Raw genomic sequence first — 115,343 nt, 5'->3', positions numbered from 1 at the left:
GGCGGTGTTCGCGATCGTGTTCGGCGTGCTGGCCCAGCGGCTCCTGGCTCCGCGTACGGCCGAAGCCGATGCTGCGGTGGCGCAACCGGCCCCTGTCCTGGGCTGATCGGCCTGCGGCGCAGCGGCGCAACCGCGCAACTGCGCAACGGCACTGCCCCGCCGCCCCCTTGGGGGACGGCGGGGCAGTGCCATGTCGCCCCTGCGTCGCGAGCGGCCCGGCCTACGGCAGCGGCGGCAGCGCCGGCTCGTGCAGCCAGGCCGCCAGCAGGCCGTCCGGCGGCTCGGTGGCGTAGCGGGCCACGTGAGCGGTGAACGCGTCGGTGGTCACCACGCCGTGGCGGTGCACCCCGGCCCAGTCGCGCAGCATGCGGAAGAACGCGGAGTCGCCCAGGGCGCGGCGGACCGCGTGCACGGCGAGGCCGCCGCGCTGGTACAGCCGGTCGTCGAACATCAGCTTGCGGCCCGGGTCGGCCAGCCGCAGGTCCTGCGGCTGCGAGGCCAGCAGCCGGTGCGCCGCCGTCGCCAGCTCGTGCGCGGTGCGGCCGCCGGAGCGCTCCGACCAGAGCCACTCGGCGTACTTCGCGAAGCCCTCGTTCAGCCAGATGTGCCGCCAGTCGGCGACGGTCACGCTGTTGCCGAACCACTGGTGCGCCAGTTCGTGGGCGATGAGGCGCTCCGAACCGCGGACCCCGTCCACGTGGTTGGCGCCGAACAGGGACAGGCCCTGGGCTTCCACCGGGACGTCCAGTTCCTCGTCGGCGACGACCACCGCGTACTCGCCGAACGGGTAGGGCCCGAACAGTTCCTCGAACAGCTGCATCATGGCCGGCTGCCGCGCGAAGTCGCGGGAGAACCGCGGCAGCAGGTGCGCCGGTACGTGGGCGCTCTGCGGGACGCCGCCGAGTCCGGGGTCGCCGAGCAGCACGGTCTGGTACATGCCGATGGACAGGCCGACCAGGTAGCTGGAGGTCGGCGCGGACTGCTCGTACACCCAGGTGGTCGTGCTGGCCTTGGTGGTCCGGGTGAGGAGGCGGCCGCCGGCGACCACCGTGTAGGCGGAGGGGGTGTTGACCGAGATCTGGTACGAGGCCTTGTCGGCGGGCCGGTCGTTGCACGGGTACCAGGAAGGGGCGCCGACCGGCTGGCTGGCCACCAGCGCGCCGTCGGTCAGTTCCTCCCAGCCCAGTCCGCCCCAGGGGCTGCGCACCGGCTTGGGGTTGCCCGCCCAGTGGACTTCCACGGTGAACGCGGCACCGGCCGGCAGCGGCTTGGCGGGCCGGACGCGGAGCTTGCCGCCGCGGTGCGTGTAGTGCGGGGCCCGGCCGTTGAGCAGGACCCGGCCTATTTTGAACTCGGCCAGGTTCAGGTGGAACTCCGCGAGCGGCGCCCGTCCGGCGATGGCGCTGAGCCGGGCCGTCCCGGTCAGCCGGTTGGGGCCGGGACGGTATTCCAGAGCGAGTTCGTACCGGTGCACGCGGTAACGGGAGTCGCCGTTGGCCGGGAAGTACGGGTCCGCTGCCGCTGTGTGCTGGCCGTTCACTGCCGCTTCCGTTCTGGCCCCGTCAGGACCGCCACGCCTCGATCGGATTGCCCAGCCAGCGGGAGTCGGCGGGCACGGATTCCCCGGCCATCACGAGGGAGGCGGGACCCAGGGTGCTGCGGGCCCCGACCGTGCTCCCGGGCAGGACGATTCCGCCCGGGCCCAGGGTGGCGCCCTCGCGGAGGACCACAGTATCCGTCCTCAAGATCCGGTCGTGGAAGAGGTGTGTCTGCACCACGCATCCGCGGTTCACGCTGACCGCGTCACCCAGTTCCACCAGGTCCGTTTCGGGCAGCCAGTAGCTCTCGCACCACACGCCGCGGCCGATCCGGGCCCCCAGCCCGCGCAGCCACAGGGCCATCAGCGGCGTGCCGGGCACCGATCCGGCCAGCCACGGCACGGCCAGTACCTCGACGAAGGTGTCGGCCAGCTCGTTGCGCCACACGAAGCCGCTCCACAGCGGGTGCTCACCCGCCCGGTGGCGGCCCACCAGCAGCCACTTCGCGGCCACCGAGACCGCGCACGCGGCGAAGCCGGCGGCGAGCAGCACCGCTCCGGACAGCAGCGCGGTCCCCCCGATCCCCAGACCGCCGCTGCCGCTGAGCGCGCAGAGCGCCGCCACGGTCAGTACGGCCAGGGCGGACGAGCAGAAGACCGGCACGAGCCGGCACAGCTCCACCAGCCCCCGCGCCCACAGCAAGTGCAGGGGCGGATCGTACGTGCGGCTCTGGTCGGCGTCGGCGGTGGACCGCGGCAGCCGGACGGGCGGCAGGCCCAGGTACGAGCTGCCCTTCTTCGCTTTCTTCGGGGTGGCGGACAGCACGCCGACGAGACCGTCGTCCGGGACGGTACGGCCGGGCGCGGTCATTCCGGAGTTGCCGAGGAAGGCCCGGCGGCCGATCTCGGAGTGTCCGATCCGCATCCAGCCGCCGCCCAGTTCGTAGGGCGCGGTAAGGGTGTCGTCGGCGAGGAACGCGCCCTCGCCCACGGTGGTGAGGCTGGGCAGCGCGAGCACCGTGGAGACCTCCGCTCCCCGGCCGATCTTCATGCCGAGCAGGCGCAGCCACACCGGTGTGATCAGCCCCGCGTACAGCGGGAAGAGGGTGTCCCGGGACAGGTCCATCAGCTGGGTGACCGTCCAGGCCTGCCAGCCGATCCGGCTGTGGGTCGGGTGGGTTCCCGTCCGCAGCCCGAGGCTGAGCAGGCGTACACAGCCCAGCAGGAGCAGGGCGTAGGCGCAGCCGAAGGCGAGCGCCCCGGGCACCACGGCGAACAGCGCTCCGCGCAGGGCCGCACCGAGCCCGGCGCCGGCGGGCACGAAACGGCTCATCACGAGCAGGGCGGGGAGGATGGCGAGCGCGGGCAGGGCCGTGAGGCACAGGCCGGTCGCCCCGTACACGGCCCGCCAGTGGGCCGCGCGCGGCGGGCGTTCCTTGGGCCAGTTGTGCTTGGCCCTGCCGAGCTTGCCGGCGGGCGCTCCGGCCCAGCGCTGGCCGGTCGGGATCTGTCCGGCCACGGCGGAGCCGGGGGCCACCTCGGCCCGCTTGCCGACGCGTGCGCCGGGGAAGAGCATGCTGCGGGTGCCGACGACCGCGCCCGCTCCGACCTTGACCGCGCCGATCTCGAGGCGGTCCCCGTCCAGCCAGTGCCCGGAGAGGTCCACCTCGGATTCCACGGCGCAGCCGCGGCCGAGCTTGAGCAGGCCGGTGACCGGCGGCAAGGAGTGCAGGTCCACCTCGGGGCCGATCCTGGCGCCGAGGGCGCGGCCGTAGCGCTGCAACCAGGAGCCGGTCAGGGAGGTGGCGCCGGTGTACTCGGCCAGCCGCTCGGCCGTCCACAGCCGCAGGTGGACGCTCCCGCCGCGCGGGTAGCGGCCCGGCTTGACCCCGCGCAGCAGCAAGCGTGCGCCGCCCGCGGCGAGCACGAGGCGGCCGGGCGGGCTGAAGAGCAGCGCCGCGCCCGCGGCGACGAGCCACCAGGGGGCGGTCGGTGCCCACGGGCAGGGCCCCAGCCGGTGCAGGACGTTGCCGAGGGCCAGCAGCGCCACCGTCCAGCGCAGGCCGACCAGGGTGAACAGCGGGAGCAGCAAGGCCGTCTGGATCACCTGGGCGCGCAGCGGGACCGGCGCGACGGTCCGGGCCCTGCCGTCGTCCTGTGCGGACTTCTCCAGCCGCCGGGCCAGCTTGCGCAGGGTGGGCTGCTGGTAGATGTCGAGTACGGCCGCGCTCGGGTAGCGGGCGCGCAGCCGGGTGGTGAGCCGGGCCGCGGCGAGGCTGTTGCCGCCGATGGCGAAGAAGTCGTCGGCGGCGCCGGTGACGGCGACTCCGAGGGTCTCGGTCCACTGCTCGGCGAGCCAGGCCTCGGTGCCGTACAGCTGCTCGGCGGGGCCGCCGGCCTCGGCTTCCGGCAGCGGCCAGGGCAGCGCGTCGCGGTCGACCTTGCCGGAGGTGCGGGTCGGCAGCTCCTCGACGGGTGCGAGCAGGGGTACGAGGGCCGCGGGCAGTTCGGCGCGCAGCCGCTCCACGGCCGCCGCGTGGTCCCAGCCCTCCTGGGTGACGAGGTATCCGACGAGCAGCTGGTTGCCGCTGCGTGCGGTGCGTACGGCGGCGGCTGCGCCGGCCACGCAGGGCAGGGCCTGGAGCGCGGCGTCGACCTCGCCCAGCTCGATGCGGCGGCCGCCGAGCTTGATCTGCTCGTCGCCGCGGCCGAGGAAGACCAGCCCTTCGGGCTCCGCGCGGACGAGGTCGCCGCTGCGGTAGGCGCGCTGCCAGCCGAGGGATTCCAGCGGGGCGTACTTCTCGGCGTCCTTCTCGGGGTCGAGGTAGCGGGCGAGGCCGACGCCGCCGATGACGAGCTGGCCGCTGCCGCCCATGGGCACGGGCTCGCCGGACTCGTCGACCACGGCCAGTTCCCAGCCGTTCAGCGGCAGGCCGATCCGGATCGGGTCCTCGCCGGTCAGGAGCGCGGCGCAGGCGACGACGGTGGCCTCGGTGGGGCCGTAGGTGTTCCACACCTCGCGGCCCTCGGTGACCAGGCGCTGGGTCAGCTCGGGCGGGCAGGCCTCGCCTCCGAAGACGAGCAGCCGGACCTCGCCCAGGTCTTCGGGTTCCCAGAGCGCGGCCAGGGTCGGCACCGTGGAGACCACGGTGATCTCCTGTTCCACCAGCCAGGGGCCGAGGTCGGCGCCGCTGCGCACCTGGGAGCGGGGTACGGGGACCAGGCAGGCGCCGTAGCGCCAGGCCAGCCACATCTCCTCGCAGGAGGCGTCGAAGGCGACGGACAGGCCGGCCATGACCCGGTCGCCGGGTCCGATCGGCTCGTCGGCGAGGAACAGCGCGGCCTCGGCGTCGACGAAGGCGGCGGCGCTGCGGTGGCTGACGGCGACGCCCTTGGGCTTGCCGGTGGAGCCGGAGGTGAAGATGATCCACGCGTCGTGCTCGGGGCCGGGCCGGGCGGCGGGGCCGGCGTGTGCGGCTCCCGTGGTGTCGATGCGCCGGCCGGTGCCCAGTACGGCCCGTACGCCGGCCTCGGCGAAGACCAGCTCGGCCCGCTCGTCCGGGTCTTCGGCGTCGACGGGCACGTAGGCGGCGCCCGCGGCGAGTACGGCCAGGATGGACACGTACAGCTCGTTGGTCCCGGAGGGCACGCGTACGCCGACCCGGTCACCGAGGCCCACTCCGGCGGCGGCGAGTGCGCGCCGCCCGCGCTCGACCTCGGCGGCCAGGGCGCGGTAGGTCACCTGCGCGGAGCCGTCGTCCAGCGCGGGCTCGTCGGGGTACGCCCGTACGGAGGCGTCGAGGATGTCGACGAGGGTGCGCGGCGGGGCGGTCGGCCCGGCGGTGAACAGGGCGGATTTCCCGGGCTCTTCGAGCGTTGCTCCACCGGGCGCTGCCCCGTGGTCGAGCAGAGTGGGTTCGCCGCGCTCCGGTGTGGCTGCCATCTGCCCTCGCGTCTCGTTCCCGGAAACGTCCGGGTCGCCGAGGGAGTCCGGGTTTGCCCGGGTTGTTCCGGTTCGGCGGCAAACAACCCGCCATTCTAGTGCGCCGTCGTGGTGAACCCCTGAACGAACGCGCGGACGTGGCCGGGACACCGCGGCTCCCGCCAGGGGCTCCGCGGCTCCCGCCAGGGGCTCCGCGGCCCGGGATGCCCGGAATGCGTCCGCCGGGTCAGCTCAGCTGACGGCGGACCAGTTCGTGGAAAAGGCCCGCCGGGTCGGCGAGCAGCTGCGCGGGCGGGCCCTGCTGGACGATGCGGCCGTCCTCCATGGCGATCACCCGGTCGGCGTCCATGACCGTGGACAGCCGGTGGGCGATCACGATGCGGGTGGCGCGCAGGGTGCGGGTGGATTCGATGACGACCCGCTGGGCCTCGTTGTCCAGCGCGCTCGTGGCCTCGTCGAAGAACAGGACGCGCGGCTTGCGGATGAGGGCCTGGGCGATCATCAGCCGCTGGCGCTGGCCGCCCGAGACGGTGGCGCCGCCGTCGGAGAGCATGGTGTGCATGCCCATCGGCATCGCCTTGATGTCCTCGGCCAGCCCTGCCATGGCGGCGGCCTCCCACGCCTCCTCGAGCGAGAACGCCTCGGAGCCGCAGATGCAGTCGAGGATCGAGCCGGTGAACGGCTGGGCGTTTTGCAGGACGACGCCGCACTGGCGGCGCACGGCCGCCTGGTCGAGCGCCGCCAGGTCCTGGCCGTCGTACAGGACGCTGCCGGAGAGCGGCTTGTCGAAACCGATGAGCAGCCGCAGCAGGGTCGACTTGCCGCAGCCGCTGGCCCCGACGATCGCCACGAACTCCCCCGCCCGCACCCGGAAGTCGACTCCGTCCAGGACCGGCGGGCCGTCGTCCGAGTAGCGGAAGGACAGGTTCTTGGCTTCGAGGGCGCCGGTCAGCTCGCCCGGCGCGATGCCCCCGCGGTCCGCCTCGAGCGGCTCCCGCAGGATCGGCTTGACCTGTTCGAACATCGGCAGCACGGCGGCGACCGACAGGAGCGCGCCGGTCAGCTGCGTGACCGAGGACATCAGCATGGTCAGGGCGGTGCTGAACGTGAGGAACTCGGCGGCGGACATGGCCCCGCGGGCCGGTCCGGCCAGCAGGACGAACATCACCAGCGTGCACAGCGGCAGGTACACCGCGCCCAGCACGGTGCTCACGTTCTGCACCCGGCCGACGCGCTGGTGCAGCTCGCGGGTACGGGCGAACTCCCGGGCCCAGGCGGCGTAGGCGAAGCTCTCGGCCGCGGCGACGCGCAGCTTGGGCAGCCCGCGCAGGGTCTGGAAGGCCCGGTTGTTGAGCTGGTTGCCGAGCGTGATCAGCCGGCGCTGGTAGCGCAGCTGCCACAGCCCCAAGCCCAGGAAGACGGCCGCGACGACGACGAGCATGGCGAGCGCCGCGAGCGCGAGCGGCACGCTGTAGACGAGCAGCAGCACGAGGTTCATCGCGGCGACGGCGCCCGCCTGGACGCAGACCGAGCCGGTCCCGGCCAGCATGCCGCGGATGGCGCTGATGCCCATGGCCGCTCCGGCCAGTTCGCCGGTGGAGCGGCCGGCGAAGAACGCCGTCGGCAGCCTCAGCAGCCGGTCCCACACCGCAGGCTGCACAGTGGCCTCGATGCGGCCCTCGAGGCGCAGGACCGACAGGTTCTGCAGCAGCATGAAGGCCGCCGCGACCACGCCGGTCGCGACCAGCGCCAGCGCGGTCTGCACGATGAGGTCGTTCTCGCCCTGGGGGACGTACCGGCCGAGCACCCGGCCGGTGGCGATGGGCACCAGTGCGCCCAGCAGCACGGCGACCAGCCCGCCCAGGGCGAGGCCGCGCAGCTCCGGCAGGGTGCCGCGCAGGCTGAAGCGGAGCAGGGCGAGCAGGCTCGGCGGACCGTCGGGCAGCGGGCGGTAGAACATGACGGCGCGCGGTTCGAGGGCGGCCGCGGCGCGTGCGTCGATGCGCTCGCGCGTGCCGGCGGCGGGGTCGACCGCCTCGTAGCGGCCGCGCCGCCACAGCAGGGCGACCGGGGCGCCGTCCTGCTCCCGACGGCCCACCAGGGGGCCGCTGTTCTCCCGCCACCAGCGCCCGGCGAGGCGGACCGTGCGGGTGCGCACCCGGGAGGCGAGCGCGACGCGTTCGACGGGGTCGGTCCGCCCGGGCGCCGCGCCCCCCGGTTCGGACAGGGTGATGCGGGCCTCGCCGGCCACGAGGCGGCACACGGCGAGGGTCGCGTCCACGCTCGCCCCGCGGTGGACGCGGCGGCCGCCGGAGCGGCCGATGGAGGCCAGCAGTGTCCGGTCCGCCTGGCTGCGGGCTGCCTGGCCCGCCTCGATGCCGGCCGCCATCCGGTCCTCGTGGACGCGCTCGAGCTCCTCGATGGAGCGGTCCAGGGCGTACAGCAGCCGGTACTGCTGGTCGACCATGCCCTGCCACATGGCCGGGTCGAGCAGGAGGGTGCCGGCCGCGCCCTGCTCGTACACGGCCCCGTACTGCACGCTGCCCGGGGTGACCTGCATCCACAGGATGTCCTCGTCGGCCGCGCCGTGGCCGGAGCCGGCCCGGCCGTCGAGCGGTGCCTGGTAGAGCACGCGCAGGCCGCGGCCGATGCCGCGTGCGAAGGCGTCCTCGAGGGGGCTGGGGTGGTGTGCCGCCGGGGCGCCGTACTCCGCCTGGTCGGCCCACCCGTGCGGGTAGGGCGCGCCGTGGTCGGGGGCGGGCAGCTCGCGCAGTTCGATGCGGCGCAGCAGACAGCCCTGCAGGGGCCGGGCGACCAGGGTGTGTTCGGGGCCGTCGACCGGGCCCAGCAGCAGCGTGCCCGCGTCCAGCCGGCCCAGGAAGTGCCAGTGCCCGGCCTGCGCGGCATCGACGGCGAACAGGTCCAGTTCGCCGTGCACGACGAGCCAGAGCACGAGCGGGCCCTCCAGCGCCAGGCTGCGCAGACCGGTGCAGTCGACCGGGGAGCCCAACTGGCCCAGGGCCGCGACCACCGGGTCGTAGGGCCCGCCGGGGGCGCCCGGGGCGCTGTCCGGCGGCACGGCGGTGGGGGCCGTCGCCTGGTACGCGTACGTCACTTCAGTGCTCCTTGACCAGGGCGGCGTACGGGCCCCCCGCGGCGACCAGGTACTCGTGGCGGCCGCGTTCCACGACGGTGCCCCGGTCCAGGACGACGATCTCGTCGCTGTCGCGCACGGTGCTCAGCCGGTGGGCGATGACCACGCAGGCGCAGCCGCGGCGCCGCAGGTTGTCGATGACGGCCTGCTCGGTCACCGCGTCCAGGGCGCTGGTGACTTCGTCGAGGACCATGACGCTGGGGCGGCGCACCAGGGCCCGGGCGATCTCGAGCCGCTGGCGCTGCCCGCCGGAGAAGTTGCGGCCGTCCTGCTCGACGCGGCTGTGGATGCCGCCCGGGCGGCGGGCGACCACGTCGTGGACGGCCGCGTCCTCGAGGGCGGCGATGACGGCCTCGTCGGGGATGGAGGGGTCCCACAGCGTGACGTTGTCGCGGACGGTGCCCTCGAAGAGGAACACGTCCTGGTCGACGAAGGACACGGAGGCCGCCAGCGCGCTGCGCGGGATGTCCTCCAGGCGCATCCCGTCGATGCGGATGGCACCCTGCCAGGGGGTGTGGAGGCCGGACATCAGCCGTGACACGGTGGACTTGCCGCTTCCGGAGCCGCCGACGAGGGCGACCTGCTGCCCGGGGCCGACCGACAGGGAGAAGTCCTTGAGCAGGGGCGCGTCCAGCGGGCTGTAGCCGAAGGTGACGTGGTCCAGCTCCACGTGGCCCTTGAGGCGGCGGGTCCCCGAGGCGGGCTCGCGCCGGGAGAAGACCGGGTCGACGGGGAAGTTCTCGACGTCCTTGAGGCGGGCGACGTCGGCCGCGAAGTCCTGGATCCGCCCGGCGACGCCGCCCAGCCGGGAGATCGGCGCGGTGAAGCTGGTCACCAGGGCCTGGAAGGCGACGAGCAGGCCGACGGACAGGTGCCCCTCGACCGCGCGCAGGCCGCCGATCATCAGGATCAGCGCACTGTTGAGGGCCGCCAACGTGGGCGCGACGATCGCCAGCCACGCGCCGGGTACCCCGAGCCGCTGCTGTACGTCGAGGGTGACGGCGTGCTGTCCGGCCCAGCGGCGGAAGAAGCCGTCCTCGCCGCCGGTGGCCTTCATCGTCTCGATGAGCTGGAGGCCGCTGTAGGAGGTGTTCGTCAGCCGGGCGCTCTCCGCGCGCAGCTTCTGGGTGCCGGTCGCCCTGAGGCGGATCACGACGCGCATGGCCACCACGTTGAGCAGCGCGATCAGCACGCCGACGACGGTGAGCTGCGGATCGTAGGTCCACAGCAGCACGGCGTACAGCACGACCACGACGGCGTCCACGCCCGCGGCGGCCAGGTCGCGGGCGAGGGTTTCGGCGACCGCGTCGTTGGACTGCAGGCGCTGGACCAGGTCGGCCGGGTTGCGCTGGGAGTAGAAGGTGACGGGGAGCCGCAGCAGGTGCCGCAGGAACCGGGCGCTGCCGAGGGTGGAGGAGATGATGCGCCCGCGCAGCAGATTGGCCTGTTGCAGCGCGGTGAGCACGGCGGTGAGGACGAGGGTGACGGCCATGGCCGCGAACAGCACGCCCAGCAGGGACGTCTGCCGGCCGATGAGGAACATGTCGATGTACGTGCGGCTGAGGGCGGGCACCGACGCGCCGACGGCCACCAGCAGGAGGCTGGAGAGGACGGCGGCGGCCAGGGTGCCCGACGTGCCGCGCAGGTGGGCCGGTATGGCGCCCAGGACGCCGGGCTTGCGGCCGCCGCGGCGGAAGCCGTCGCCGGGCTCGAAGGTGAGCACGACCCCGGTGAAGCTGGTGTCGAACTCGTCCATGGGTACGAAACGGCGGCCCTTGGCGGGGTCGTTGACGTAGACGCCCCGGCGGCCGAAGCGGCGGCCCGTGCCGTCGTAGACGACGTAGTGGTTGAACTCCCAGAAGAGCACGGCCGGGGCTCTCACCTCGGCGAGTGCGGCCAGGTCCATCTGCATGCCCTTGGCCTTCAGCCCGTAACCGCGGGCGGCCTTGAGGAGGTTGCTGGCGCGGGAGCCGTCGCGGGAGACGCCGCAGCCGATGCGCAGCTCCTCCAGCGGGACGTGGCGGCCGTAGTGGCCGAGCACCATGGCCAGGGCGGCGGCTCCGCACTCCACCGCCTCCATCTGGAGCACGGTGGGGGTGCGTACGGTCCGGGGCGTGGCGGCCCGCGCGGCGGCCCGGGGCGCCTTGCGGGACGTGGGGGCGTGCGCGGACCTGCGGCGGGGGCGGCTGTGGGGGGCGGCCCTGCGGGGGGCGCTCACGGCAGCAGCCAGTCGACGGGGCGCTGCGCGGCGAGGTGGACGGCGCCGGTGACCGGGGTGGCGGACTCGACGGCGTAGGGGGGCCCGTCCGTGGAGGACCACGCGTAGCCGGACTTCGTGGTGGAGGAGCGCTCCAGCTTCACGAGGACCGCGACCGGGTTGCCCTGCCGGGAGAACTGGTCGGCGAGGCCCTTGTCGCCGAGGAAGCCGCTGATCTGCGCGGGTGTCTGGGGGGCGCGGCCGACCGCGGTGACGCGGCCGCGCAGTACGCCGAACTGCCGCTGGGGGACGGACTGGACGGTGAGGTCGACGGGTGCTCCCACCGTGATCGCCGCGCCGCCGGCGCCCGGCACGTACAGCACGGCCACCAGGGGGTCGTCCGGGTTCTTCACGTGTTCCAGGGTGGCCACGTCCGCGCCGGTCGTGACGACCGAGCCCACCCGGGCGACGAGCGTCGTCAGCCGGCCGCCGGTCACCGCGCGCACGGGCTTGTCGCCCTGCTCCGTACGGATGGTGAGCAGGGGCGTGCCGGGGGCCAGCAGCCGGCCCTCCTCGGCGAGGACCTCGGTCACCTGTCCCGCGACGGGGCTCTGGAGCACGTAACTGCCCTCGGCGCGCGTGAGGATGCCGGGTGCGCTCATCTTGGAGGAGACGGTGCCGGTGAGGGCCCAGAAGGCCGCGGCGGCCATGACGAGGACCGTGACGGCCAGGACGAGGCGTCCTTGCGGGCGCGCGAAGCGTACGGGCAGGTCGAGTTCTTCGGGTGATTGCAGCTTGGAAAGAGCCTTTTGGCGAAACTGCACGGACTATTCCTTCAACTGCATTCGTTCAACTGCATGCGCGCAGCTGCATTCGCTCGACTGGATTCGTTCGACCGGATTCGTCGACGCCTGGACCCCATTGCACGAACCCCGGAGCCGTGGGGGGCACTCCGGGGTTCGTGCGCACTATCGGCTCAGAGGCCGGCGCGGCCGAGGTTCACGGAAACGCCGGTGACGCCCGAGACCAGGCCCGGGACGCCCGCGACGAGACCCTGCGCCGCCTGGACGGTGTCGAGGGAGCCCACGACGCCCACCACGGTGCGGACGTCGCCGGACACGGCGCCGGCGAGGCCGCCGGAGACGCTGATGACACCGCCGGAGACGGCGTCCAGCTCGGTGTCGTCGATCTCACGGGTCTCGATGTTGTCACGCATGATTGCGCACCTTTCCTGTGCAGGGGGAACTCGGCCGCATTCTTCCGACGGCCGCAGCGGCATGATGAAAGCACGCGAACGGGCCACCCGGCCAATCCCGTTGACGCCCTTTCACGGGCGGATGAGTTGCTCGAAGTGCGGGTGTGGCGCTTCGTTCACCGAATGGTCACAGCTTCTCTGCGAGATCGAGTAACGGAAATGCGGGGTCCGGTGTCCGCGGGGAAGATAAGGGACAGACCATCAGCAACCGCATGGGGCATGTCCGACATCTCGCGCAACGGTGAACGCGGGCGGGCCCGTTCGCGCACACGGTGTGCAGATTTCCGTCAGGCGGAGCCGGGCAGCGCCTGCTCCGCCCAGATGACCTTGCCGTCGGGCGTGTACCGGGTGCCCCAGTGGTCGCTGAGCTGCGCCACGAGGAACAGCCCGCGCCCGCCCTCGTCCGTGGTCGCGGCGTACCGCAGGTGCGGGGCGGTGCTGCTGGCGTCCCACACCTCGCAGGTGAGCGTGTGGTCGTGCAGCAGCCTCACCCGCACCGGCGCGCGCCCGTGGCGCAGGGCGTTGGTGACGAGCTCGCTGAGGATGAGTTCCGTGGCGAAGCCCAGCTCCCCCAGGCCCCACTCGTCGAGCTTGCCCGAGGCGGCGTTGCGCACGGCGCCCACCGCGCTCGGGTCGGAGGGCACGTCCCACTGGGCGACCCGGTCCGGGCCGAGGATCCGCGTCCGGGCGATGAGCAGCGCCACGTCATCGCTCGGCCGCGCGGGCAGCAGGGCGTCGAGCACGGCCCGGCAGCTCTCGTACGGGTCCCGGCCGGGGCGGCTCAGCGCGGTGCGCAGCAGCTCCAGGCCCTCGGCGATGTCCCGGGTGCGTTCCTCCACCAGCCCGTCCGTGTACAGCACGAGCTGGCTGCCCTCCGGCAGGTGCACCTCCGCCGTCTCGAAGGGCATGCCGCCCAGGCCGAGCGGGGGGCCGGTCGGCAGTTCGACGATCTGTGCCGTGCCGTCGGGGGTGACCATCAGGGGTGGCAGGTGCCCCGCCCGCGCCATGGTGCAGGTCTGGGTCACCGGGTCGTACACGGCGTACAGGCAGGTCGCGCCCAGGACGCCGGTGTGCGTGCCCTCGCCGTCCCCGTCGTCGTCGTGGTCGATGCGCTGGACGAGGTCGTCGAGCCGGGCCAGCAGGTCGTCGGGGGGCAGGTCGAGGGAGGAGAAGTTGTGCACCGCCGTGCGCAGCCGCCCCATGGTGGCCGCGGCGTGCAGGCCGTGCCCGACGACGTCTCCCACGACCAGGGCCACCCGGCTGCCCGGCAGCGGGATGACGTCGAACCAGTCCCCGCCGACCCCGGACTGCGCGGGCAGGTAGAAGTGCGCCACGTCCATGGCGCTCTGCTCGGGCAGGGCGCGCGGCAGCAGGCTGCGCTGGAGCGTTTCGGCGAGGGCGTGCTCGCGGGTGTAGCGGCGGGCGTTGTCCATGCTGATCGCGGCGCGGGCGACGAGTTCCTCGGCCAGGGACAGGTCGTCCTCGTCGAAGGGCTCGGGTTTCTGCGACCGCCAGAAGTTGACCACGCCGAGCACGACGCCCCTGGCCGTCAGCGGGGCCGCGATGAGGGAGTGGATCCCGTAGTCGACGATGGCCCGGGCGCGCGGCGGGTCCTGGGCCTGCCAGCCCGGCGCGTCGGCCAGGTCGGGCACCAGCTCGGCCTGGCCGGTGCCGTAGCCCCGGGCCTGCGGGGTGGAGGGGAGGAAGTCGATCAGCCGGCCGAGGGGGTAGAGGGGGTGGTCGGAGCGGATGCCGCCGACGGCCGTGCGCCGCATGTCGGCCCCCGGGCCGGGCTCGTCGCCGTCGAGCACCGGATCGGCCAGGTCGACGGTGACGAAGTCCGCGAACCGGGGGACGGTGACGGCGGCGAGCTCCTCCGCCGTCCGGACCACGTCGAGGGTGGTGCCGATGTCCACGCCGGCGTCGTAGAGCAGCTTGAGCCGTCGGCGGGCCGTATCGGCGCGGCTGGTCAGCAGCCGCATCTCGGTGGAGTCGCGGATGGTGACCGCGAGGCCCTCCGCCCGGCCCCGGGTGTGGGTGGGCCGCTGGTTGACCACGAGCAGCCGGTCCCCGGTCTCGAGCACCTCGTCGGTGGCCACCCGGGCGGACAGCAGCAGGTCCGCCATCCGGCGGTCCAGGCCCGGTACGTCCCCGATGTGGCGGCCCTCGGCGTCGTCCGGCAGGCCCAGCAGCCGTTTGGCCTCGTCGTTCGCCAGGAGCAGCCGCCCGTCACCGTCGGTGATCAGCACGCCTTCGCGGACGGAGTGGAGCACCGCGTCGTGGTGCTCGTACATGCGGGTCATCTCCTGCGTGCCGAGCCCGTGGGTCTGCCGGCGCAGCCGTCGGCTGATGAGGGCCGTGCCGCCGGTGGCCAGGGCCAGGCCCGTGGCGATGGCCAGGAGGATGACGGGGAGCTGGCGGTCGAGGACCCCGGTCACGTTCTCCACGGTCAGGCCCGCCGAGACCAGGGCGACGACCTTGCCGTCCGGCGCGGTGACCGGCACGACCGCCTGGATCTCCTTGCCCAGCGGACCCTGCACGCTCTCGGTATGGACCCGTCCGGCGAGCGAGGGCTCGATCGTGCCGACGAAGCGCTGTCCGATGCGCTCCGGCTGGGGGTGGCTGTAACGGATGCCGTGGGTGTCCATCACCACGATGAAGTCCACCCCCGCGTCCTTGCGCGTGGCCTCCGCGAGGGGTTGCAGGACGGCGGCCGGATCGGGCGCCTTCAGCGCCTCCTGCAGCCCCAAGGAGTGCGCGAAGGTCTGGGCGACGGCCACCGACCGGCTGCGCGCTTCCCGGTCGATGTCGTGTCGCGACTGGAGCACCAGGGCCAGGAGTGCGCCGGCGGCGAGCAACACCACGATCGCCACCTGGAGGACGAACACCTGGCCGGCGACGCTTCTGGTTCTGTTGCCTAGGGGTGACCGCACCGACGTGCCCGGCACGGGTGGCGAGGAAGGGTCACGATCCCAGTTGTAGCACTTCGCGGCGTCCGGGACCCGCGAAGCGCACACAGCGCGCCGGGACGGTCACCTGACGGGTGCCGCCGTCGGGCCGTCCGTGGGCGTCGCGGAGGGGGTCGGCGACCCGGTCGGCTCGGGCTGCGGGGTGCAGGTGACCTCGTCGCGCGGCGTGTAGTGGGTCGCGAACTCCTCGCGCTTGACTTCCCGGCCGCCCTGCACGAAGACGCGGCCCACGGTGACGTCGAAGCCCTCCAGCGGGGTCTGCACCTCGCAGGTGGGTCCGCTGCCCGTCCGCTTGCCGGGTTCGGTGACGCGGGTGCGCGGCCCCTTGGTCGCCCGTACCTCCTCGTACCTCTTCGTGCCCAGGAGGGTGATGGTCAGCGAGGTGTCGTTGGATTCGGCCTGGATGTAGAGGGGGTGGCCGGAGTCGTTGATCCAGCGCAGGTCGAGGGTGCCCCACGCGACGGTGGCCTCGCGGCCCTCGGGGTAGCGCTCGATGTAGAAGGAGTGGGCGCCGTGCTCGACGAGCTGCAGGCCCGCGAAGAACGCGGCGTTGTACATGGTGGTGGCGACCGCCGACACGCCGCCGCCGGGGGATTTCACGTACTGGCCGTCGTTGATCATGATTCCGTCGACGAAGCCGTTCTCCGGGGTGCGCTCGCCGACGGTGCGGTTGAAGCTCCACTCCTCGCCCGGAAGGACCACCGAGCCGTTGATGAGCTCCACGGCCCGGCCGATGTTCGTGGTGCGGTACGGGGCGGCCGGGAAGGCCACGGTGAAGGAGGAGACCTTCTCCTTGATGCCGAGCCGCCGCGCCTCGGCGCTCGTGAGGTCCGGCTGGACCGCGACGGTGGGGACCTCGGCGCTGCGGTCCGCGCCCGAACGGGTCAGCAGGGGCAGCACCGCCTTGCCGAGCGCCGCCTGGGTGACCTGCCGGCCCGCGCTGCCGGGGTCTCCCAGGACCACGCGGCCGTCCGCGCCGACGCCGAGCTCGGCGTCGCGGGGGATCCGGGTGGCCTCCTCGAGCGGGCGGGCCAGGGCCGGGTCGGCGAGCAGGCCCTTGGAGTCGAGGGACGGCACGAGACGGCTCTGGCCGTCGGGGGTCATCTTCAGGTGCTCGCCGAGCACGGCGGGGCTGATGGGTATGCGCTTCCCGGCGACGGTGAGCGTCACGGGTCCCGACATCGCGGGCCGTGCGAACTGCCGCATGGCCCGTCCGGTCTCCTCGGCCCCGACGCGCGGCTGGGTGCGCTCGACGGGCAGCGTGACGGGGGCGGCCTGCGGCCGCAGGTAGGCGGCGCGGAGGGTGTCGAGGGCCCGGTCCTCGACCAGGGTGACGCCGGGCCGGGGGGCGACGGCCTTCGCCGTGCCCTCCTCGAAGGCGATCGCTCCCTCGCGGACGGGCTGCGCGGTGGTGGCGCCGATGCGGTCGAGCGCGGCGCGGCCGGTCCGCTCGTCCACGCGGACCACGGGCTCGACGTCCCGGTCGCCGGAGCCGAAGAACCTGCCGAAGACGGTGGCCGGCCCGTAGCCGGTGCGGACGGCGCTGTCGACGGTCGCGCCGGTGTCGAGGGACAGGCCGAGCGCGGCGGGGGCGACCCGCTCGACGCGGTCGCCGATCGTCATCACGAGGGGCGCCGCGGCGCCGGGGCCGAGCACCCTGGTCAGCGTCCGCCGGGCTTCGGCCCGGCTCATGCCGCCGATGTCCACTCCGCGCACGCTCGTGCCCTGGGGGATGTCGCCGCCCGCCACGAGGGCGGTGACGTAGAGGCCGCCCAGGCCGAGTACGACCGCTCCACCCGCCACGGGCAGGGCCATGCGCCAGTTGCCCGTCCAGCTGCCTGCGCGTCCCATGTCTCTCCCGGCCGGTATACGACGATTCCGGAAAATAATGATTCACGGGAAACCCGCGATTGTGGGGCGGATGTAACTCTTGTCACGAAGCGGACATGCTCAGCCCAGGCGGGTCGGGGAGGAGGCCGCGGGGGTCAGCAGGCGGGGGGCGCCGGAGCCGTCGGCCGGGACGGTCCACAGGTCCGTGGTGTCGGGGGCGCCCTCGGCGGGCAGCGCGTAGGCGAGGGTCCCGTCGTCGAGCCAGGCGGCCTGGTCGTCCACGCTGCGCTTCTCCGCGAGGGGGTGCTCACGCAGGGTTCCCAGGTCCATGACGTGCTCGCGCCACAGCGCGGCACCGGCCCGCACGCGCTTCTTGTACGCGATGCGGGTCTCGTCCGGGGACAGGGACGGGCACTCGACGTTCTGCGCGAGGGTGGTGACCGTACGCCGCGCGATCGACCCCCTGACCAGGTGGGTCCGGCCGGCGGTGGCGAGGGTGGCGTAGAAGGTGTCGTCGTCCTTGGCGAAGGTCACGCCCCAGAAGTTCACGTCGGCGGCGCGGTACTCGCGGCCGTCCATGAGCACGGTGAACTCCTCCAGACTGGCCTCCAGCCGCCCGTCACGGGTGTCCAGGACCGAGGTGCGGGTGGAGAAGAACGCGGAGCCGTAGGACTCGCCGGAGACGAAGACCGTCCAGGCGGCGAACCGGCCGCTCGGCGATACCCGCGCCCTGCTGGGCGTGCCCGCCAGGGGGAAGCTGCGCAGCGTGCGCAGCTCGGCGTCGACGATCACCGCCTGGTTGTCCTGGGCCAGGGCCCCGGGCGTGGAGCGCAGGCAGACGCCGGTGCCCGCGGCGGCGTGGAAGCGCCGGCAGGTGAGGTCGGAGGCCGTGCGCGCGGCCTGCGGGGAGCCGGCCGGGACCGAGGCGAGGGCCCCGCGGTGCGGACCCTGGGCGCCGCTCAGGAAGGTCAGCCGGTCCCGCTGGGTGAGGGTGACGCCGCCCGCGGCGACGGCGGGGCCGTCCTGCTGCGGCCGGTCGGCGCGGGAGGCGGCCCGCACGACGAACCCGGCGGCGAGGACGCCGAGGAGCAGCACGGCCGCGGTGAGGACGAGCAGGCGGCGCGACGGCTGCATTGGCTTCATCGGGTTCCTCGGGTGGCTCGGATGGCTCGGGTGGCCGGGTTCGCCCGGGGGCGCCGGGGCGGTCCGGCGGGCGGGCGCAGGACGAAGGCGGCGACGGCCGCGCTGCACAGCAGGCCGGCCGCGGCGGCGCAGAGGGCGGGGCCGGCGCCCCAGACCGTCCAGGCCGCGCCGAAGGCCAGGGAGCAGCCGAAGCGGGCCAGGGCCTGGCCGGTGCCGACCAGGGCCAGGCCGGTGGCCCGCAGCTCCCGGGGCACGGTGGCTCCGACGGCGGCGGGCAGCACGCCGTCGGTGGCGGCGTAGAACGCGCCGTGCAGGGCGAGCACCAGGAAGGACAGCGCGGGCCAGCCGGGCGCCCACAGCAGCAGTCCGTACCCGGTCAGGAGGAGGGCGTGGCCGGTCAGGAACACGGTGCGCCGCCCGATCCGGTCGGCGAGGGCCCCGGCGGGCACGGCCAGCAGCAGGAACACGGCGGCCGTGCCCAGCGGCAGCAGCGGGAACCACTGGTCGGCGATGCCGGTGCGGCGTTGCAGCAGCAGGTAGACGAAGGCGTCGCTGACGGTGGTGAGGCCGAGCAGCGCGGCGCACCCGGCCAGGGCGCGCAGCCGGGACAGGCGCAGCAGGGCCAGTGCCTCGCGCACGCCGACGGCGCGGCCCCCCGGCTCGGCAGCGGCGCGACGGGTGCCGCCGCCGCCGGGTGCGCCCGGCACGAAGAGGACCAGGACGACCACGCCCAGGACGGCGACGCAGGCGCTGACCCCGAACACGGCGTCGTAGCCGTCGACCGCCACGCTCAGGATCAGGAAGGCGGCCAGCGGGCCGAGCAGCGCCCCGGTGGTGTCCATGGCCCGGTGCACGCCGAACGCGCGGCCCTGGGCCGCGGCGGGGGTGGACAGGGAGATCAGCGCGTCGCGCGGGGCGGTGCGCAGGCCCTTGCCGGTGCGTTCCAGCGCGAGGACCACGCCGACCGGGCCGAGGCCGTGGGCGAGCAGGAGCAGCGGCTTGCACAGGGCGGACAGCCCGTAGCCGATGCCGGCGATCAGCTTGTGGTTGCGGACCCGGTCGGCGAGGTGCCCGCCGGTGAGCTGGACCAGGGCGGCGACTCCGTTGTAGACGCCGTCCAGCGCGCCGAAGCCGAGGGGGCTCAGCCCGAGCCCGGCGACCAGGTACAGGGGCAGGACGGCGGTGACCATCTCGGAGGAGATGTCGGTGATCAGGCTGACCGTGCCCAGGGCGAGGACGGCGGAGGCGACCACCGGGCTGCGGCCGGCACCGCGGTCGGGCGCTCCCCGGGCCCCGGCGGGGGCGGAGCGGTCCGCGAGGTACATGCTCAGGAGCTCCTCGAACTCTCGTCCCGCAGCCAGGTGTGGAAGTCGCCCTCCCGGATGGCCCGGCGGGCCCCTCTGCGGGCGGCGAGCGCCGCCAGGGCGAACACCATGACGGCGGGGAGCAGCCGCGGATCCGTCCGCAGCAGGGCGCGCAGGTCGGCTGCGCCGGTGCGCGCGGTGGGCGCGGGCGGGTCGGCGGCCCCGGCACGTCGGGGCGGTCCGGCCCGGTCGGCCCGGTCGGCGCGTTCTCCGGCCCGTTCCACGTGTCCGGCCCGTTCTTCGGCCCGTTCCGCCTGTCCGGCCGCCCGTTCTTCGGCCCGTACGGGCGGTGTGGTCCGTCCGGCCCGTAAGTACTCCTGGAAACGCTCCAGTTCGGCGGACGAGGTCGCCGCGCGGATCCGCCGCCTGATCAGGTCGGACCAGGTGCGCGGCGGGTGGACGACGACGCGGGCGGCCTCGACCACGCGCCGCTCGTGCGGGGCGAAGGCGAGGGACGCGGCCAGGTCGTCGGCCATCAGCGGCGGCAGCGCGGCGATCCGCGCGTGCCCCGCCTCGGACACCGCGATGACCCCCCGTCCGAAGAGGCCCGCGCGGACGGCCGGCAGCCGCTGCCACACCCGGTAGTACGCCCGGACCGGCCAGGCGCAGCCGGTCAGCGGGATGTCGCGGCCCGGCGCCGCCGCCAGCAGGCCCGGGCTCCCGGCGAGGACGCCGGCCAGGGCCCGCACGCCGTCCGCCCCGAGGACGACGTCGGCGTCCACGTACAGGCGGGGGAAGCCCTTCGCGTGCTCGTCCCCGACCCGCAGGGCCGTGTGTTTGGAGGGCGTCGGTATCTCCACCACCCGTACGCGGGGCCCGCGTTCCCCCGCCACCCGCGCGGTGTCGTCCGTACAGCCGTTGCAGACGACGACGATGTCCGTCCCGCAGGCCGGGCTGCCGGCCAGGAGCGCGTCGAGGAGGCGGCCGATGACCCGGCTCTCGTTGTGGGCCGGTATCACGATGCTGGTCACCCCGGAAGTATGCACGGGTCGAACACCCGCGCCAGGCGTTTGTCGTCAACTCCTCCCGGCGGTAGGCCCGGTGGACTAGATTGACCGTCGTTACGGGGTCGGCTGCCTGGGGGAACACGCAGCCTGCCCGTGGCCGGACCGGCGCGCGGGGAGCGCCGGGCGGCCGGGGGGCGGAGGCACGCGGATGTCGCGGAGCCTCCACCGGTTGTGGGGGGCCATCGCCGTTGAACAGGTCACGCACGGGTCGCGCGGGCTTCCCGCCTGCCGCCGACGGAACGTCCTTGCCCCGCACGGGTCCCGGCCACGAGTGGTCGACGCGCCGGCCGGCGCGTCGCGCGGAGCGAAGGGGAACGCTGTGAAGGACACTGCGAAGGACGCCGCCGCCGTCGGCCCGGCACCCACGGAACCGTTAGGCGTCGCCGTGGTCGGCGCGGGCTACTGGGGTCCCAACCTCGTCCGCAACTTCCAGTCCGCTCCGGAGTTCCGGCTCCGCTGGCTCTGCGACCTGAACGTGGACCGGGCCCGGCAGGTGCTGGGCGGGTACTCCACGGTGCAGGCCACCGCGGACTACGCGGCGGTCCTCGCCGATCCGGCCGTCGAGGCGGTCGCCGTGGCCACTCCGGCCGGAACGCACCTGGACGTGGCGCTGGCCGCACTGCGCGCCGGCAAGCACGTCCTCGTGGAGAAGCCCCTCGCAGCCACCTACGAGGACGGGCTGAGGCTCGTGCGGGAGGCCGAGGAGCGCGGTCTCACGCTGATGTGCGACCACACCTACTGCTACACCCCGGCGGTGGGCCGCATCCGGGAGCTGGTCCGCTCCGGCGAGCTGGGCGACATCCAGTTCGTCGACTCGGTCCGGATCAACCTGGGGCTCGTCCAGAAGGACATCGACGTCCTGTGGGACCTGGCCCCGCACGACCTGTCGGTCCTCGACTTCATCCTCCCGGACCACGTCCAGCCGGTCGCCGTCGCCGCGCACGGCGCCGACCCGATCGGGACCGGGCAGTCCTGCGTCGCGTACCTGACGCTCCAGCTCAGCACCGGCGCCATCGCGCACGTCCACGTCAACTGGCTCTCGCCGGTGAAGGTACGGACCACCATGGTCGGCGGATCCAAGCGGACGCTGGTGTGGGACGACCTCAACCCCTCCCAGCGCGTCGCGGTGTTCGACCGCGGTGTGGATCTGACGGCACCGCAGGAGATCGGCGCCGACGAGCGCCGGGACATGCTCGTCTCCTACCGGACCGGCGACATGGTCGCGCCCGCGCTGGGCGAGAAGGAGGCGCTGCGCAGCATGGTCGAGGAGTTCGCCGCGGCGATCCGCACCGGCCGTCCGGCGCTGACCGACGGGCGGGCCGGACTGAAGGTGCTGGACATCCTCGAAGCCGCCTCCCGGAGCCTGGAGTTCCGCGGTGCGGTCGTCGGACTGCGCACCGGACGCTGACCGTTCGCGGCGCGGACGGGCGTCCGCCCTCTCCGGGCGGGCCGTTCGCCGCAAGAGCGCGGGCCGACACGTGTACGGCGATCCGCGGACCTTTCGCACGCAAGACCGTGACCGACTCAGTAGGGGCAGGGCGTTGAGCAGCGTACGAGGCAAGAGGATTCTGGTCACCGGCGGGGCGGGCACCATCGGCTCGCACCTGGTGGACCTGCTGGTGGACAACGGGGCCCGCGAGATCGTGGTCCTGGACAACTTCGTGCGGGGGCGGACCGCGAACCTGGCCCGCGCCCTGCCGAGCGGCGTGGTGGAGGTCGTCGAGGGCGACATCCGGGACACGGCCGCGGTGCACAAGGCGACGGAGGGCGCCGACCTGGTGTTCCACCTCGCCGCCATCCGGATCACCCAGTGCGCGGAGGAACCGCGGCTGGCGAACGAGGTGATGGTGGACGGCACGTTCAACGTGCTGGAGGCGGCGGCCGCCGCCGGGGTGGGCAAGGTGATCGCCTCCTCCTCGGCCTCGGTCTACGGGCTGGCCGAGGCCTTCCCGACCACCGAGCGCCACCACCCGTACAACAACGACACCTTCTACGGGGCGGCGAAGGCCTTCAACGAGGGCATGCTGCGCAGCTTCCACGCCATGTACGGGCTGGACTACGTCGCACTGCGCTACTTCAACGTGTACGGGCCCCGGATGGACATCCACGGCCTGTACACGGAGGTGCTGATCCGCTGGATGGAGCGGATCGCCGCGGGCGAACCACCGCTGATCCTCGGCGACGGCACCCAGACCATGGACTTCGTGGACGTGCGGGACATCGCGCGGGCCAACCTCCTGGCCGCGCAGTCGGACCTGACCGACGAGGTGTTCAACGTCGCGAGCGGGACCGAGACCAGTCTGCTCGAGCTGGCGCTGGGCCTGCTCGAGGCGATGGGCGCGGGCGCGGACCTGGTGCCGGAGCACGGTCCGGCCCGCGCCGTGAACGGGGTGACCCGACGGCTCGCCGACACCACGCGGGCCGCGCGGCGCCTGGGCTTCACCGCGGAGATCGACCTGCGCAGCGGGCTGCGGGACCTGGTCGAATGGTGGCGGGCCGAGCGCGCGGCCGACGCGGCGGCCGCGGCCGCCGGGGAGACCCGGTGAGCGCCGCGGACCGGATCCCGGTCATGGTGCCGTGGCTGGGCGAGGAGGAGGCGCGGGCGGCCGCCGACGCGGTGCTGTCGGGCTGGGTCGCGCAGGGCCCCCGGGTCGCCGCGTTCGAGCGGGCCTTCGCCGAGCGGGTGGGCGCCGGGCACGGCATCGCGGTGAGTTCGTGCACGGCCGCCCTGCACCTGGCCCTCGTGGCCCTGGAGCTGGGGCCGGGCGACGAGGTCGTCGTCCCGTCGCTGTCGTTCATCGCCACGGCCAACGCGGTGCGCTACGTGGGCGCGCGGCCGGTGTTCGCGGACGTCGAGGAGGCCACAGGGAACCTGACCCCGGCGACCGTGGACGCCGTCCGCACCCCCCGTACGAAGGCGGTGCTCGCCGTGCACCAGGGCGGGGTGCCCGCGGACGTGCACGCGCTGCGCGCCGCGTGCGCCGACTGGGACCTGGCGCTGGTGGAGGACGCGGCCTGCGGCATCGGCGCGACCGTGGGCGGCAAGTCCGTCGGCCACGGCGCGCTGCTCGCCGCCTGGTCCTTCCACCCCCGCAAGGTGATCACCACCGGCGAGGGCGGCATGCTCACCACGGACGACGCCGAGTGGGCCGGGCGGCTGCGGCGGCTGCGGGAACACGGGATGAACGTGTCGGCAGCGCAGCGGCACGCGAGCGCCACGCCCGTCGTCGAGAGCTACCTCGAGGTCGGCTTCAACTACCGGATGACCGACATCCAGGCCGCGGTCGGCCTGGTGCAGCTGGGCAGGCTGGACGCGATCGTGGCCCGGCGGCGGGAGCTGGCGGCCCGCTACGCCCGGCTGCTGCGCGCGGTCCCCGGCGTGCGCCCGGTCCGGGACCCCGGTCACGGCGAAGGCACCTTCCAGTCGTACTGGGTGCTGCTGGCCGAGGAGTTCCCGGTCGGCCGGGACGAGCTGCTCGCCGTGCTCCTCGAGGCGGGGGTCTCGGCCCGGCGCGGGATCATGGCCTCGCACCTGGAGCCCGCGTACGCGGGGCACGGTGCGGCGCCGCTGCCGGTGACCGAGCGGCTCAGCCGGAACTCGCTGATCCTGCCGCTGTTCCACACCATGACGCACGAGCAGCAGGACCGGGTGGTGGCGGTGCTCCGCGAGCAGGCCGGCGGATGAGCGGCGCGGGCACCGAGGACCTGCTGATCGTCGGTGCGGGCGGGTTCGCCCGGGAGACCGCCCAGGCGGTACGGGACGTGGCCGCCGCGGACGCGGCGCGGGGCCGGCCTCCGCGGTGGCGGCTCGCCGGGCACCTCGACGACGACCCGGCCCTGCACGGCCGGGAGGTCGACGGGGCGCCGGTACTGGGCGGCTCGGAGCGCGTGCACGAGCTGGCGGACGCCCGGGTGCTGGTCTGCGTCGGCAGTCCGCGCGACTACGCCGTACGGGCCCGGCTGGTGCGGCGCCTGGGGCTGCCCGCGAGCCGCTACGCGACGGTGGTCCACCCCACGGCGGCGGTGTCGGGGTCCTCGGTGCTCGGCGCGGGCTCGGTGCTGCTCGCGCACTGCGTGCTGACCGCCGCCGTCCGGGTCGGGTCCCACGTGGCGGTGATGCCGCATGCGGTCCTCACCCATGACGACGCGGTCGGGGACTTCGCCACGCTCGCCTCGGGGGTGCGCCTGGGCGGCGGGGTGCGGGTGGGGCGCGGGACCTACCTGGGCGCGGGCTCGCTGGTCCGCGAGTACACGGCGGTCGGCGCCTGGTCGCTGACCGGCATGGGAAGCACGGTGCTGGCCGATGTGCCGCCGGGTGAGGTGTGGGCCGGGAGCCCGGCCCGCCGGCTGCGCGCGGCGGACGGTCCGGCGCTCGAGGAGCTGCGGACCGATGGGGTAATGGCCGGCCGGTGGCCGGGGACACGGATGGGGAGCCCAGTCGCATGAACCAGATACCGCTCGTCGACCTGAAGGCGGCGCACGCCGAGGTCGCCGGGGAGTTACGGGCCGGCTTCGACCGGGTGCTGGCCGACACCGCCTTCATCGGTGGTGAGGAGGTCCGCGCGTTCGAGCGGGAGTACGCGGACTTCGCCGGGGTCGGGCACTGCGTGGGCGTCGCGAACGGCACGGACGCCCTCGAACTGGCCCTGCGCGCGAGCGGGGTCGGCGTCGGCGACGAGGTGGTGCTGCCCGCCAACACGTTCATCGCCACCGCGGGCGCCGTGGCCCGGATCGGGGCGCGGCCGGTCCTGGTCGACTGCCTGCCCGACAGCCTCCTGATGGATCCGGGGGCCGCGCTGGACGCGGTCGGCAGGGCCACGCGCGCGGTGGTCCCGGTCCACCTGTACGGGCAGTGCGCCGCCACCGCCGAGCTGGCCGCCGGGCTGCCGGCGCGGGTCAGGATCGTCGAGGACGCCGCGCAGAGCCAGGGCGCGACCCGGGACGGCCGTTCCCCGGGCAGCGGCGGGATCGCCGCGACCAGCTTCTACCCGGGCAAGAACCTGGGCGCGTACGGGGACGCGGGCGCGGTGGTGACCGACGACGAGGAGGCGGCCGGGCTGGTGCGGGCGCTGGCCAACCACGGCGGTGTCGCCAAGTACCGGCACGACGTGGCCGGGTTCAACAGCCGCCTGGACGGTTTGCAGGCGGTGGTCCTGCGGGCGAAGCTGGCCCGGCTGGCCGGGGGGAACGCGGCCCGCCGGGCCGCCGCCGCCCGCTACGACGCGCTGCTGGGCGACCTGGCGGCCGCCGGACGCCTCACCCTGCCCGTGACGGCTCGGGGCAACGTCCACGTCTGGCACCTGTACGTCGTACGGGTCGCCGCGGGCGCGGACCGGGACGCGGTGGTGGGCAAGCTCAACGCCGAGGGGATCGGCGCGGGCGTCCACTATCCGGCCCCGGTCCACCTCACCCCGGCCTTCTCCCACCTGGGCCACGGCCGCGGTGCCTTCCCGCACGCCGAGCAGGCGGCGGACCGGATGCTCTCCCTCCCCCTCTTCCCGCAGATCACCGCCGCCCAACAGCAGCGGGTCGTGGCCGCGCTCGCCGACGCCCTGCGCTGACGCCCGTGCCGACGTAGACGATGAGGTCCAGATGAACAGACGGACGAGGCTGCTCCGGTACGGTCTCTTCACCGTGATCGCGGCCCTGGTGGCCACGGTCCTCCCCCCGTCCGCGGTGGCCGGTGCGGCCGACCCCTGCGGCCCGGGTACCAACGCGATCGTGTGCGAGAACTCCAAGCCGGGCACGCCGATGTCCGACTGGTTCTCGCCCAGCGCGTACGGCGACATCAAGGGGTTCAGCGCCCAGACGAGCGTCCAGGCGGGCGACACCGTGCAGTTCAAGATCCAGTCGCCGACGCCGTACCGCGTGTCGGTCTACCGCCTCGGCCACTACGGGGGCGCCGGGGCCCGCCTGATGTCGACGGCGGCCCAGGCGGCGCAGACGCATCCGGCGAACGTCGCCGCGGGCGGGAACCCGGCCGCCTGCACCACCAAGGCCTCCACCGGCCTGGTCGACTGCGGCAACTGGCCCGTCACCGCCACGTGGACGGTGCCGGCCGACGCCGTGTCCGGCCTGTACGTGGTCAACTTCGACCAGGCGGACGGCAACGGCGTGATGCCCTACCCGTTCGTGGTCCGCAACGACTCCAGCCACTCCGACATCGTCGTGCAGACCAGCGACCAGACCTGGCAGGCGTACAACAACTACGGCGGCCAGGACCTCTACGACGGCGGCGGGCCCGCCCCGGACGGGCGGGCGTACGAGGTCAGCTACAACCGGCCCCTGGACATCGGCGGGGACAACGGGATCTACGGGTCCGAGTTCCAGATGGTCTCGTGGCTCGAGCGCAACGGCTACGACGTGAGCTACATGTCCGGGATCGACATGTCGGTCCGCGGCGGGACGCTGCTGCGCAACCACAAGGTGTTCATGTCCTCGGGGCACGACGAGTACTGGACCCAGGAGCAGTTCACGAACGCGCTGAACGCGCGCCGGGCCGGGGTCCACCAGACGTACTTCAGCGGCAACGAGGTCTTCTGGAAGACGCGTCTGGCCCCCAGCATCGACGGCGCCTCCACCCCCCACCGGACCCTGGTCTCCTACAAGGAGACCAAACTGTCCTTCCCCCAGCCCAACGGCGTCCCCGACCCGAGCGGGATCTGGACGGGCACCTTCATGGACCCGGCCAGCGCCACCAACGGCCGGCCCTACCAGCCGCAGAACCAGCTGACCGGCTCGCTGTTCAGCGTCAACGGCTACCGCAACGACGCGATCACCGTGCCGGGCACGTTCGCCAAGCAGCGGCTGTGGCGCCACACCAGCGTCGCGAACCTCACGCCCTCGCAGACGGCCACCTTCCCCACCGGCACGCTCGGCTACGAGTGGGACAGCGACGTGGAGAACGCCGGCCGGCCGGCCGGGCAGATCCAGATGTCGTCGACCACGGTGGACATCGAGGACGGCAAGCTCCTGAAGGACTACGGCAACACCTACGGCAACGGCACCGCGACGCACAGCCTGGTGGCCTTCCGCGACCCGACCTCGCGCGCGCTGGTGTTCGGGGCGGGCACGGTGCAGTGGTCCTGGGGCCTGACCAACATGCCCACCAGTAACCCGGACGACGCCGTGGTCACCGCGGACAAGCGGATGCAGCAGGCCACGGTGAACGTGTTCGCCGACATGGGCGTCCAGCCCAAGTCCCTGCAGAGCGACCTGGTCGCCGCGACCGCGTCCACGGACACCGTGGGCCCGGCCGTGACCGTGACCAGCCCGGCGGCGAACGCCACCGTGCCGGCGCTGCGGCCCGTGACCGTCACGGGCACGGCGGCCGACACCGGCGGCGGAGTGGTGGCCCGGGTGGAGGTGTCCACCGACGGCGGGACGACCTGGAAGGCGACCACGGGCCTGGGGTCGTGGAGCTACACCTGGACCCCGACCGTTCCCGGCCCCGTGCAGCTCAAGGTGCGTGCCGTCGACGACAGCGTCACCATCGGCGCCACCACCACGGTCGCGCTGACCGTCGGACCCCAGCAGTGCCCCTGCACCGTGTGGCCGGCCGCGGCCGTGCCGGGCACCGTCAACGGCGGCGACGGCAGCGCCGTCGAGCTCGGTGTGAAGATCCGCTCCTCGGTGCCCGGTTCGATCACCGGGGTCCGGTTCTACAAGTCCCCCGCCAACACCGGGACCCACACCGGCAGCCTGTGGAGCAGCTCCGGCCAGCGCCTGGCCACCGGCACCTTCACCCACGAGACGGCGTCGGGCTGGCAGCAGCTGAACTTCTCCTCCCCGGTGCCGGTCAAGGCGAACACCACCTACATCGCCTCCTACTTCGCCCCGCACGGCGGTTACTCCTTCGACAACACCTTCGCCGCGGGCGACGCGGGGCTGGCTCCGCTCACCGCGCTGCGCAGCGGCACCGACGGCGGCAACGGCGTGTACCGCTACGGCGCCACGGGCGGCTTCCCGTCCACCGCCTCCTCGGGCAGCAACTACTGGGTGGACGCGGTGCTGGACACCTCCACCGCGAGCACGACCCCGCCCACCGTCAGCACGACCTCGCCCCAGTCCGCGGCGACCGGGACCGCGATCACCGCGGCGGTGACGGCCACCTTCGGCACCGCGGTCGACGCGGACTCTCTGGTGTTCACGGTGAAGGACTCCGGCGGCGCCGCGGTCCCGGGCACCAAGGTGCTCGGGGCGTCGAACAGCGCCACCTTCACCCCCTCCTCGGAACTGGCCCTGAACACCACGTACACGGCGTCCGTCCAGGCGTCCGACCTGTGGGGCAACGCCATGGCGGCGCCGTTCACGTGGACCTTCACGACCAGCCCGAGCCCGCCGGCGGTGAACTGCCCGTGCACCCTGTGGAGCGGCAGCGCGACCCCGAGTACCGCCAACGTCCGCGACGACACCAACTCGGTGGAGCTGGGCACCCGCTTCCAGTCGGCGGTCAACGGCTACATCACCGGTGTCACCTTCTACAAGGGCCCCGGGAACACCGGCACCCACACGGGCAGCCTGTGGTCCGCCACCGGCACGCTGCTGGCGACCGGCACCTTCGGCAGCGAGACGCTGTCGGGCTGGCAGCAGCTGCAGTTCGCCGCGCCCGTACCCATCACGGCGGGCACCACGTACGTGGCCTCCTACCACGCGCCGAACGGCAACTACGCGGTGGACGGCGGCTACTTCACCGGCGCGCACCGCTCCTATCCGCTGGTGGCGCCGGCCGATGCGCCGGGCAGCGCCAACGGGCTCTACAAGTACGGGTCGTCCACGGCGTTCCCCTCCAACACCTTCGGCTCGGTGAACTACTGGGTCGGTCCCGTCTTCACCACCACTCCCCCGGCCGGCGCCCGGTCGGACGGCTCGACGGAGGTGTCCGGCCAGTGAGCACGGTCAGCGTGGTGATCCCCTGCTACAAGTACGGCCACTTCCTGGCCGACTGCGTCAAGAGCGTCCTGGACGAACAGGAGGGCGTCGACGTCCGCGTGCTGATCATCGACGACGCCTCGCCCGACGACTCCGCGTCGGTCGCGCGGGCCCTGGCGGCCGGCGACCCGCGGATCGAGGTGCGGGTCCACGAGACCAACCAGGGCCACATCGCCACCTACAACGAGGGCCTGCTGGAGTGGGCCGACGGGGACTACGTCGCCCTGCTCTCGGCGGACGACCGGCTGGTCCGGGGGGCCCTGGTGCGGGCCGCAGCCCTGCTCGACGCGCATCCGGAGGCGGGGTTCTGCTACGGCCGGCCGCTGCGCTTCCGGCACGGCGGGCCGCTGCCCGCGGCCCGTACCCGCACCACCGGGTCGGTCGTCTACCCCGGCCGGTGGTGGCTGGAGCGGCGGTTCCGGGAGGGCACCGGGTGCATCACCTCACCGGAGGTGGTCGTCCGGACCAGTCTCCAGCGCAAGGTCGGGGGCTACGATCCGCAGCTCCCGCACGCCGGGGACATCGAGATGTGGATGAGGCTGGCGGCACACGCCGACGTGGGCTACGTCCGCGGGGCCGATCAGGCCTTCTACCGGGTCCACGGCACCAACATGTCCACCACCGAGTTCGGCGGGCAGCTCGACGACCTGCGCCAGCGGCTCGTCGCCTTCGACTCGGTCCTGGACAAGTGCGCCGGGCTGCTCCCGGAGGCGGACCGGCTGGCGGTGGCGGCGCGCACCCGGCTGGCCCGGTACGCGCTGCGGCGCGCCTACCGCGCGTACGACCGCGGGCGCACGGCGGTGGTGCCGGTCGACGAGCTCGTGGAGTTCGCCGCCGAGTGCCTGCCGGGCGGCTACGCCTCGCTCGGCGAGTACCGGGCGCTGCGCCGGCGTCGGCGCATCGGCGCGCGGGCCATGCCCTACCTCCAGCCGCTGGTGCTCTCGGCGGTCGCCGACCGGGGGCGCGAGTGGCTGTGGTGGCAGTCGTGGAAGCGCCGAGGGATCTGATGCGCCGTCCCTCGTCCTCAGCTGCTCGCCCGCCGGCCCCGGCGGGCGAGCAGCTGGTCGGTCCACAGCGCGGCCGGCACGCCCACGGCCGCGGCCAGCAGGACCCAGCCGGCCAGCCCGCGGCTCTTGGTGCCGGTCTGCGCCACGGCGTTCGGCGGCACCAGGAGGGTGACGCTCATCCGCGCCGCCTCGGGGATGCCCTGCTGCGTCTGCAGGTCCGCCAGGTGCTGCGCGTACAGCTCGATGATCTTCCGGACGGCGGCGTCGGCCGCGGCCGCGCCGGGCTGCTCGGCCTGGACCTGGAGGGAGGGGATCAGGTAGCGGGGGGTCACGCTGGTGCCGCTGTTGCGCGGGATCAGCCGGTAGGTGCCGGTGACTCCGGCGGCCCTGAGCTCGGACTCCCCCGCCGGCGAGTCCAGCTGCTGCACCGCCGCGTAGGAGACGGCGGCGAGCGGCGGCTGCAGGTTCGCGAGCTGGTTGGGCTGGGTGCCGGTCACCGGCGGCTTGAGCACCACGATCGCCGAGCTCAGGTACGTCGGCGCGGGGCGCAGCACCTGGTGGGCTCCGGCGGCCGCCAGCACCATCGCCACGACCAGGACGTACCAGCGCCGGCGCAGCGCGCGGACCAACTCACCAGGCGACACACGAATCCTTCCGTTCCCCCCGTTGTGATCGATCCTGTCAGGCCGTGTGTCGGCGCGCCATCAAATCCCTTACCTGCCGGGGGTGTTCGTGACCATCGGTGACATCCTCGCGGTGCTGCGGCGCCGCTGGTACGTGATGGTGCCACTGACGCTGATCGGTCTGCTCGCGGCCGCCCACCTGTACCGGTCGGTGCCGGTGGCGTACCAGTCGCAGAGCTCGGTGGCGCTGATCGATTCCAAGGCGGTGGCCGAGCTGGCCCCCGCGTTCGGCAATCCCATCGCCCATGCGGGCGGCTCCCTGGTCGTGACCGCGGACGTGCTGATCAGGACCCTGTCGGGGACGGACGCGGCGCGGGACCTGAACGGCCTGGGAGTGACGGACCCGTACACGGTCTCCTTCGCCGCGAACGCCTCGGGCCCGATGCTCACGCTGACGGTCACGGGGACCGACCGGGACAAGGTGCTGCGGGAAACCGACGTCCTCACCGGTTTCGCCGGGGAGCAGCTGGGCGCACTCCAGGCGGCGGCCAAGGTCGAGCCCGCGTACTTCGTGCAGACCGCGCCCGTGGTGCTGCCGCAGACCCCGCGGCCCCAGCTCAAGACCCGCTACCAGCAGGTGCTGGGCGTCATCATCCTGTGCACCACGGCCGGGTTCACGCTGTCGTTCGTGACCGAGACCCTGGTGGTGGCGCTGCGCCGCAGGCGCGCTCAGGGGTCTTCCGGCGGGGTGCGCGCACGGCGCGGCCGCAGGCGGGGCCGGGGCCGTCCGCTGGACGCGGTCGCGCTGCTCAGCGGCTATCTCGCGCTGGCCTTCTTCATCCCCTCGAACCTGACGCTGCCGGGGCTGGGCGGGGTGGGTACGCCGGCCAACGTGTTCGCGCTGCTGGGCCTGTTCTGGTATCTGGCGGCGTGGCTCACCGGCCGGATCCGGCCCGCCCGGGGCACCCGGCTGCCCCGGGTGGTGATGTGCCTGCTGGCCGTCTCGGTGCTGGCCTCGTACGTGTCGAACGCGACCCGGGGCGCCTCGCGCAAGGAGGTCCTCGGGGCGGACCGGGGGTTGATCGGGCTGCTGGTGTGGGTGTCCCTGGTGGTGCTGGTCTCCGCCGCGGTCTCGAACCGTGCGCGCCTCGACGTGCTGCTGCGCAGGGCCGTGGTGATGGCGTCGGTGGTGGCCGCCATCGGCTATTACGACTTCTTCACGGCCACGAACATCGCCGACCAGATCGCCATCCCCGGGCTCCAGTCGAGCGGCTCCCAGATCGCCGCCCTGGACCGCGGCGCCTTCACCCGCCCGCGCTCCACCACGGCGCACCCCCTCGAGTTCGGCGGGATGCTCGCCCTGCTGCTGCCCTTCGCCGTGCAGCAGGCCTTCGATCCGGTACGGGCGCACCTGAGCCGGTGGCGCCGCTGGGTGCCGGTGGTGCTGATGGGCGGCGCCCTGCCGCTGACGGTGTCGCGGACCTCGATCATCGGGGCCCTCATCGTGGTCCTGGTGATGGTGCCGCGCTGGAAGCCGCAGCGGCGGTGGACCGCGATCGGTCTGCTCCTGTGCTCGGTGGCCTGCTTCAAGGTGATCGTCCCCGGGCTGATCGGGACCATCACCACCCTGTTCGGGTCCTTCCTCAACAACTCGGACAGCAGCACCCAGGCCCGTACGGTCAAGTACGGCGCGATCGTCCCCTACCTGGAGGGGCGCCCCCTGTTCGGGCGGGGCCTGGGGACCTTCATCCCCGAGCTGTACTTCTTCACCGACAACCAGTACATGCTGACGCTGGCCGAGATGGGCCTGCTCGGGCTGGTCGCCCTCCTGGCCCTCTTCCTGACCGGGATCCACCAGGGCGGAGCCATCCGCCGGCTGGCCCGCGACGAATCCGACCGGGAGCTCGGGCAGGCGTTCTTCGCCTCCGCCCTCGTGGCCCTGGTCAGCAGCGCCACCTTCGACGCCCTCAGCTTCCCGATGTTCGCCGGGATGTTCTTCCTGACGATCGCCGCCGGCGGCAGTTACCTCGGCTTCGTCCGGCGCGCGGCGCCGACCCCGCTCACCCTGGAGTCCTCATGCGGTCCGAACGTCCGGCCACCCGTCGTCCGCAGCCCCCCGCTGCCGGTCCGGTAGCCGTCGTCGTCGTCACCTGGAACAGTGCCGCGGTGCTACCGGGGTTCCTCGCCAGCCTGCCGGAGGGGATGGCCGGGCTCGACTGGCGGCTCGTCGTCGCCGACAACGACTCGGCCGACGGCACCGTGGAGCTGCTCCGCTCCCTGGCCCCGGACGCGACGGTCGTCCGGACCGGCCGCAACGCCGGGTACGCGGCCGGGGTGAACGCCGCCCTGGCGGCGGCCGCCGACGGGCAGGACCGCTTGCGCGCCGCCCTCGTCTGCAACCCGGACATCCGGATGCGGCGGGGCTGCGCCAAGCTGCTCGTGGACGGGCTCGGCGCACCCGCGGGCGACGGCGACCGCGTCGGGATCAGCGTGCCGCTGCTGTACGAGGAGGACGGCCGCACCCTCGTGCACTCGCTGCGCCGGGAGCCGAGCGTGACCCGCGCCCTCGGGGAGGCCGTCATCGGCAACCGCCGGGCCGGGCGCTTCCCCCGCCTGAGCGAACTGGTCACCGACCCCGCCGCGTACGAGCGGCCCACGTGCGCGGACTGGGCCACGGGAGCCCTGATGGCCCTCTCCGCGGACTGCCTGGCCGCCTGCGGCCCCTGGGACGAGTCCTTCTTCCTCTACTCCGAGGAGACCGAGTACTGCCTGCGTGCGCGGGACCGGGGTCACCGCACGCGACTCGAGCCGGCCGCCGAAGCCGTGCACCTGGGCGGCGACTCCCGGGTCTCGCCGCGGCTGTGGACGCTGCTCACCCTCAACCGGGTCCGCCTGTACCGGCGCCGGCACGGTGCCCTCGCCACGGCTGCCTTCCGCACCGCGGTCCTGCTCCGGGAGACCTCGCGGGCCGTACTCGGCCGCCCGGCCAGCCGCGCGGCGGCCGCCGCACTCGCCCGGCCGGGCGCCCTGCGCACCACGCCGGGGCCCTGACCGCCGCGGACCTACGCCGCGCCGCGCGGGCGGCAGACCATGGCGACGAAGTCGTGCCCCAGCTCCGGCAGTGCCGCGTCCTCCGCGGCGAAGCACTGCTCCAGCAGCGCCAGGGTTTCCGGCTCCTGGTCACGGAAGTGGTGCGCGATCCCGGAGAGCGCGATGTGCAGCACCGTGCCGCCGTACGGCCGTTCCTCGACCACCTCGAAATGGCGCCGCAGGCCCGGCAGCAGCGACGCCGCGTCGACCGCCTCCGAGGGGTCGTCCAACACCATCGACAGCCTGCTGGGCCGCACGACGCGGTGCTTGATCCGGCCGTCGGCCAGGCGCCGGCGCTCCTCGGGGAGCTGGGCCAGCAGCGCGTTGGCCGCGTCCAGCTGGCCGTCGGTCCACTGGAAGCGGGTGGGGCCGACGAACTCGTCGACCACGAAGGTCCCACCGGGCTCGATCAGCCGGGACAGCCGTGGCAGGGTCGCGTCGAGGTCGTCGAAATGGTGCAGCGACTGCAGGCCCAGCAGCACGTCGAAGCGTTCCCCGTCGCCGGTCATCCGGTTGACGTCGGAGACCCGGAAGCGCAGGACGTCGGCGAGGCCGTGCTCGGCGGCGGCGCGGGTGGCGAAGTCGATGCGCTGCTGCGCCACGTCCACGCCTTCCAGGAGGCCGAACGCGCCGGTCTTCGCCCACAGCAGTTCGTTCCCGCCAGTGCCGCACCCCAGCGACAGGCCGCGCAGATCGGTGCGCGGCGCGAAGTGCCCGGCCGCGACGTAGTCGGGGAAGGGCGTGTCCGGGTCGCCGGTCATCAGCAGGTTCCACCGCTTGACGACCGCCGGTATCGCCCACCACTCGGTCAGCGACGGATCGACCCGGGACCAGTGCCGGACCACCCGCTCGCCGCCGCGCACCCTCAGCTTGGCCAGCACCGGGTTCAGTTCCAGCCGCCGTACCTTGCGCAGCAGCCGGTCGGCGTCATGTCTGTTGACCAGGTTGTTCAGCATGCCGGCTCCGTTCGTACCGCGGTCAGCGACTTGGTGACGCCGAGCACCCGCTCGTCGAGGAGCACCGATCCGGGGAACAGGTAGCGCATCTCGGTACGGGTCAGCAGCTCGATGTTGATCACGGCGTCCATTGCGGACTCCGGGCTGTCGGGGCGGCTGTGCACGAGCGGCCAGCGCCGTACCAGCCGGGCCCTGGCGGCCAGCGGCAGGAACTGGAAGCCGGGCGCCACGAAGTGCGGTTCGACGGGGAAGTAGCGGTACGGCGTCTGGATCCAGTGCAGCGGCGCCAGCGACTCCACGGCGGCGGCGAACAGCCGGCGCCGGCTGTGGCCGCCCACGTGCTCGATGGTCGAGTTGGAGAACACCAGGTCGAAGCCGCCCTTGGCGCTCAGTTCGGCGGCGACCACCGGGTCGGTGACGTCGGCGACCTCCGCGGTGATCCAGTCGGGCAGCTCGGCGGGGTGTTCCTCCAGATTGACCAGGTGGACGTGCCGGGCGCGCACCGGTGCGCGCAGCCACATCTCGGCCGTCCCGCCCAGGTCCACGACGCTCATGTCCGCGATGCCGGGGAAGCAGCGCCGCAGCCGCTCCCAGCGGGCGACGCGCATGCGTTCGCCGAGCGAGCCGGGCGCGTCGACGAACCTGTTCCTGAGGGCGCGGGATCGGGGCACGGGATCAACCACCTGTGGTCGGAGCGGAAGGGGATCGTGGTCAGCTGGGCTGGTGCCATTGCGTGTAGAAGCTGGCCGGGTTCATGAGGTAGCGGACGGTGGGGTGCGGGACGTGGAGCACCCGGTGCCGCCGGCCGTAGCGGCGGACCAGCTCCCAGTCCTCGCGGGGCAGTACCTCCGGCGTCCGGCGCAGACGGCTGAAGTACAGGGAGCGAGTGCGCCGGGCGACGAAGGCGTTGGTGTCCAGGAAGGCCTCGCGGGCGGCGCGGCGCCGGTCGTAGGGCACCGACAGGACGTCCTTCTCGCTGCCGTCCGGCAGGACGCGGCGCAGCGCCGTGTAGACGCCGTCGGGTCCGTCGGGGGATTCCAGGACCGCCAACGCCCGTTCGAGGTGGTCGGGTTCCCACCGGTTGTCGTCGTCCAGGAACGCCACGTACCGCGAGCGGGTGAGGCGGATGCCCACGTTGCGCACGACGCCCGCCACACCGGTGTTGCGGGCCAGCGACACCGCGAACAGCCGTGGATCGGCGGGTAGTTCGGGCAGGCCGGCGCCGTCGTCGACCACGATCACGACCTGGTCGCGCACGGTCTGCGCCAGGGCCGAGCGCACCGCGGCACGCAGCTCCTCGGGTCGCCGGTGGGTGGCGATCACCGTGGCGACCAGCGCCGGGGGCGGCGGCGGCAGGGCGGCGGCCAGCCTGCGGGTCTCGGCGTCCTCCATCCGGCGCAGCCGCACCGCTCCGGGGGCCAGCAGGAGCTTGTTCCTGGCCTCGAAGAGCACCAGCCAGCCGAACCACGCCTTGAGCAGCGTCCAGGGAGCACGCGCGACGCGGCGCACGAGGCCGCTCACGGGGCCGGCTCGGGCTCGACCGAGCGGCCGTCGGACAGCCGGTTGTTGCGCCACACGTTTCCGGCGCCGCCGTGGTTCCAGTGGGCGACCACGCCGTAGCCGCCGGAGGCGGGGTGGTACTGCGTCGAGAAGATGTTGTCGGTGACCTTGATCCCGGTGGCGCCGGTGCTGCCGCCGTAGAGGGCGTACGCGCCGCCGGCGATCCAGTTGTTGTCGACGGTGACGTTGCGGACCACCCCGGTGTCCGCGAACAGGCCGATGCTCCCCGAGGCGCCCTGTTGGAGGCCGGTCGCGTTGAGCAGGGTGTTGTGGCGGATGATCAGCTCACCAGTGTTGCCGCCGCCGCTGATCACGGCGTTGGTGTGCTGCCACTCGCCGCCCAGGTTGACGAACGGGGCGATGTCGTGGACGTAGTTGTCGTGCAGATTGCCCTGTCCCATGGACAGGGCGTCGCCGAACACCGAGACGTCGCACCAGCCGACTTCGATGGAACTGCCCCCCATGTTCGACACCGCGTAGTCCACGCCGCCGTTGTCCGGCCCCTTCCCGGGCACGGCCGTGATGGTGGAGTGCAGGACGCGCAGGCCGCTGTAGCCGGGGCGCAGGTTGATGCCCCACCAGCTGTCCGAGGTGATCTTGGTGTCGATGACGGTGACGTCGTTCGCGTAGATGTCGAGCGAGCCGGTGATGTCCCACCCCCGGATGACGAGCCCGTCGGTACGGACGGCCATGTACCCGGTCTCGTGGGGCGTCAGGGGGATCCGCGGACCGGTGGTGCCGGCGTCGGGGAACCCGCAGTCGCCGGGAGAGGCGCACGCCGCGGTCGTGACGGCGGGGGTGCGGGACGCGGGCGCCGGTGATCCGCTCGCCGGGCAGGTCAGCGCGTCGTCCGGGCAGTGCGGCGGCGCGGAGCGGCCCGGCCCCGAGCAGGCAGCGGCCAGGACCGCCAGGAAGGCTGCGAGCAGGGGTCCCGCGAGCGGGTTGCGGCTGATGCACCGTGACATCGGGCTCACCTCGTGTCCCGGGGGGTGGTCCGCACCGGTGCGGACGGCCCGCGCCGGTCGCGGTGGGCCGGGTCGCGGTGGGCCGGGTCGCGGTGGGCCGGGTCGCGGGCGGACCGGTCGCGGGCGGACCGGTCGCGGGCGGACCGGTCGCCGCGGCCCGTGCCGCGCAGGAAGTCGCGGCTGGGCAGGACGCACAGCGTGTAGCCGGCCAGGGCGATCGTGCTGGTGGCGAGGAGCGCGAGCGGGCCGTCGCCGAGCCGGGACTGCAGGCCGAGGACGAGCGCGGCCATCACGGCCCCGCCGAGGAAGGGCCACGCGCAGGCCCTGGCGATCCTGCCGACGCCGATGCCGCCGCGGCCGAGGGCGAACAGGAACGCGGGCACCACCAGGGCCCCCGCGACCAGGACATGGGCCTGCGCGGCTCCGACGATGCCGTCCAGGCGGGCCCCGGCGAGGAGCACGGGGATCAGGGCTGCCAGCCACAGGCCCTGCACCAGGAAGAGCGAGCGGCGCCGCCCGATCGCGACCAGGCAGTCGTAGGCGAGTTCGCCGCCGATGCGGATCAGGCCGAGGGCCATCAGCCAGGGCAGTGCCGCAGCGGCGGGGGCCCAGTGGCTCCCGTAGATCAGCTGGACGGCCGGCCCGGCCAGGCCGGCCAGCAGGACGCACAGCGGCACGGTCGCGGTGATCACCACGCCCAGGGCGCGGCTGAACCCGTCGGCGAGCGCCCGGGGCGAATCGGCCAGACGGGAGAAGCCCGCGAAGGAGACCCGGCGGGCGGCCTCGGAGATGATCCGCACGGGCCAGCCGGAGACGTTGAAGGCGAGCACGTAGAAGCCCAGGGCCACATTGCCCAGCGTCGCGCCCACCACCATGGTGTCGACGTTGACCACCGCGAGGGCCAGCATGCTCGCCCCGGCCAGCGGAAGCCCGAACCTGAGCAGGGCCCGCGCCTGTTCGGGGTCCCAGCCGAACTTCAGGGTGCCCGGTGCGGCCAGCCCGCAGCCGATCAGCGTCACGACGTTCCCCGCCACGGCGCCCCAGGCGAAGCTCATCGCGCCCCAGCCCTGGAAGGCCAGCAGCAGCGTCACCGAGGTACTCAGCACGAAGTTGAGCCCGTCGATGGCCATGCGCTTGCCCTGCGCGAACTCGCGGGCGAGGAACCCGCCGGGTACCTGGGCCACCCCGTCGATCACCACGCACAGGCACATCACCCGCAGGACCCCCGCGGCGTCCGGCGAGCCGAGCAGGCCGGCCACCGTCGGTGCCGCCGCGAACAGCGCCACGTACAGCAGTCCGCTGGAGAGGGTGCTGAGGGTCAGTACGGTCGGAGCGAACCGCCGCGGGTCCCCCTCCCAGCGCACGATGGCCAGGCCCACGCCCAGCTCGTTCGCGGACAGCAGGACCAGCAGCACGGTCTGGGCGATGCCGTACACGCCCCATTCGGCGGGGCCCAGGGCGAAGCGGGCCAGCACGATGCCGGTCGCGAAGTTGCCCAGCCGCATGACGACGGTGTTGATCAGGCTCCACCGGGCCGCCGAGCGGACCTTCCGGCCGAGGGAGGCGGCGGCGGGGAGCACGGGGGCGGGAGGAGCGGGGGCGGGAGGAGCGGGGGCGTCGCTCGGCCCACCGGTCTCACTGTCCGGTGCGCGGGCGGTGTCCATGGGTCGGCTCCTCGTCGAGCGGGTCGGCGGCGGACGGCACGGCCGCGACGGGCCGTGGCGGCGTCTGGGGCTCTGCGGCGGCCGGCTCCTCCTCGGCCGTCCGGGCCCAGCTGGGCGGCCAGCGGATGGCGAGCGTCCGTTCCACCGCCGGTTCTCCGGCCGGGGGCGCGCAGGCGCCCGTCCCCTCCTGCGGCTCGGATCCCTGCGCCTGCGGATCGGGGCCCCGGGTCTCGGGCCGGGTCCCGGGCTCGGTCCCGGGCCCGGCCTGCGGATCGGGCTCGGCCGGCCCGGCCTCCGGCTTCGGCGGCCCGGCCTCCGGCTTGGGCGACCTCTTGCGCGCCTCCACGTAGAAGGCGGCGACCATGCTGAGGACCAGGCCCAGGGCCCCGGCCAGGACGAGGTACTGCAGCCTCGTCTTGGTCTCGGCCACCGGCTTCTGCGGCGGCACGATCGTCGCCATGCGGATCATGGCCTCCGGGGCGACCTGCTGCTTCGCCTGGAACTCGGTCAGCCGCTTCTCGGCGTAGGCGGTGAGCTTGCGGTCCGACTCCAGCACGCGGTCCGGGTCGCTTCCCGTGACGGTGAGCCACAGGAACGGGCCCAGGGCGTTGTCGGCGATCTTCGCCTCCGGGGTTCCGGTGACGCCGAGCTCCTTGAGGTCGGCCAACGAGGCGTCGGAGTTGAGGTTGCGGGCGAGCCCGTCGGCCATGCCGGTGAGGGAGGCCTGCGTGCTCAGGAAGGGGTTGCCGTCGTAGGACACCGTGGCCTTCTGCGAGTTGAGCAGGGTCACGGTGCTCTGCGACCGGTACGTCACGGGTACCACCAGGTGGACGCCGACGACCAGGGCCGCCGTGGTCAGCAGTCCGGGCAGCAGGACGTACCAGCGCCTGCGCATGACCCGCCATATCTCGGCGAGGTCCATGGTCTTCCCCCTTGGTTCGGTTCTTCGGTTCGGCCCGGCGGCTAGGTGGTGGCGGCCCCGGGCCGACGCAGGTCGGTGGGCCGCGGCCGGCCGTGTGCGGGCCCGCCCTCCAGCAGGACCCGCGCGATCCGGTCGCCCGCCCGGCCGTCCCACAGCTGCGGGCAGCGCGGCGCGGGCGGATCGTCGAGCACCCGGTGCGCGGTGGCCACGATGCGCTCCGGGTCGGTGCCCGCCAGCACGTTGGTGCCCTCCTCGACCGTGACGGGCCGCTCGGTGTTCTCCCGGAGGGTCACGCAGGGCACGCCCAGGGCGGTGGTCTCCTCCTGGATGCCGCCGGAGTCGGTGAGCACCAGGCGGGCGGCGTCCTGCAGGGCGATGAAGTCGAGGTACCCGGCGGCCGGCACCAGCCGGATGCCCGCGGGTACGCCCGCCTCGGCGAGCCGCTCGGCGGCCCGCGGGTGCACGGGCAGCAGCAGCGGACAGCGGCCGGCGATCTCGCCCAGGGCCTTCAGCAGGCCGCGCAGGGCGTCGGGGTCGTCCACGTTGGCCGGTCGGTGCAGGGTGACCAGGCCGTAGCCGCCCCGGGTGAGCCCGTACCGGTCCAGGACGTCCGACCGGCGGGCCCGGTCCAGGTTGGCGAGCAGGGTGTCGATCATGACGTTGCCGACGACGTGGATCTGGTCCTCCCGGTAGCCCTCCGCCCGCAGGTTCTCGGCGGCGTCGGGCGAGGGGGCCAGCAGGTAGTCGCTGAGGCGGTCGGTGGCGACCCGGTTGACCTCCTCGGGCATGCTCCAGTCGCGGCTGCGCAGTCCGGCTTCCACGTGGGCCAGCAGCGGGCCGGCCTTCGCGGTCACCAGGGCGCAGGCGAGCGTGGAGTTGATGTCGCCGACCACGACGACGGCGTCCGGGGCCACCTCGTCGAGCAGCGGCTCGAAGGCCGTCATCACGCGGCCGGTCTGCTGGGCATGGGTGCCGGATCCGGCACCCAGGTACCGGTCGGGGGCACGGATGCCGAGATCGCGGAAGAACACCTCGTTCATGGATGCGTCGTAGTGCTGGCCGGTGTGGACGAGGACCACCTCGGCGCCGTGGCGCTCCAGTGCGTCCATCACCGGTTTGATCTTCATGTAGTTGGGCCGCGCTCCGGCGACGCACACGATCTTCGCCACGCCCATGGCTCAGAGCACCTCCACGGTCGGTCCGGACACCCGGTTGCGGCAGTCGAGGACGAAGGAGGCGTGCTCGGTGACCATCGCGTAGTCGAAGGAGTCGTGGTCGGTGAGCAGGACGACCACGTCGGCGGCCGCCAGTTCCCTGCGGGTGGGGTCGACCCGGACGAGGCGGGCGTCGACCGTGACGTCCTCGACCACGTGGGGGTCGGCCGCGCGGACCTTGGCCCCCATGTCGAGGAGCAGCTGTGAGACGCGCACCGCGGGCGACTCCCGTGCGTCGCCGGTGTTCTTCTTGTAGGCGAGGCCGAGCAGCAGGACCCGGGAGCCGTTGACCGAGCGGCGCTTGGAGTTGAGCGCGTCGATGACGCGGCGGGTCACGTACTCGGGCATGTGGCTGTTGATGTCGTTGGCCAGTTCGACGAAGCGGAAGCTCTGGCCGAGCTCGCGCTGCACCCGCCAGGACAGGTAGGAGGGGTCGATCGGCAGGCAGTGGCCGCCGACGCCCGGGCCGGGGGTGAACTTCATGAACCCGAAGGGCTTGCTGGAAGCGGCTTCGATGGCCTGCCACACGTCGATGTCGAGGTGGCGGGCGAACATCGCTATCTCGTTGACCAGGGCGATGTTCACGTGCCGGAAGGTGTTCTCCAGCAGCTTGGCCAGCTCGGCCTCCTTGGGCGAGCTCACCGGCACCGTGGTGTCGACGAGCTCCCCGTAGAAGGACTCGACGGCCTTCAGGGAGCGGGCGTCGACGCCGGAGACCACCTTGGGCGTCTGCTGGAAGCCCCAGACGGCGTTTCCCGGGTCGATGCGCTCCGGGCTGTAGCCGAGGTGGAAGTCGGCGCCGGCGGTGAGTCCGGAGCCGTCCTCCAGGATCGGCGCGAAGAGCTCCTCGGTGGTGCCGGGGTAGGTGGTGGACTCCAGCACCACGGTCGCGCCGGGGCGCAGGTAGCGGGCCAGCGTGCGCGCGGACTCCTCGATGTAGCGGAGGTCGGGGGCTCCGTCGTGTAACGGGGTCGGGACGGTGACGACGGCCACGTCGAAGCCGCCGCAGTCCCGGGCCAGTTCGGTGGGCCGGTAGGTGCCGAGCCCGAGCGCCCGGCCGAGCCGTTCGCAGCTGACGTCCTCCACGTACGACTCGCCGGCGGCCAGGCTCTTGACCCGCCGCGCGTCCACGTCGTAGCCGATCACCTGGTGCCCGACCTCGGCGGCCCGGATGGCCAGCGGCAGCCCGACGTATCCCTGTCCCACGACGACGACGCGCATCAGTGACTCCCGTTCGCGGAACCGGCAGACGGTGTGCGGCGCAGGAGCTCGCGGACCGTCATGAGGAGGAAGGCGGTGTTGGTGGTGAGGTAGCGCTTGCCGAGGCGGCGCGGCTCCTGGAGGGCGCGGTAGAACCATTCGAGCCCCATCCGCTGCCAGAGCAGCGGTGCGCGTTTGGTGATCCCGGCGAGGATGTCGAAGGAACCGCCGACGCCGTGCACCACGCGGGCGCCGGTGCGGTCGCCGTAACCGGCCGTGAAGATCTCCTTCTTGGGCGAGGTCATGCCGAGGAACAGCAGCTGGGCGCCGCTGTCGGCGATGGCGTCGGCGATCGCCCCCTGCTCGGAGTCCGGGAAGTAGCCGTCGCGGCTGCCGGCCACCCGCAGTCTCGGGAACCGGTCGGAGATCTGCCGGAGCATCGTCTCCAGGACCTGCTGCCGGGCGCCGAGCAGGTAGACGGAGATGCCGGCGGCTTCGGCGGCGGCGAGCAGGCGCATGAACAGGTCGATGCCCGCGACCCGTTCGGGCAGCCGGACGCCCAGGACGCGCCCGGCCCAGACCACTGCCTGGCCGTCGGCCAGGACCAGGTCGCAGCCGGCCACCGCCCGGGCGAGGCGGGGGTCGCGGCGCATGTTGACCAGCTTGGCGGCGTTGACCATGCCGATCTCGATCCGCTCGCCGCGCCGGACCGCGTCGAGGCAGCGCCGGACGGTCTCGTCCATGGTCAGGGCGTCGAGTCCGACCCCGAAGAGGGTGTGTCTGTGGGTCATCTCTGCGGCCCCCCGAGCCAGGCGAACAGCATCCAGCCGAACTCGTACGGGCGGCACTCACGGTCCACCGCGACGGGGCGGAAGAGGCGGTCGAGCGGGGCGAGCCGGGCGCGCGGGGCCACCCGGGTGGTGAGTCCGCGGGCGGCCCGGACGGCCTTGCGGGGGTCGCCGCGGTAGACCTTGCGCCAGGTGACGCCCAGCTCCTCGCGGATCATCGGCTCCCGCGGGGCGCCCGAGGGGCCGGCGAGTTCGGGCACCTCGGTCATCCAGCGCAGCCCTCGGCGGATCTCCGTGCCGAAGTCGGTGCCGCCGGCTTCGGCGAGGTCGAACAGGGCGGTCGGGGCCATCGCGTGCTGGTGGACGCTGTAGACGGGGTAGCCCTCGACGGGGGTGCCGTGGCGGGCGTCGTAGTGCCACCACCACTGTCCGCCGTCCCCCTGCAGGGCGCAGATGCGGGCGGCGCAGGCGTCGGCGGCCTCGAGGGCCCGCGGGTCGTCGCCGCTCGCGTGCAGGCGGGCCAGGGCCTGCAGCGGATAGGTCTGGTCGGCGAAACAGGCCACGTGGGACCGGTATCCGGGCAGCAGCCCCGGGCCGGTGGCGTGCGGGAACAGGGGGCTGCCGGCCGGTCTGGCGGCCAGCAGCCGGTCGCGGGCCGCCGCCAGGCGGTGCTCCACGTCCACCGTGGCGCGCGCGGCGGTGAGCGCGGAGAGCACCCAGGCCGCCTCGACGGTGTACTGCGGCTGCCCGGGCAGGTCCAGAGCGGCGACCCGGTCGAGGGCGTCGGCCAGCTTGGGGTGGCCGGTTTCGGCGGCGGCCCAGGCGGTGAGCGCCGCGTCGCCCAGGTTGGTCACCGCGGGCAGCCGCTCCACGAGGAGTCCGGTGAACTCCGCGGCGGTGCGTCCGCCGAACAGCGGGCGCTGCCGGTCCTCGGGCAGGAGCCGGGCCCCCAGTGCGGTGATGGCGGCGTACCGGGTGCTGGTCCCGCGCTGCTCGAGGCCCCGGGTGCCGTCGGGTGAGACCTTGCCCACCCGGGTGAACACGAAGGTCTCTGCGCCCGGCAGGTACATTCCGGGCAGCCCCGCCTCGGCCAGCGCGAGCAGCCGTTCGGCGAGGACGTGCAGCGGCAGGTCCTCGCGGGCCAGTGCTGCTAATCGTGTGGTGGTCATCGGGTCCCCACCCCGACTCCCCGGGTGCTGCCCGCACCCCGCATGTCCGAGCTGTCCGGCTCCAACACACCTACCCCCTCTGATCACTCCTCGGACGGACCTGGCGGTCGTCGCTCCGCGGAGGGGGATTGCGCATGGCGGCGACGCCCGCGCCGACGGCGCAGTGGCCGTCCGTGGCACGAGCCGTCCGACGGACGCCGACTGGACCCCCCAGCGATGCCTCGGACCGGAGCACGCGCGTGCGACGGCAGCGTTCGCGGGCGCGGTGCAACCGCGCCGCGCGGCTCTGCCCGCGGTGCCCTCGTCGTGTTACAACCCCCCACTGAGACAGGCCTGTTGCCTGCTCAGATCGCTTGTGCAGGGACACGGTATGCCCACGGATGTTCGTTGATTGCGGTTTTGAGGAAATGCCGGTGCCCTAAATCGCCGACATTCCGTCAGGTGCGCTCGATCAGCGTGCCGTCCTGCTCCTCGTGCAGTGCGCCGGTGCGCGGGCACTCCCATACGCCCGGCTCCTCCTCGCGCTCCACGAGGCGGACGCCGGCCCGGCCCACCCAGCCGATCCGCCGGGCCGGAACCCCCGCCACGAGCGCGAAGTCCGGTACGTCGCGGGACACCACGGCCCCGGCGGCGACCAGCGCCCAGCGTCCGACGCGCACCCCGGCCACGCACACCGAGCGGGCGCCCAGCGAGGCCCCCTCGGCGACGACGACCCCGGCCGGTTCCCAGTCGCCGCCGCGCTTCTGCCGGCCGTCGGGGTCGACCGCGCGCGGGTAGAAGTCGTTGGTGAGCACTGCCGCCGGGCCGATGAACACCCCGTCGCCGAGTACGGCGGGCTCGTACACCAGGGCGTAGTTCTGCAGCTTGACGTGGTCCCCGATGCGCACGCCCGGCCCTACGTAGGCCCCGCGGCCCACGATGCACCCGCGGCCGAGCCGGGCCTCCTCCCGCACCTGTGCCAGGTCCCAGATCGTGGTCCCCTCGCCGAGCTCGGCCGTCTCGTCGACCTGGGAGGAGGGTTGAATGCGGACACTCACGGAGCGGTCCCCTTCACGTTCGCGAGGTGTTCGGATGCACGCGCGTACGAGGGGAGCATATGCGCCGGGGGCCCGGTCGCCACGGGGATCAACCAACCGCGGGCGCCGGGCACTTGGCGATCACTCGTACCGGTACAGCAGGGACTCGCGCTCGCTCTGGCGGATCTGTTCGAGGGTCACGCCCGGCAGGCCCAGGTGGGAGAGGGTGACCTCGGCGGAGCTCGGGGCGGCGTCCTCGGCGAGCCACTCTTCGGGCTTCCAGGCGCTGCCGCGCAGGAACGCCTTGGGGCAGTGCTGGTAGACCTCCTCCACCTCCACCACGATGGCGGTGCGCGGCGGCTTGCCGACGGCCGTCAGCTGCTCCAGGAGCCGCGGGTCGGCACTGACGCAGGCCCTGCCGTTGACGCGCAGGGTGGTGGCGCGGCCGGGGATCACGAAGAGGAGGCCGGCGCGGCCCGTCTCCACGATGTTGTGGCTGCTGTCCAGCCGCTTGTTGCCGGTGGCGTCGGGGACGGCGAGCGTGAACTCGTCCAGGACGGACACGAATCCGGCCGGACCTCCTCGCGGGGTCACGTCACACCGGCCGTCGGCGCCCGCGCTGGCGATGAACACCAGCGACGATCTGCCGATCACGGCGCGTGCCACGTCGTGGATCCGGTCCACCTCCTTGCGGCGGACCAGTTCGCTGGGTTCCTCGTAGAGCTCGCGCAGCCGGGCCGTGTTCTGGACGGCACCGGCGTGCAGGGCATCGAATATGCGGCCGCTCGGCGGCGTGGTGGTTGTCACGGCCACGCAATCTATCCGACCGCCTCCGGCGCGACCGGTGGTCGGCCCGGCCGTCGAGGTGTGCGCAGCGGTTCACAGCAGGCGTTCGGGGACCGAGCCGGAAGGGACCGTGCGGGTGTGCAGGCGGCCGTCCGGGGCGAGGAACTCCACGTCGCCCGAGGGGTCGGGCGTGACCTCGCCGACCACGGCCGCGTGGCGGCCGTAGGGGTGGGCGCGCAGCGCGGCCAGCACCGGGGCGGTGCGCTCCGGCGGGACGAACAGGCACAGGCAGCCGGCGCAGGCCGCGTCCAGCGGGGCCAGGCCGCGGGCGGCGAGGGCCGGCCGCGCCTCGTACCGTACGGGCAGGGCGGCTTCCTCGACGCGCAGGGTCAGGCCGCGGGCCGCGGCGCACCGGCGCAGGACCTCGGCGAGGCCCCCCGCGGCGACGGTCCGGGCGTGGCGCAGGTGGGGGCGGACCGTGCGCAGCAGGTCTCCCAGCGGGGCGCAGTCGCTGGGCACGTGGTGCTCGTACCCGAGGCCGTCGCGCAGGGAGACCAGGTGGGCGGCGTGGCTGCCCAGTGGCCCCGTCACCACGATGCGGTCGCCGGGCCGGACCGAGCCGAGCTCCAGGGGCGGGCCCCCCGGCACACCGAACGCGGTCGCGGTGACGAAGACCCGGTCGGCCTCGCCCGCGCGGACCACCTGGGTGTCGACGGCGGCGATGGTGACCCCGGCCTCGGCGGCCGCACCGCGTACGGAGGCGGTCAGCCGGTGCACCAGGTCCACGGGGAGCCCGGCCTCCAGCACGATGCCGAGGGCGAGGTGGCGGACGTCCGCCCCGGTGGCGGCCAGTTCGTTGACGGCTCCGCAGACGGCCACCCGGCCGATGTCCCCGTTGCCGAAGAACGGCGGATCGACGACGTACGTACCGGACCGGACGAGGAAGGACCCGGCGGCGGGTCCGGGGCCGTAGCCGGGGCCGGCTTCGGATCCGGGTCCGGGTCCGGCTTCGGGTCCGGGTCCGGGTCCGGCTTCGGGTCCGTGGCCGGGTCCGCCCTCGGATCCCGGGCCGGGAACCGGGACGAGCGCTTCCTCGATCAGGGCCCGTACGCCCGGGCCGAAGCCGACCTGCGCCGCGTCCCACTCCTGTGTGTCCCACTCCTGCGGGTACGTCACGAGTGCCTCCCCCGAAGCCCGCGATTCGTGATCGTCCCATCATCCTGCGCGGACCGGTCCCCGCATACCCGTGTCGTGGCACGGCGGCTGATGAGGGGTCAGTAGGGGCGGGGCTCCGCCCGGTCGCGGCCCCGCAGCAGGGCCACGGCCAGCGCTGTCGCCAGGGCGGGGAGCAGCCCGAAGCCGGCCAGCATGCCGAGCTCGGCCGCCGGGGTCTGCTCGGCGGCGCGGCCCGTGCCGGAGGAGACGTAGCCGCTGAGCTGGAGCACCACCCCGTAGAGGAAGGGGCCGAGGGCGACGCCGAGCCCCTCGCCGGTGCTGAACAGGCCGGACAGGACTCCCGCCCGGCGCCGTTCGGAACGGGCCGCGTCCCGGGCGATGCACTCCGGCAGCATCGCGTAGAGGAAGAGCAGCTGGCCCGCGTGGCCGGTCCCGGCCAGCGCCATCGAGAGCAGCACCGCCCCTTGGGGGAGCGCGGGCGCGGCGAGGAAGAGCAGGCAGCCGGCGGCGAACAGGGCGGAGGCGAGGGGATAGCCGTGGCGGCCGCGCAGCCGCGACCACAGGGGCACGGTCAGCAGGTTGGGGGCGACGAAGGCGGCGACGAGGGCGCCGACGCCGGAGGAGTCGCCCAGGACGTGTGCGGCGAAGTACGGCGCGCCCGCGAGCAGGACCCCGGTCGCGACGGACTGGACGACGACGCACCGCAGCAGCGCCGCGAAGGCAGGATTGCCGCGCGCGGCGGCGAACTGGCGGAGCAGGCTCGGCTCGGGCTCCGCGGCGTGGACTTCCCGGCGGGCGCCGGAGGTGCCCGCGAAGACCCACAGCGCGCCCAGGGCGATGACCGCCGCGCCGAAGACCCCCATCCACCGGTGTCCGGCGAGGCCGCCGCCCCCGGCGTCGACGAGGGCGGGCCCGGCGGCGCCGGTGACCAGCGCCGCCACGCCGATGACGGCGACCCGTCCGCCGACCAGGCGCATCCGGTCCTGGTGCCGGTCGGTGAGCTCGGCGGGCATGGCGACGTACGGCACGAGGAAGAAGGCGAACGCGGTCGCGGTCAGCAGGTATCCGGCCGCGGTGAGCCAGGCTCCGGCGGTGCCCGGGAGCAGCCCCGCGAAGGTCAGCGCGAAGGCCAGGGCCATCGCGAGCCCGCCGCACAGGACGTAGGGGCGGCGCGGGCCCCAGCGGGTGCGGGTGCGGTCGCTGGCCCGGCCGACCAGCGGGTTCAAGAAGGCGTCCCAGGCCTTGGGCACGAACACGATCGCTCCGGCCAGCGCGGCGCCCACGCCCAGGGTGTCCGTGAGGTACGGGAGCAGCAGCAGCCCGGGGAGGGTGGTGAACGTCCCCGTGACGAGCGCCCCGGAGGCGTAGCCGAACCGGAGCCGGGCCGGCAGGGCGGGGTCCTGCGGGACGGTGTCCGCAGGCGCGACCCGGGCGTGCCCGGACCCTGTGGTGGCCATCGGGGGCTTCCTTCCGGGAGGGGGCGCAGACGGTGCGGCGGAGGTCGGCGGGTGCCGCGGAGAGGGCCCCGCCCGGGGGGAGGGGGGAGGTCCCAGGGGGGCGGGGCTCTCGTACGGAAGGCTCCGCCCTCCCCCTTGGACGTGACTAAAGCTCACGTACGCGGATCAGGGGCTGCGGGCGGCGGACGAGTTCCTGCCATGCACATTCCTGCCAACGGCGGTGGCTGGATGGCGTCTCCAGCGCAGCTCCACCATGACGCGAGAGAAGGAGAGGGACATGACAGTCGACAACGGCACGGCCTCGCCCCCCGCCATCCACGGACCCGCGACGGCCGCCCAGCACCTGATCCACCGTCCGCCCTCGCGGGCCCACTACGGCCTCGACGTCCCGAGCCTGGGCGAGGAGAACTTCACGCTCGTCGGCGCGACCCCGGTCGCCCATCCGCTCTTCAACGACGGTCCGGGCCGCTTCCACGACCTCCAGACCGCGACCGAGACCGTGCGGGACATCGGCGCGTTCGTCGGCCACCGCTACTTCGGCGTGCCGGAGGACCGCCCGGGGCTGTTCTACCGGTTCACCCTCGACGTCACCGATCTCTCCGCCTGGCGTACGGACGGACCTGCGGCCGGACCCGTCCCGATGGAGACCCACCTCAGGGCCCGGCCGGCGAACGTGGTCGCCGAGGTGCCGCGCGGACTGGACTTCCACCTCGAGGTGGTGATCGACGGCCGCCCGTGCGCGACGGGGGCCGCCGGTCTGGTCTTCCTCATGCCGAAGCTCTACCGCCGCCACCTGGAGCACTCCCGGCAGGCGCTCCGGGCCGCGCCCGAGCTCGATGACGCGCCCGACGGGCCGCTGCGGCCCGCCGACTGCGCCGAGACGGGCCGCTACGCCCCCGAGAACACGGTGATCAGCGAACCGACGGACGCCGCACGCGGCCGGATCAGCACCTGGCTGCTCACCCGCCACATCAGCCCCGTGTTCCTCGGTGAGGACGGGCAGGTCTCCGGCCTGCACCTGCTGGAGGCGCTGCGCCAGACCTCCCTGCTCGCGGCGGGCCGCACGCACGGACTCGACCCCCTGCGCAGTGCGCTCGGCGCCTGCCAGGTGCACTTCCGCGGCCAGGCCGAACTCGATCTGCCCCTGCGCTGCGTGGCGGTGGCCGGTCCGCTGGGGGGTGACGGCGAGGGGCGGCCGCGGGTCCCCGTCACGCTCACCCTGACGCAGCGCCGCCGCGCCGTGGCCGAGGCCCGCACCTGCGTCGTCCAGGACCACTGAGGACGATGCGTTTCGCGATTCTGGGCCCGCTGGAGGTCACGGGCGGCATGGGCCCCGGTGCGGACGGCGGTGCGGACGGCGGGGCGGACGGCGGGGCGGACCGTGGTGCGCAGACCGGTGCGCAGACCGGTGCGGACGGCGGCCCCGGGGGCTCGTACGCGCCGCAGGCCGCCAAACTGCGGGTCGTCCTCGGGACCCTCCTGGTCCGGGCCAACGAGGTCGTGTCCGCGCAGAGCCTCATCGACGAGCTCTGGCCGCAGGCGCCCCCGCGCACCGCGACGACGACGCTCCAGGTCTACGTTTCCCACCTGCGCAAGGCGCTGCGCCGGGCCGATCCGGAGCGCGGCCGGGAGTCGCTGGTCACCCGCCGTCCCGGCTATCTGCTGCGGGTCGGCCCGGACGCCCTCGACACGATGGCCTTCGAGGACCTCTCCCGCCGCGGCCACCAGGCCCTGCGGGCCGGCGACTTCGCCGCCGCGGCGCAGTTCCAGCGGCGGGCGCTCGCGCTGTGGCGCGGGCCGGTGCTCTCGGACACCCCGCACGGGCCGGTGCTGGACAGCGCGGCCGTCCGGCTGGGCGAGGCGCGCACCACCGTGCTCGACGAGCGCATCCGCGCCGAGCTGCACCTCGGACTGCACCGCGAACTGGTCGCCGAGCTCCAGGAGCTGGTGGCCGAGCACCCGATGCACGAGGAGTTCCACGCACATCTGATGGTGGCCCTGTACCGGTGCGGGCGGCAGGCGGAGGCGCTGCGGGTGTTCACGACGCTGCGGCGGACCCTGGTGGAGGAGCTCGGGATAGAGCCGGGGCCGGCCTCGCGGCAGCTCCAGCGGCGCATCCTGGAGGGGGATCCGGCGCTGTCGGCGGCCGGACCGATGGGCTCCGGGTCCACGGCCGGGTCCGGGTCCGGGTCCGCTGGGTCCGGGGCCACGGCCGGGTCCGGGGCCGCCCTTCAGTCCTGGCCCGCTGTTCCGTCCGGGTCCGCTGTCCGGTTCGGGTCCGGGTCCGGGTCCGCTGTCCGGTCCGGGGCCGGGGCCGGGTCCGCTGCCGGGGCCGCCGCCGACGGTACGGGCGGCTGGTCCCCGGCGCTCGGCGCGCTGCCTCCCGCCGACCCGGCCTTCACCGGACGCACGGCCGAACTGGCCGATCTGGTACAGCTGCTGCGCACGACGCGGGCGGGCGGCTGCGTCGCCGTGACGGGCCTGCCCGGCACCGGCAAGACGGCGCTCGCCGTGGAGGCGGCGCACCGCGCGGCGGACGCCTTCCCCGACGGGCAGGTCTTCCTGGACCTGCGCGACACGGCGGGCCCGCCGCCGACCGGGGCGGAGGTCCTCGGCCGGCTGGCGCGCACTCCCCTGGCGGGCCGCCGGATGCTGCTGGTCCTCGACCACGTCACCTCCGAGACGCAGGTGCGGCCCCTGCTGCCGCTCGCCCCGGGCTGCGCGCTGCTGCTCACCGCGGGCCGGGTGCCGGCCGGCCTGCCGCGGCTGCGGTCGGTGGTCCTCGGACCGTGGCGTCCCGAGGAGTCGCGGCGGCTCGTCGGGCTGTTCACCGGCCGCGCGGGGGCCCCTGCCGGTGTGCCCCGCGCCGTGCCCGCACCGGGGCCCGGGGCGGCCGCCGTCGCCGAGATAGCCGAGCTGTGCGGATGGCTGCCGCTCGCCGTGCGGGCCGCGGCCGCCCAGCTCGCGGCCCGGCCGCACTGGACCCCCGGCACGCTGGCGGACCGGTTGCGCGACGAGGGCGGGCGGCTCGACGCGCTGCGGACCGGCGACACCGACGTACGGGCCCGCCTGCTGGAGGCGTACGCGGCGGCCCCCGACCCCCAGCGGCGGGCGTTCCGCCTGCTGGCGCTGCTGCCGCCCGGGCGGTTCGGCACCCGGCAGGCGGCCGCCGCGCTGGACCTGGCCGAGCCGCGGGCCGTCGCCGCCCTGGACGCGCTCGCCGACGAGCGGCTGGTGGCCGTGGACCGGGACGGCTGCCACCTCCCGGAGCTGCTGCGGCTGCTGGCGGTGGAGCGGCTGGCCGTGGAGGAGCCGCCCGAGGTGCGGCGGGCGGCGGCGGAGCGGGTGTGCCGGGCGTACGCGGCGGCCGCCGCGGCCCGGCCGGGCCCGCTGCCGGACGCCGACGCGCGGGGGTTCGTACGGCTGGCGCGGACGGCGTACGAGGCCGGGCTGTGGGCGCTGGCGGTACGGCTGACGGATGCCACGGGCGGGTGGGTGGAGGAGGACGCCGAGGCCGCCTACGCCGTGGCCCTGGACGCCGCCGTACGGTGCGCGGACCGGTCGGCGCAGGCCCGCATGGAGCGCGCGCTCGGTGAGCTGGCCTGGCAGTACCGGCGGCTGGAGCGGGCCGGGGAGCTGTTCGCGCATGCGCTGGCGCACGCCCGGGAGGCCGGTGACGAGGAGGAGGCGGGCCGCGCCCTGGTGGGTCTGGCCGAGCTGCGGCTGGACGCCGGCGAGGCGGCGCAGGCCGCCGCTCTGCTGGAACCCGCCCTCGCGGCCCTGTCGGCGCCGGGCCGGGCCCGCGGCCGCTACGAGGCGAGCCGCGCGCGGGCGTTGCTCGCCCTCGCGCAGGACGGGCCGGAGGGGCGGGCGGCGGCCCGGACCTGGTTCGGCGAGTGCCTGGAGCTGGCCGGCAGCCTGCGCGACCACCGGCTCGAGGTGTACGCGCGGCGCTCGCTGCGCGCGCTGTCTGCGCCGGACGCCGGCGACGGCGGGGCCGGGGGCGAGGGGGCCGGGCGGCGGGCCGTGGAGATCCGTCCGGGGCTCTGGCGCATCCGGCCGGCCGGTGTCCGCACGTGACCGGCCGGCCGCCCGCTGGGCCGGACCCCGGCCGTGCGGTGCCTTTGCGACTTCACTGCGACGTACGGAGAGCCATGTCGGTTGCGCTGGGCCCTGTGACGGAACTCGTCGGGCGGGAAAGGGAATCCGCCGCGCTGCTGGCGCGGCTGCGCGATCCCTCGGTCCGGGTGCTGACGGTGACGGGGCGGGCCGGGGTGGGCAAGAGCCGGCTCGCCGCGCAGGCCCTCCGTGAGGTCGCCGGTGAGCTCGGCGGTACGGTCGGCGGTGCGTCCGGTGATGCGTCCGGCGAGTCCCGTGCGTCCGGCGAGTCCGGTGCCGGGTTCGGACGGGTGGCGGTGGTGGACGCGGCGCAGTGGTGCGCCGCCGGACGCGGGCCGCTGCTCCCGCAGGCCGGGCCCGGGGAGTCGGGCCGGGTCCTGCTGCTGCTCGACGGCTGCGACCACGCGGCGCGCCCGGCCGCCGCCGATGCGGTGGCGGCGCTGGCCGGTGATCCCGGTGTGGTGGTGCTGGCGACCTCCGTGGAGCCGCTCGGGGTGTACGGGGAGCGGTTGCTGCCCCTGGCCCCGCTGCCGGTTCCGGGGTACGGGGGCGGCGACGACCCGGACGGGGTGCTGGAGGCGGCGTCGGTGGCGCTGTTCGTGCGCCGGGCCCGGGACGCCGACCCGGCCTTCGCACTGACCCTGGAGAATGCGGCCGCCGTCGCCGAGATCTGCACGCGGCTCGACGGCCTGCCGCTGGCCGTCGAACTCGCCGCGCGCAGGCTGCGGCTGCTGTCCCCCCAGTCGCTGGCCGCCCGGCTGCGCGGCCGGACGACCGTCCTGGCGGGCGGACCGGCGCACGCTCCCGAGCGGCACCGCTCCCTCTCCGCGCTCGCCGAATGGAGCTGCCGCGGCCTGGAGGGACCGGCCCGCGCGCTGCTGGAGCGGCTCTCGGTGTACGAGCCCGGGTTCGGCCTGTCGGCGGCGGGGGTGTCGGCGGAGGCGGACGTCGAGACGCTGCTGGACCGGGGACTGCTGGCCGTGGTGGACGAGGAGCGGGGGGAGCCGCGGCTGGCCGTGACCGAGCCCGTACGGTCCTCGTGCCGCGCCGAGTTGGCGGACTCGGGACGCGAGGGGGCGGTGCTGGACGCGCACGCGGACCGCTACCGGCTGCTGGTGGCCGGTGCACAGGCGGGGCTGAGCGGCACCGAACAGGAGCGGTTGCTGCGCGAGTTGGCCGCGGAGGGGGCGAACGTGACGGCCGCCCTGGGGCGGCTGCGCGAGCGGGGCGACGACGAGGCGGTCGCCGCCCTGGTGCTCGGCTGCCGGCTGCCCTGGCTGGCGCAGGGGCGGCTGCGGGAGGGGCTGGAGTGGTGCGACGGCGCCGCCGAGCCGGCGGGGACCGCGCTGCCGGAGGCGGTGCGGGCCCGGCTGGCCGACATGTCCGGGCTGTTCGCGCTCGCGCTGGGCGACCCGCAGGAGGCCGTGCGCCGCCACCGGCGCGCCCTCGCCCTGGGCAAGACGGTGGGCGACCGGCGGCAGAACGCACTCGCCTCCGTGCACCTCGGGACGGCCCTGCTGAAGGCCGGTGACGCTCCGGGGGCACGGGCCGTGCTGGTGGCCGCGCTGAGCGCGCTGGCGTCCATGGGCGTCACCGGGGGCGCGGCCGCGGCGTCGGCCGCGCTCGCGGCCGTCATGCGGGCCGAGGGCGACCGGCGCAAGGCGCTGGAGCTGCTGGACCGGGCCGAGGAGGCGTTCCGGCGGATCCGGGACGGGCGGGGTCTGGCGGGCGCTCTGCGGCTGGCGGCCGCGCTGGCCCTGGAGGGCGAGGAGCCGGACCGGGCCGACGGGGCGCTGCGGGAGGCGCTGCGGCTGTACGGGGCCCTCGACGAGCGCAGCGAACTTCCCGGCCTGCTGGAGGAGTTCGCCTTGTTGCTGCTGCGCACGGCACCGGCCCAGCGGCCGCGTACGGTGCGCCTGCTGGCGGCGGCCGACACCTTGCGGGCCGTGGCGGGCGCCGAGGTGCCGGACGCGTGGCGTTCCGAGGCCGAACGGGCGCGTACGGAGCTGAGCGCGCGGCTGGACTGGTCCGACTTCGCCACGGCGTGGGCGGAGGGCGTGCGGATGGGCGCGCGGGCGGCGGTGGCGGAGGCCCTCGCCGCGCCGACGGCCTCGCACCGCCCTTCGGCGGGGGCGGTCGCCGAGGCGCAGTCCCTCACGCCCCGGCAGGTCCAGGTGGCCCTGCTCGTCTCCGAGGGCCTGACGAACCGTCACATTGCCGCGCGGCTGGACATTTCCGAGTGGACGGTGGTCAACCACGTCCGCCAGGTGATGCGCCGCCTGGGGTGCACCTCCCGGGTGCAGGTCGCCGGGGCGGTGGGCCGATGGGCCTGACGGACTCCCCCTCGGACGGCGCGGGGCACGGCACGGTGCCCGGCGCGGCCCGGGGCGCGGGGCACGGCACGGTGTCCGGCGCGGCCCGGGGCGCGGGGCACGGCAGGCGCCCGGACCTCTCCGCCGGGCTGACCCCGCCCGCCGGGACCGCGGACCGCTACCGGGCCGCCGGATGGTGGCGGCCGCAGACCTTCCTCGACGACCTGTACCGTACGGCCGCCGCCGCGCCCGAGCGCCCGGCGATCGTCGCCGAGCGGGCGCACCGCCCCGCCGGCCGGCGCCGGGTCGTGGTCACCTACGCCCAGCTCTCCCTGTACGTCGACCGGTTCGCGGCCGCCCTGTCCTCGCTCGGGGTCGCGCCCGGGGACCCGGTCGCCTACCAGCTGCCGAGCTGGTGGGAGACCGCGGCGCTGACCCTGGCCTGTCTGCGGGCGGGGGCGGTGGCCGTGCCGGTGCTGCCGACCGTACGGGCCCACGGGCTGCACCGGATCCTGGAGAACACCCGGGCCCGGGTCTGCGTCGTGCCCGACGTGTGGGAGGGCTACGCGCACGCCGAGGCCCTCGCGGACCTCGCCCCCGGACTGCCGTGGCTGCGCCACCGGGTCGTCCTGGGCAGCGCGGCGCAGGCCCCTGGCGCGGCGGCCACCGGGGAGATCGATTTCGCGGCGTACTTCGGGCGCACCGCGCACGAACGCACCGGGGCGGGCCGGCGCAGCCGGCCGTACGCCGGGCGGGCCGACCGGCCGTCGCTGCTGATCAGCGTGATGGGCCTGCGGGACTCCTTCACCTCGGTGCTGCACTCCCCCAACACCCTGTACGCCAACGTCTCCGCCCAGCCCGGGGACGACGGCCCGGGGCGGCGGCCCGGCGAGGTGTTCCTCAGCACCCTGCCGCTCACCTCGCTCGCCTCCCTGATCTACACCGTGTGCTGGCCGCTGGCGGTCGGCGGGACGGGGGTCTGCCAGGACGTGTGGGACCCGGGCCGGTGCCTGGACCTGATGGCCGCGGCCCGGGTGGACCAGGTCTACGCGGAGCCCGCCTACTTCTCCGAGCTGCTCACCGCCCAGCAGCGCCGTCCCCGGGAGCTGGACCGGTTGCGGCTGGTGCTGTCCGGCGGGCGCACCAGCACCCCGCAACCGCTCGCCGCGGAACTGCGCGAGGCGTTCGGCGTCCCGGTGCTCTCCGTATGGGGGGCGCCGGAGCTGGGCATGGGCGCCCTGTCCGGGAACACCCCGGAGAGCGGTGCCGCACTGCATCCGCTGCCCGGGCTCGAGGTGTCCGCCGCGGACGGGACCGGGGGGCTCGCGGTGCGCGGCCCGTCGGTGTGCCTGGCCACCTGGGAGCACGGGGCCCCGGCACCGGTGCCCACCTGGGAGCGGCCGGGCGGCTGGCTCGGGACGGGCGACGTGGCGCGGACCGGACCGCACGGCGCGATCCGGGTCCTCGCCCGGGCGGGGACGCGCACCGGAGCCCTCTTCATGGTGCCGGTGGCCGAGGTGGAGGAGCGGCTGCTGGGCCATCCCCGGGTGCGCGAGGCCGCGGTCGTCGCCTACACCGATCCCGAGCACGGGGAGCTGCCCTGCGCCGTGGTGGTCCCCACCGCCCAGGACCGTCCGCCGGGCCCGGCCGAACTGCGGGAGCACCTCACCGCGGCGGGTGTGGCCGAGGCCTTCCTGCCCACGCGGCTGGAGATCGTCGGCGCCCTGCCGCGCGACGAACGGGGCCGGATCCGCCGGGGCGCGCTGCGCAGCTGGCTGGCGCGGCTGCGGCCGGGCGGGCCCCGGCCCGCCCCCGACTGATCCCGGCCGTCACTCGCAGCCCGCCACCCGCCGGGCGAAGACGCCGAGTTCGGTGCGCCAAGCGGGGTCGATGCGGGCCGCGGAAACGGCCTCGTCCGCGCGGGCCAGGAGTCCGGCGATGGTCTCCTCGGCGCCGTCCCGCGCCCGGGCGTCGAAGAACACGTCGCGCAGGAACTGGGCGTCGCCGTCGAAGCCCGGGCCTCCGCGCAGGAATCCGCGGATCCGCCAGGCCGCGTGCAGGGCCCGCGCGTACTCCTCGTACGTCTCGTGCAGGTCCTCGCGCCCGGCCAGCGCGGCGCCGATCAGCAGCGCGTGGCGCAGCCCGTACCAGCCCGCGCCGCAGCCGGTGCCGCAGCCGTCGAGGCACTGGGCGGGCCAGGCGTCGTCGAGGTACTCGGTCGCGGCGGCGGCCTCGGCGTGCGCTCCGATGGCCCGCTCGGTGCGCAGGTCGTCCCACAGCTCCCGGGCCGCGTCGGGGAGCCGGACGGCGAGCCGGTCCCCGTAGGCGAGCGCGAGATCGCCCGCGAGCACGGCGGTGCCCTCCCCGAACCGGCGGGATTCGCCCCGCCAGCCGTTGCGTTCGTGTTCGGCGGCGTGGCTGATGTGCAGGGTGGGGATGCCGCGGCGCAGCGGCGCGTTGTCCCGTACGTCCTCGCGGATCATCAGGCAGGTGTCGAGGAGTTCGAGGGCGGCGGCCGCGGCCACGGGGTGCTCCGCGTCCGGGTCGCCACCCGCGGCGAGGTATCCGGTGAGGCAGATGACCGGGTGGGCGCGCTCGGCCCCGGCCTGGACGAGGTCGGCGACGCCTGCGACCAGGACGGCACTGCGCGGGTCGGAGGTACGCCGGCTGCGGTGCTCCTCGGCGAGCAGCCGGGCGAGGCGCTCCTCGACCCGGTCGAGCAGGGCGTCGCGCAGCTGTACGGGCGTGGCCGTCCGCCACGGCCGGTCGTGCGTCGGTGTGGTCATGGTGCCCTCCCTGGTGGGCTGCGGATCATGACCAGACCTTCCCCGAGGTGTCGCGCGGGGGAGCACGGGGAGAACGGTCGGGGAGGGAATCCTCGCGCGCCGGGAGCGGGGGGTGCCAGTTGTCTGCCAGGGGAGGGCGGGGCCGGCCGGCGCCTTGCCATGACCTTGCCATGACGCGGCGCTCCCGCCCCGGGGCCGGCCGCCGCCTCACACGAACTCGGCTACCCCCAGGTGGAAGTCGACCGGGAGCGCCTGCCGGCCGGGGATCTCCAGCTTGCGGTAGACGCGGGTCAGGTGCTGTTCCACCGTGCTCACCGTGATGTAGAGCTTCTGGGCGATCTCGCGGTTGGTGTGTCCGTGCACCGCGAGCAGGGCCACCCGCTTCTCCGACTCGCTGAGGCTGGCGACGAGATCGGCGTGCGGCGTCTGCGCGGGCGCCGCGGCCTCGGCGGTATCACCGGTGTGTCCGGGCAGGATCTTGACGCACAGGGCCTCGGCCCCGCATTCCCTGGCCACGTGCCAGGCCCGGCGGTTGACCATGGCGGCGCGGGCCGGTTCGCCGATCTCGCGCAGTACGTGGCCGAAGTCACCCATGGCGCGCGCCAGTTCGTACTGGTCGCCGGAGCGGTGCAGGTCGTCCACGGCCTTGGCGAGCATCGCCTGCCGCTCCTTGGGCTCGCGCAGGGACGCCCTCAGCCGCAGCGTCATGCCGCGCACCCAGGGGTCGGCGGCGTCCCGGGTGGTGAGCTGGTCCGCGAGGAACCGTTCGGCCTGGCGGGCCTCTCCGAGCTTGAGCAGGGCCTCCGCCGCGTCGGTGCGCCAGGGCAGCAGCCGCGGCCGGTCCAGGCCCCAGCGCCGCATGTGCCGGCCGATGTCCAGGAAGTCGCCCAAGGCCGCGTGGAAGCGGCTCGTCGCCAGTGCGTAGTGGCCGCGCGCCCGGAGGTACCCGAGACCGTGGATGCTGCCGGTCAGTGCGGCGGGGGCGGGGCGGCTCAGGACGGCCGCGGCCGCCTCGGGCCGCCCCATGGCCGTGCGGGCGCGCACCAGGGTGCCGGCGATCCCGCCGAGCAGGACGCTGCCGCCGTGCGCGGGCAGGGCCCGCAGGACGTCCTCCGCGGTCCCGGCGGCTCCCGTGAGGTCGCCCAGCCTCATCCGCGCCTCGGCGAGCAGTCCGCCGAACACGGCCTGCCAGCCGGTGGCCCCGCGCTCCGCGGCCTGTCGGACGAAGGACTCGCACCAGGGCAGCGCCCTGGCCGCGCCGTCGAGGTAGAGCAGGGTGCGCAGGGCCTGCACCACCGGCTCCACGGTGCCCTCGGCCAGGGTCGCGCCGCGGAGGAACAGTTCGGCGGCCTGCGCGGCCGCACCCTCCTCGGCCTCCATCGGGAGCGCCCACAGGGCCGCCGGGTGGACCGGGGTCCTGGCCGTGCGGCCGGCCGGGGGCGGTCCGGCGTCCGCCGGTGTGCCGCGGCGGGTGGAGGCCGCCCACTGGGGGAACGCGGAGAGCCCGTCGAGCGGATCGTCCCCGGGGATGTCCCCGTGCCGGCGCTCCGCGCCCGGATGCCGCCCGCCGCAGGCCGCCAGCCGTTCCAGTACGTCGGCGGACTCGTCGATCCGGCCCTGGGCGGCCAGGACGCGGGCCAGGGGTCCCATCGCGTGCGGGGCGAGCCTGCCCGCGGCCAGGGCGGCCAGCGGTTCGAGGAGGTGGCGTTCGGCGGTCGCCGGGTCGGTGCGTCCGGCCACGGCGCAGAGCCGGACCGCCAGTTCGGCGCGCAGCGCGTCGTCCGGGCAGGCCTCGCGGGCCAGTTGCAAGGCGGCCGCGGCCTCGGCGAGTGCGCCGTCGGCGACGTACTGGTCCGCCGCGGAGCACAGGACCGGCAGGGCCCATTCCTCGCCGGTGTGCCGTGCGGCGAGGAGCTGGGCGGCGACCGCCGTGTCGGGCGCGCCCGCGGCGCGGGCCAGCAGGGCGGCCTCCCGGTGCAGGGCGGTCCGGGCCGCCGGGTCCATCCGGTCGAGTACGGCGGCCCGCGCGGCCGGGTGCCTGAATCCGTTCCCGCCCCCGGGGGCGAGCAGGCCGGCGGCGTCGAGGGCGGCGAGGGCCCGGACGGCGGCGGCCTCGGCGGCGCCGGTGAGCCGCGCGAGGTGCGCGGCGCTCGCCAGGCCGTCGAGTACGGCGAGGGCCTCGGCCAGGTGGGGGGCGGCGGCCCCGCAGCGGTGCAGGCAGGAGAGCACCGCCTGGGTGTAGGCCTCGCCGGGCCGCTGCCGGGGGTCCTGCAGCAGGGACCGCAGGAGCAGCGGGTTGCCGCCGCTGGCCCGGTACAGCCGGTCGGTCTCCGCCTCGGTGCGGTCCGGCAGCATGGCGCGGACGGCCTCGGGGGCGAAGGGTTCGAGGCGCAGCCGTACGAAGTGGGGCAGCCGCAGCAGTTCGGTGCGCAGCAGCGGGTCCTCGGCGCGTTCGTGCACGGACTCGGTGAATGCCAGCAGGACCTTGGCGTGCCGGCTTCCGCGTGCGAGGTGCAGCAGGTAGCGGCTGGACAGCTCGTCGACGTGGTGCAGGTCGTCGACGCAGATCACCACGGGTGCGGCGGCGCCCAGTTCACGGACGGCGGCGGCGAACACCTGCATGGCCCCGACCCGTCCGGCCTCGGCGGGCGGCGACGGCGGGGCCGGCAGGGTGCCGGGCGGGGCGTCGGCCGCCAACTGGCGCAGGATGCCCAGCGGATGGCCCCGTTCGGCCGCGGTGCCCATGGCCCGCAGGACGGTGGCGCCCCGGTCCTCGGCACGGGCGGCCACGGTTTCGAGGAATTCACTCTTTCCACACCCGACGGCGCCTTCGATTAATAGCAGTCCGGCATTTCCTTCTGTGCAGCCGTCGAGCAGGGCATGTGACAGAGACAATTCCTCGGCACGCCGGAACAACACCATAGGATCCCCCTGTGTCCCCTTTTTCCGAGGCTTCCGGATGGGAATGCGAATCGGAAAGAGAGATGATCGAGCACCGCTTGAGCCGGAATACAAGATCAGTATAGGCTCGAAATGCCCGCCCCACGGTGTCCGGAAGTTGCCAGGCATCAATCCCCGCGGCGGGCGCCGGGAAAGATCAGGCGCGGGACGTCGCGCCGGTGGCCCCGGCTGCGCCACTCGCGCGGGTAGCCCACGGACACCTCCTCGAAGCGCACGCCGTCGTACCAGGTGGTCCGCGGGATGTGCAGGTGGCCGTAGACCACGGCCGCGGCGCGGAACCGGGTGTGCCAGTCGGCGGTGAGCGCGGTGCCGCACCACTGGGCGAACTCGGGGTGCCGCAGGATGCGGGTGGGGGCCTCCACCAGCGGGAAGTGGGTGACGAGCACCGTGCGCAGGTCGGGGTCGCAGGCGGCCAGGCGCTGTTCGGTGGCGGCGACGCGGGCCCGGCACCAGGCCTCGCGGGACGGGTGCGGGTCGGGGTGCAGCATGAATTCGTCCGTGCACACCACGCCCGCCTCGTACGCCCGTTCCAGCGCCTGCTCCCGAGTGTCCGTACGGGGCGTGCGGAAGCTGTAGTCGTACAGGAGGAAGAGGGGGGCCACGACGAGCGGGCCGGCCGGGCCCGACCAGACCGGATAGGGGTCTTCGGGAGTGTGCACGCCCAAGGAGCGGCAGATCTCCACGAGGTGCCGGTAGCGCGCCTCTCCGCGCAAAGGCACGGGATCGTCGCGCAGGGTCCAAAGATCATGGTTTCCGGGCGCCCAGACCACGGTCGCGTAGCGCCGGGTGAGCAGGCCGAGCACCCAGCGCAGATCGTCGGGTGACTCGCCCACGTCGCCGGCCACGACGAGCCAGTCGTCGGGGCTGTCCGGATACAGCTGCTCGACGATCCGGCGGTTCTCCGGGAATGCGAGGTGGAGGTCGCTGATGCCCATGAGGTTTCCGTGCGGCATTAGGTGAGGATGATCGGAAGATCTTGCGGTGGACACCCCTGTTCGTCCCCTCAGTCGCCGCCGGACGCGGGGGCGGGACGCCGGGGCATGGCAAGGGGATGGCAAGAGCGTCGCGGGAGGTGCCAGCCTCCCGGCAGCCGGCCGGTCCGCGGGGCGGCGGATGGCAGCGCCCTGGGAGGAAACCCGGTGTCCTGGCAGCCGGTCGTGGCCGGCGGCGTCCCCGTTCCTGGCCGGGGCGGGGCCGCGGCGGCAGCGTGGGAGCTGTCAGACCGACGCTTCGACCCGAGGGAATGCCGTGCTCACGAAGCTCCTGCCATCGGATGTCGCCACCGCCGAGTCCACCGCCGATCCGGAGGAGGTCTTCCTCTTCCCCGAGGAGGAGTACCTGATCCGCAACGCCGTCCCCAAGCGGCGACAGGAGTTCGGGACCGTACGGTGGTGCGCCCGCCGGGCCATGGGGGCGCTGGGAGTGCCGCCGGCCCCGGTGGTGCCGGGCCGGCGCGGCGTCCCGCAGTGGGGGCCTTCGGTCGTGGGGTCCATGACGCACTGCGCGAGCTACCGGGGCGTGGCGCTCGCGCGCTCCTCGCAGTTCGCCGCGCTGGGCATCGACGCGGAGCCGAACACCCCGCTGCCCGAGGGGGTGCTGGAGTCGATCGCGCTGCCCCAGGAGCTGCGCCGGACCCGGGAGCTGGCGCGGGCGGTGCCGGAGATCGCGTGGGACCGGCTGCTCTTCAGCATGAAGGAGGCGGTGTACAAGACGTGGTTCCCGCTCACCGGGCAGGAGCTCGAGTTCACGGACGCCCTGGTCACCGTCGACGCGGAGCAGGAGACGTTCCGCGCGCGGCTGCTGCCCGAGCCCGCCCGGCTCTCGCCCGCCGGGCCCACCACGTTCAGCGGCCGCTGGTCGGCGGGCGACGGCGTGCTGCTGAGCGCCATAGCGGTGCCTGCCGCGCGGCCGGCGCCGCCGGGGGCCCGGACAGCGCGAAGCGCTCCCCCCCTCTGCCGGGCGGGGAGCGCTTGCTGAACGGGGTCACCGGCGCAGTGCCCTGGTCCGGCTCATCCCCACTGGTCGTCGTCGGGCGTGGTGAGTGACACCTGCACGGACACGTGCACCCCGCCGGACGCGGCGGACTGACCCGATGCGGCCGGCAGAGCACCCGACATGAACGGCACCCCCATAACGCCCATGACCATACCCGTCAGTACAGTCAAGTAAATCGAAGAGAATTTACCGGAAATTGCCCTCACGACGCCCCCAGTCGAAGATCGAGATTTCCTCCGCCTACACCTTCGCCCGATTTTTCCGGCTTTGGTGTCTCGGTGATGCGAATAGAGTGCTGGATATCGATCATTCGCGCCAAGAGCCGCACGCTGGCGTAAAGTTACGTGGCAGCAATTACATCGATCAGTGGGGGCTGGTATGTTCCAAGGGGAGGGCTCGGATTCAGGGTTCGCCGAGCTGGACGACATCAGCGCCGCGGCATACGGTCTTGCCGTCGAGTGCGGGCGCTTCGTACGCGAGAAGATCGCCGAAGAGCTGTCCCTCACACCCGAGGAGATCTCCCGGGTGGAGAAAGTGCTGTGCGGGGTCCGCCTCCTGCAGTCCATGCCGGGCCAGCCGTCCGAACTGACCCCGGTCACACCCGATGTGGCGGCCGCGTCCCTCGTCGCCCCCGCGGAGCGGCACATCCGGGAACTGCAACAGGCGGTCACCGACGTCCGGGCGAAACTGCTGTCCCTGACGCCCCTGTACTTCGAGGGGCGCCGGCTGCGCAACCGGCTGGAGGCCTTCGACATCATCACCGATGTCACCCGGATCCAGGCGATGCTCAACCACCTCACCCAGAACTGCAAGAGCGAGATGCTCACCGTCCAGCCCGGGGGCGCCCGCCCGCCCGAACTCCTGGCGCACGCACGGGAGTCGGCGCTGTCCACCCTGGCGCGCGGGGTGCGCATCCGGACCATCTACCAGCACACCGCCCGCAACGACCTGCCCACGCGCTCGTACGTCCGCGAGGTCAGCCTGCAGGGAGCGGAGATCCGGACCGCCGACGAGGTGATCGACCGGCTGATCATCTACGACCGCGAGGTCGCCTTCCTGCCGGAGAGATCCGCGCACGAGACCTCTCCCGGAGCGGCGATCGTCCGCGAGCCCACGCTCGTGGCCTTCCTGTGCTCGGTCTTCGAGTACCTGTGGGACGGCGCGTCCCCGTACGTCGTGGAATCCCAACGGACCCCCGCCTCCTCCGACGAGCTCAAGTGGTCGATCATCCGGCTGATGACCAAGGGCTACAAGGACGAGATGGTCGCCCGCCGGCTCGGCATGTCGGTGCGCACCTGCCGCCGCCACATCGCCGAGATCACGGAGGAGCTCGAGGCCACCAGCCGCTTCCAGGCGGGCTACAACGCCGCACGCCAGGAGTTACTCTCCGGCGGGCCGCTCCAGCCCCCTCCCCCCTGATCCGTCCTCGGCCTGCGGCCGCCGGTCGGCGGGCCCCTCCCCCAGCGCCTCCGTGATCGCGTCCACGCAGTCCTGATCGAGCATCGTGGTCACGTGGGCGTCCTGGAGCCGGCCGAAGCCCGCGTCGTAGACCGCGGCGCTCACGACGTACCCGTCCGCCAGCGGGAACGTCCGGAAGATCCACTCGTCCCCGGTACCCGCCGTCCCGTCCGGCCGCTGGACCCGTACCGGCCTGCCGTCCGGACCGAAGCCGAACTCGGTGAAGCGGAACTGCATGCCCTGCCCGATCGCCTTGCTGTAGGCCTCCTTGAGGGTCCACAGCCGTACGAGGGCACCGTTGCGCTCCTCCTCCGGCATCCCCGACAGCAGGACCAGTTCGTAGGGCGTGCAGATGTGCCGGCCCAGGCCGCTGCCGTACATCTCGCGGTCGGCGCGCTCCGCGTCCACCCCGATGAGCCCGCAGGTGGTCAGTCCGACGAGCAGCAGGTCCTCGGTGTGGCTCAGACTGATGTCGATCTGGTCGCAGCCGCGCAGGTACGGGCGGCCGGTGGGGCCGTAGGCCAGCTCCAGGTCCGCGGGTTCGCTGGCGAGCACCGCGCCCGCCGCGTACTTCAGGAGCATGCGGGAGGCGATGTAGCGGCCGCGGACGTCGGCGTGCGTGAGGTCGAGGAAGCGCGTCCAGTCGCGGCCGAGCAGCCCGCGCAGTCCGTCGCCGGTCGGCAAGGCGGGCTCCAGGTCGCGCAACCAGGCGTAGACCAGCGCCGTCCCGTGGGTGGCGAGGTCCTCCCTGACCCTGTCCCACGAATCTCCTCCCGGAACCACGGCGACGGGCTCGCCGAGGGGCGGGCCGAGCGTGGAACTGCCCGGGGCGGTCATCCGTACTCCTTCACGAGGGTGTGGACGTCACGGAAGCTGCGCGCCTCCAGCAGGCGGTGCACCGGCACCCGGTGGCCGGACTCCTCCAAGAGGGCCACCAGGCGCAGCAGGTTGAGCGAGTCCCACCCGGGGAGGTCCACCAGCGCGGTGTCCGCGCCCGCGGGGACCTCGAGGTCCAGGCCCAGGTCGTCGCGGACCGCCCGCAGGAACGTGTCGAGGCTATCGAGGCTCATCGGCCGGCCTTCCCCCCGGGGATTCGGTGATGCGCACATGACCGGGTGCGTCCGGGATCCGTGCCAGGTCGTGGTGGAAGTCCAGCGCCTCCCCGGCCGCGCCGCCCCGGACCGGGGTGAAGCCGCAGGACGGATAGAGGCCGCGGACCCGGTGGTTGCGGGCGGTGGGCACGAACCGGGCCGTCACCGCGGTCAGCCCGAGCGCGCGGGCCCGGCCCAGCACCACCGCGAGGCAGGCCTGTTCGATGCCCCGGGCGAGCACCCGGCAGCTGAGCCACATGCCGTCCAGGTGCAGCGTGCCGCCGGTGAAGGTGCCCAGTACCGCTCCGACCAGGCCGTTGTCGCCGAACCGGTCCGAGGTGCGGGCGGCCAGCAGCAGGTGCCGGTCGGGCTCGGCGGCCAGGGCGACCAGCTCGGACTCCTGGTATCCGCCACCGGTGAGGTTGAACTGGTTGGTCCGCAGGGTCAGTTGGGACAGGCGGGCGAACTCGTGGGGCCGGGGCGGGCCGAGATCGACCCGCACGGCGAGGTCCCGCAGGAACTCCTCCTGCGAGCCCGCCCGCCCGTGCAGGATCCGGCGTTCACGCTGCCGGTGGTACTCGCCGGTCCTGGCCCGGTCCTCGTCGGTCAGGCTCAGGGTGTCGAACCAGCCGTCCGCGAGCAGCCGGGCCACGTGCAGCGCGGGCTCCTCGTCGAGCGCGACGACGGCCACCCCGGGCAGTCCGGAACGCACCCGGGCGCGCTCGGCCGGCGAGTCGTCGGCGAAGACCAGGGCGTCGGCGGCAAGGTCCAGCCGGTCCGCGATGTCGGCGAGGTTGCCGTCCTTGGGCTCCCAGTTGGCGTTGATCCGTACGAAGTCCTCCTCGCGCAGGACGAGATCGGGATGGCCGCGCAGCGCCCGCAGGACGAGGTCCTCGTCGTTCTTGCTGCTCACCGCGAGGAGCACGCCCTGGGAGCCGAGCTGTTTGACGCACTTCTGGAAGGCTCCGAACGCCTCGCCGCGCAGTGTGCCGGCCGCCGCGATCCCGTCGGGTCCCCGCTCGCCCAGCACCCCGTCCCACAGGGTGTCGTCGAGGTCGAGCACCAGGCACTTGCGGGTCATGCCGCGCACCGCCCGGGCCAGGTGCCCGATCTCGCGGGCGTACGCGGCCAGGAGTTCCGCACCGAGCTGCACCTTGGCGTAGCGGGCCAGGCGGGAGTCGGTGACCGGACCGCCCTCGCCGATCAGCGGTTCGAGGTCGACCACGACGAGGCGGGGTGCCGACTCGGTGAGCCGCAGCAGCCGGGCGTTGAACTCCCTCCACACCGCGCCGAGGAGGGCCCGCGAGCGGTGGTCGACGAGCCGGTGGCTGTAGGCGCGCGGCAGCGGGACGGTGTTGAGCACCAGGGTGCCTCCGGCGGCCCCGGCGGCCAGTGCGGCGCACCGGCCCAGCACCTCCTCCCCCGCCGCCGCCACGTCCGCCGGCCCCCACACCGCGGGAACCCGGCCGAACACGGTCTCCGCGTCGAGCAGGCACAACGTCAGGTCGGGTTCACATGCGCGCAGTTCACTGTCCGGGTCGGTCAGATCGCGCAGGTACGTGCCGTGCTCGCCGACCACGTGGCGCAACAGCAGCCCGTGGCGGGCCAGTTCTCCCCTCAGCGGGTCGACGACGTGGCCCACCGTGGACTCGCCGGTCACGGCCACCGTCACGACGGGGGTCCGCGGATGGCAGGCCAGGACGGCCTCGGGGTCGAGCCCGGCGAGCAGCCGTCCGGCCGCCGCCGCGCCTCCCTCGCCCCGCCGCCCGTCCGCGTCCGCCGCGAGCAGCGCCGGCACCTCGTCGTACGCCTTCTCCAGCAGTCCCAGGGCGCGCAGTTCGCGCAGCCGCTCGAGCCCCGTCGGGCCGGTCGTCCCGGTCGGTCCCGTCGTCATCGACGCCTCACACCTTCTCCAGGGCGAACCCGGCTCTGATCCACCGGCTGGACTCCACGCACAGGGCCAGTGCGCGCTCTCCGGTGGTGAACTCGGGCAGCAGCCGGTCGAGTTGCAGGAAGGGCAGGGCGTTGCCCGTGTTGCCGGTCTCGGCGACGCAGGAGACCTCCCGTGCGGAGGTGGCCGGCAGCCGCTCCAGGATGCGCCCGGTCATCCGTTCGGAGAGCTGGGGCGGCAGCAGGTAGCCGATGTCGTCCAGGTCCCAGCCGAGTACGCCGAGCAGCTCCCACAGGATCTCCACGGTGATCGACGGGACGTGCTCCTCGATCGCCTTGTAGTCCTCGGCGAGCATCCGGCGCCCGGAGTGCCGGTCGGTGGTGCCGTACCAGTCGAGCAGCTGGCCGGGCGGGCGGCCCTGTCCGGTCCACGAGTTCAGCACCGCCCGTACGGCGACCCGCTCGCCCTCGGGCTCGTCGGCGAGCACGGCCGCTCCCGCTCCGTCGCCGAACAGGACGTGGTTGACCAGCTCCTCGGTGGGCATCCGGGCGGTGTCCCTCCCGGGCGACAGGAAGCGGTGGGTGACGTCACCGCCGAGGACCAGCCCGGCCCGGCGGCCGCCGAGGACGAGGGTGCGGCCGAGGTCCAGGGCCTGGACCGCTCCCGAGCAGCCCGACTGGAGCTGGAAGACCGGCAGGTGGCCGAGGCCCAGCCGGTCGGCGACCTCGCTCGCGGTGGTCGGCAGCAGCAGGTCGGGGGTCGCGGTGGCGAGGACCAGGAACTCCATGTCGGCGGGGTCGAGCCCGGAGGCGTCCAGGGCCTGCGCGCCGGCCTCGGCGCACAGGTCGGCCAGGGAGCCGCGGACCTCGCCGGTCACCGGGTCCCAGCCGAAGTGCCGGGTCCTGGTGCCGACGAAGAGGTCGATCCACTCCTCGCTCACCCCCAGCAGCCGGCCGAGCGCGGGGTTGTCCACCGGCTCCCCGGGCAGCGCCGTACCGGCGGCCGCCAGGTAGACGGTGCGGCCGGTCATGCCGGCCTCGCCGTGATCAGGTCGCCGAGGAACGCGGCGAGGGAGCCGACCGAGCGCAGCGCGGGGAGCATCTGCTGGACGGACACCTCGCCCACGTGCGGCAGCCGGGCCTCCACCCGGTTCTTCAGCTGCATGATCATCACCGAGTCGAAGCCGAGGTCCTCGTGGAAGCGCGCCTCGCGCACCACGCGCTCCGGGGGGTACCCCCCGACCTCGGTGACCGCCCGGACCACGGCGTGCAGCACCGGGTCGCCGCTGCCACCCGGGTCGCCGCTGCCACCCGGGTCGCCGCTGTCACCCGGGTCGCGCCCGGCGGCCGGGGCACCACTGTCACCCGTGCCGCGGCCGGCTGCCGGGCCGGCCCCGGGCTCCTGCCGCTCCGGCGGCCGTTCTCCGGCCGGAGCCACGGCCGGGGTCGTCGCCCGAGCCGGCGCAAGCGGCGTCCGCCGCTCCCAGTACCGCTGCGCGCAGGAGAAGACGTACGGGCTCATCGGCTCGACGACCCGGTGCTCGGGTGCGTACAGCTCCTCCCACAGCGGGTCGAGCCCGCAGCGGTGCAGGGCGGCGACGGTCTCGGCGAGGTCCCGGCCGGTCGCCCCGGGGCCCGGCGCGGGGTGCAGGAACTCGGCTCCCGGCGCCCGTCCGCCCCGGGCGGCGAGCTGCAGGAGCTGGGCGCGCGGGCCGATCTCGATGAGATGGGTGGGGGCAATGTCCGAGACGAGCGCTCTCAGCGCGGGGTCCATGAGCACGGGCTCCTCGATCTGGTCCGCCCAGTAGTCGGCGTCCATGGGTTCGTGGTGCAGCATCCGGCCGTAGCGGGTCGAGGCCACCGGCACCGCGGGCGGCGCACACCGGACCGCCTCGGTGCGCAGCTTCGCGGCGGCCGGGGCCGTCAGGGGCGAGTGGAAGGCGTGGGAGGCGGGCAGCTGCCGGACCCGTACGCCGCGTCCGGCGAGCTCCTCTTCGATCCTGGCCAGGGCGGCCCGCGGTCCGGACAGCACGGTGTCCGCGGGGCCGTTCAGCGCGGCCACGACGGTGTCCGGCTCCCCCGCGAGGAGTCCGGCGACCTCCTCGGGGCCGGTGGCCACGGCGATCATGCCGCCGCCGGAGGGCAGTTCGCCCGTCAGAGCGCCGCGCCGCACCACCAGGCGGGCGGCCTCGTCCAGGTCGAGGGCGCCCGCGGTCACGGCTGCCGCGTACTCGCCCAGGCTGTGGCCGAGGACGGCGGCCGGGGCGATCCCGAGCGCCGTGAGAGTGCGGGCCAGGGCGTAGCCGACGGCGAACAGGGCGGGCTGCGCGAACTCGGGGCGGTGCACCCGCTCGTCACCGCCCAGGACCAGCTCCCGCACCGAGGTGCCCAGGGGTGCGGCCAGGGCCTCGTCCGCCTCGGCGAGATGGCGGCGGTAGGCCGCCGACTCGCGGTGCAGCCCCGCCGTCATGCCCGGGAACACGCTGCCCTGGCCGGTGAAGAGGAAGGCCACGACCGGCCTGCCCCAGGGGCGCCCGGCGCTCGCGGCGGGATCCCGGTCCGCCGCCCGGCGCAGTTGTGAGACGAGCTCGTCGGTGTCGCGGACGGTGACCGCGAACCGGTGCGGCAGGCCCGTCTTGACGCGGTTGCTGCTCCAGCACAGCGCGGCGGCTGCGCCGCGCGGCCGCCTGGCGACCGCCTCCGCCTGCACGGCCAGGTTGCGGCGCAGCGCCTCGGGGGTGTCGCCGCTGACGGTGAACACGCCGACGGCCCCACGGGCCGCGCCCGTACGGGCGCCGGCGACGGCGGGCCCGGTCCGGCGGGGGCGCCGGGGCGCCGAGCCCAGGACGGCATGGGCGTTGGTGCCGCCCATGCCGAAGCTGCTCACGGCGGCGAGGCTCTCGCCGCGGGGCAGCCGCATCGGGGACTTCAGCAGCCTCAGGCCCCGTTCCCCGAGCCGCAGCCGCGGGTTCTCGCGGTCGGCGAAGAGGCTGGCGGGGACGATGCGGTGGTGCAGTGCCAAGGCGGTCTTGATGAGTCCGGCTATGCCCGCCGCGCCCTCGGTGTGGCCCAGGTTGCCCTTGACGGAGCCCAGCGCGCAGGGGGCCTCGCGTGCGGTGCCGTGCACCGCGCCGAGCGCCGCGCACTCGATCGCGTCGCCCAGTACGGTGCCGGTCCCGTGCGCCTCCAGAAACGCGACGCGGTCCGGGGTGATGCCGGCGCGCCGGTAGGCGGAGTGCAGGACCCGCTCCTGCGACCAGCGGTTGGGGGCGATGACCCCGTTGCTGCGGCCGTCCTGGTTGACGGCGCTGCCGCGCAGGACGGCGTAGATCCGCTGTCCGTCGGCGAGGGCGTCGTCGAGCCGGCGCAAGACGACCAGGCCCACGCCGTCACTGCGCCCGATGCCGTCGGCGTCGGCGCTGAAGGGCTTGCAGCGGCCGTCCTGGGCGGCCAGGCCGAGCTGTCCGTAGACCATGCCCATGGACGGCGAGAGCACGATGTTGGCGCCGCCGGCCAGCGCGGTGTCGCACTCCCCCGCCAGCAGGGAGGTGGCGGCGAGGTGGACGGCGACGAGCGAGGAGGAGCAGGCGGTGTCGACGGCCAGGCTGGGGCCGGTGAGGTTGAAGTGGTAGGAGATCCGGTTGGCCGCCATCCCGGCGCTGCTGCCGGCGCCGAGCAGCGGGGTGACCTGCGCGAGGTCGCTCATGGTGAGGCGGCCCCACTCGCCACCCATCATGCCGATGAACACCCCGGTCTCCGTGCCCGCGAGGGCACCGGGGGCGCGGCCGGAGTCCTCGAGGGCGCGCCAGGCACAGGGCAGCAGCAGCCGCTGGTGCGGGTCCATCGCGGCGGCCTCGTGCGGGGTGATTGAGAAGAAGTCGCTGTCGAAGACATCGACGTCGTCGAGGAATCCACCGCGGCCGCTGACAGCGGGGAAGTCGCGCGCCTCCCAGCGCTGGGCGGGGACCGGGCCGGTGCCGGACCCGCCCCGCATCAGCAGGTCCCAGTACGCCGCCGTGCCCGCCGCCCCGGGGAACGCGCAGTCGATGCCGACGAGGGCGATGTCCCCCATCAGCGCTGGTCCACCGCGGCGGTGGCGGCCGGTCCGGCGGGCGAGTCGGCGGGCGCGGCGGCGGCCAGGACGGCCGAAAGGCGGCGCAGCAGGCTCTCCACGGTCGGGTGGTCCCACAGCAGCGTCGGCTCCACCTCGAGCCCGAACTCCTCCTCCAGGTCCCCGCACAGGCTCAGCGCCGCCACCGAGTCCATGCCGTACTCGGCGAGGGGCACGGTGGGGTCGATGGACTCGGGAGCCCGGCGCAGGTAGACGGAGAGCCGTGCCGACAGCCACGCGTGCGGCAGTACGGCCCCGGCGCCGGCACCCTCGGCCACGGTGGTCGCGGCGGTCGGGGTGGTCGCGGGGTGCCGACCGGTGGGAACGGTCATCGTGGGGCTCCTTCGGTGCGTACGGCCCAGGTCCCGGTCAGCCCGGGATGGGGGTGGAGTAGAGGTCGTAGCTGATCTGGGTGCTGAAGCGGAGCTGGACCTCGTGCCGGATCCGGGTCTCGCACTCCGGCGGCAGATCGGCCACGCGCGTGCCGAGCCGGCGGGCGATGTGGTGCAGCGCGGCCGCCGCCCAGGACGGGTCGGCGAGGAACGGGTCGGGGCCGTAGCGGCCCTGGTCCCACAGGCCCAGGACGGCGGCGGCCGCAAGCAGCAGCGCGTACCGGTCCATGAGCGCGAACCGGGCGGGCTGCGCGGTGGCCGCGCAACCGGCCGCCTCCAGCCCGAGCACCCGGCTGCGTACGTCGCGGAACTCCTCGACGAGCTGCCCCGCGAGCGTGCGCAGGGCGCGCTCGACGGGTCCGCTGCCGTCGATGGCCGCGCTGACGGCGAGCATCGTCGCGCTGAGCGAGTCCCGCCCGCACGCGAGGGAGAGCCGGTCGGTGCGCAGCGGCGGCAGGTCCCCGGCCAGCCGGAACAGCCCCGAGGGCGCCTCGTCCTCCAGGAACCACGAACTGCGGGCCAGGCACGGCATCTGCGGGATGACCGTGGCCTGGCAGGCGACCGTCCCGGCGTGGCCGAGGCTGAGCACCGGTACGTCCCGTACGTGCTTCTGGAAGATGCCGAGGGTGCCCTCACGGGTGTAGAAGCCGGAGCCGAGGACGATGGAGAGGTCGTACATGGTCTCGGTGAGCACGCGGGGCAGCAGGTACTTCAGCGCCGCCGAGTAGACGCTGGTCTCGGCGGGCAGCAGGTGCAGGGCCCTGGTGGCCACCACCGCGAGGCTGTCGTAGAGCAGCAGGTTGACGAAGGCGCTGGTCAGTGCGGCGCCCGTGCGGCTCCCGTCGACGCCGCGGGCCCGCGCCCCGCCGGAGTGCTCCCGATCGAAGCGGACGGCGGTGCGCAGGCTGGTGTCGAGGGCGGCCACGGCCGAGGCGGAGATCACCGTCCGGCTGATCTGGAAGGAGCGCAGGGCGGTCTCGATCCCGGTGCCCTCGGGACCGAGCAGGGCGGTGGCGGGCACCGGACAGTCGTCGAACTCCACCCCCGCGAACCGGCATCCGCGCAGCCCGACCGGTGTGCGGCGGGCCGTCACCGCCGCACGTACGTCGTCCAGCTGCTCCGGTCCGAGCAGGAGCACGGAGTGGCTGCGGCTGCCGGGTGCCGGGTCGGTGCGGCAGAACAGGACCAGCGCGCCGGCCCGCTCCAGGTTGTTGACCAGCGGTTTGCCGCCGCTGATCAGATAGCCGCCGGTGCCGCGCCGGGCGGTGACCTGGCTGCGGACGTAGTCGTTGCTGTGGGCGGTCTCGTGCTGGGCGATGGCCGCCTTGCCGCCCTCGCGCAGCAGCCCGGCCAGCCAGTGCCGCTGCCGGGAGTTCCCGGCGGTCCACACGTCGGAGGCGGCCATGAAGGTGGTCATGCCGTGCCCCATGGCCAGGCCCACGTCCCGGCGGAAGACCGGGCGCATGATCCTGACCAGGGTGTCCATGCCGTCGAGCCGCCCGCCCAGGGCCTGCGGGATGTACTCGTCGGTGATCCCGAACCGGTCGAGCAGCGCCTCGCCGGCGGCGAAGGGCACCGCCGCCCGGTCGGCTTCGAGCAGGGCGGTGTAGCCGACCGGGTTGGCCGGGTCCGAGGGGTCGCCGAGCAGCGTCTCCAGGGCGGCGACCCGGGTCCGGACGGCCTCCTCGCGCCGGTGCGCCACCGTGCGCTCGCCGAGGAGGGCGGCTACCACCGTCTTCCTCCGTCGGCTCCTTCCGGCCGCAGCAGGTCCTCGCCGAACAGCACGTCCTCGGCCCGTGCCAGTGCCCACACGTCGGGGGTCAGCACCTCGTGGTCGCCGCGCAGCACGCCGTCGAGGAAGAGCTTGCGCATCAGGGTGCGCTGGACCTTGCCGCTGCTGGTGCGGCGTACGGTGCCGGGGCGCACCAGGAGGATGTTGCCGGCGGGGACCTCGAACTCCTTGCCGATCAGGGCCTGGATCTTCTGTGCGACGGTGCGCAGTTCCTCACCGGCCGCTCCGCGCACCTCCTGGACGAGGACGAGGTGTTCGCGGCCGGCGTCCACCGAGAAGGCGGCGCCCAGGCCGAAGGTCAGGGCGGGGCTGACGGTCCGCGCGGCCCATTCGACGTCCTGCGGGTAGACGTTGCGGCCGTTGATGATGATGACTTCCTTCAGCCGTCCGGTGACGAACAGCTCGCCGTCCTCGAGCATGCCCAGGTCGCCGGTGCGCAGGAAGCCGCTCTCCTCGTCGTTGAGGCTGGCGCGGAAGGTGCGCACGGTCTCGGTGGGCCGCTGCCAGTAGCCGCGGGCGACGCTGTAGCCGCGCAGCCAGATCTCCCCGACCGCTCCGGAGGGCAGTTCGTGGTGGGTCAGCGGGTCGACGATGCGCACTTCGATGTCGACGGGGGCGCCGCAGCCGATCAGGGTCCGGACGGGCTCGGTGCCGGCGGCGGCGGGCCCGGCGCCGACCGCCCGGTCGCGTTCCAGGGCGGTCCTGTTGAAGTCCTTGCGGACGTGGGGGGTGCCGGGGACGCCGCCGGAGACGACCAGGGTGGCCTCGGCCAGTCCGTAGCAGGGGCGCAGGGCCTCGGGGCGGAATCCGGCCGGGGCGAACCGTGCGGCGAACTCGTCCAGGCTCTCGGGGCGCACCGGTTCGGCGCCGTTGAGGGCCAGGCGCCAGCGGGACAGGTCCAGGTCGGCGATCTGCTCGTCCTTGATCCGCCGGACGCACAGGTCGTAGCAGAAGTTGGGTCCGCCGCCGACGGTGACGCCGTACGCGTCGATGGCCTGGAGCCAGCGCAGCGGGCGCTTGACGAAGGACAGCGGCGTGACCTGGACGCTGTGGCTGCCGAGCCAGACGGGGTGCAGCAGGTGGGCCACCAGTCCCATGTCGTGGAAGTACGGCAGCCAGCTGCCGAAGACGTCCTCGCGGGTGGTCTGCAGCACCTTCTGCAGGGCGGCCTGGTTGGCCAGCAGGTTGCGGTGGGAGACGGTCACGCCGCGCGGTTCGCAGACGGAGCCGGAGGTGTACTGGAGGAACACGAGGTCGTCGGGGCGTGCGGTGACGGGCTGCCAGGCGTCGGCGTCGCCGATGCCGGGGACGTCGGTGACCACGCACTGCGCGTCCGGACGGGAGTTGCGGGCGAGCCAGAGCGCGACCTCGGGCGCGGCGGCGGTCTCGGTGAGGACCACCTTGGCGCCGGTGTCCTTCAGGACGGCGGTGGTGCGGTTGAGCCGCTTGTCGCGGCCCGCTTCGCCGGGCATCGGTACGGGGACGGCGACGCAGCCCGCGTAGAGGCAGCCGGCGAAGGCCTTGAGGAACTCGACGGTCGAGGAGTAGACCAGCAGCACCGGCTGCCCGGTCGCGCCGTGTTCCTGGAGGCCGGCCGCGATGCGTCTCGCCTCCCGGTCGAGCTCCCCGTACGTGAGGTGTTCGGCCCGCGCTCCCCGGGCGGTGTCGCGCAGGAAGACGTGCACGTCCTCGTCGGCGAGCTCGGCCGTCCGCACGCGGAGGAGTTCGGTGAAGGTGGCGAAGCGTGGCTCTGACATCCGCGGCATCCCCTCGCGTCTGCGGGCCCGTGGACTGTCGGACCGCGTGTACCGGCGATCCTGCGCGCGGCCGCTTAAGCGGGCCTTGTGCGGACGGCAACTCAGGGGGCGGCAGGGGTGCTCGGCGCGGGGCGGGGCGGGCCAACCTCCGTGCATGGACACTCACACCGACAGCGACACCCCGACCGGGGCGGCGATCGTCTTTCCCGGCATGCAGCCGACGGCCTTCTCCGAGGTGGCCCGGTTCATGCTGGTCAATCCGTACGCCCGGGAGCTGCACGCGCTCGCCGACGACGTGCTGGGCTTCTCACTGGCCGACCGCTACCAGCGGGCCGACGGCGACTACTCGCTCTACGGGCAGATCTCCTTCGTGGTGAACTGCCTCGCGCTGGCGCGCTGGGCCACGGACCGGCTGGGGGCGGCGCCCGCGTACGTGGCGGGGCCGAGCTTCGGCGCCCGGGCCGCCGCGGTCTTCTCGGGGGTGCTCGACTTCCCCGACGCCGTACGGATGACCGCGCGGCTCGCCGACACGATGGAGGACTACTTCGCGCGGGAGCACCCCGCCCTGGTCACCCAGTCGATCGCCCGGGTGCCGCAGGAGAAGGTCGCGCTGCTGCGCCGGGAGCTCGAGGAACGCGGCGAGTGGAGCGACGTGTCCTGTGTCGTCGACCACGACTTCACGATGCTCACGGTGCACGAGTCGGTGCTGGACTGGCTCCAGCACCGCATCCGCTCGCTGGGCGGCATGTCGATGTACACGATGAAGCCGCCCATGCACTCGTACCTCTTCGGGGGGCTGCGGGACCGGGTGGACGCGGAGGTCTTCGACGGACTGACCTGGTCCGAGCCGCGGCTGCCGCTGGTCGCGGACCAGGACGGCAGGGTGGTGACCACCGGTGAGGGGGTGCGCGGCATGCTGCTGGACGGCTTCGTCCGTACGGTGCGCTGGCCGGACGTGGTGGCCGCGCTGCAGCGGGCCGGGGTCGGCCGGCTGTACGTGTCCGGGCAGGACGGGCTGTTCACCCGGGTCGCGTGCACCACGCGCGCCTTCCGGGTGGTGCCGGTGACGCCCCGGTCGGCGATGCGGCCGGTGCGGCGGCGGCTGCCGGTGCCGGTGCCGGCCTGAGCGCAGGGGCGGGCAGCCGCGGGCGGGCGGCCGCAGGCGGACAGGGGGAGGGGCCGGTACCCGATGGGTACCGGCCCCTCCCGTGCGTGCGGCTACTTGCCGTCGACGCTGAAGGCGTAGAAGGTGCCCTCGGTGAGGCTGCCGGTGGTGCCGCCGCCGTTGGCGAAGCGGGCGTAGCCGTTGCCCCAGTAGACGGTGCCGTCGACGACCGCGGGGCCCGCGTTGGAGGAGTACGGCGCGGTGAAGTCCCACAGGTAGGCGCCGGTCGCCCCGTCGAACGCGTACATGCGGCCGCTGGTGGAGCCGCCGAAGACGACGCCGTTCGCGGTGGTCAGGGCGCCCCAGGCGAAGCCGTCGGTGCGGTCGGCGACCTGCCACAGGATGCGTCCGGTCTGCGGGTCGAGGGCCGCGAAGGAGCTGCGGGTCGTCGTCGTGCCGTCGGCCAGCTGGTAGGGCTGCCGGTTGAAGTTGGCCTCGGCGATGTAGATCCGCTTGTCGTCATTGGCGGTGCCCCACTGGATGCCGCCGATGTGGCCGCCGGGGCCGGCCGCCGCGCTCCAGACCACCGCTCCGGTGGCCGCGTCCATCAGCCAGTACTCGCCGCTCTTCTCGCCCGCGCCGATCACCTTGCGGGGGCAGCCGTCGGGGCCCTTGATGGTGAACAGGTGCGCGCCGTCGCCGAAGTCGTAGTCGTATCCCGGGTTCGGCGGGCAGTTGTTGGGCGGGAAGCCGGGGATGCAGCCGGTGTTCCAGGCGTCGAAGCGCTTGGCGCCGGTGTTCCATTTGATCTGGCCGGTCCGCATGTCGAGGGCGAGGACGGTGTCCACGTAGTTGTCCGGGGCGTAGCACTCGGCGGGGGTGTGCCCGGCGCTCTGGCAGTCGCTGACGGACTGGGGCACGGTGTAGTTGTTGCCGGTGGTGAAGTACACCGTGTTGGTGGACGGGTCCAGGGCCGGAGTGCCCCACACGGCCACGCCGCTGTAGCCGCCGGGCCGGCCGCCGTTGTCGGGGGTCGTGTACTGGCGCCACAGCCGGTCGCCGGTCGCGGCGTCGAAGGCGTTCACACTGCCCCGGAAGGTGCAGCAGGGGTAGGCCGGGTCGAGGGCGCCCTCGGATTCGCGGGAGGAGACCCCCTGGTAGATCACGCCGTTGTGCACGACGGGCGACTGGGTCAGTACGGCCTTGTACTGGGTGTCGACCTCCCGGCTCCACACCTTGTTGCCGGTGGCCGCGTCGACGGAGATCAGGACGGCCCTGTTCCAGTCCGCTATGTACACCTTGCCGCCGACGACGGCGGGGCTGGTGCGGGCGACCGAGGCCGGGTCACCGGTGTAGTCGGACACCTTGCGCGACCAGATGCGGCTGCCGGTCTTCGCGTTCACCTTGTGCAGCCAGCCGCCCCAGTCGGGGAAGTAGACGGCGCCGTCCACCACGGCCGGGGTGGCGGACACGTCGCCGTTGGTGGCGAAGGTCCACTTGGCCTTCAGGCGGCCGACGTTGCCCTTGGTGATCGTCGTTTCCTGCGGGTTCGAGCGGCTGTTGCGGATGTCGTGACCGCCCGTGGGCCAGGCCGCTGCGGTGTTGGCGGCGCTCGTGGCCGGGACGGAGAACAGCGTGGCGGTCAGTGCGGCCACGGCGAGCAGCGCGAATCTGCGGACCGCTCCCTGGCGGGGCCGGGGTCTTGTGCGCATGGGTCTTCCTCTTCCGTGCTGTGATGGGTCGGTTCGGGGATCAGCTCGCGCTCACCGGTACACGGGTGCCGTGCAGGGCGGTGGCGCGCGCGGTGAGCTCCAGCCGGTCGGTCTTCTTGTTGGTGTTCAGCGGGAACTCGTCCAGCCGGTGGTAGTGGCGCGGGATCAGCTGGGCGGGCAGCAGCCCGGCCAGGTCGCGGTGGAACTCCTGCGGTGTGCGCTGCCCGCCGAGGTAGAAGGCGACGAGCTCGGTGCTGTTGGCCACGGGCACGCCGACCACGACCGCGTCGGTGACCGGGGTGCCGTCGCGCAGGGCGTGTTCCACCTCGGCCAGTTCGACCCTGTAGCCCTGCACCTGCACCTGGGAGTCGGTGCGTCCCAGGTAGACCAGTTCGCCCCCGGAGAGCCGGCGCACCCGGTCGCCGGTGCGGTACCACAGGACGCCGTCGCGCTCGAGGTACTTGCCGGCCCCGTCGGCCGGGTCCAGGTAGCCGGCCGACAACTGCGGCCCGGACAGCCACAGTTCGCCCTCCTCCAGGGCGGGCTCGCCGGCCTCGTCCAGGAGCAGTTCCGCATGCCCGTCGTGGAGCAGGCCGAGCGGCACGACCCCGTTGACGCCGAGCGCGGTCGACTCCTGCGGCGACCAGGTGTGGCGGTGGGTGGTGATGGTCATCTCGGTCGGGCCGTAGACGTTGATCACCGCGGAGCGGGGGGCGGCCTGCTGCCAGGCGTCGGTGTCCTGGAACTGGAGCGCCTCCCCGCCGAAGTACGTCCAGCGCAGCGAGGGCATGCTGCCCGGCAGCAGGCGCCCGGTGCGGCGGGCCAGCGAGATGACGCTGGGCGCCGAGAACCAGACGGTGATGCCGTGCTCGGCGACGAAGGCGGGCAGGTCGCGGTAGGCGTGCGGGGAGACCGAGACCAGGGGCGCACCGACCGCCCAGGCGCACCACAGGTCCGAGACCGCGGAGTCCCAGTTGAGGTTGGCGGCCTGGGAGAAGACGTCGGCGGCGGTGAAGTCGTACCAGGCGTCCATGAGGGAGAAGTAGTGCGCCAGGTTGCCGTGCGTGAGCCGTACGCCCTTGGGCCGGCCGGTGGAGCCGGAGGTGAACAGGACGTACGCCACGTCCTGGGGCCCGGCGGACCACACGGGATCCGCCAGCGCGGTGCCCGGGCCGGCCAGGAGCGGCCGCAGGCCGCCGGCGGCGGCGAGCGCCCCGGCCTCGGCGGGGTTCAGGTGCGGGGCGAGGACCGGCAGGTCCCCGAGGGCGGTCGCGAGGGCGGTCGGTGCGTCCTTGGCGAGGTCCGTCGCGAGCCGGGCCGCGCCCTCCTCGTCCACGACGAGGGCGGAGACCTCCGCGGACGCGAGCATCGAGGCGATCTTGCCGGGCGGGAAGTCGGCCAGCAGCGGCACCGCGGGGAGTCCCGCGTACAGGCTCGCCAGGACGGCGACGTACGAGGTGAGGCTGCGGCCCGCCAGGATGCCGACGGCCTTGGGCGGCCCGCCGGGGGCCGCCAGCAGCGCACCGGCCCAGGACAGGGCCAGTGCGTGGGCCGTCGCGTAGTCGACGGTGTCCTTCCCGACGCGCACGGCCACCCCGTGCGGTGAGCGTTCCAGGCCGCGCAGGAAACGTGCGTGCAGCGCGGTCCGCGCCATGGGTTCCATTTCTGCTCCTCCTCGCCGGGAATTATCGACCTGCCATTTCCCGGACCATTTCTGGGACTTATTGACAGCCGTCATCCGGCGCCTCCATCATTCCCATATGCCAGAACTCACGAAGCACACCTGGGACGGCGCTTTCGAGGCCGTCGTACGCCCGTTCCTGCCCTATCTCCCACCCGGTGAGAAATTGACCGGTGATGCCGAACTCCGTGACCTGGGGCTGGACTCCATGGGCACGGTCGAGCTGCTCGCCGCCCTGGAGGGCGCATATGACGTCCGTTTCCTGGACGACGCTCTGAAGCTGGAGAATTTCGCGAGCCCGGATATCCTCTGGAACACATTGATCACCCAGACCGAATCGGCCAAGTGATCGGCAAAGCGAAGAGAACGGCCCCCGGCGGCCCGGCGAGGATTTCTATCCGAGTCGGGCCGTCCGGCATGGGGCGGCCCGATCAGGGGACGAGATTTCGGAAACTCTCCTCGATCCTGTCGAGCGTGTTGCGCACGTGCGGCAGGGCGGTGGGGTCCGGCGCGTCGAGGGCGAGCTGCTGCTCCTCGGCCGTCTCGCCGTACAGCATGCTGGTGGCGCATTTGAACCGCAGGGCGTCCCCCTCGTCGCCGAGCAGGTGTCCGGCGAGCACCACGATTCCGAGGTCCAGCATCCGGCGGGCCAGCGTGGGCGAGTCGGTCACCTCGTACTTCGCCAGCTCCCCGCGGACCGGTTCGAAGTCGGGGTAGACGTAGAACGCCCCGGTCGGCGGGCGGCAGCGGGCGCCGGCGGCCACGGTGATGCGGTGGACCTCCCGGGCGACGGCGCCGTGCAGCCGCGCGCTGGCCCGCAGCCGCGCGCGTACCTCCGGCGGCTCGCCGAAGGCGTACTCGGCCACCTCCTGCATCGGACCGGCCAGCGTCGACCAGACCTCGCTGGCCACCGAGACCACTGCGGTGCGGATCCCCTCGCCCCAGGGGCCCTGCGGGAAGCGGGCCACGCCGATGCGCCAGCCGCCCAGGGCCAGGCTCTTGCTCAGGCCGGTGGTGATGACCGTGCTCCCGGGGGCCACTTCGGCCGGGCTGAGATAGTCGGTGGCGGGGTCGTGCACCACGTCCCGGTAGATCTCGTCCGAGACGATCAGCAGGCCCTCCTCCTCGGCGATCGCGCACAGTTCGCGGATCAGCGGGGGTGGGGCGAGGGTGCCGGTCGGGTTGTCCGGGAGGGTCAGCACCATGATGCGCGGGTCGCGCCCGAGGACGCGCGCCGCGGTGATGCACTCGCGCAGGGCGTCCGGGTCCGGTACCCCGCCGCACTCTGCGGGGATCGGGACGGCGATCGGGTGCTTGCCGGCCAGCCGGGCCTGGGGGGCGTAGGTGTTCCAGGCCGGGCGGGGCAGCAGGACGTCGCCGGGGACCGCCAGGTTGAGGGCCATCAGCAGCGGCTTGCTGCCGGGGGCGACCACGATCTGCTCGGCGTCGGTGGGGATGCGGCGGCGCGCGAAGTAGCCGGCGGCGGCGTTGCGGACCCCGGGCGAACCGGCCACCGGGCCGTAGGCGTTGCGGTGCGCGCCCGCGGCGAGCCGTTCCACGAGCGGCGCGAACGCGGGCAGCCGGGACTCTCCGAAGCCGAGGTGGATCAGCGGCTCGCCGGCCGCCTGGCGCTGTGCCACCAGTTGGTTGAGGGCGAGGTTCGGTGACATCCGCATGTCGCTCATCCCCGGCTCCCCGCCGCAGCCGCCGCCTTCGTCCCGAAGAGCTCCTGCCCGCCCTGCCCACCCTGCCCGCCCTGCCAGGCCGGTCCCGCGATGGCCCGGGCGATGTCGGCGGGGACGGTGCGGTCGAGCCGCAGCTCGTCGAGCCAGGCCGCCTGCGGGTCGTAGTGCGCCAGGAAGGGCCGGCCGACCAGCGAGGGGTCACGGGCCTGGACCATGTGCAGCTGGAAGAAGCGGCCTTCGGCGTTCTCGACGACCCCGTCCACCACGACCTTGCCGGGGGTCGCGGACATCACCGGGCCGCGCACGGTGCGGGCCAGACCGGGCAGGGTGCGGTAGGCGCCCTGGAAGATCTCGGCCGCCCGCGCGAGGGGCACCCGGAAGTAGTCGTAGGGGCCGGTGTCGCGCTCCACGAACATGTAGTACGGCACCGAGCCGGCGGCGAGCTCGGCCCGCCACATCTCGCTCCAGACGGCCGGGTCGTCGTTGACGCGGGCGATCAGCGGTGCCTGGCAGTAGACGAGGGCGCCCGTGGACCTGATCCGGGCGACGGCCCGCAGGGCGAGGTCGGTGGTGAGTTCGCGGGGGTGGCTGAAGTGCGCCATGACGGCGAGGTTGCGTCCGGAGGCGACGACCTGCTCGAACAGGCGCAGCAGGTCGTCGGCGTCGGGGTCGGCTCCGAAGCGCTGGGGCCAGTACGCGACGGACTTGGTGCCGATCCTGATGGTCCGCACGGTGTTCACGCGGAGCAGCGGCTCCAGGTGGGAGCGCAGCCGCTCGGTGGACATCACCATCGGGTCGCCGCCGGTCACCAGGACGTCGGTGACGTCGGGGTGCCGGCCGAGGTAGGAGACGAGACCGCTCGGGTCGGGGGCGGCGAAGCGCAGGTCCGCGTCTCCGACGAACTGGGCCCAGCGGAAGCAGTAGGTGCAGTACGAGTGGCAGGTCTGGCCCTGGCTCGGGAAGTAGAGCACCGTCTCGCGGTACTTGTGCTGCAGTCCGGGGATCTCGACGCCGTCCAGGGTGGGGACGTTGAGCTCCTTCTGGCCGGACGGGTGCGGGTTGAGGCGGCCGCGGATCTGCTGCACGAGGGTGCGCAGCGCGACCTTCGAGGCGGGGTCGGCGCTGAGCGCGGCCAGGTCGCGTTCGTTCTGCTCGGTGAGCATCCCCCGCTGCGGGAACACCAGTTGGAACATCGGGTCGTCGGGGATGCGGTCCCAGTCGATCAGCTGCGACAGGACGTACTCGTTGACCCGGAAGGGCAGCACCATCGACACGAGCCGGACGGTCTCGCGGATGCCGGCGGGCAGGCCGTGGCGGTCGGCGATCTCGTCGAGCTGCCGCGGCCCGTACGCGCGGAACCGTGCCGTCCCGACAGAATCGGTTGCCAGCAGGGACATGCGGATATTCCTCCAGCCTGGTGCCTGGCAGTTCCGAGCGTCTGCTCGAATGCGGTTCGATGCTAGGGAGAGGATTCGGCCACCGGACCCCAGATCCGACCCCAGCCCGACCCTTACGGCGCCCCGGCCGAGCGGCCCCGGCGCACCGGGGTGCGGGCATGGCGAAGCCGCCCAGGACCGGCGGGGGTTCGGGTCCTGGGCGGCTGTCGGTGGGCCCCTGGCGGGGCCGGGTGCCTTACGTGGTCCGCACGGCTCAGGCGGTGCCCGCGCCCGGGTGTCCGGCCTTGTGCGCCGCCGGGGCGGCCTGCGCGGCGAGTTCCGCGGCCCGCTGGTTGTCGGTCTGGACGGACCGCAGCCCGATCAGGGCGAAGACGGCGGCGCCGGCCATGACGACCGCGCCGGCGATCGAGGCGGCGTGCACCTCGGTCGTGAAGGCGGCGCGGGCCGCCTCGACCAGGCCGGCGGACGCGTCGCCCGAGAGCCGGCCGGCGGCCGCCAGGGCGCCGCCGATGGTCTCGCGGGCCGCTTCCAGCGCGTCGGCGGGCACCCCGGCCGGGGCGTCCAGCGCGGAGCTGTTGCGGTAGACGGCGGCGCCGATGCTGCCCAGGACGGCCACGCCGAGCGCGCCGCCGAGCTCCTGGCCGGTCTGGAGCAGGGCGGAGGCAGTACCGGCGCGCTCCGGCGGCACCTGGCCGACGACGAGCTCGGTGACCAGGGTGAGGACCGGGGTGAGCCCGACGGCGAGCGCGATGATGCCGATCAGGATCAGGACCAGGCCGTCCTCGGCCGGCACCTGGGTGAGCAGCAGCAGGGCGAGCGTGGCGATGGTGAAGCCGGCGCCGATGATGTGGGCGGGCTTGACGGTACGGACGAGGACGGTGGCGACGGGCACGACGGCGCCGACGGCGAGGGTACCGGGGATGGTCCACAGCGCGGACTTCAACGCGCTCATGCCGAGGACCGACTGCATGTACTGGGTGCTGAAGAGCGAGTAGCCGACGAGGGTGAAGCAGGCCAGCATGTTCACGGTGACGGAGGCGCCGAAGGCGCGGTTGCGGAACAGCGAGAGGTCGATCATCGGGTCGCTGCTCGTGCGCTGGCGGCGCAGGAACAGCGGGACGATGGCCAGGCCGACCGCGATGGCCACCACGTGGGTGACGGCGAATCCGTCCACGGCGATCTTCTTGAAGCCGTAGATGACCGGCAGGACGACGGCGAGCGAGAGTGCGGCGCTGATCAGGTCGAACTTCCCGGCCGCGGCGTCCTTGAACTCCGGCAGCAGGAAGGGCGCGGCGACCAGCAGGAGCAGCATGACGGGCACGTTGATGAGGAAGACGGAGCCCCACCAGAAGCCGGTGAGGAGCGCGCCGCTGACCACCGGGCCGAGCGCGGCGCCGGCGGCCATGCCGGTGGACCAGACGGCGACGGCGGTGCGCCGCTGGGTCTGGTCGCGGAACAGGTTGCGGATGAGGGCGAGCGTGGAGGGCATGAGGGTGGCGCCGCCGATGCCCTGGAGGGCGCGGGCGGTGATGACCATCTCGGGGTTGGAGGCGTAGGCGGCGAGCAGCGAGCCGCCGCCGAAGACCACGGCACCGATCAGCAGGAGGCGCCGGCGGCCGATGCGGTCGCCGAGTGCGCCCATGGTGAGCAGGACCCCGGACAGGACGAAGCCGTAGACGTCGATCATCCACAGCTGCTCGCTGCCGGAGGGCCGCAGGTCCTCGCTGATGGCGGGGATGGCGAAGTAGAGAACGGTCAGGTCCATGGAGACGAGCAGCACGGGCAGGAGCAGTACGCCGAGGGCGATCCATTCCTTGCGGCCCGCCTTGGCCTCCGGTCCGGTCGTGTCGTTCTCGCTCAGGGAGCTGGTCATGGGGGCTGTCCAATGCTGTCGGGACGGGACGTACGTATCAGTGAACGGAACACCGGGAGGGGCGGGGTGGGTCCGGACCGGGAACAGGGGTCGGGACAGGGGTCAGGACTGGGGTCGGAACAGGGGTGGGGCGGGGGCGCGACCGGGGTGGGTCGGGGGCGGGACAGGGGTGGGGCGGGGGCGGGGCCCGGGAGGGGCCTGACAGGGGTCCCGGGCCGTCGGTTTCAGGCCTCCTCGGCGGCGCGTGCCGCCAGGGCCCTGCGGTCGGTCTTCCCGTTCGGCGTGAGCGGCAGTCCCGGCACCAGGCCGACCTTCCGCGGAACCATGTACTCGGGCAGGGTCTGCTTGCAGAACGCGCTGATCACGACGGGGTCGGCGGTGAAGCCGCGGGCGGGGACGACGTACGCGTAGAGCTCCGGGTCGTCGCCCGGACGCGGGCGGACCACCGCGGCGGCCGCTTCGACCCCCGGGAACTCCAGGAGCCTGCGCTCGATCTCGCCCAGCTCCACCCGATTGCCCCGGATCTTGACCTGGAGGTCGGACCGGCCGACGAAGTACAGCTCACCACTCTCGCCGCGGTATGCCAAGTCATTTGACTTGTAGACGAGTTGGCCGGAGCGCGGGTTGAGCGGATCGGGTACCAGGACGGCCCGGGTCGCTTCCGGATCGTCCCAGTAGCCGGTGAAGAGGGAGGGGCCGCGCAGGTGGATCTCGCCCACCGCGCCCGGCTCCTCGACGGGCCGGCCCTCCTCGTCGATCAGCAGCATCTCGGCGCCCGGGTAGGCGAACCCGATGGAGAGCCTGTCGACGCCCTCGGGCAGCGGACTGGGCACGTCGGTGAGGGAGAAGGCCATCGCCTCGGTGGGGCCGAAGCAGTTCACCACCCGCGCCTGCGGCAACAGGCCCTGCAACTGGCGCAGTTCCGGCAACGGGAACGCCTCACCGGAGAACAGCACCCCGCGCACCTGGCCGGCCAGGGCGGCCAGCCCCTTCGCCTCGTGACGCAGGACGGGCCGCCAGATCGACGGCACCCCGTCGACCTGGGTGGCCCCGGTGTCGGCCAGGAAGCGCAGCAGCCGGCGCGGCCAGTGCATCAGCTCCCGCGGTACGGGGATCAGCTGGGCTCCCGAGCCCAGGGCGAGCCCGATGTCCAGCAGGGCGAAGTCGAACTGGAGCGGGGAGGTGGTGGCGAGCCGGTCCTCGGCCGTGACGATGGAGTGCCGCAGCATGCCCCGGTAGAAGGACAGCACCCCGCGGTGGCTCATGACCACGCCCTTGGGGCGGCCCGTGGTCCCCGAGGTGAAGATCATGTATGCGGCGTCGGTGCCGACCGCCTCCCGCCGGTGGCGGGTGCGCGGCGCGGGCGCGCGCTCCACGACCGCCCCGCCCGGGCCGAAGCGCGCCGTGCCGATGGGCTCGGGGACGCCTTCGCGCGTGCCGTCCACCGCCTGCAGGTGCAGGGCGGGCTCCGCGGTGGCGGCGATGGCCAGCAGCCGTGGGGTGGGGACCTCCGGGCTCACCGGGATGAAGGTGAGCCCGAGCATCGAACAGGCCAGGAGCACGGCCACGGCGGCGGCGGAGTTGTCCGACTCGAGGATCACCCGGTCGCCGATGTCGAGGCCGAGCGCGTCCAGGGACAGGGCGTAATCGTGCGCCCTGCGCTCCAGTTGACGGTAGGTCAGGACCTGGGAGGCGCCGTGCGGGCCGGCCTCCCAGACCGCCGGGCTGTCCGGCGCGGTCCCGGCCGCCGCCAGCATGAACTCGTGGATGCGTTCCGCCGGTCCGCTGACCGCGGCCGGGCGTACCGTGCTCAGGCTCACCGCTGTGCCACCTCTGCTCGTCGTCGTGCGCGCCGTCCGCGCGCACCGGTCGTCCTGCGCTCGTGGGGCCGTCCCGTGCGGGCGGGGCGTCCCGTGCTCGTGGGCCGTCCCGTGCTCGTGGGCCGTCCCGTGCTCATCAGGAGATGCGCTCCTTCAGGTCCGTCAGCCAGCGGTCGATCACGGGGGCCGTCGTGTCGACGTGCTGCTCGACGATGGTGAAATGCGTGCCGGGGACGGTCGCCACGGTGTCCGCGCCCTCCCAGTCGGCCTGCCAGTCGGCGTCGGGTGCGATGTCCGCGCCCTCACCCATCGCGAAGAGGTCCCCGGCCCGTACGAACAGCACGGGCGCCTCGATGTCCTCCTGCCGGAACTGCGGCAGCAGTTCCACGTACCGGCCCATCGCGGAGAGTTCGGCGCTGCTGAAGGAGCCCAGCGTGGCCGCCTTGTCGGGGACCGCGAAGGCCATCTGGTCGAAGAGCGCGTCGTTCGTCGCGCCCATGGAGTACGTGTCCAGCAGCACCAGCCCGGCGGGGCGCACCCCGTGCACCCGCTCCAGGCGGGCCGCGGTGGCGTGCGCGAGCAGGCCCCCCGAGGAGAAGCCGAGCAGGGCGAACGGCTCCCCGTCCGCGGCGCGCAGCACGGCCTCGGCGAGGACGTCCACCGCCGCGCCGAAGGACTCCGGCAGCGCCTCCCCGCGCCCGAACCCGGGGGTGGGGATACCGCAGACGGGCATCGAGAGCCGGGCCGCGAGCCGCGCGTGCTGGTGCACCCCGCCCGCCACGGTGGGCGTGCTCAGGCAGATCAGCCGGGGCGTGCGGTCCCCTGCCGGCCGGGTCCGCGCCCCGTAGGACACCGCCGCCGGCGGCTGCGCCAGGTCCGCCGCCGAGGCGAAGGCGGGCCGCAGCGCCGCCACGGACCGCAGCATGGCCAGGCCGGGCTGGAGGTTCCCCGACATGATCGCGTCGAGGAACAGCCCGTACAGGGTGTCGTCGGCGCGGCCCTCGCCGTGGGTGGACGGCGCGTCGGCCCGTCCCCGCTCCCCCGTCGCCGCGCCCAGGCGCTCCGCGAGCAGGCGGGCCAGCTCCAGCGGGTTCTTGCTGTCGAAGACCACCATGGCCGGCAGGGAGAGCCCGGAGGCGGTGTTCAGCCGGTTGCGGAGTTCGACGGCGGTCAGCGAGTCGAATCCGGCCTCCAGGAAGCCCGCTTCGGCGTCGACCGCGCTCGCGTCGGTGTGCCCCAGTACCTCGGCCGCGTGCGTGAGCACCGCGTCGAGCACCGCCTTCTCGCGCTCCGGACCGCCGAGGGCGCGCACCGTGTCGCGCAGCGCTCCGGCTCCGGCGGCTCCGGCCGCGGCGCCGGCCCGGCGGCGCACCGCGGGGGCCATGCCGCGCAGCAGGGCGGGCACCTCGTCCGTGCGGGCCCGCAGGGCGGCCAGGTCCACCCGCAGCGGTACGAGGGCGGGGGCGTCGGCGGCGACCGCCGCGTCGAAGAGCCACAGGCCCTCCTCCTCGGACAGCGCGGGCGTTCCGCTGCGCCGCATCCGCTGGAGGTCGGCCTCGCCGAGCCACTGGCTCAGTCCGGTCTCGGTGTCCCACAGGCCGAAGGCCATCGAGGTGGCCGCCAGCCCCTGCGAGCGGCGGTGCTGGGCGAGTGCGTCGAGGAACACGTTCGCCGCCGCGTAGTTGCCCTGTCCGGCGGCCATGACCAGGCCGCCCGCCGAGGAGAACAGCACGAAGGCGGACAGGTCATGACCGGTCGTCAGTTCGTGCAGATGCCAAGCCGCGTCGGCCTTCGCCCGCAGCACGGTGTCCACCTGCTCGGGGGTGAGCGCCCCGACCAGGCCGTTGTGGGCGACTCCGGCGGCGTGCACGATCCCGCGCAGCGGGTGCGCCGGGTCGATGCCTCCGATCAGGGCGGCCACGGCGTCCCGGTCGGACACGTCGCACGCGGCGATCTCCACCCGGGCGCCGAGCGCGGTCAGCTCGTCGCGGAGCCCCGCCGCGTTGGGCGCTGCGGGTCCGCGCCGGCTGGTGAGCACGAGGTGCCGTACGCCGTGCGCGGTGACCAGGTGCCGGGCGACGAGGGCGCCCAGGCCGCCGGTGCCGCCGGTGATCAGGACGGTTCCCCCGGTGTCCCAGGACGTGGAGCTGCCGGGCGCGGCGCTGCGCACCAGGCGGGGTGCGAGGACCTTGCCCTGCCGGACGGCCAGTTCGGGCTCGCCCGACGCGAGGGCGGCGGCCAGCGCCTTGGGGGACGGCTCCGCCTCCTCCTCCAGGTCCAGCAGCACGAACCGGCCCGGGTTCTCCGCCTGCGCGGCCCGCACCAGCCCCCACACCGGGGCCTGCCGTACGTCGACCGGGTCGCCGTCGGCCACGGCTGTCGCGGCCCGGGTGACCAGGACCAGCCGCGAGCCCGCGAACGCCGGCTCGGCCAGCCACTGCTGTACGGCCGACAGTGCCGTGGCCACCGCCGAGCGGACCCCGGCGAGGACCTCGTGCTCGCGGCCGGCGCCGGGCCCGGCCGGCAGGACCGGCAGCAGCACGGCGTCCGGTACGCCGTCCCGGTCCGCGCGGAGCGCGTCGAGGCCGGGGAGCACCGGGATCCCGGGCACCGCCAGCCCCGGGCCGGCGACGGCCCAGGCCCCGCGCGGTCCGGAGCCGCCGCCGACCGGCTGCCAGTCGACGCGCAGCAGCGCGTCGCGGAAGCCGCCGGTGGGCAGCTGTTCGGCGGCCACCGGGCGCAGCAGCAGCGCGGCGACGGAGGCCACCGGCGCCCCGGCCGGGTCGGTGAGGTCGAGACGTACGGCGTTGCGCTGACCCTCGACGGGCGCGAGCCGGACCCGTACGGCGGTGGCGGACGCGGCGTGCAGGGTGACGCCCGCCCAGGCGAACGGGAGCAGCGCGCCCCCCGCGTCCTCCTCGGCGCCGAGCCCGCCGAATCCGAGCGCGTGCAGGGAGGCGTCGAGCAGGGCCGGGTGGAGACCGAACCGTCCGGCGTCGGCGTGCGCCTGCTCGGGCAGTTCGATCTCGGCGTAGAGCGCATCGCCGAGCCGCCAGGCGGCCGTCAGGCCCTGGAAGACGGGACCGTAGCCGAACCCGCGCTCCTGGAGCCGGTCGTACAGATCGGCCGCGTCCAGCTCGGCCGCGCCGGCGGGCGGCCACGCTGCGGGGCCGTCGCCGGGCTCGGCAGCGGCGGGTGCGAGGAACCCGTCGGCGTGCCGGGTCCACGGCTCGTCGGGCCGGGCTTCGGGGCGCGAGTAGACCTGTACGGCGCGCCGGGCCCGGTCGTCGGGTTCGCCCACGACGACCTGGACGGACATGCCGCCGCGCTCGGGCAGGACCAGCGGGGCCTGGAGGGTGAGCTCCTCGAGGAGTCCGCAGCCGACGTGGTCGCCGGCCTGGAGCGCGAGTTCGACGAAGCCCGTACCGGGGAGCAGGACGCTGCCGTGCACGGCGTGGTCGGCCACCCACGGCTGGGCGTCCAGGGAGATCCGCGCGGTGAAGGTGACCGCGTCGGAGTCGGGGGAGGGCAGCACGGCCGCGAGGAGCGGGTGGTCGAGGGCGTCCTGGCCGACGGCCACGGCATCGGTGGCGGGCTTGGCGGCGTCGACCCAGTAGCGGGTGCGCTGGAACGGGTAAGTGGGCAGATCGACGAGCCGGGCTCCGGTGCCCCCGTAGAAGGCCTCCCAGTCGACGGGCACGCCCGCCGCGTACAGCTGGGCGACGGCCGAGACCAGCGACTCGGGCTCCCCGCGGTCCTTGCGCAGGGCGGCCGCCGAGACGGCCTGCTCGGAGTCGAGTACCTGCTGGGCGAGAGCGGTGAGCACCGCGCCGGGCCCGATCTCCAGGAACCGGGTGGCGCCCTGCTCTTCCAGCGTGTGGACGGCGTCGGTGAAGCGGACGGCCTGGCGGACCTGGCCGACCCAGTACTCGGGGGACGCCCATGCCTGCGACAGCTCGCCGCAGACCGTGGAGACGACGGGTATGCGCGGCTCGCCGAAGTCCAACTCCTGCACCACGGCGCGGAACGCGTCCAGCATGGGGTCCATCAGGACGGAGTGGAAGGCGTGCGAGACGGCGAGGCGGCTGGTCTTGCGGCCGGCCGCCGCGAAGTGCTCGCCCACCGCCAGGACGGCTTCCTCGGCACCCGAAACGACCACCGATTCCGGTCCGTTGACGGCCGCGACACCGACCGCGTCGGTGAGCAGCGCCAGCACCTCGTCCTCGGTCGCCTGGACGGCCACCATCGCCCCGCCGGAGGGGAGTTCCTGCATCAGCCGGCCCCGGACGACGACCAGCCGGGCCGCGTCCGCCAGGGACAGCACTCCGGCCGCGTGCGCGGCGGCGAGCTCCCCGATCGAATGCCCGGCGACGAGGTCGGGCCGTACGCCCCAGGTCTCCACCAGCCGGAACAAGGCCACTTCGAGAGCGAACAGGGCGGGCTGGGTGAGCGCGGTCGCGTTCAGCGCCTGCGCGTCCCCGCCCCACACCACCTCGCGCAGCGACCGCCCGAGCAGCGGGTCGATCTCCGCGCACACCGCGTCGTAGGCCACCGCGAAGGCGGGGAACGCTTCGTACAACTCCCGTCCCATGCCCAGCCGTTGCGCGCCCTGCCCGGTGAACAGGAACGCCGTCTTCCCGGAGCGCCGCGCCAGGTCGCGGACCACGGCGGGTGCGTTGCGGCCCTGCGCCAGGGCGGTCAGGCCGCGCAGCAGCTCCGCGCGCTCCGTTCCCACGACCACCGCACGGTGGGGGAACGCGGTCCGCGAGGAGACCAGCGACAGGCCGATGTCCGCCGGCTCGCTCTCCGGCTGCTGCGTGACCCGGTCCAGCAGGCGTTCGGCCTGGGCGGCCAGGGCCTGCGGGGTCTTGGCCGACAACACCCAGGGCAGCACCGCCGGTTCGGACCGTACGGCCGCCTCCTCGGCGCCCTGCGGCGCCTCCTCCACGATGACGTGGGCGTTCGTCCCGCTGATCCCGAACGAGGAGACGGCGGCCCGGCGGGGCCGGCCGGACGCCTGCCATTCCCGCGCCTCGGTGAGCAGTTCCACGCTTCCCGCGGCCCAGTCCACCTGATCGGAGGGCGCGTCCACGTGCAGGGTCTTCGGGAGCGTCCCGTGGCGCATGGCCATGACCATCTTGATGACGCCCGCGACACCCGCCGACGCCTGCGTGTGCCCCATGTTGGACTTGATCGAGCCCAGGTACAGCGGCTGCCCCTCGGGGCGGTCCTGCCCGTACGTGGCGAGCAGGGCCTGCGCCTCGATCGGGTCGCCGAGCGTCGTGCCGGTGCCGTGCGCCTCGACCGCGTCGACCTCGGCGGCCGACAGGCCGGCGTTGGCCAGGGCCTGGCGGATCACCCGCTGCTGGGCGGGACCGTTCGGGGCGGTCAGGCCGTTGGAGGCGCCGTCCTGGTTCAGGGCGGACCCCCGGACGACGGCGACCACCGGGTGGCCGTTGCGCCGTGCGTCGGAGAGCCGCTCGAGCAGCAGGACGCCCGCGCCCTCGCCCCAGGCGACACCGTCGGCCGAAGCCGCGAACGACTTGGACCGGCCGTCGGGGGCGAGCCCGCGCTGACGGCTGAACTCGACGAACATGCCCGGCGTACCCATGACGGCGACGCCTCCCGCCAGGGCCAGGGAGCACTCGCCCGACCGCAGCGCCTGGGCGGCCATGTGCAGGGCGACGAGGGAGGAGGAGCAGGCCGTGTCGACGGTGACCGAGGGGCCTTCGAGGCCGAGCGTGTACGACGTACGGCCGGAGACGAGGCTGCCGCCGCTGCTGGCCGCCGCTTCCACGCCCAGGGCGTAGTCGTGGTACATGACCCCCGCGAAGACCCCGGTCGCCGAGCCCTTGAGCGTGACGGGGTCGATCCCCGCCCGCTCGATCGCCTCCCAGGACACCTCCAGCAGCAACCGCTGCTGCGGATCCATCATCAGCGCCTCGTTCGGACCGATCCCGAAGAACACCGGGTCGAAATCGGCCGCCTCGTACAGGAAACCGCCCTCCCGCGCATACGTCTTCCCCGGCGTACCGGGCTCCGGGTCGTACACCTGCGGATCCCAGCCCCGATCGGCCGGGAACCCCCCGACCGCGTCCACACCCTCCGCAACGAGCCGCCACAGCTCCTCCGGCGTGCCCACCCCGCCCGGGTAACGACACCCCATGCCCACGATCACGATGGGGTCGTCCACGTCCGGACCGCCGACGGCGGGGAGGGCGCGGACGGGGGCGGCAACGGCGTGGTCCCGGCCGGCGACCTCGGTGCCGATGTGGTCGGCGACGGACTGCGCGGTCGGGTAGTCGAAGATCAGCGTGGCGGGCAGCCGCAGTCCGGTCGCCGAGCCGAGCCTGTTGCGCAGCTCCACCGCGGCGAGCGAGTCGAAGCCCAGCTCGCTGAAGGCCCGCTCGGGCTCGATCGCGTCCGGCGAGGCGTGCCCGAGGACACCGGCCACCTGCCCGCGCACGAGGTCCAGCAGCGCGGCGGCCCGTCCGTTCGCGTCCAGTGCGGCCAGGCGCGCGGCGAGCCCATCGGCACCGTCCCCGGACTGGGCGGCCCGGCGTACGGGGACCCGCACCAGGCCGCGGAGCAGGGCCGGCATCTGGTCGGCACGGCCGCGCAGGACGTTCGTGTCGACGCGCAGGGGGACCACCGCGGGCCGCCCCGAGCGCAGGGACAGCGAGAACAGGGCGAGGCCTTCGGCCTGGGAGAGGGCGGGCAGCCCCTGGGCCGCCATGCGCTCCTCGGCCAGGTCCAGCCGGGTGGTCATGCCGGTGTTGACTCCCCAGAGGCCGAAGGCCATCGAGGTGGCCGGCAACCCCAGCGCATGACGGTGCTCGGCCAGCGCATCGAGGAACACGTTCGCCGCCGCGTAACTGCCCTGCCCCGCCGCCAGAACCAGCCCACCGGCCGAGGAGAACATCACGAACGCCGACAGACCCATGTCCGCGGTCAGCTCGTGCAGATGCCACGCCGCGTCCGCCTTCGGCCGCAACACCGCATCCATCCGCTCCGGCGTCAGGGCACCGACCACCCCGTTGTCCGCGACGCCCGCCACATGCACCACACCCGACAACGGATGCTCCACACCGTCCAGCACGGCGGCCAGCGCCTCCCGGTCCGCCACGTCACACGCGACGACCGACACCTGCGCGCCCAGCCCGGTGAGGTCGTCCACCAGTGCGCCGACACCCGGCGTATCCGCTCCGCGCCTGCCCGCCAGCACGAGATGACGTACTCCGTGCTCGACCACCAGATGCCGGGCCACCAGCGCACCCAGACCACCCGTACCACCAGTGATCAGAACCGACCCGGCCCCGTCCCACACCGGAGCGGCGTCCGCATCGACGGCCACCCGGGCCAGCCGCGGCACCAGCACCTCACCACCACGCACCGCCAACTCCGGCTCGGCCAGGGCCAGGAGCGCCCCCACCTCCACCGACCCGTCCGAGTCGATCAACACGAACCGACCCGGATTCTCCCCCTGCGCCGCACGCACCAGACCCCACACCGGAGCCTGCCTCACATCGACCGCATCGCCGTCGGCCACAGCCACCGCACCGCGCGTGACCACGACGAGCGCCGAGTCCGCGCGGTCGTCCGCCAGCCAGTCCTGCACCGCAGCCAGAACCTGGTTGGCCAGGCTGTGGACAGCCGCCGGCACGTCGTCGTCGGTCACCTCGCACTCGAAGACGGCCGCGCCCTCGGGCAGCTCCTGCGGAGCGGCCGCGGCCGGCACGGGCAGCGGGTTCCATGCGATGCGGAAGAGGCAGTCCGTACCGTCGGCGCCGAGCTGGTCGGTCGAGACGGGGCGGCCGACCACCGCGCCGACCGTGGCGACCGGGGCACCCGTGGCATCGGCGACCTCCAAGGAGAGGCTCTCCGGGGTGGGCTGGGTGATCCGCACCCGTACGACGGCGGCTCCCGCCGCGTGCAGGGTGACGTCCTTCCAGACGAACGGCAGGACGGTCTCGTCTCCGCCGGTACCGTTGACGAGGGCGGCGTGCATGGAGGCGTCGAGCAGGGCCGGATGCAGGCCGAACTCGGCGGCTTCGGCGTGGGCCTGCTCGGGCAGGGCGACCTCGGCGTAGAGCACGTCGCCGAGCCGCCAGGCTGCCTTGAGGCCTTGGAACACGGGTCCGTAGCCGAAGCCGCGCTCCCGCAGGCCCTCGTACGCACCGTCCAGCGACAGCGCGTCGGCGCCTGCGGGGGGCCAGGCCGTCAGGTCGAAGGCGGGGGCCTCGGCGCCTGCGGCGAGCACGCCGTCGGCGTGCAGCGTCCACGGCAGGTCCGGCCGGTCCTCGGCGCGCGAGTAGACGGTCACCGATCGCCGCCCGGAGGCGTCGGCGGGGCCGACGACCATCTGCACGGTGACGGCTCCGCGCTCGGGAAGGATCAGCGGCGCCTGGAGCGCGAGCTCTTCCAGGACCTCGCAGCCCACCTGGTCACCCGCCCTGACCGCCAGCTCCACGAATCCGGTGCCGGGCAGCAGGATGCGGCCCAGGACGTCGTGGTCGGCGATCCAGGGGTGGGTACTCGCCGAGAGCCGGCCGGTGAAGGTGACCACGTCGGTGTCGGGGGACGGCAGCACCGCACCGAGCAGCGGATGCCCGGCGTCGGTGAGTCCGGCCGCCGCCATGCTGCCGCCGCCGGAGCCGATCCACGAGTTGGCGAGGTACTCCTCGGTGCCGATCCAGTAGCGGGTGTGCTGGAAGGCATACGTCGGCAAGTCGACCCGGCGGGCGCCCGTGCCGGCGTAGAAGGCCGACCAGTCCACGGACACGCCGTCCACGTGCAGCCGGGCAAGAGCCGAAACCAGCGCCTCCGCCTCCGGCCGGTTCTTCCGCAACCCCGCCACGAGCACGCCATCGCCGACGCTCTGCCCGGCCAGCCCGGTCAGGACGCCGTCCGGGCCCAACTCCAGGAACCGGGTCACACCCTGCCCCTCCAGGCAGCGCACCGCATCCGCGAAACGGACGGCCTCGCGGACCTGGCCGACCCAGTACTCAGGCAACTGCCACGCCTCGGACACCTCACCCGTCACGGTGGACACCACGGGAATACGTGCCGCACTGAACCTCAACCCGGCGGCCACCGCCCGGAACTCGTCCAGCATCGGGTCCATCAGGGCGGAGTGGAACGCGTGCGAGACGGCGAGGCGGCTCGTCTTGCGACCGATCGCGGTGAAGTGCTCACCGACCCCCACAACAGCCGCTTCCACACCGGAAATCACCACCGACTCCGGCCCGTTGACCGCGGCGATGTTCACTCCCCCGGTCAGCAGCGGCAGGACTTCGTCCTCCGTGGCCTGGACGGCGAGCATCGCGCCACCCGCGGGCAGCGCCTGCATCAGACGGCCGCGGGCCACCACCAGCCGCGCCGCGTCCGCCAGGGACAGGACCCCCACCGCATGCGCAGCAGCCAGCTCACCGATCGAATGCCCGGCCACCACATCAGGCCGCACACCCCACGCTTCAACCAGCCGGAACAAGGCGACTTCCAGCGCGAACAACGCCGGCTGGGTGAGCGCGGTCGCGTTCAGCGCCTGCGCGTCCCCGCCCCACACCACCTCCCGCAGCGACCGGCCCAACAGCGGATCGACCTCCGCACACACCGCATCGAAAGCCGCCGCGAACACCGGGAACGCGGCATACGACTCACGCCCCATCCCCAACCGCTGCGCACCCTGCCCCGTGAACAGGAACGCCGTCCGACCACCCGACCGCGCCTGCCCCGCCACCACGCCCGGGTGTTCCCCACCGGCCGCCAGGGCAGCCAGGGCCCCCTCCCGATCGCCCACCACCACCGCCCGGTGCTCCATCGTGGTGCGCGTGGCAGCAAGGGTGTGCCCGATGTCCTGGGGGGTGTACGCGTCCACCACCTCGAGCAGCGCAGCCGCCTGGCCGGCCAGGGCCTGCGCGGACTTCGCCGACACCACCCAGGGCACGACGGGCAGTTCCACGGGCCGTTCCGCCTCTGCGGGCACCGCGGCGGGGACCTCCTCCACGATGACGTGCGCGTTCGTCCCGCTGATGCCGAACGAGGAGATGCCCGCACGACGCGGCCGGCCGTCCTCGCCGCGCCATTCCCGGGCCTCGGTGAGCAGTTCCACCTCACCCGCCGACCAGTCGATCTGGTCCGAGCGCTCCTCCGCGTGCAGGGTCGGCGGCAGCACCCCGTGCCGCATCGCCATCACCATCTTGATGATTCCCGCGACACCCGCCGCCGCCTGCGTGTGCCCCATGTTGGATTTGACCGAGCCCAGCCACAGCGGCCGGCCTTCCGGCCGCCCCTGCCCGTAGGTGGCCAGCAGCGCCTGCGCCTCGATCGGGTCACCGAGCGTCGTGCCGGTGCCGTGCGCCTCGACCGCGTCGACCTCGGCGGGCGCCAGGCCCGCGTTGGCGAGGGCCTGGCGGATCACCCGCTGCTGCGCGGGGCCGTTCGGGGCGGTCAGGCCGTTGGAGGCGCCGTCCTGGTTCAGCGCCGAGCCGCGGACCGTCGCCAGCACCGGGTGCCCGTTGCGCCGCGCGTCCGAGAGCCGCTCCAGCAGCAGCATGCCCGCGCCCTCGCCCCAGCCCGTACCGTCCGCGCCCGCGCCGAACGACTTGCACCGGCCGTCGGGGGCCAGGCCGCGCTGGCGGCTGAATTCGACGAAGACCTCCGGGGTGGCCATGACGGCGACGCCGCCCGCGAGGGCCAGCGAGCACTCGCCCGACCGCAGCGCCTGGGCCGCCATGTGCAGGGCGACGAGGGAGGAGGAGCAGGCCGTGTCGACGGTCACGGCCGGGCCCTCGAGGCCGAACACGTAGGAGACGCGGCCCGAGGCGATGGCTCCGGTGCTGTTGTTGGCGGCGTAGTCGTGGTACATCATCCCGGCGTAGCAGCCGGTCATGCTGCCGCGCAGGGTCTCCGGGTCGATCCCGGCCCGCTCGAACACCTCCCAGGCCGTCTCCAGCAGCAGGAACTGCTGCGGGTCCATCACGGCCGCCTCGTTGGGGCTGATCCCGAAGAAGGCCGGGTCGAACGCGCCGGCCTCGTGCAGGAACCCGCCTTCGCGGGCGTAGCTCGTGTGGGGGCGCTCGGCGGTCGGGTCGTAGATGCGGTCGAGGTCCCAGCCGCGGTTGGCCGGGAAGCCGGAGACGGCGTCCACGCCGTCCGCGACCAGCTGCCACAGGTCCTCGGGGGTGCGCACCCCGCCGGGGTAGCGGCAGGCCATGGCGACGATCACGATCGGGTCGTCGTCGACGGCGCCGGCCCGGACGACGGAGGCGGGGGTGAGGTTCGCCGACGGTGCGCCGGCCCCGTCGAGTTCGTCGAGCAGGTGCCGGGCCAGCGCGCGCGGGTTGGGGTAGTCGAAGGCGAGGGTGGCGGGCAGCCGGACGTCCGCGGCCGCGCTCACGGCGTTGCGGAACTCGACGGCGGTGAGCGAGTCGAAGCCGAGCTCGCTGAACGCCCGGCTCTCGTCGACGGCGTGCGGACCCGGGTATCCGAGGGTGATCGCGACCTGCGTGCGGACCAGGTCGAGCAGCACGGCCGCGCGCTCCTCCCGGTCCAGCCCGGCCAGCCGGCCGTGCAGCGCGCCGGCCGCCTGGGGCGCGGACGCCGCGCTCCTGCGCGACCGTACGCGGACCAGGCCGCGGAAGAGCGGCGGCAGGGCCTCGCCCGCCTCGGCGAGCGTGCGGACGTCCAGCCGGATCGGCAGGAGGACGGGGGCGTCGACGGTCAGCGCCCGGTCGAAGAGGTCCACCCCGTACTCGGCGGTGAGCGCGCCGATGCCCGTGCGGCTCATCCGCTGGAGGTCGGCGTCGGTCAGGGCGCCGGACATGCCGCTCGCCCACAGGCCCCAGGCGAGGGACTGGGCGGGGAGGCCGTGGGCACGCCGGTGGGTGGCGAGCGCGTCGAGCAGGGCGTTGGCCGCACCGTAGTTGCCCTGTCCGGGGACGCCGAGGACGCCGGTCGCGGAGGAGAACAGGACGAACGCCGACAGCTCCAATCCGCGGGTCAGTTCGTGCAGGTGGAGGGCCGCGTCGGCCTTGGCGCGCAGGACGGTGTCCAGGCTCCGCGGGGTCAGTGAGGCGATGAGGGCGTCGTCGAGCACCCCGGCGAGGTGGACCACGCCGGTGAGCGGCACCCCGGAGATCAGGGCGGCGAGGGCGTCGCGGTCTGCGGCGTCGCAGGCGGCGATGGTGGCGTCGGCGCCGAGTCCGCGCAGTTCGGCGCGGAGTTCGACGGCGCCGGGGGCGTCCGTGCCGCGCCGGGAGACCAGCAGGAGGCTCCGTACACCGTGGGCCTCGACCAGCTGCCGGGCGACCAGCCGCCCGAGCGCGCCGGTGGCGCCGGTGACCAGGACGGTGCCGTTGCCGAAGTCGGGGCGGACGCGGGCTTCGGGGTCGTCGGTGACGCGGCTGAGGCGGGCGCCGTGGACGGTCGTGCCCCGTACGAGCATCTGGGGTTCGGCGGCGGCCACGGCGGCGGCCGTCTCCCGCGGGTCGGCGGGGTCGGCGAGGTCCGCGAGGAGGAACCGTCCGGGGTGCTCGGCCTGCGCCGAGCGCACGAGGCCCCAGACGGCCGACCCGGCCAGGTCGGTGACGTCCTCGCCGGGCCGGGCCACGGCCCCGGAGGTCGCGACGAGCAGCTGCGCGCCGGCGTACCGCTCGTCGGCGATCCAGCTCTGCAGGGCGGTGAGCACCCGTGCCGTGGCGGCGCGGACCGCGTCCGGGCCGGTGCCGGGCCGGGAGCGCAGGACGACGTGCTGCGGTACGGGTCCGCCGGCGGGCAGGGTGTCCCAGTCGGCCGGTGCGGGGGCGCTCGGGCCCGTGGCCGAGGGCGCCGGGAGGGCCGTCCAGTCCAGGCCGAAGAGGGATTCGTGGGCGGCGGTGCGTGCGGCGGCGAGCTGCTGGGCGGAGACCTCGCGCAGGACGAGGGAGTCCACGCGGAGCACGGGGCGTCCGGTCTCGTCGGCGACGGACAGGGCGATGGCGCCCGCGCCGCCGGGGGCGATCCGGACCCGCAGCCGGGTGGCGCCGGACGCGTACAGCCGTACGCCGGTCCAGACGAACGGCAGGACCGGGCCCTGAGCCCCGGCGAACGGGTCGGTGAAGACGGATCCGTGCAGCGAGGCGTCCAGCAGTGCCGGGTGCAGGCCGAAGGCGGCGGCGTCGGCGCGAGCCCGCTCCGGGAGCGCGACCTCGGCGAACACCTCGGCTGCGCCGGTGGCGGCCCATGCGGCGGTGAGGCCGCGGAAGACCGGGCCGTACGGGAGACCGGCCGCGGCCAGCGCCTCGTACACACCGTCCGTGTCGATCGGGGTGGCGGCGGCGGGCGGCCAGGCGGCCAGGTCGACGGCGGGATCCGGGGCGGCCGCGGTGGGGGCGGTGGGGGCGGCTGCCAGGACGCCGGCCGCGTGCAGGGTCCACGGCTGGTCGGGCTGGTCGTCGCGGCGCGAGTGGACGCTGACCGGGCGCCGTCCGGAGGCGTCGGCGGGGCCGACCTCGACCTGGAGGGCGACGGCGCCGCGTTCGGGCAGGACGAGGGGCGCCTGCAGCATCAGTTCTTCGAGCAGCTCGCAGCCGACCTGGTCGCCGGCTCGGACGGCCAGCTCCACGAAGCCGGTGCCGGGGAAGACCACGGACTCGCCGACGCGGTGGTCGGCGAGCCAGGGCTGGGCCGATAGGGAGACGCGGCCCGTCAGGACCACCCCGCCGGAGTCGGCGAGGGAGACGACGGCGCCGAGCAGCGGGTGTTCGGCGGCGGCCAGTCCGGCTGCCGAGAGGTCGCCGACGGTTCCGGCGCCCTCCACCCAGTAGCGGGTGCGCTGGAAGGCGTACGTGGGCAGGCCGACGAGCCGGGCCCCGGTTCCGGCGTGGAACGCCGCCCAGTCCACGGCCGCGCCGCAGGTGTGGAGCCTGGCCACTGCGGCGATCAGGGCCTCGGCCTCGGGGCGGTTCCTGCGCAGGGCCGGTACGAGGACCGCCTGCTCGGAGTCGACGCTCTGCTGGGCGAGGCCGGTGAGGATGCCGTCGGGGCCGATCTCCAGGAAGCGGGTGGCGCCCTCCTGCTCGAGGGTGCGGACGGCGTCGGCGAAGCGGACGGCCTCGCGGACCTGGCAGACCCAGTACTCCGGTGACCGCCAGTCGGCGCCGGGGCGTTCGCCGGTCACCGTGGAGACGGCCGCGATCCGCGGCTCCTCGTACGTCAACTGCTGGGCGAGGGCCCGGAATTCCTCGAGCATCGGATCCATCAGGGCCGAGTGGAAGGCGTGCGAGACGGCGAGGCGGCTGGTCTTGCGGCCGGTGGCCGTGAACTGCTCGCCGAGCGCGAGGACGGCCGCCTCGGCGCCCGACACGACCACGGATTCGGGACCGTTGACCGCCGCGATGCCCACCCCGTCGGTGAGCAGCGGCAGGACTTCGGCCTCCGTCGCCTGGACGGCGAGCATCGCACCGCCGGCGGGCAGCGCCTGCATCAGACGGCCGCGGGCAACGACCAGCCGCGCCGCGTCCGCGAGGGAGAGCACGCCCGCGGCGTGCGCGGCGGCCAGCTCGCCGACCGAGTGGCCCGCGACCACGTCGGGGGTGATCCCCCAGGCCTCGACGAGCCGGAACAGCGCCACTTCGAGCGCGAACAGGGCGGGCTGGGCGAGCGCGGTCGCATTCAATGCCTCCGCGTCCTCACCCCACACCACTCCCCGGAGCGAGCGGCCGAGGTGCGGGTCGATCTCCGCGCACACCGCGTCGAAGGCCGCCGCGAACACCGGGAAGGCGGCGTACAACTCGCGCCCCATGCCGAGGCGTTGGGCGCCCTGTCCGGTGAACAGGAACGCCGTCGAGCCCTTGGACACGATGCCGCGCACCACGTTCGGGTGCGACTGGCCCTGCGCCAGCGCGGCGAGCGCGTCGAGCGCGCAGGCGCGGCCGTCCGCCAGGACGACGGCGCGGTGGTCGAGCGCCGCGCGGCTGACGGCCAGCGAGTAGGCCAGGTCCGTTGCGTCCAGCTCGGGTGAGGCGGTGACGTGGGCGTGCACCCGGCCCGCCTGCGCGGCGAGGGCCTCGGCGTCCCGGCCGGAGACCGGCCACGGCACTGCGGCGGGCAGCGGTCCGGCGGGTGCCGGTTCCGCGGCCACCGGCCCGTCCGGCGCATCCGCCGCCGTGGCCGGCTCCGGCGCGGGCGCCTCCTCGAGGATGACGTGGGCGTTGGTGCCGCTGACCCCGAAGGCCGATACGCCGGCCCGCCGGGGCCGGTCCTCGGCGCGCTCCCACTGCCGGGCTGCCGCCAGCAGCCGGACCTGGCCCGCGGACCAGTCGACGTGACTCGACGGCTCGTCCACGTGCAGGGTCCGCGGCAGCAGGCCGTGCTGCAGCGCCATGACCATCTTGATGACGCTGCCGACCCCGGCGGCGGCCTGGGCGTGGCCGATGTTGGATTTGATGGAGCCGAGCCACAGCGGCTGCCCCTCGGGGCGGTCCTGCCCGTAGGTGGCGAGGAGCGCCTGGGCCTCGATCGGGTCGCCGAGGGTGGTCCCGGTGCCGTGGCCCTCGACCACGTCGACCTGGGTCGCGGGGATGCGGGCGTTGGCGAGGGCCTGGCGGATGACGCGCTGCTGGGCGCGGCCGTTGGGGGCGGTGAGGCCGTTGCTGGCGCCGTCCTGGTTGACGGCGCTGCCGCGTACGACGGCCAGGACGGGGTGGCCGGCCCGCCGCGCGTCCGCGAGCCGTTCCAGTACGAGCATGCCCGCGCCCTCGGACCAGCCGGTGCCGTCGGCGGCCTCGGCGAAGGCCTTGCAGCGGCCGTCGGGGGCGAGGCCGCGCTGGCGGCTGAACGCGATGAACGGCGAGGGGGTGGACATCACCATGACGCCGCCGGCGAGGGCCAGCGAGCATTCGCGCTGTCTGAGCGCCTGGGCCGCGAGGTGGAGCGAGACGAGCGAGGAGGAGCACGCGGTGTCGACGGTCACGGCCGGGCCTTCGAGGCCCAGGGTGTACGAGATCCGGCCGGAGATGACCGCGGCCGCGTTGGCGGTGGTCATGTAGGCCTCGGCGACCTCGCCGGCCGCGCCGATCAGGTACTCGTAGTCCTGGATGCCGGAGCCCGCGAACACGCCGACCGGCTTGCCGCGCAGGGACACCGGGTCGATCCCGGCGCGCTCGATCGCCTCCCAGGACACCTCGAGCAGCAGCCGCTGCTGCGGGTCCATGGTCAGGGCCTCGTTGGGGCTGATCCCGAAGAACCCCGCGTCGAAGTCGGCGACGTCGTGGACGAATCCGCCCTCGTGGACGTAGCTGCTGCCGGACCCGGCGGTCTCCGGCTCCTCGCCGCGGAGCCCGTCGAGGTCCCAGCCCCGGTCGGTGGGGAAGGTGCTGATGGCGTCCCGGCCTTCGGCCACGAGCCGCCACAGGTCGTCCGGGCTGCTCACGCCCCCCGGGTAGCGGCAGCTCATCGCGACGATGGCGATGGGCTCGTGGTCCTGGTTCTCGACCTCCTGGAGCCGGCGGCGGGTCTGGTGCAGGTCCGCCGTGACCCGCTTGAGGTAGTCGAGAAGCCTTGCGTCGTCATTGGACATCTTGGTCCCACCGAGTCCTTGTTCATGCCGTGAGGTCGAGTCGGGTCGCAGTGCGCGCGTCGCGGACCGGGCTGTGGATCGGGTCCCGCGCGGCCGGTCAGGTGAGGCCGAATTCGTTGTCGATGAAGGCGAAGACGTCGGCGGCGGAGGCGGCCTCGAGCTGGTCGCCGATGCCCTGCGCGCCGGTCGTCGCGTCGAGGATCCCGGTCAGCCGCGCCAGCAGGCCCTGCAGGCGGGCGGTGATGCGGGTGGCCTCGATGTCCTCGGCGGCGAGGGCCGCCGCGGTCTCTTCGAGGCGGTCCAGCTGGGCGAGGACCGGCAGTTCGCCGCCGTCGGCATCCTGGCAGAGCTCGGACCACAGGTGGGCCGCGAGCGCCCCGGGAGCGGGGTGGTCGTAGACCATGCTGGTGGGCAAGGGGCGGCCGGTGGCCGCGACCAGCCTCGTCCGCAGGTCGACGGCGGCCACGGAGTCGAAGCCGAGGTCGGTGAAGCCGCGGTCGGCGGGGACCTCGGCCGGGTCCTCGTACCCGAGCAGTGCGGCCACGTGCGTACGGACCAGGTCGAGCAGGGCCGCCCGCTGGTCGGCCCGGGAAAGTCCGGCCAGCTTGCCCGCGAGGTCCTGGCCCTCCCCGGCGCCGCCCGGTGCCGGGTCGGTGGCGAGGGCGGCGCGCGCCTCGGGCAGGGCGGCGAGCAGCGGGCGCGGGCGGGCGAGTGCGTAGGTCGGTGCGAAGCGTTCCCAGTCGAAGGCGGCGACCACGGCGTCCGGTGCGTCGCCGGCCAGGATGCGGCGCAGGGCGCCGACGGCCCGGTCGGGTCGCATCGCGGGAGCTCCGATGCGCCGCATGACGGCGGCCAGGTCGGCGTCGACCATGCCGCCGTCCCAGGAGCCCCAGGCCACGGAGGTGGCGGCGAGGCCGCGGGCGCGGCGGTACTGGGCGAGGCCGTCCAGGTAGGCGTTGGCGCTGCCGTAGGCGGACTGTCCGGCGCTGCCCCATACGGCGGCGCCGGAGGAGAAGAGGACGAAGGCGTCCAGTGGGGTGTCCGCGAGGAGTTCGTGGAGGTGCCGGGCGCCGAGGACCTTGGCGCCGGCCACTTCGGCGAGGTCGGCGAGGGTCAGTTCGGGCAGCGGCGCGATGCGCTGCGGGAGTCCGGCCGCGTGGATGACGGCGGTGAGGTCGGGGAGGGTGGCGAGGAGGTCGCGTACGGCCTCGCGGTCGGCCACGTCGCAGGCCTCGACGGTGACCCGTACGCCCGACTCGCGTATCTCGTCTGCGAGTTGCCGGGCTCCGGGTGCGTCGGGTCCGCGGCGGCCGACGAGGACGACGTGCTCCGCGCCGTCGGCGGCGAGCATCCTGGCGACGTGCGCGCCGAGTCCGCCGGTGCCGCCGGTGACCAGGACGGTGCCGCGCGGGCGCCAGGGCCCGGCCGGGTCGGGGTGCGCGCAGCGCACCATGCGGCGGGCGTACGTACCCTCGGGGCGGACGGCGACCTGGTCCTCGCCGGTGGCGCCGGAGAGGGTGTCGCACACGCGCAGCGCGATCCGTTCGGCGTCGGCGGCCTGCGCGTCGGCGGCCTGGCCGTCAGCGGCCCGGCCTTCGGGGGCCCGGCCTTCGGCGCCGGCGTCGGCCGGTGCGGCTGCGGCCGGCAGGTCGACGAGGCCGCCCCAGGTGCCGGGAGTCTCCAGCGCCAGGGCCGCGCCGAGGCCCCAGACGGCGGTCTGCGCGGGCCGGGGCGCCTGGTCCGCGTCACCCGTGGCCACCGCCCCCCGGGTGAGGCACCACACGCGGGCGGTGGATTGCCGCCCGGCCAGTTCCTGGAGCAGGGCGACGGTGTCCGCGAGGCCCTGGGAGAGCACGGGGTGTTCGGGGTGCGGGGTGTCGTCCAGCGCGAGCAGGCTCAGCACCCCCGCCGGGGCCGCCGGGAGCGCCTGGGGCAGTACGGGACGCTGCGCGCCGCCGGTCTCGCGCAGTACGGGCGTCGCGCCGCGCAGGGTGAGCGCGTCGGCGAGCCGTACGGCGAGGGGGCGCTGGGTGGCGGTGTGGAGGACGAGCCAGTCCCCCTCGAGCGGGGCGGCGGGCGGGTCGGCGACCGGCGCCCAGGCGACCCGGTAGCGCAGGGCGTCGATCTCGGCGGCCTCGCGGCGGCCGGCGCGCCAGGTGGTGAGGGCGGGCAGGACGGGGGCGAGGTCGGCGGGGTCGAGGCCGAGCCGCTGGGCGAGGCCCGCGGTGTCCTCGCGTTCGACGGCGTCCCAGAACTGCGATTCGCCGGGGTCGGCGGCGGGCGCGGCGGCGGACTGCGCGTCGGACTGCGCGTCGGGCTGCCGGGCCCAGTAGTTCTTGCGCTGGAAGGCGTAGGTGGGCAGGTCCACGCGGTGGGGGCGGTGGCCGGTGGCCGTGAAGTACGCGTTCCAGTCGACGGGGACGCCACGGGTGTGGGCGAGGGCGACGGCGCCGGCCAGCTCCCGCTCCTCGCCGCGGCCGCGGCGCAGGACGGCGGTGAACACCGGCGGGTCGGACCCCTCGGTGCTGTCGGGGAGGCAGTCGGGGCCGAGCGGGGTCAGGGCGGCGTCGGGGCCGAGTTCCAGGAAGGTGTGGACGCCCTTGCCTGCGAGCAGCCGTACGGCGTCGCCGAAGCGGACGGCGGCGCGGACGTGGCGGACCCAGTAGTCGGCGCAGGACAGTTCGTCGTCGCCCGCGAGCCCGCCGGTGACCGTCGAGACGATCGGCGTGCGGGCGGTCCCGTACGAGACGCCCTCGGCGACGGCACGGAACGCGTCGAGCATCGGCTCCATCAGCGGCGAGTGGAAGGCGTGCGAGACGGCGAGCCGTTTGGTCCTGCGACCGGCGGCGGCGAAGTGCGCGGCGAGGGCGAGGGTGTCGGCCTCGTCCCCCGAAACGACCAGGGCACGGGGTCCGTTGAGTGCGGCGATGCCGGTGGCCGGGGTGAGCAGCGGCTCGACCTCGTCCTCGGCGGCCTCGACGGCGACCATGGCCCCGCCCGGCGGGAGGGCGCGCATCAGCCGGCCGCGGGCGGCGACCAGGCGGGCGGCGTCGGGAAGCGTGAGGACGCCGGCGACGTGGGCGGCGGCCAGTTCGCCGATGGAGTGGCCGGCGAGGAAGTCAGGGCGGACGCCCCAGGACTCGACGAGCCGGTAGAGGGCCACTTCCAGGGCGAACAGCGCGGGCTGGGCGTGGCCGGTGTCGTCGAGCAGCGCGGCGTCCTCGCCCCACATGGTGGCGCGCAGCGGGGTGTCGAGGTGTTCGTCGAGGGCGGCGACCGCCTCGTCGAAGGCGCGGGCGAACACCGGTTGCGCGGCGTGCAGTTCGCGGCCCATGCCGAGGCGCTGGGCGCCCTGGCCGGTGAACAGGACGGCACTGAGCGCGTCGGGGCGGGCGGCGCCGGTGACGGTGCCCGCGGCGGGCAGGTCCGGGTCGGCGGCGAGCGCCCGCAGAGAGCGGACGAGCTCGCCGTGCCCTTCGGCCCGGCCGTCGGCGACCACGACGGCCCGGTGCTCCAGGGCGGCCCGGGTGGTGGCCAGGGACCAGCCGATGTCGACGAGCGCCTGCCCGGGCTGCGCCTCGACGTGCTCGGCGAGCCGCGCGGCCTGCGCGGCCAGCGCCTCGGGGCGGCGGGCGGACACGAACACGGGCACGAACCGCGGCGCGGTGCCGCCTGCGGCGGGCTCGACGGTACCGGCCCCGGCCGTGCCGGACCCGGCCGTACCGGGCTCGGCGGCACCCGGCCGGGCCGTACCGGGCTCGGCCGTGGCGGACCCGGCCGTACCGGGCTCGGCCGTGGCGGACCCGGCCGTACCGGGGTCGGCGGCACCCGGCCGGGCCGTACCGGGGTCGGCCGTGGCGGACCGGGCCGTACTGGGGTCGGCGGCACCGGGCCCCGCCGTGCCGGGGTCGGCGGCACCGGGCCGGGCCGTGCCGGGGTCGGCGGCACCGGGCCGGGCCGTGCCGGGCTCGGCCGTGGCGGACCCGGCCGTACCGGGCTCGGCCGTGGCGGACCCGGCCGTGCCGGGGGCGGCGGCACCGGGCCCGGCTGGGCCGGGGGCGGTGGGGGTGGGGTGGGCTTCGGTGGTGGTGTCCACGGCCTCTTCCACGATCACGTGGACGTTCGTGCCGCTCAGGCCGAACGAGGAGACCCCGGCGCGCTTGGCGCGGCCGCGCGACGGCCAGGGGATCGGCTCGGTCAGCAGGCGTACGCTGTCCGCGCTCCAGTCCACGTTGTGGCTCGGCTCGTCCACGTGGAGGGTGCGCGGCAGCACGCCGGCCCGCATGGCCTGCACCATCTTGATGACTCCGCCGATCCCCGCCGCAGCCTGGGCGTGACCTATGTTCGACTTGAACGAGCCGAGCCACAGCGGCTGGTCGGCGGGCCGCTCGCGGCCGTAGGCCGCGATGAGGGCCTGCGCTTCGATGGGGTCGCCGAGGGTGGTCCCGGTGCCGTGCGCCTCGACGGCGTCGACGTCGGCGGGGGTCAGCCGACCGGAGGCGAGCGCCTGCTGGATGACCCGCTGCTGCGAGGGCCCGTTGGGAGCGGTGAGGCCGTTGGAGGCGCCGTCGGAGTTCATCGCCGAGCCACGGATGACGGCGAGGACCGGGTGGCCGAGGCGGCGGGCATCGCAGAGCCGCTCGACGAGGACCATGCCCGCGCCCTCGGACCAGGTGGTGCCGTCGGCGGCCGCCGCGAAGGACTTGCAGCGTCCGTCGGGGGCGAGGCCCCGGTCCTGGCTGAAGCCGACGAACGAGTCCGCGCTGGCCATGACGGTCACGCCGCCCGCGAGGGCCAGCGTGCACTCGCCGGTCCGCACCGACTGGACGGCGAGGTGGAGGGCCACGAGGGAGGAGGAGCAGGCGGTGTCCACGGTGACGGCCGGGCCCTCCAGGCCCAGCGCGTAGGCCACGCGCCCGGAGGCGACGCTGGCCAGCCCGCCGGTACCGCCGCCGCCCGGGTAGTCGTGGTACACGACACCGGCGAACACTCCGGTCCGGCTGCCCTTGAGCGAGGTGGGGTCGATGCCGGCCCGCTCGATCGCCTCCCAGGACACCTCCAGCAGCAGTCGCTGCTGCGGGTCGGTGTCGCGGGCCTCGCGCGGGCTGATCTTGAAGAAGTCGGCGTCGAACTCGCCCGCGTCGTGCAGGAAACCGCCTTCCCGGCAGTACGTCTTCCCGGGCGTGCCCGGTTCCGGGTCGTAGAGGGCGTCCATGTCCCAGCCGCGGCCGTCCGGGAAGAGCGAGACGGCGTCCCGGCCGGAGTCCACCAGCTGCCACAGGTCCTCGGGGGACGCGATCCCGCCCGGGAAGCGGCATCCCATCGCGACGATGGCGACGGGCTCGTACCGCTGCTCCTCGGCGTCCCGCAACTGGCGCCGGGTGCGCTGGAGTTCCGTGGTGGCGCGCTTGAGATAGTCCCGGAGCTTCTCGTCGTTGCTCATCGAACCTCAACCAATCTGGAGCTGAACGCTCGCTAGGAGATGCCGAATTCGCTGTCGAGCACGCCGAACAGCTCCTCGTCGGTGACCGTTTCGAAGTCGGGGCCGTCCTGCGCGGGCCGGGGCCCGCCACCGCCCCGTGCGTCGCGCCAGCGGCGTACGACGGCCTCCAGCCGCGCGGTGATCGCATCGGCCCGGGCACCGCCGGCCCCGGTGCCGCCGCCCGCCTCGGGGAACCCGGCCAGCAGGGCTTCGAGGCGGTCCAGTTCGGCCAGCGCGGCCGCGGCCGGGTCGCCGCCCGCGGGTTCGGCCGCCATCCGCTCGCCGAGGTGGGCGGCGGCGGCCCGGGGCGTCGGGTAGTCGAAGATCAGGGTGGCGGGCAGGTCGCAGCCGCTCGCCGCGGTGAGCCGCTTGCGCAGTTCCACGGCGGCCAGCGAGTCGAACCCCATGTCACGGAAGGCGAGATCGGCTTCCACGGCGGCGCTGGAGGGGTACCCGAGGACGGTGGCGACGTGGGTGCGCACCAGCGCCAGCAGGATCCGGGCCCCCTCGGCGGCGCCCACCCCGTCGAGCCGGGCCCGCAGCGCCCGGGCGGTTTCCCGGGATTCCTCGGCCGAGGGGACGTCGTGGGCGGTCGGGGCCACGGGCACCGGGCCGGCGGTGGGACCGGCTGCGTCGACCCAGTAGCGGGCGCGCTGGAAGGGGTAGGTGGGCAGCTCGACGACCCGGGCTCCGGTACCCGCGTAGTACGCCTCCCAGTCCACGCGCACGCCGTCCGCGTGCAGCTGGGCCAGGGCGGTGACCAGGGCCTCGGGCTCGGGACGGTTCCTGCGCAGGGCCGGCACGAGTACCGCGTGCGCGGACTCCTCGCTCTCCAGGCTCTGGCCGGCCAGGCCCGCCAGGATGCCGTCGGGGCCGATCTCCAGGAAGCGGGTCGCGCCCTGCTGCTCCAGCGTGCGGACGGCGTCGGCGAAGCGGACGGCCTGGCGGACCTGGCCGACCCAGTACTCGGGGGCCTGCCAGTCGCTGCCCGCGCGCTCGCCGGTCACCGTGGACACGGCTGCGACACGCGCCGGCGCGTACGTCAACTCGCCTGCAACGGAATGGAATTCCGCAAGCATCGGGTCCATCAGGGCCGAGTGGAAGGCGTGCGAGACGGCGAGGCGGCTGGTCTTGCGGCCGGCCGCGGTGAAGTGCTCCGCGACCGCCAGGACGGCCGCCTCCGTCCCCGAGACGACCACGGACTCCGGACCGTTCACGGCGGCGATGCCCGCGCCCTCGGCGAGCTCCGCCAGCACCTCGTCCTCGGTGGCCTGGACGGCCACCATCGCCCCGCCGGAGGGAAGTTCCTGCATCAGCCGGCCGCGGGCGACGACCAGCCGGGCCGCGTCCGCCAGGGACAGCACTCCGGCCGCGTGCGCGGCGGCGAGCTCCCCGATCGAATGCCCGGCGACGAGGTCGGGCCGTACGCCCCAGGTCTCCACCAGCCGGAACAAGGCGACTTCGAGAGCGAACAGGGCGGGCTGGGTGAGCGCGGTCGCGTTCAGCGCCTGCGCGTCCCCGCCCCACACCACCTCGCGCAGCGACCGCCCGAGCAGCGGGTCGATCTCCGCGCACACCGCGTCGTAGGCCACCGCGAAGGCGGGGAACGCTTCGTACAACTCCCGGCCCATGCCCAGTCGTTGCGCCCCCTGCCCGGTGAACAGGAACGCCGTCCGGCCGCCGCGCCGGATCCGGCCGGTGACCACCCCGGGATGGTCCTCACCCGCCGCGAGCGCCGCCAGCCCCCCGGCGCGGTCGCCGACGAGCACCGCGCGGTGGGCGAAGGCGGTGCGCGAGACGGCGAGCGAGAGCCCCATGTCCGCCGCATCGGCATCGGGCTCCGCCGCAACCCGGGCCAGCAGCCGCTGCGCTTGCGCGGCCAGGGCCTGCTCCGACGTGGCCGACAGCAGCCAGGGGGTCACGGGGAGTCCGGCCCGCACGGCCGCCCCGCCCGCGTCCTGCGCCGCCTCCGCCTCCGCCTCGGCGCCCTGCGGCGCCTCCTCGATGATCACGTGGGCATTGGTCCCGCTGATCCCGAAGGAGGACACGCCGGCGCGCCGCACCGCGCCGGTCGCCGCCCACGGACGCGCCTCGGTGAGCAGCTCCACCGCTCCGGCCGACCAGTCCACCTGGTCCGACGGCCGGTCGACGTGCAGCGTGGGCGGCAGTACGCCGTGCCGCAGGGCCATCACCATCTTGATGACGCCCGCCACACCCGCGGCCGCCTGGCTGTGCCCCATGTTCGACTTGACGGACCCGAGGTACAGCGGCTGCCCCGCGGGGCGTTCCTGCCCGTACGTCTCCAGCAGGGCCTGGGCCTCGATCGGGTCGCCGAGGGTGGTGCCGGTGCCGTGCGCCTCGACGGCGTCGACCTCGGCCGCGGACAGGCCGGCATCGGCGAGGGCCTTGCGGATCACGCGCTGCTGGGCGGGGCCGTTCGGTGCGGTCAGGCCGTTGGAGGCGCCGTCCTGGTTCAGCGCCGAGCCGCGGACGACTCCGAGGACGGGGTGGCCGTTGCGCCGGGCGTCCGAGAGCCGCTCGAGCAGCAGGACGCCCGCGCCCTCCGAGCACGCGACGCCGTCCGCCGAGGAGGCGAAGGACTTCGAGCGGCCGTCGGGGGCCAGGCCGTGCTGGGTGCTGAAGTACACGAACATGTCGGGGGTGGACATCACGGTGACCCCGCCGGCCAGCGCGAGGTCGCACTCCCCCGCACGCAGCGCCCGGGCCGCCAGGTGCAGGGCCACCAGGGAGGAGGAGCACGCCGTGTCCACGCTCACGGCCGGGCCCTCGAGGCCCAGCGTGTAGGCGACCCGGCCGGAGACCACGCTGCCCGCGGTGGTGCTCCCGGGCTCCCGGCCCAGGGCGTAGTCGTGGTACATGACGCCGGCGAAGACCCCGGTCGCCGAGCCCTTGAGCGTGGCGGGGTCGATGCCCGCCCGCTCGATCGCCTCCCACGACACCTCCAGCAGCAACCGCTGCTGCGGATCCATCATCAGCGCCTCGTTCGGACCGATCCCGAAGAACACCGGGTCGAAATCGGCCGCCTCGTACAGGAAACCGCCCTCCCGCGCATACGTCTTCCCCGGCGTACCGGGCTCCGGGTCGTACACCTGCGGATCCCAGCCCCGATCGGCCGGGAACCCCCCGACCGCGTCCACCCCCTCCGCGACCAGCCGCCACAACTCCTCCGGCGTGCCCACCCCGCCCGGGTAACGACACCCCATGCCCACGATCACGACCGGGTCGCGGTGGTGTCCGGCGGGTCCGGCGTGGCGCTCGGCCTCGGCGAGTCGGCGGCGGGCTTCACGCAGGTCGGATGTGGCCCGCTTCAGATACTCGAGAAGCCGCTCCTCATTGCTCACCGAGACCTACTCCCTCTGGTCGGACCGTCCGTGGCGCGGCCCATGTGCCGTACCGGGCCGTGTAGTTGATCGGTGGGAACGCTACTGAGCTGCTGGAAGGGCGGCCTACCCTTAACCCACCCCTGCCGGATCCCGGCCGTCGAAGGGGAGAGCGGGCACCGCTGCGCCCCACGAAAACGGCCGGGGTGCGTGCGGCCGTCGTTCAGCCGTCACGCACCCCGGCCGGGGTGCCGGATCCGCCCCGGGTCGGGCGGTCAGGGGGTCGCGGGGGTGCCGAGCTCGTTGTCGAGGATGTCGAACAGCTCGTCCGCGGTGACCGCGTTCAGGTCCTGGCCACGGTCCGGGATCTCCGGCGCGGCACGCCCCTGTGCGTGCATCGGTGCCCCGTCCAGCCGGCCGGCCAGCTCCCGGAGCCGCTCGGCCAGCCGTGCCCGGGACGGGCCGGTCGGTGGGGCCTCTGCCAGCAGGAGGGACTCCAGCCTCGCGAGGTCGGCTTCCACCCCTGAGGCGGGTCCGGTGGGTGCGGCCGGCGCGGCGGGTGCAGCAGCTGTCAGCCGCCGGGCGAGGTAGCCCGCGACGTCGGCCGCGTTCGGGTAGTCGAAGATCAGCGTCGCGGGCAGGCGCAGGCCACTGGCCGTACTCAGCAGGTTCCGCAGCTCCACCGAGCCCAGCGAGTCGAAGCCCAGCTCGCCGAAGGCGCGGTCCGGTTCGATCGCGTCCCCGGACGGATGGCCGAGTACGGCAGCTGCGTGGCCCCGTACGACGTCCAGGATGATTCCGGTCCTCTCCTCCTCGTCCAGTCCGGCGATGCGCTGGGGCAGCGAGGCGGCATCCGACGAGGAGACCGTCTGGCGCTTGCGTACGGGCGGCACCAACCCCCTGAGAAGCGCAGGCAGTTCGTCGGCGCCACGGGTGCGCAGTGCGCCCGTGTCCACGCGGAGGGGGACGGTGAGCGCGGCGCCCGACGCCAGGGCGGAGTCGAACAGGGCCAGCGCTTCCGTCTCCGACAGGGCGGGTGTGCCGGCGCGGCGCATGCGCTCCAGGTCGGCGGCGGCGAGGTGGCCGGCCATGCCGGTGTTGACGTCCCAGAGGCCGAAGGCCATCGATGTGGCCGGCAACCCCTGCGCATGACGGTGCTCGGCCAGCGCATCGAGGAACACGTTCGCCGCCGCGTAATTGCCCTGCCCCGCCGCCAGGACCAGCCCACCGGCCGAGGAGAACATCACGAACACCGACACACCCATGTCCGCCGTCAGCTCGTGCAGATGCCACGCCGCGTCCGCCTTCGGCCGCAACACCCCCTCCAACCGCTCCGGCGTCAACGCACGCACCACTCCGTTGTCCGCCACCCCCGCCACGTGCACCACACCGCCCAACGGGCGCCCCACACCCTCCAGCACACCCGCCAACGCCTCACGATCAGACACATCACACGCCACCACCGAAACCCGCGCACCCAGTCCCGACAGATCGGCCACCAGACCGCCCACACCCGGCGCATCCGGCCCACGCCTCCCCACCAGCACCAGATCACGCACCCCGTACTGCACCACCAGATGCCGGGCCACCAACGCACCCAGACCACCCGTCCCACCCGTCACCAACACCGGCCCCGAACCATCCCAGACCGAAGCAGCCTCCCCCTCGACAGCGAGCCGGACCAGCCGCGGCACCAACACCCCACCACCACGCACCGCCAACTCCGGCTCACCCAGGCCCAAAAGCGCCCCCACCTCCACCGACCCATCCGAATCGATCAACACCAACCGACCCGGATGCTCCGCCTGCGCCGCACGCACCACACCCCACACCGGCGCCTGCCTCACATCCACCCCACCCCCCTCCCCCACGGCCACCGCACCCCGCGTCACCACCGCCAACACACCATCCCCGCGCTCACCCTCCAACCACTCCTGCACCGCCGCCAAGACGTGTTGCGTGTACGCCCGTACGTCGGCGAGTACGTCTCCGGTGGAGGGCACATCGGCACAGTCGAGGATTACCGCGTCCGCCACCTCGGCCGTCTCCGGCTTCGGCACGGGCTGCCACTCCACCTGGAGCAGCCCGTCGCCGGTCCCCGCGCCGAGCTGCTCGGCCGAGACGGGCCGGGAGAGGAGGGACCCGACCGACAGCACGGGCCGGCCGTGTTCATCGGCCGCGGTGAGGGATAGCCCGTCCTGCTGGGCGACGGGGGTGATCCGTACCCGAAGGGCTTTGGCCCCCGTGGAATGCAGGGTCACTCCGTTCCACGCGAAGGGCAGCAGGGTCTGACCGCCGTCTTCGCGTCCCGGGATGCCGAGCAGCCCGACATGCATCGCCGCGTCGAGCAGGGCGGGGTGGAGCCCGAACCGGGTCGCGTCCTCGGCGGCCTGTTCCGGCAGGGACACCTCGGCGTAGAGGGTGTCGCCCAGCCGCCAGGCGGAGGCGAGGCCCTGGAACACCGGCCCGTAGTGGTACCCGGCGGCCGCGAGCCCGGGATAGGCGTCGGAGACGGGGATCTCCTCGGCTCCCGCCGGAGGCCAGCTGGTGAGCGCTTCTGCCGGATCTGCGGCTGCCGGGGCCACGACCCCTTCGGCGTGGCGGGTCCACGGCAGCTCGGGCGTGTCGTCGGCGCGCGAGTGCACGGACACGGTCCGGCGCCCGGACCCGTCCGCCGGGCCGACCGCGACCTGGACGGCGATGCCTCCGCGCTCGGGAAGGATCAGCGGCGCCTGGAGGGTGAGCTCTTCGAGCAGACCGCAGCCCACGTGGGCGCCCGCCCGGACGGCGAGCTCGACGAAGCCGGTACCCGGGAGGAGGATGCTGCCCAGGACGTCGTGGTCGGCGATCCAGGCGTGGGTGCTCGCGGACAGCCGGCCGGTGAGCACCGCCCCGCCGTCATCGGGCAGTTCCACGGCGGCCCGCAGCACGGGGTGGTCGACACCCACCTGCCCGGTCTCCGCGTTCCCACCGCCGGCGGTGGGAGCCGTCATCCAGTAGCGGGTGCGCTGGAAGGCATACGTCGGCAAGTCGACCCGGCGGGCGCCCGTGCCGGCGTAGAAGGCCGACCAGTCCACGGACACGCCGTCCACGTGCAGCCGG

Annotated in this window: 65 protein-coding genes (1 of these 65 running past the window's edge); 18 read left to right on the top strand and 47 right to left on the bottom strand. The window is 74.3% G+C overall.

All coding sequences use genetic code 11. The annotated features are described in order from the left end of the window. Positions 1-106, top strand: partial view of a CbtA family protein gene (locus AB0D44_RS06625; RefSeq protein WP_362585368.1) — the 3' portion only. It extends 707 nt beyond the left edge of the window; 106 of the gene's 813 nt are visible here — the last part of the coding sequence; its start codon lies off the left edge, out of view; its stop codon occupies positions 104-106. Between the two features lie 114 nt (positions 107-220). Here the strand turns inward: AB0D44_RS06625 and AB0D44_RS06620 are convergent, their stop codons facing one another. From AB0D44_RS06620 to AB0D44_RS06570, 11 genes are all read right to left on the bottom strand, one after another. Continuing rightward, on the bottom strand, positions 221-1,540 hold the full coding sequence (locus AB0D44_RS06620) for a M1 family metallopeptidase (protein WP_362585361.1): 1,320 nt from the start codon (positions 1,538-1,540) through the stop codon (positions 221-223). 22 nt (positions 1,541-1,562) lie between these two features. After that, positions 1,563-5,480, bottom strand: coding sequence for a Pls/PosA family non-ribosomal peptide synthetase (locus AB0D44_RS06615; RefSeq protein ID WP_362585358.1), 3,918 nt, complete (start codon positions 5,478-5,480; stop codon positions 1,563-1,565). A 226-nt stretch (positions 5,481-5,706) separates the two neighbouring features. Beyond that, positions 5,707-8,559 (bottom strand): NHLP bacteriocin export ABC transporter permease/ATPase subunit, encoded by a 2,853-nt coding sequence (locus AB0D44_RS06610; RefSeq protein ID WP_362585478.1) that lies wholly within the window; start codon positions 8,557-8,559, stop codon positions 5,707-5,709. Between the two features lie 37 nt (positions 8,560-8,596). Beyond that, entirely contained in the window at positions 8,597-10,723 is a 2,127-nt protein-coding gene (locus AB0D44_RS06605) for an NHLP family bacteriocin export ABC transporter peptidase/permease/ATPase subunit (protein WP_362585475.1), read from the bottom strand. 125 nt (positions 10,724-10,848) lie between these two features. After that, positions 10,849-11,655, bottom strand: a complete 807-nt coding sequence (locus AB0D44_RS06600; RefSeq protein WP_362585355.1) for an HlyD family efflux transporter periplasmic adaptor subunit — start codon at positions 11,653-11,655, stop codon at positions 10,849-10,851. Between the two features lie 152 nt (positions 11,656-11,807). Further along, the gene (locus AB0D44_RS06595) at positions 11,808-12,047 is read right to left on the bottom strand and encodes a hypothetical protein (protein WP_362585352.1); all 240 of its coding nucleotides are present in this window, start codon (positions 12,045-12,047) and stop codon (positions 11,808-11,810) included. A gap of 326 nt (positions 12,048-12,373) precedes the next feature. Next, complete coding sequence (locus AB0D44_RS06590) at positions 12,374-14,974, bottom strand: SpoIIE family protein phosphatase (protein WP_362585349.1); 2,601 nt, start codon at positions 14,972-14,974, stop codon at positions 12,374-12,376. A 144-nt stretch (positions 14,975-15,118) separates the two neighbouring features. Beyond that, entirely contained in the window at positions 15,119-16,906 is a 1,788-nt protein-coding gene (locus AB0D44_RS06585) for a VanW family protein (RefSeq protein WP_362585346.1), read from the bottom strand. Positions 16,907-17,005: 99 nt separating this feature from the next. Next, a complete protein-coding gene (locus AB0D44_RS06580) occupies positions 17,006-18,019 on the bottom strand; it encodes a TolB-like translocation protein (protein ID WP_362585472.1) in 1,014 nt (337 codons plus the stop codon). Between the two features lie 5 nt (positions 18,020-18,024). After that, positions 18,025-19,353: an MFS transporter gene (locus tag AB0D44_RS06575; protein ID WP_362585343.1), complete on the bottom strand. Its 1,329-nt coding sequence runs from the start codon at positions 19,351-19,353 to the stop codon at positions 18,025-18,027. Between the two features lie 2 nt (positions 19,354-19,355). Further along, complete coding sequence (locus AB0D44_RS06570; protein ID WP_362585340.1) at positions 19,356-20,363, bottom strand: glycosyltransferase family 2 protein; 1,008 nt, start codon at positions 20,361-20,363, stop codon at positions 19,356-19,358. A gap of 355 nt (positions 20,364-20,718) precedes the next feature. Here AB0D44_RS06570 and AB0D44_RS06565 point away from each other — a divergent pair, with 355 nt between their 5' ends. The 7 genes from AB0D44_RS06565 (at position 20,719) to AB0D44_RS06535 (ending at position 30,337) form a co-directional block, all read left to right on the top strand. Continuing rightward, positions 20,719-21,807 carry a Gfo/Idh/MocA family oxidoreductase gene (locus tag AB0D44_RS06565; protein ID WP_362585337.1) on the top strand — a complete coding sequence of 363 codons (1,089 nt, stop codon included), beginning with the start codon at positions 20,719-20,721 and terminating at the stop codon, positions 21,805-21,807. Positions 21,808-21,940: 133 nt separating this feature from the next. Then, positions 21,941-22,945, top strand: coding sequence for an NAD-dependent epimerase/dehydratase family protein (locus AB0D44_RS06560; RefSeq protein WP_362585334.1), 1,005 nt, complete (start codon positions 21,941-21,943; stop codon positions 22,943-22,945). Further along, on the top strand, positions 22,942-24,084 hold the full coding sequence (locus AB0D44_RS06555; RefSeq protein WP_362585332.1) for a DegT/DnrJ/EryC1/StrS family aminotransferase: 1,143 nt from the start codon (positions 22,942-22,944) through the stop codon (positions 24,082-24,084). The genes AB0D44_RS06560 and AB0D44_RS06555 overlap by 4 nt, the downstream gene beginning before the upstream one ends. Beyond that, positions 24,081-24,845: a NeuD/PglB/VioB family sugar acetyltransferase gene (locus AB0D44_RS06550; RefSeq protein ID WP_362585330.1), complete on the top strand. Its 765-nt coding sequence runs from the start codon at positions 24,081-24,083 to the stop codon at positions 24,843-24,845. The genes AB0D44_RS06555 and AB0D44_RS06550 overlap by 4 nt, the downstream gene beginning before the upstream one ends. Then, entirely contained in the window at positions 24,842-25,960 is a 1,119-nt protein-coding gene (locus AB0D44_RS06545) for a DegT/DnrJ/EryC1/StrS family aminotransferase (RefSeq protein ID WP_362585327.1), read from the top strand. Before AB0D44_RS06550 ends, AB0D44_RS06545 begins: the two co-directional genes overlap by 4 nt. Positions 25,961-25,991: 31 nt before the next feature. Further along, positions 25,992-29,291 (top strand): DUF4082 domain-containing protein, encoded by a 3,300-nt coding sequence (locus AB0D44_RS06540; protein ID WP_362585324.1) that lies wholly within the window; start codon positions 25,992-25,994, stop codon positions 29,289-29,291. Beyond that, complete coding sequence (locus AB0D44_RS06535) at positions 29,288-30,337, top strand: glycosyltransferase (RefSeq protein ID WP_362585321.1); 1,050 nt, start codon at positions 29,288-29,290, stop codon at positions 30,335-30,337. Before AB0D44_RS06540 ends, AB0D44_RS06535 begins: the two co-directional genes overlap by 4 nt. A gap of 17 nt (positions 30,338-30,354) precedes the next feature. On the opposite strand, the gene AB0D44_RS06530 is transcribed toward AB0D44_RS06535, so the two are convergent. Then, positions 30,355-30,981 (bottom strand): hypothetical protein, encoded by a 627-nt coding sequence (locus AB0D44_RS06530; RefSeq protein ID WP_362585318.1) that lies wholly within the window; start codon positions 30,979-30,981, stop codon positions 30,355-30,357. A gap of 82 nt (positions 30,982-31,063) precedes the next feature. Here AB0D44_RS06530 and AB0D44_RS06525 point away from each other — a divergent pair, with 82 nt between their 5' ends. Next, on the top strand, positions 31,064-33,094 hold the full coding sequence (locus AB0D44_RS06525) for an O-antigen ligase family protein (protein ID WP_362585315.1): 2,031 nt from the start codon (positions 31,064-31,066) through the stop codon (positions 33,092-33,094). After that, the gene (locus tag AB0D44_RS06520; RefSeq protein WP_362585312.1) at positions 33,037-34,011 is read left to right on the top strand and encodes a glycosyltransferase family 2 protein; all 975 of its coding nucleotides are present in this window, start codon (positions 33,037-33,039) and stop codon (positions 34,009-34,011) included. The genes AB0D44_RS06525 and AB0D44_RS06520 overlap by 58 nt, the downstream gene beginning before the upstream one ends. 11 nt (positions 34,012-34,022) lie before the next feature. Here the strand turns inward: AB0D44_RS06520 and AB0D44_RS06515 are convergent, their stop codons facing one another. From AB0D44_RS06515 to AB0D44_RS06450, 14 genes are all read right to left on the bottom strand, one after another. Continuing rightward, positions 34,023-35,006, bottom strand: a complete 984-nt coding sequence (locus AB0D44_RS06515) for a class I SAM-dependent methyltransferase (RefSeq protein ID WP_362585309.1) — start codon at positions 35,004-35,006, stop codon at positions 34,023-34,025. Continuing rightward, a complete protein-coding gene (locus AB0D44_RS06510; RefSeq protein ID WP_362585306.1) occupies positions 35,000-35,677 on the bottom strand; it encodes a class I SAM-dependent methyltransferase in 678 nt (225 codons plus the stop codon). The genes AB0D44_RS06515 and AB0D44_RS06510 overlap by 7 nt, the downstream gene beginning before the upstream one ends. Positions 35,678-35,717: 40 nt before the next feature. Continuing rightward, the gene (locus tag AB0D44_RS06505) at positions 35,718-36,527 is read right to left on the bottom strand and encodes a glycosyltransferase family 2 protein (protein WP_362585303.1); all 810 of its coding nucleotides are present in this window, start codon (positions 36,525-36,527) and stop codon (positions 35,718-35,720) included. Then, positions 36,524-37,531 carry a hypothetical protein gene (locus AB0D44_RS06500; protein ID WP_362585301.1) on the bottom strand — a complete coding sequence of 336 codons (1,008 nt, stop codon included), beginning with the start codon at positions 37,529-37,531 and terminating at the stop codon, positions 36,524-36,526. The genes AB0D44_RS06505 and AB0D44_RS06500 overlap by 4 nt, the downstream gene beginning before the upstream one ends. A gap of 5 nt (positions 37,532-37,536) precedes the next feature. Continuing rightward, positions 37,537-39,195 carry an oligosaccharide flippase family protein gene (locus tag AB0D44_RS06495; RefSeq protein WP_362585298.1) on the bottom strand — a complete coding sequence of 553 codons (1,659 nt, stop codon included), beginning with the start codon at positions 39,193-39,195 and terminating at the stop codon, positions 37,537-37,539. Next, on the bottom strand, positions 39,167-40,117 hold the full coding sequence (locus AB0D44_RS06490; protein ID WP_362585295.1) for a chain length determinant protein: 951 nt from the start codon (positions 40,115-40,117) through the stop codon (positions 39,167-39,169). Before AB0D44_RS06490 ends, AB0D44_RS06495 begins: the two co-directional genes overlap by 29 nt. 41 nt (positions 40,118-40,158) lie before the next feature. Beyond that, positions 40,159-41,292, bottom strand: a complete 1,134-nt coding sequence (gene wecB, locus AB0D44_RS06485; RefSeq protein WP_362585292.1) for a UDP-N-acetylglucosamine 2-epimerase (non-hydrolyzing) — start codon at positions 41,290-41,292, stop codon at positions 40,159-40,161. A gap of 3 nt (positions 41,293-41,295) precedes the next feature. Then, positions 41,296-42,552 (bottom strand): nucleotide sugar dehydrogenase, encoded by a 1,257-nt coding sequence (locus AB0D44_RS06480; protein WP_362585289.1) that lies wholly within the window; start codon positions 42,550-42,552, stop codon positions 41,296-41,298. Further along, positions 42,552-43,322, bottom strand: coding sequence for a WecB/TagA/CpsF family glycosyltransferase (locus AB0D44_RS06475; RefSeq protein WP_362585286.1), 771 nt, complete (start codon positions 43,320-43,322; stop codon positions 42,552-42,554). Before AB0D44_RS06475 ends, AB0D44_RS06480 begins: the two co-directional genes overlap by 1 nt. Further along, complete coding sequence (locus tag AB0D44_RS06470; protein ID WP_362585283.1) at positions 43,319-44,488, bottom strand: hypothetical protein; 1,170 nt, start codon at positions 44,486-44,488, stop codon at positions 43,319-43,321. Before AB0D44_RS06470 ends, AB0D44_RS06475 begins: the two co-directional genes overlap by 4 nt. A gap of 437 nt (positions 44,489-44,925) precedes the next feature. Next, positions 44,926-45,525 (bottom strand): acyltransferase, encoded by a 600-nt coding sequence (locus AB0D44_RS06465; protein ID WP_362585280.1) that lies wholly within the window; start codon positions 45,523-45,525, stop codon positions 44,926-44,928. 120 nt (positions 45,526-45,645) lie between these two features. Beyond that, positions 45,646-46,311, bottom strand: coding sequence for an MSMEG_1061 family FMN-dependent PPOX-type flavoprotein (locus tag AB0D44_RS06460; RefSeq protein WP_362585279.1), 666 nt, complete (start codon positions 46,309-46,311; stop codon positions 45,646-45,648). Between the two features lie 72 nt (positions 46,312-46,383). Further along, positions 46,384-47,466, bottom strand: a complete 1,083-nt coding sequence (locus AB0D44_RS06455; RefSeq protein WP_362585276.1) for an AIR synthase-related protein — start codon at positions 47,464-47,466, stop codon at positions 46,384-46,386. Positions 47,467-47,564: 98 nt separating this feature from the next. Continuing rightward, positions 47,565-48,923 carry an MFS transporter gene (locus AB0D44_RS06450; RefSeq protein WP_362585273.1) on the bottom strand — a complete coding sequence of 453 codons (1,359 nt, stop codon included), beginning with the start codon at positions 48,921-48,923 and terminating at the stop codon, positions 47,565-47,567. Between the two features lie 277 nt (positions 48,924-49,200). On the opposite strand from AB0D44_RS06450, the gene AB0D44_RS06445 reads away from it, so the two are divergent. The 4 genes from AB0D44_RS06445 to AB0D44_RS06430 all read left to right on the top strand — a co-directional run bounded on the left by AB0D44_RS06445 (position 49,201) and on the right by AB0D44_RS06430 (position 57,174). After that, positions 49,201-50,202 (top strand): AfsA-related hotdog domain-containing protein, encoded by a 1,002-nt coding sequence (locus tag AB0D44_RS06445; protein WP_362585270.1) that lies wholly within the window; start codon positions 49,201-49,203, stop codon positions 50,200-50,202. A 5-nt stretch (positions 50,203-50,207) separates the two neighbouring features. Further along, positions 50,208-53,003 carry a BTAD domain-containing putative transcriptional regulator gene (locus tag AB0D44_RS06440; RefSeq protein ID WP_362585267.1) on the top strand — a complete coding sequence of 932 codons (2,796 nt, stop codon included), beginning with the start codon at positions 50,208-50,210 and terminating at the stop codon, positions 53,001-53,003. A gap of 95 nt (positions 53,004-53,098) precedes the next feature. Continuing rightward, entirely contained in the window at positions 53,099-55,375 is a 2,277-nt protein-coding gene (locus AB0D44_RS06435) for a LuxR C-terminal-related transcriptional regulator (RefSeq protein WP_362585264.1), read from the top strand. Continuing rightward, complete coding sequence (locus AB0D44_RS06430) at positions 55,366-57,174, top strand: AMP-binding protein (RefSeq protein ID WP_362585261.1); 1,809 nt, start codon at positions 55,366-55,368, stop codon at positions 57,172-57,174. The genes AB0D44_RS06435 and AB0D44_RS06430 overlap by 10 nt, the downstream gene beginning before the upstream one ends. A gap of 9 nt (positions 57,175-57,183) precedes the next feature. On the opposite strand, the gene AB0D44_RS06425 is transcribed toward AB0D44_RS06430, so the two are convergent. The 3 genes from AB0D44_RS06425 to AB0D44_RS06415 form a co-directional block, all read right to left on the bottom strand. Then, the gene (locus tag AB0D44_RS06425; protein ID WP_362585258.1) at positions 57,184-58,140 is read right to left on the bottom strand and encodes a polyprenyl synthetase family protein; all 957 of its coding nucleotides are present in this window, start codon (positions 58,138-58,140) and stop codon (positions 57,184-57,186) included. A gap of 207 nt (positions 58,141-58,347) precedes the next feature. After that, a complete protein-coding gene (locus tag AB0D44_RS06420; protein ID WP_362585255.1) occupies positions 58,348-61,062 on the bottom strand; it encodes an AAA family ATPase in 2,715 nt (904 codons plus the stop codon). Positions 61,063-61,208: 146 nt separating this feature from the next. Beyond that, positions 61,209-62,054, bottom strand: coding sequence for a metallophosphoesterase (locus AB0D44_RS06415; protein ID WP_362585252.1), 846 nt, complete (start codon positions 62,052-62,054; stop codon positions 61,209-61,211). Between the two features lie 295 nt (positions 62,055-62,349). Here AB0D44_RS06415 and AB0D44_RS06410 point away from each other — a divergent pair, with 295 nt between their 5' ends. Together AB0D44_RS06410 and AB0D44_RS06405 are read left to right on the top strand one after the other, a co-directional pair. Continuing rightward, on the top strand, positions 62,350-63,078 hold the full coding sequence (locus AB0D44_RS06410; protein WP_362585249.1) for a 4'-phosphopantetheinyl transferase superfamily protein: 729 nt from the start codon (positions 62,350-62,352) through the stop codon (positions 63,076-63,078). Positions 63,079-63,474: 396 nt separating this feature from the next. Continuing rightward, positions 63,475-64,515 (top strand): hypothetical protein, encoded by a 1,041-nt coding sequence (locus AB0D44_RS06405; RefSeq protein WP_362585246.1) that lies wholly within the window; start codon positions 63,475-63,477, stop codon positions 64,513-64,515. On the opposite strand, the gene AB0D44_RS06400 is transcribed toward AB0D44_RS06405, so the two are convergent. From AB0D44_RS06400 to AB0D44_RS06365, 8 genes are read right to left on the bottom strand one after another with little or no spacing between them, the layout of a single operon-like run. Next, positions 64,477-65,391 carry a 4'-phosphopantetheinyl transferase superfamily protein gene (locus AB0D44_RS06400; RefSeq protein ID WP_362585243.1) on the bottom strand — a complete coding sequence of 305 codons (915 nt, stop codon included), beginning with the start codon at positions 65,389-65,391 and terminating at the stop codon, positions 64,477-64,479. The genes AB0D44_RS06405 and AB0D44_RS06400 overlap by 39 nt on opposite strands. After that, positions 65,388-65,624, bottom strand: coding sequence for a phosphopantetheine-binding protein (locus AB0D44_RS06395; protein ID WP_362585240.1), 237 nt, complete (start codon positions 65,622-65,624; stop codon positions 65,388-65,390). Before AB0D44_RS06395 ends, AB0D44_RS06400 begins: the two co-directional genes overlap by 4 nt. Beyond that, positions 65,611-67,539 carry an HAD-IIIC family phosphatase gene (locus tag AB0D44_RS06390; protein ID WP_362585237.1) on the bottom strand — a complete coding sequence of 643 codons (1,929 nt, stop codon included), beginning with the start codon at positions 67,537-67,539 and terminating at the stop codon, positions 65,611-65,613. The genes AB0D44_RS06395 and AB0D44_RS06390 overlap by 14 nt, the downstream gene beginning before the upstream one ends. Before the next feature lie 7 nt (positions 67,540-67,546). Continuing rightward, complete coding sequence (locus AB0D44_RS06385; RefSeq protein WP_362585234.1) at positions 67,547-68,566, bottom strand: 3-oxoacyl-ACP synthase III family protein; 1,020 nt, start codon at positions 68,564-68,566, stop codon at positions 67,547-67,549. Then, positions 68,563-71,607, bottom strand: coding sequence for a beta-ketoacyl synthase N-terminal-like domain-containing protein (locus AB0D44_RS06380; RefSeq protein ID WP_362585231.1), 3,045 nt, complete (start codon positions 71,605-71,607; stop codon positions 68,563-68,565). Before AB0D44_RS06380 ends, AB0D44_RS06385 begins: the two co-directional genes overlap by 4 nt. Then, entirely contained in the window at positions 71,607-71,978 is a 372-nt protein-coding gene (locus tag AB0D44_RS06375) for an acyl carrier protein (RefSeq protein ID WP_362585228.1), read from the bottom strand. Before AB0D44_RS06375 ends, AB0D44_RS06380 begins: the two co-directional genes overlap by 1 nt. A 37-nt stretch (positions 71,979-72,015) precedes the next feature. After that, positions 72,016-73,770 (bottom strand): acyl-CoA dehydrogenase, encoded by a 1,755-nt coding sequence (locus AB0D44_RS06370; RefSeq protein WP_362585225.1) that lies wholly within the window; start codon positions 73,768-73,770, stop codon positions 72,016-72,018. Beyond that, entirely contained in the window at positions 73,764-75,587 is a 1,824-nt protein-coding gene (locus AB0D44_RS06365; protein ID WP_362585222.1) for a fatty acyl-AMP ligase, read from the bottom strand. The genes AB0D44_RS06370 and AB0D44_RS06365 overlap by 7 nt, the downstream gene beginning before the upstream one ends. A gap of 154 nt (positions 75,588-75,741) precedes the next feature. Here AB0D44_RS06365 and AB0D44_RS06360 point away from each other — a divergent pair, with 154 nt between their 5' ends. Next, positions 75,742-76,713, top strand: a complete 972-nt coding sequence (locus tag AB0D44_RS06360) for an ACP S-malonyltransferase (RefSeq protein ID WP_362585219.1) — start codon at positions 75,742-75,744, stop codon at positions 76,711-76,713. 92 nt (positions 76,714-76,805) lie between these two features. Here AB0D44_RS06360 and AB0D44_RS06355 read toward each other — a convergent pair whose 3' ends face one another. Both AB0D44_RS06355 and AB0D44_RS06350 read right to left on the bottom strand, forming a co-directional pair. Further along, positions 76,806-78,404 (bottom strand): PQQ-binding-like beta-propeller repeat protein, encoded by a 1,599-nt coding sequence (locus AB0D44_RS06355; protein ID WP_362585216.1) that lies wholly within the window; start codon positions 78,402-78,404, stop codon positions 76,806-76,808. Positions 78,405-78,444: 40 nt separating this feature from the next. Continuing rightward, positions 78,445-80,067 (bottom strand): AMP-binding protein, encoded by a 1,623-nt coding sequence (locus AB0D44_RS06350; protein WP_362585214.1) that lies wholly within the window; start codon positions 80,065-80,067, stop codon positions 78,445-78,447. 97 nt (positions 80,068-80,164) lie between these two features. Between AB0D44_RS06350 and AB0D44_RS06345 the strand changes: the two genes are divergently transcribed. Then, entirely contained in the window at positions 80,165-80,434 is a 270-nt protein-coding gene (locus tag AB0D44_RS06345; protein ID WP_362585211.1) for a phosphopantetheine-binding protein, read from the top strand. Positions 80,435-80,516: 82 nt separating this feature from the next. On the opposite strand, the gene AB0D44_RS06340 is transcribed toward AB0D44_RS06345, so the two are convergent. The 8 genes from AB0D44_RS06340 to AB0D44_RS06305 all read right to left on the bottom strand — a co-directional run. Further along, on the bottom strand, positions 80,517-81,770 hold the full coding sequence (locus AB0D44_RS06340; RefSeq protein ID WP_362585208.1) for a pyridoxal phosphate-dependent aminotransferase: 1,254 nt from the start codon (positions 81,768-81,770) through the stop codon (positions 80,517-80,519). Beyond that, complete coding sequence (locus AB0D44_RS06335) at positions 81,767-83,167, bottom strand: lysine 2,3-aminomutase (protein WP_362585205.1); 1,401 nt, start codon at positions 83,165-83,167, stop codon at positions 81,767-81,769. Before AB0D44_RS06335 ends, AB0D44_RS06340 begins: the two co-directional genes overlap by 4 nt. A gap of 253 nt (positions 83,168-83,420) precedes the next feature. Further along, complete coding sequence (locus AB0D44_RS06330) at positions 83,421-85,040, bottom strand: MFS transporter (RefSeq protein ID WP_362585202.1); 1,620 nt, start codon at positions 85,038-85,040, stop codon at positions 83,421-83,423. Positions 85,041-85,264: 224 nt separating this feature from the next. Continuing rightward, positions 85,265-86,860 carry an AMP-binding protein gene (locus tag AB0D44_RS06325; protein ID WP_362585199.1) on the bottom strand — a complete coding sequence of 532 codons (1,596 nt, stop codon included), beginning with the start codon at positions 86,858-86,860 and terminating at the stop codon, positions 85,265-85,267. A 136-nt stretch (positions 86,861-86,996) separates the two neighbouring features. Further along, positions 86,997-103,418 carry a type I polyketide synthase gene (locus tag AB0D44_RS06320; protein ID WP_362585196.1) on the bottom strand — a complete coding sequence of 5,474 codons (16,422 nt, stop codon included), beginning with the start codon at positions 103,416-103,418 and terminating at the stop codon, positions 86,997-86,999. Positions 103,419-103,515: 97 nt separating this feature from the next. Next, positions 103,516-108,861 (bottom strand): SDR family NAD(P)-dependent oxidoreductase, encoded by a 5,346-nt coding sequence (locus AB0D44_RS06315; protein WP_362585193.1) that lies wholly within the window; start codon positions 108,859-108,861, stop codon positions 103,516-103,518. 32 nt (positions 108,862-108,893) lie between these two features. Continuing rightward, positions 108,894-112,262, bottom strand: coding sequence for a beta-ketoacyl synthase N-terminal-like domain-containing protein (locus tag AB0D44_RS06310; RefSeq protein WP_362585190.1), 3,369 nt, complete (start codon positions 112,260-112,262; stop codon positions 108,894-108,896). Between the two features lie 254 nt (positions 112,263-112,516). Continuing rightward, positions 112,517-115,343, bottom strand: a 2,827-nt coding sequence (locus AB0D44_RS06305; protein ID WP_362585187.1) for an SDR family NAD(P)-dependent oxidoreductase, incomplete at its 5' end; no start/stop codon positions are given.

Source organism: Streptomyces sp. NPDC048349, assembly GCF_040651925.1.
GTDB lineage: Bacteria > Actinomycetota > Actinomycetes > Streptomycetales > Streptomycetaceae > Streptomyces.
The sequence above is the reverse complement of the archived record's forward strand: the minus strand, read 5'-3'. Positions and strand labels throughout refer to the sequence as shown.

Bases quoted from the DNA above. Each gene is read 5' to 3' on its own strand.
- AB0D44_RS06615 (WP_362585358.1), bottom strand. From the start codon at position 5,480: ATGGCAGCCACACCGGAGCGCGGCGAACCCACTCTGCTCGACCACGGG.
- AB0D44_RS06595 (WP_362585352.1), bottom strand. From the start codon at position 12,047: ATGCGTGACAACATCGAGACCCGTGAGATCGACGACACCGAGCTGGAC.
- AB0D44_RS06585 (WP_362585346.1), bottom strand. From the start codon at position 16,906: ATGGGACGCGCAGGCAGCTGGACGGGCAACTGGCGCATGGCCCTGCCC.
- AB0D44_RS06580 (WP_362585472.1), bottom strand. From the start codon at position 18,019: ATGCAGCCGTCGCGCCGCCTGCTCGTCCTCACCGCGGCCGTGCTGCTC.
- AB0D44_RS06575 (WP_362585343.1), bottom strand. From the start codon at position 19,353: ATGTACCTCGCGGACCGCTCCGCCCCCGCCGGGGCCCGGGGAGCGCCC.
- AB0D44_RS06550 (WP_362585330.1), top strand. From the start codon at position 24,081: ATGAGCGGCGCGGGCACCGAGGACCTGCTGATCGTCGGTGCGGGCGGG.
- AB0D44_RS06545 (WP_362585327.1), top strand. From the start codon at position 24,842: ATGAACCAGATACCGCTCGTCGACCTGAAGGCGGCGCACGCCGAGGTC.
- AB0D44_RS06540 (WP_362585324.1), top strand. From the start codon at position 25,992: ATGAACAGACGGACGAGGCTGCTCCGGTACGGTCTCTTCACCGTGATC.
- AB0D44_RS06520 (WP_362585312.1), top strand. From the start codon at position 33,037: ATGCGGTCCGAACGTCCGGCCACCCGTCGTCCGCAGCCCCCCGCTGCC.
- AB0D44_RS06515 (WP_362585309.1), bottom strand. From the start codon at position 35,006: ATGCTGAACAACCTGGTCAACAGACATGACGCCGACCGGCTGCTGCGC.
- AB0D44_RS06500 (WP_362585301.1), bottom strand. From the start codon at position 37,531: ATGTCACGGTGCATCAGCCGCAACCCGCTCGCGGGACCCCTGCTCGCA.
- AB0D44_RS06495 (WP_362585298.1), bottom strand. From the start codon at position 39,195: ATGGACACCGCCCGCGCACCGGACAGTGAGACCGGTGGGCCGAGCGAC.
- AB0D44_RS06490 (WP_362585295.1), bottom strand. From the start codon at position 40,117: ATGGACCTCGCCGAGATATGGCGGGTCATGCGCAGGCGCTGGTACGTC.
- wecB (WP_362585292.1), bottom strand. From the start codon at position 41,292: ATGGGCGTGGCGAAGATCGTGTGCGTCGCCGGAGCGCGGCCCAACTAC.
- AB0D44_RS06480 (WP_362585289.1), bottom strand. From the start codon at position 42,552: ATGCGCGTCGTCGTCGTGGGACAGGGATACGTCGGGCTGCCGCTGGCC.
- AB0D44_RS06475 (WP_362585286.1), bottom strand. From the start codon at position 43,322: ATGACCCACAGACACACCCTCTTCGGGGTCGGACTCGACGCCCTGACC.
- AB0D44_RS06470 (WP_362585283.1), bottom strand. From the start codon at position 44,488: ATGACCACCACACGATTAGCAGCACTGGCCCGCGAGGACCTGCCGCTG.
- AB0D44_RS06450 (WP_362585273.1), bottom strand. From the start codon at position 48,923: ATGGCCACCACAGGGTCCGGGCACGCCCGGGTCGCGCCTGCGGACACC.
- AB0D44_RS06445 (WP_362585270.1), top strand. From the start codon at position 49,201: ATGACAGTCGACAACGGCACGGCCTCGCCCCCCGCCATCCACGGACCC.
- AB0D44_RS06440 (WP_362585267.1), top strand. From the start codon at position 50,208: ATGCGTTTCGCGATTCTGGGCCCGCTGGAGGTCACGGGCGGCATGGGC.
- AB0D44_RS06430 (WP_362585261.1), top strand. From the start codon at position 55,366: ATGGGCCTGACGGACTCCCCCTCGGACGGCGCGGGGCACGGCACGGTG.
- AB0D44_RS06425 (WP_362585258.1), bottom strand. From the start codon at position 58,140: ATGACCACACCGACGCACGACCGGCCGTGGCGGACGGCCACGCCCGTA.
- AB0D44_RS06420 (WP_362585255.1), bottom strand. From the start codon at position 61,062: ATGGTGTTGTTCCGGCGTGCCGAGGAATTGTCTCTGTCACATGCCCTG.
- AB0D44_RS06415 (WP_362585252.1), bottom strand. From the start codon at position 62,054: ATGCCGCACGGAAACCTCATGGGCATCAGCGACCTCCACCTCGCATTC.
- AB0D44_RS06405 (WP_362585246.1), top strand. From the start codon at position 63,475: ATGTTCCAAGGGGAGGGCTCGGATTCAGGGTTCGCCGAGCTGGACGAC.
- AB0D44_RS06400 (WP_362585243.1), bottom strand. From the start codon at position 65,391: ATGACCGCCCCGGGCAGTTCCACGCTCGGCCCGCCCCTCGGCGAGCCC.
- AB0D44_RS06395 (WP_362585240.1), bottom strand. From the start codon at position 65,624: ATGAGCCTCGATAGCCTCGACACGTTCCTGCGGGCGGTCCGCGACGAC.
- AB0D44_RS06390 (WP_362585237.1), bottom strand. From the start codon at position 67,539: ATGACGACGGGACCGACCGGGACGACCGGCCCGACGGGGCTCGAGCGG.
- AB0D44_RS06385 (WP_362585234.1), bottom strand. From the start codon at position 68,566: ATGACCGGCCGCACCGTCTACCTGGCGGCCGCCGGTACGGCGCTGCCC.
- AB0D44_RS06380 (WP_362585231.1), bottom strand. From the start codon at position 71,607: ATGGGGGACATCGCCCTCGTCGGCATCGACTGCGCGTTCCCCGGGGCG.
- AB0D44_RS06375 (WP_362585228.1), bottom strand. From the start codon at position 71,978: ATGACCGTTCCCACCGGTCGGCACCCCGCGACCACCCCGACCGCCGCG.
- AB0D44_RS06365 (WP_362585222.1), bottom strand. From the start codon at position 75,587: ATGTCAGAGCCACGCTTCGCCACCTTCACCGAACTCCTCCGCGTGCGG.
- AB0D44_RS06360 (WP_362585219.1), top strand. From the start codon at position 75,742: ATGGACACTCACACCGACAGCGACACCCCGACCGGGGCGGCGATCGTC.
- AB0D44_RS06355 (WP_362585216.1), bottom strand. From the start codon at position 78,404: ATGCGCACAAGACCCCGGCCCCGCCAGGGAGCGGTCCGCAGATTCGCG.
- AB0D44_RS06350 (WP_362585214.1), bottom strand. From the start codon at position 80,067: ATGGAACCCATGGCGCGGACCGCGCTGCACGCACGTTTCCTGCGCGGC.
- AB0D44_RS06345 (WP_362585211.1), top strand. From the start codon at position 80,165: ATGCCAGAACTCACGAAGCACACCTGGGACGGCGCTTTCGAGGCCGTC.
- AB0D44_RS06340 (WP_362585208.1), bottom strand. From the start codon at position 81,770: ATGAGCGACATGCGGATGTCACCGAACCTCGCCCTCAACCAACTGGTG.
- AB0D44_RS06335 (WP_362585205.1), bottom strand. From the start codon at position 83,167: ATGTCCCTGCTGGCAACCGATTCTGTCGGGACGGCACGGTTCCGCGCG.
- AB0D44_RS06330 (WP_362585202.1), bottom strand. From the start codon at position 85,040: ATGACCAGCTCCCTGAGCGAGAACGACACGACCGGACCGGAGGCCAAG.
- AB0D44_RS06320 (WP_362585196.1), bottom strand. From the start codon at position 103,418: ATGTCCAATGACGACGCAAGGCTTCTCGACTACCTCAAGCGGGTCACG.
- AB0D44_RS06315 (WP_362585193.1), bottom strand. From the start codon at position 108,861: ATGAGCAACGACGAGAAGCTCCGGGACTATCTCAAGCGCGCCACCACG.